Below are 86,010 nucleotides of genomic sequence, written 5' to 3' on the forward strand. Positions count from 1 at the left end.
GCTAAATTTGTAGAAGCTGCAAATGAAAAATCCGCTTCAAAAAGAGATAAATTTGATAGCGATGTCATTAAATTTGATGAGAGGCTAAATGTCTTATACCTTGCTCTAAAGGGCGAAATTTTAAAATTTATCCCCACTAAAAAAGGTGAAGCGATCAAGTGGCTAGGCGTAAATGAAGCCTTTAGCAAAGATGAAATTTCAAACGAGTTTAAAAGTGTTTTAGGCGCTTACATAGAAAATTTAAGCCTTTGCGTAAAAAGTGGCGAGTGTGCTGGGGCTGATAAGAGTTTGGAGCAAATTTCAAGCTATCAAAGAAGCGTTTTGGGTTCTCTTGCGCCAAGCGAGGTAAAGGTCGGCCTTGAAGTGCTTTACAACCAAATGGAGATATTTAAATTTCTTATCTATTTTTACATGATCCTAGCTCTTGCTTCGCTCGCTCTTGGCTTTTATAGGCTATTTTTTGGGAGGAAATTTAGATTTGAAAGAGCGCTTAGCCTTGCGTTTTTTACTGCGTTTATAGTGCATGCTCTAAATTTAGCCCTACGCGCTTACATCTCAGGTCACGCACCTTGGAGCGATGCTTATGAGAGTTTGGTCTATATCTCGCTTATAAGCGTGCTAGCTGGAGTGCTATTTTTCAAGCATCAAAGCTTCGCACTAGGCGCTGCTTCGCTCTTTGCAAGTGTTAGCTTGCTCGTTGCTCATCTAAATTTTATAAACCCACAGATAACAAATTTAGTCCCAGTTTTAAAGTCATTTTGGCTTAGCGTGCATGTAAGCGTCATCACATCAAGCTACGGCTTTTTGGGCTTTGGCTTTGTGCTAGGTCTTGTGGGACTTATCTTGATGGCTTTAAAAAATGACAAAAACGAACAAAAGCTTAGCGAGCAGATAAGATACCTAGCCGCCACCGACGAGCTAAGCCTCATCATAGGACTTAGCTTGCTAACTATCGGAAATTTCTTAGGCGGCGTCTGGGCAAATGAGAGCTGGGGCAGATACTGGGGCTGGGACAGCAAAGAGAGCTGGTCATACATCACGATCATTGTCTATGCTATCGTGCTTCACTTGAGATTTATACCAAAGCTAAGGGGTGTTTTTGCCTTTTTAACAGCTAGCGTGCTATCATTTGCTTCGGTGCTTTTTACATATTTTGGAGTAAATTTCTACCTTAGCGGGCTTCACTCATACGCAAATGGCGAGAGCTTTGGCATTTCTGGGCTGATATACTTGATCTTGGCAGCTCTTGCCTTGCTGATCGCCCTGGCTTATCGCGGCAGAGATATAAAAGTAGTTTAGGAGATATGATGAAGAGTTTGGTTTTACTGGCTGCTAGTTTGTGCGTTTTAAATGCTGGCTACATCAAAGAGGCTTTAAACGCAAAAGATGATCACAATAAGCTAGCGCAAATTTATGAAGATGCTTGTGATAAAGAGAAAAAGGCATCAGGCTGCTACAACCTAGCTGTACTTTACAGCAGGGGTGATGGCAACGTCAAAAAGGATGAGGCAAAGGCGGCAATGCTTTATGAAAAGGCTTGCGATCAAAATTTCTCTATGGCTTGCAGCAACCTTGGCTATGTCTATGAAAATGGCAAAGGCGTAGAAAAAGACCTAGCAAAAGCAGTTAAATTTTATGAAAAAGCATGCAGTGACAACGAGGGCTGCACCGAGCTTGGCTTGCTTTATGCAAACGGCACTGGTGTGAGAAAAGACCTAAAAAAAGCAAAAGAGCTTTACGAGAAGGCTTGCAAAGCAGGTGATGGTATGGGATGTAGCAACCTTGGCTACCTATACGCTCAGGGCGAAGGCGCCGAGAAAGACTACGCAAAAGCTAAAACATACTATGAAATGGCTTGCGCAAACGAAGCTGGCATAGGATGTGATAATCTTGGCTTTTTATATGTTTATGGGCAAGGGGTTGATCAAAACCTTACAAAAGCGACAAAACTTTACGAGCAAGCGTGCATATACGCCTATGAAAAGGGCTGTAACAACTACGCTATCATGCTAGCTGAGGGCAAAGGCGTGAAAGAAGACGTGGAAAAAGCACGTGAAATTTTCACTAAAAGCTGCAAAAATGGCTTAAAAGAGGCGTGTGAGAATTTAGAAATTTTAGGAAAGCATTGATGAGTTTTAAAAACTGGGGCAATAAAGAGGCAAGCCTAGAGGCGCTTTATCTACTTGATAGCGCTTTTTTGGAGCCAGATGAAGAGTATCTACGGCTCATTTCTAAAAAAGAGGATGAAAATAGCCTAAGATACGTGGTAGATAACGGGCAGGGCGATCTACTTGATGTGATATTTACGCGTGAGGCGGTGCTTGTTAGAGGGTTTGACCATGAAAATGAGCTAAATGCGCTTAGCATGGCAGGCAAAAGCGTGATAGAGCAAATTTATAGTGGCGAGGCTGCTAAATTTCGCTCTTACTTCTTGCCAGATGAGATAGAGCAGACGACCTTTTTTATCTGGTATGACGGGGCGGAGCATCAAAATTTAGTCAGTGGCAATAACGGCGGACGCTGGCTGCTTGGGTATGCCTTTGATAATTTTGATAAATTTAGCGAGTTTGTAAAGGGCTACTACGAGATAGACTTTGATGATGAGATGTTAAAAAAGCTCTACGAAAAGGGCGAGTTAGAAAAAGAGAAACTAAAGGAGATAAGATGAAATTTATAGCTTTGTTGTTTAGCGCAGTTTTTGCCTTATGGGCTGGAAATTTAACGAGTGAGGCAAACATAAACGCCTATAAAGGGGCAAAAGAGCGCATCGAGCTGCCAAAGGACGCAAGATGTGCAGTGTGTGGCATGCCTATAAAAAACAAGCAGTGGGCGACGCTTATAAAGGCTGGTGGCAAGGACTATTACTTTGATGGCGTAAAAGATATGGCGCACTTTTACTTTGCTGATGAGGTGGCGAAAGAGGCTTATGTGAGTGATTATTACACGCTTGAAAAGCTTGATGCAAAAGAGGCGTTTTATGTTCATGGCTCAAACGTTTTTGGACCGATGGGCGAGGAGTTTATCCCTTTTAAAGACGAAGCAAAGGCAAATAGCTTTATGAAAGATCACGCTGGCAAAGGTGTCATAAAATTTGACGAGATAAAGACATTTATCGGTAAATAAAGTGAAATTTCTAGCATTTTTGGCGTTATTTTTTGGGCTCTCTTACACGCTCTTAGCGGCGCACTACCTTAGCTTTGACCGCAAAGTAAAGCAAGATGAGCTAAGAGAAATTTCAAAGATAACAAGGGCAAATTTAGCTTCTAGCTTTAGCCTAAAAGAGCAAAAGGGCTTTGTCTATGATAAGTAGAAATTTCATAAACTACGCCGTGATACTGCTTTTTAAAGACAAAAAGGATTATCTTTTTAGCTTTTGCCTCTTTGCGCTCATTATCTTTGTGCTAAGCTCGGTGCTTTTCATCTCTGGCTCGATCCAGCATGATCTTATAAGCTTAGTAAAAGATAGATCAAGCATCGTTGTTAGCGCCTTTCGTGCTGGTAAAAACGACCTCATGCACCCTGGCTACATCTATGATATCTCAAAGATCGATGGCGTGGCTGAGGTTAGAGGCGTGGCGGAGGGAGAGTACTACTTCGTGCAAAAGCGCGTCTGGTTTCATCTATATGAGGATGATAGCCTAAAAGAAGATGAGATGATCGTAGGCGAGGGCGTAAAAGCTGCTATGAACGAGCTTTACTACGACGAGAGCTTTAACTTCTTAACAGAAGAGCGCATGATACCAGTAAAGATAGTAAAAACCATGCCAAAACAAAGCGCTCTTATCTCAAATAACGCCATATTTTTGCATCCAAAAACCTTGCGAGCTATCTTAAATTTAAAAGATGAAGAATACACAAAGCTCTATGTCGATGTGCCAAATAGCGAAGAGATCAGCCAAGTGGCTTTAAAGATAGAGAATTTATATCCAAACTCATTTGCTCTTAGCATAGAAGATGAGGTGGCAAACATTAGGCATCTTTACTACTATAAGGGCGGAATTTTTATGAGCATCTATGTTAGCGTTATGCTAATATTTTTTGTGCTACTTAAAAACCAAATTTCACTTGCTTATGGCAGTAAAAAGCGTGAGATAGCCATTTTGCGAAGTATCGGCTTTTGTATAAAAGATATCATATTTTTAAAATTTATACAAAATTTCATCGTTAGCGTTAGCGCCTTTTTGCTTGGCGTTATGTTAGCTTATATCTTTGTATTTGTTTTAAATGCTCCATTTTTAAAGGGGATATTTTTAGGCGACGAGCTTTTAAATTTTACAAATTTCACGCCTATTTTGGAGTTTGATAAGCTCTTTTTGATCTTTGTCTTTGGCGTCATACCATTTTTAGCATTTGTGCTTATCCCATCGTGGCGTGTGGCGTGTGGCGACATAAATGAGGGGCTAAAATGATAAACATTAGAGGCGTTAGCCTAGTCTATAACCAAGGCAAACAAAATGAGTTTTGCGCTCTAAAAAATATAAATTTAGATGTTAATAACGGCGAGTTAGTGATACTAAAAGGCGTTAGTGGAAGTGGTAAAAGCACCCTACTCTCGCTCATCGCCCTACTTCAAAAGCCAACTAGCGGAGAAATTTTGATAGATGGCACTAACATCGCAAAGCTACCTGACGCGTTTTGCTCTGAGTTTAGACACAAAAGGCTTGGACTTGTCTTTCAAAATTTTAACCTCATCGAGGGTTTAAGCGTCTATGAAAATTTGTTAGCTCCGTTTGCTCTAACAAATTTTAAAGCAAACGTGCGTGAAGAGATGATAAAAAAGGCTCTTGAGCTTGCAAACATCTCTCACAAAAGAGATGAAAATGTATCAAATTTAAGCGGTGGCGAGCGCCAAAGATGTGCGGTGGCTAGGGCTTTGTCAATGGACGCTGACATCATTTTGGCTGATGAGCCAACGGCAAATTTAGATAGGCAAAATGCCCGTGCGTTTTTGGGTTTGCTAGAGTCATTTAAGGCGCTTAAAAAAAGCGTTATAGTCGCCACTCACGATAGCATTTTTGACGAGCTAAGCGCCACAGATAGAGTTGTTAGCCTGCAAAATGGAGAGATAGTATGAGTGTATTTTTATCAAACGCCGTTATCGCCTTTTTGTTAGCGGAGTTTGTGCTGTTAGTTTTGATGAGTATTTCGCTATTTTATGTCGTCAGGATCGTGAAGTCGTGGGATTATAACGCACTAACATCGCTTCAATACTCACTTGAGAAGCAAAACTACCTTGTAAATACGATCTTGCTCTTTAGCGTCTGCACAAAGATCGTTTTGTTTATATTTTTCGCACTTTGTTTAAACGAACTCTCTGACATCGTGCCAGGGGCTATGTGCTCAGCTGGCGTGATCGGCTCAAATAAATTTGGCGGCATCTTGATGCTCACTAAAATTTTGCTGATATTTGGGCTTGGTATCTGGCTAGTTATAAACAAACTCGACTTGCAGGCTCTAAATTTCCCTTATCTAAAGAAAAAATATGCCATTTTCATCTGCCTTTTTGTGATGATACTAATAGAGCTTGGCATAGAAATTTCGTTTTTTTATAGCATCCCGCTAAAGGTGCCAGTCTTTTGCTGCTCGGTCACTTTTCAAGCTCCAAAGCTACCATTTGGCTATACAAATTTTGGCTTAGTAAGCGCCTTTTTTGTGCTATTTTTTGTCATTTTGGCGCTAAATTTCTTAAAGCAAAGCATGGCAAGCTTTGTGGCAAATTTGCTATTTTTGGTGCTTAGCTACTACGCTATCACCTACTTTTTTGGGCTTTATGTTTACGAGCAGCCAAATCACAAGTGCCCATACTGCATGCTAAGAAGCGACTATTTTTACGTTGGCTACCTCATCTGGGGCACTTTGTTTTTGGGCATTTTTTACGGCCTTATGCCATACCTTGTGGAGATCATCACAAAGACAAACTACTCGCACAAGCTTAAATTTTCATCGATCTGGCTAAGTATTTGCGTGCTGGTCTGCTCGCTTTACGTGCTCAAATACTATTTGTTAAGAGGATTTTTATTTTGATAAAGCAAATTTTTTCTCTTTGTTTGTTAGCTCTAGTCTTAGCCGTGCTCGCCTATAATGCCGACATAAGCGATGATAAAATTTTAGTACTAAATAACGGCAAATTTGAGCCCATAGAGCAGCTAACGCCAAATAAATTTATATGTTATGAGAGCAGAACGCTCATCGCTGATAACAACGACACAGCACAGGCCGTCATGCCAAATGGCGACATCTACTTTTTCAACGACATCACAAATTCTTTCATCTGGTATATGGCGCAAAAGAGCAAAGATAAGATCAAACTGTTTGTCTATTCAAGAGATACAAACCGCTACATCCCAGCGCAAGATGCCTGGTACTCGAGGGTCGATATCACACCGATGGGATACGGCATAGGGGCGTATGAGTTTCACACTTACGGCATAAACGACAACTACTTTAAAGAGGTCTTGCTCTACGCAGCACGCGGCGAAACGCTCATAAATCCATATATAAACATCCTACTTTCAGAAAATAGGATATAAATTTAGAGAAGCTCTAAATTTGTTAGAGCTTACTAGATTGTTTTTAGTATCAAGGTGCTATTCGTTTAATTTTTTGTAAAAATCGCATCCTGATTGAAACCCTAATTTGCAAGCCTTACCAAAATATTCTTTTGCTATGTGATAGTCTTGTTTTGCGCCTTTGCCTTTTAGATAAAAAGCTCCTAAATTAAAACAACCGCGATTGTATCCATTATTGCAAGCTTTTTCATACAATTCTGCTGATTTACTGTAGTCTTGTTTTACACCTTGACCGTTTTCATATAAAATTCCTAAACTAGAACAGCTATCACTAACTCCATCATCACAAGCTTGTTTGTATAGATCGGCTGCTTTATAATAGTCTTGTTTTACACCTTGACCAATATTGTATAAAATCCCTAAATTGTAACAGCTAGTGCTATATTTGTCACTGCAAGCTTTTTGCCATAATTGAGCTGCTTTATAATAGTCTTTCTCTACGCCATGACCGTTTATATATAAAACTCCCAAATTATGGTAGGCTTGGGCAACATTGCCATCACAAGCTTTTTTGTATAGTTTGGCAGCTTTGGTATAGTCTTGCTCTACTCCTTGTCCTCTTTCATAAAAACCACCTAGATTATAGCAACCAGTAGCATCTTTACTATCACAAGCGTGTTTATACAAGGCGGCTGCTTTATTATAGTCCTGTGCCACACCTTGACCGTTTTCATATAAAGTTCCTAAATTAGTGCAACTATCAATATTTCCATCATTACAACCTTTTTGCCATTGCTTGGCAGCTTTATCAAACTCGCCTTTATTATAAGCTTCAACCCCAAGCTCAAAAAGATCTTCGCAAAAGCCAGTGGTTAGTAATATCACAGATAAAAGAACAGCCTTTTTCATTTTTTCTCCATTTTACAAATTCGTAGTTATTGTGGTCTGGCCTACCTCTTTGTTAGAGAAGCAAGCCTAATGTTAGTATCTAACGTTATTAACTTTCAAAAAGTCTCTTAGGTCTTCGTATTCGCTATTTTCGAAGTAGCGCCATTTGCCAGGCTTTAGCATATCAAGGCTAATTCGCCCAAAGCTAACACGTTTTAGATCCATCACTTCAAGATCAAAGTAGCCAAAGAAGCGGCGAAGCTCCCTATTTTGACCCTCATTGATGATGACCTTTAGTTTTGTATAGCCGCCGCTTGAGCCAAAGACTTTGTAGGCTAGAAATGGCTTAAATTCCATTGATTTTATAGTGGTTTTTGCGTGCGCGCCTTTGGTGGCATCCTTGGCGAAAAAACCATTTGTCATCGCCTCTATCACCTCTTTTGTCACCTCACCTTTTACCTTTAGGTAGTATTCGCGCTCTAAGTCGCTATTCATGAGCGCTGTGGCGATCGCTGGAGCGTCAGTTAGTAAAAGTAGCCCCTCGCTTGCGTAGTCTAAGCGTCCCACACTAACAAATTTTGCAAATTTCTTATCTAACGTGTCGTAGATCGTCTTTCGTCCGCGGTCATCTTTTTTGCTAACTAGCTCGCCCTTTTGTTTGTGATAAACGATAACTGTAAATTCCTTCTTTAGCTTTATCAAACGGCCATTTATGCGCACTTTGTCATCTTCATCCACGCTTGTAGCAAGGTCGCTAACCACACGCCCTGCTATGCTAACCTTGCCAGCTTTTATCAGCTCATCTGCCTCACGGCGTGAGTAGTTTGTGTTATGTGAGATAAATTTATTTAGTCTTGTTTTTTCCATTTTATAGTCCTAAATTTGCAAGGTCGTGGATGTGTAAAACGCCCACAGGCACGCCATTTTCTACGACAGCTAGAAGCTGAATTTTATACTTTTCTATTAAAGCTAACGCATCTACGGCTAACATCTCTTTGTCATTTATCTCTTTTGGATGCAAGGTTGCAAATTTCATCGCTGGCTCTTCTAGGTCAAAGTCCTCTCTCATAAGCGCGCGCCTAAGATCGCCGTCACTTAAAAGAGCGTCTAGCACGCCATCTTTATCGACGATGAGAACAGTGCCAAGCTTGCCATGTGTCATCGTATCGATCGCGCTTTTTAGGCTTGCATTCCAGCGGACTATCGGTAAATTTTCGCTTCTCATCACGTCTTTGACCTTTAAAAATAGCCTCTTACCAAGGCTGCCACCTGGATGAAAATTTGCAAAGTCCTCTTTTTTAAAGCCCCTTTTTTGCATCAAACAAACAGCTAACGCATCGCCAAGAGCTAACGTTAGCGTGGTTGATGCCGTTGGGGCGGCATTTAGCGGGCACGCCTCTTTCTCTACCTTTATATCTATAAAAGCGTCGCTAAATTTACCAAGCGAGCTTGTCTTGCTTCTTGCCATAGCGACGATTTTCACGCCAAATCGCTTTACATGAGGCAAAATTTTGATAAGCTCATCGCTCTCGCCACTAAAACTAATGGCTAACAAAACATCGTCTTTTTCTATCATGCCAAGGTCGCCATGCATGGCCTCTGTCGGATGCAAGAAAAAGCTTGGCGTGCCAGTGCTTGCAAGCGTAGCAGCGATCTTTGCGCCCACGTGACCGCTCTTGCCCACGCCTGTTACTATGACTTTGCCTTTTGCGTTATATATCAAATTTACAGCATCTTCTATCTCTACGCTTTTAGCGTGTCTTAAAAGCTCGTTTGCTTCTATCTCTAAGACTTCAGCGGCGATTTGGTTCATTGTCTGCATAAATTTCCCTTACATTAGATAGATGATCGGCACGATAGTTGGGTACTTTTTGACCTTTCTAAATATGTGCTTTCTGATCACTTGGCGCACTTGTGACTCGAGTAGTCTGCTATCTTTCAAAAGCTCCTCTTTGACGTTGCTTAGATACTGCTCTAGCACGCCCTCCATCTCTTTTCTAAACTCGGCGTCTTGCTTGTCGCCCACAAGGCCGTAGCTGATGACGCGAGGTTTGTTGATGAGCTTTGCGCCGTGACGTGAAATTTGAGCGATTATCATGACGACACCTGCTTCGGCGAGGTTTTGTCTGTCGATGACGACGTCGTCTGCGATTTGTTTATTTATTTGATTGTCTATGAAGACTTTGCCAGTTTTTACCGTTTTTACACGTTTTAGGTACTTTTGACAAACCTCCATCTGATCGCCGTCGCTCATTAGATAGATATTTCGCTCATCCACACCACAGCTAATGGCTGTCTCTTTGTGCTTTGCGATGTGGTTGTACTCACCATGCACTGGCAAGAAAAATTTTGGTTTTATGAGGCGAAGCATCAGCTTTTGCTCTTCTTGCGCTGCGTGGCCGCTGACGTGGATCTCGCTAAAATCTTGGTAAGCGACGCTCGCACCTGATTTTAGTAAGAAATTTAGCACCGTTGAGACGCTGTTTTCGTTGCCTGGGATCGCTTTTGAGCTGATTATGATCTGATCGGTCGGCTTTATCTTTATATATTTGTGCTCGTCTGTCGCCATGCGGTAAAGCGCACTCATGGTCTCGCCCTGGCTGCCAGTAGTGACGATAAGCACCTCATCATCTTTAAATTTACCAACCTCGTTTGCATCGATAAAAATTTTCTTATCGAGCTTGATGTAGCCTAGCTCCATCGCAGTGTATAAATTTCTCTCCATTGATCTGCCGATGACACAGACTTTGCGGTTGTATTTTAAGCCCCATTCGATCGCTTGATAGACGCGGTGGATGTTTGAGCTAAATGTGCTCATTATGACGCGGCCTTTTGCTTTTGAAAATATCGCGTCAAAGGTCTTGCCAACGCTACTTTCGCTCTTCGTAAAGCCCTCTTTGTAGCTGTTTGTGCTATCGCTTAACAGACAAAGCACGCCACGCTCGCCATAATACGCTAGTCTACCAAGGTCTGTTGGGTAGCCATCTATCGGCGTGTGGTCTATCTTGAAGTCGCCTGTGTGGATGATCGTGCCAGCCTTTGTCGTGATCGCAAGTGCGGAGGCGTCGATGATAGAGTGCGTGATGTGTATCCACTCTACCTCAAAGTCACCTATGAGATATGGTTTTCTTTTTTCGACCGATCTAAAGAGTGAGCGCTCTTGTTTTAGTCCGTGCTCTTCAAATTTATTATTTATCATGCCAAGCGGAAGCGGTGTGGCGTAGATAGGAAATTTAAACTCTTTGTAAAAGTAAGGCACCGCGCCGATGTGATCCTCGTGTGCGTGAGTGATGATGACACCTTTTATCTTATCTTTTATCTTGCGAACATAGTCAAAGTCTGGGATGAGGATATCCACGCCGTGCATGCTCTCGCTTGGAAAGCTCATGCCGATATCAACGATGATAGCGCTAGTTTCGGTCTCAAAGACGGTCATATTGCCGCCGATCTCGCCAAGACCGCCAAGTGGAGTTATGCGAATTTTATGCTCGCTTGAGTTTAGATATTTTAGTGGCTCAAGTCTTAGCTCGTGAGTGGCTTTGTTTGCCTCCATCGCGCTTGCGATATCTTGTTGCCACTGCTCGTTGCCATTTAGCTTTGCGGGTAAATTTTTCTTTGGTTTTTTAGCCTTTTTTGGCTTCTCTTTTTGCTCTTTTGCCTCGTTTTTAGCTTCAGCTTTTGGCTCTTGCTTTGGCTTTTCTTTTTGCTGTTTTTGCTCTTTTGGCTTATTGTTTTCGCCAGTTTTGTTTTGATTTTTGTTATTTCTTTGCTTTTTTGGGCGAGGATTTTGACTCTTTGGCTCGGCGTGTGTTTCATTTTCAACCTGCTCTGCTGCAAAGAAGTTATCTATCACGCTTTTGCTTGCTAGTGATGTTTGCTCGGTAGTTTCGCCCTCTTGTTTTGGCTTATTTTTTGGTCTAAATCTTCGTCTTTTATTGTTTTTACTTTGATTAGTTACAACTTTCTCTTCGTTTTTGTCGTTCATTATCTTCCTTTAATATTTCAAATACTTTTAGATAAGAATCGACATCTAGTTCGTGTGGACGTAAATTTTGAGCTAAGCCTAGGTCTTCAAAAATTTCTTCTAACGCCTTTTTGTCAAAATTTGTGGATAAATTTTTAAAAAGCGTCTTTCTTGGCGAAGCAAACGCAGCTCTTAAAAATGCTTTAAAAGCCTCGTATTGTTTTGCATCTTTGAAAATCCCGTCTTTGCCAAAAATCTTTTTTGTTTTTTGTAGTTTGATGACTGAAGATGTGACCTTTGGAGGTGGATTAAAAAGCTTTGCATCCACATCAAACAAAAGCTCGCACCTGCCTTGAAGTGAAGCGAGGATCGATAAAGCGCTAAATTCTTTATCCTTGCTCTTTGCACTAAATTTAAGAGCAACCTCTTTTTGTATCATCACAATAAGCCCAAGGCATTTTTCGTCATCTATTGCATTTAGTATCATCTTCGTAGCAACGTAATAGGGCAAATTTGCGACTAAAAAGTAGTTCTGGCTACTTAGCCCGCCCTCTTGCTGCCACTGCTCTAAAGCATCTTTACAAAAAAGTTTTAATTGTCCATTTTGGATCTCATTTGCAAATTTGACCTTTAAAATTTGAAACAGCTCACAATCTATCTCAAAAGAGGTCGTCTTATAAATTTGCAAAAGTCTAAATGTCAAATCACCTAAGCCAGGCCCAATCTCAACGACGTTTTCTACGTCCTTGGGTATCGCTTGGATGATCTTATCTAGTGTCGCTTTGTCTTGTAAAAAATTCTGTCCAAAGTGCTTTTTTGCCTTTATCATAGCCGCGATATTAGCCAAAAATTACTTATACAATGATTACAAGTTTAGTTTAATCATATATAAAATGGATTATAATCACTAAATAACAACAAAATAAGGCGCAAATTTGAGTAGGGCAAACACCTTAAAATACTTTTTATTATCACAATATTTAGAGCCAAAAACCTTAGACGAGCCAAAAAAGACAAATAGCAAATTTAAAAAATCAATGGACCTTGAGATCGCAAATTTTGATGAGAAATTTATGCAAATTTTAAGAGCATTTGACAGATCACTTTTAAAAAATGGTGTAGAAATTTCTATTTATGGCGGCATTTTTGAGACGGACTTGCTCGCTCTTGCGGTATCAAAGCTAGCAAAGGTGAAATTTGAAAAAGAGCAAATTTTAGAGGAGCTACGTTCTGAACAAACGAGCTTTGAAAAGGCATTTTGTTATAAGCTTAAGCTCTCTGGTGATCTACTCTTTTGCAAAAATGAGCAAAGTTTTGCTCTAAAAGATGCAAATTTAGATGATGAGCTAAGCCCATTTTTAACGCCAAACTCCTCAAATGAGCTCTTTATACCAACGGCTCCTTGGGCGATGGTGCGCCTAAACCACCTAAAAGAGATCAGCCAAAATGACTTTAACAAAGAGTGCGAGCACATCAAGGATAAAATTTCTATCCACAAAGAGAAAATGAGGCTTAGCGACTATGTAAAAGCGGTGCATGAGGAGATAAAAAACTCGCTAAAGACGCCATTTTGTAAAGACGTGATCAGGCTTGAAGTAAGGATCGCTGATCCAAATTTTAAAGAGAACGACGCCCTTTTAAATAGCTTTTTTATAGATGATATAAATTTACTTATCAAATTTTATGAGTCAGGCAGGACGCACGAGCTGACGGATCAGTTTTTAGACGAGGGCAGTGAGAATAAATTTGAGAGGATTGATGTTAGAGATGAGCTAAATCAAAGGGCGGTGAGGGACTTTTTTAAGGCTGAGCGCTACCCAAGATCAGCCTTTGCGAGTGATTTTGCCTTAAATTTCTCGCAGCAAATGGCGCTAAATAATATCATAGAGAAATTTAAAGAAGGTAACGGCGGGATTTATAGCGTAAATGGCGCTCCAGGCACGGGTAAAACGACACTTTTAAAGGACGTGATGGCTGAAGTGGTGACGCTTAGGGCGATGAAGCTTGCGCAAATGAGTAGGCACGATATCTTTGAGCCAGTTTATGACAGTGACGAAAAGGCGCTTTATTTTAGGCTAAATGACGAGCTACAGGGTTTCGAGATGGTCGTTAGCTCTTGCAATAACGGCGCGGTTGAAATTTTGAGCAAGGAGCTAAGCCAGCTAAAAAGCATAGGGGGTTATGCGGGCGAGATTGATTATTTTAAATTTATAGCCACAAGGCTGCTCTCGGCTGATGAAAAGAGCAAATATGGCGAGAAGTCCTTTATCTCAAAGCCAGCTTGGGGGCTTTTTTGCGTGGCGCTTGGCTCAAAGCAAAACAAGTCAAATTTTGTTTTTAACGCAATTAACGGCGTAAAGATCGAGCCAACTCACAGCCAGTTTGACAAGATCGCAAGCGAATACGGCGAGTTTTTGGAGCAAGATGGCTTTTTGATGGGGCTTGGCAAGTACCTTGCGGTGGGCGAAGGTGTAGATGACTTTGACGTGGCAAAGGAGAAATTTAACCTTGCACTTCACGAGGTAAATCTGCTTTTTAGTGAGATCAGGATCAAGGAAGAGGAGCTAAAGAGCCTAAAAAGTGAGCTGGCTGACGTCGATAGAAGGCTAGAGAGCTATAACTCAGCCAAGCAGATAGAGGAGCTTTTATCTCCGCTTGAGAGTGAATTTACTAGCGTTAGTGGCGAGCTTGAAGATAAAAAGGCTGAATTTAGCGAGCTAACAAGAGTTGTTAGTCAAAATGAAGCGTTGCAGGAGTATCTAAGCACACCAGAAAAGCCACCATTTTTTCTCTTTCAGCAGATTTTTAAGACAGAGGCCTTTGAAAAGTATAACGACGAGGCACTAAAAGTTGGCGAGATAAACCGCCAGATAGCCGAGCAAAATTTAAAAGCTAGCAAACAAAATGGCGAGAGTAAAGAGAAAAACGAAGCAAGGCTAAATGAGCTAAAAGACGAGATAGCGGGTCTTGAGAGCAGGGCAGCGGAGCTAAATACTAAGATAAATCTCTACAAAAGGCTACAAAGCGACTTTTCTAGACGTCAAAAGATACTTGGCAGGAGCGAGGAGCTAGATATCTATCTAAACGGCAGCTTTAGCGAGAGCAACGAAGAGATGCAAAAGAGTATGCCATTTATGATGGAATTTGGCATAGACCAGAAATTTCACAAGACGAAGCTTTTTAAGGCTAGGATAGAGCTTTTTAAAGAGGCGCTAAATTTGCACAAAGCTGCCATTTTTGCCTGCAAAGAGGCTGTTAGGACAAATTTACGTGCCCTTAGCGTTATCTTTAACGATGAAAAGATGGCTGAGAAAAACGGCTTAGAGGCAAAGCATAGACGTGAGATCATCAAGGGGCTCTTCTTGCTAACGCCTGTTGTTAGCTCGACTTTTGCCTCGTTTAATAACACCTTTAAAGACCTTTTAAATGGCGATATAGGCATGCTTTTGATAGATGAAGCAGGGCAAGCAAATTTAACTAACGCGTTAGGCGCCTTGCTTCGTTCAAAGATGGCTGTGGTAGTAGGTGATCCACTCCAGCTTGAACCAGTAGTAACGCTACCAGTTAGTTTAAATAACGCGATACTTAGCTACTGCGAGGCAAAAGAGGAGTTTAACTTGCTTAAATCCTCTGTGCAACTAAGAGCCGACAAAGCACAAAACATCGGCACATATATAAAAGGTAGTGGCGATAGTATCTGGGTCGGCTCACCACTGATCGTGCATAGAAGGTGCGCTAACCCTATGTTTGAGATCTCAAATGAGACTACCTACGATGATATGATGATACTTGGCAGAAGCGCGGCTAGTAAATTTGCAAACACTAACGTGCAAACAAAGTGGATAGATGTTAGAAGTGAAGAGTGGATAGGCAACTACAATAAAGCCGAGGGCGAGGTGGTTAAAGAGCTCTTGGCAGGCGAGCTAGCTGGTGAGAAAAATAACATCAGGATAATAACGCCATTTAAAGATGTTTGTAGAAATTTAAAAGGTGCTGGCACTATCCACACTATGCAGGGCAAAGAGGCTGATGTTATTGTATTTGTGTTAGGGGGAGCTACAAATGGCGCTAGAGCATGGGCTGCTAGCAAGCCAAATCTGCTAAACGTGGCGCTAACAAGAGCAAAAGAGGTTATTTATATAGTTGGAAACCGAGAAAATTGGGCTAGTTTGCCATATTTTGAGGTGGCAGCTAGAAAGATAGACAAAGGATAAATTTGAATCATTTTGCAAAACGCATAATCCCGTGCCTCGACGTAAAAGATGGCAGGGTCGTAAAAGGTGTAAATTTTGTTGGACTTGTCGATGCTGGAGACCCAGTCGAGATAGCTAAAAGATACAACGACGAGGGTGCTGACGAGCTTTGCTTTTTGGATATCACAGCCTCTCACCTTGGCCGTGATACGATAGTTGATGTGGTAAAAAAGGTCGCAAGCAAGCTTTTTATACCCCTAACCGTTGGCGGAGGCATACGCACGATAGATGATATCTCTCGACTTTTAAATGCGGGCTGCGACAAGGTGAGCCTAAACTCATCAGCGATAAAAGATCCAAATTTGATCGACGAAGCGGCTAAGAAATTTGGCTCGCAATGTGTCGTCGTAGCGATCGACGCTAAAAAGATCGAAAATGGTTATAGCGTTTTTATAAATGGCGGCAGGATCGATACCAAAAAAGATGCCTTTGCTTGGGCAAAAGAGGTCGAGTCGCGTGGAGCAGGGGAGATATTACTAACGTCTATGGACAACGACGGCGTCAAGCAGGGCTTTAGTCTGGAGCTGACAAAGATCTTTAGTTCGCTTTCTATACCGACTATCGCAAGTGGTGGCGCTGGCAAGATGGAGCATTTTAAAGATGCTTTTGAAGCTGGGGCTGATGCGTGTTTGGCGGCTTCGATATTTCACTTTGGCGAGATCGAGATAAAAAAGCTAAAAGAGTATCTTAAGGCAAATGGCATTGAGGTCAGGCTTTGATGTTAGTTATCTCAGCTGGAAAAAACGAAATTTTTGACTTTGCCTTGCCGATGGGGGTGGGGCTAGTCGATATGGCGATAAATTTGACAAAGTTTTTGCAAAAAAGATCGTGTGTGGGAGCAGATGAAAAGAGTATAAATTTAAAAAACATTGATCCACACTATCTTGCAAAGATCGAGGCTAAATTTGCAAACTCATCAAACCCAGAGCTGCAAAATCTAAGCCAAAATTTATCAAAAAATCCCGAGCGAAATTTATATCAAATGCCAGAAAAGATAGTTTTTGTTGGTTCGGCAGGTCTATATAAAGATGGTGAAATTTTGCAAATTTATGAAAGCTCGGTTGGGGCAAATATTGAAATTTCTAGCATAGAAAATAGATCTTATTCGCCTATCGAGTGTGAAATTTCTTCTATCGTTTCACGTGGAACTATCAAAATAAATTCATCAAATTTCATAACGACAGACAAAAATTTGGCTCATAAGATGTTTGAAAATGGATATTTTTTAGAAAATATGGAGTTTTTTTCTGTTCTAAAAGTGGCTCAAATTTTTAAAATTCCAGCTTATGGAATTTTCGTAGCGACAAATTTTTGTGATGAAAATGCGCATGCTGATTTTATAAAAAATCACTCTGCTGCTAAAGAGCTACTAACAAAATATGTAAAGGAAAATATGTGAAAAATTTGCTTGATCTTAGCATCGAAGAGTTAAAAGAGCTAGTCTCTCCCTCTTTTAGAGCGACGCAAATTTATGAGTGGGTATATAAAAAAAATGCGACAGAATTTAGCCAAATGCTAAATTTACCAAAAGATATGCGTCAGGATTTGGCTGAGAAATTTTATCTTGATCCTCTAAAATGTGTGAAATTTGAGCAAAGTAGTGATGGCTCGATCAAGTATCTTTTTGAGCTAAAAGATGGTCTAAAGATAGAGAGCGTTTTGTTACCGATGAAAGAGGAGATTAGCGACGAAGATGGCAAGATCAGTCGCCATGCTCGTTATACTGTTTGTGTTAGCTCGCAGGTTGGTTGCAAAATGGGCTGTGCTTTTTGCCTAACAGCAAAGGGCGGGCTTGTTAGAAATTTGACTGCAGGCGAGATAGTAGGGCAAATTTTATGGATAAAAAGGGAAAATAACATACCATACGAGAGGCGCATAAATGTCGTTTATATGGGTATGGGTGAGCCACTTGACAACCTTACTAACGTTAGTAAAGCGATCAAAATTTTAGCTCTAAATGAGGGTCTAGCCATATCGCCACGCCGCCAAACCGTTTCAACTAGCGGCCTTGGCAGCCAGATAAAAAAGCTTGGCGAGATGGACCTTGGTGTCTTGCTGGCCATATCGCTACATGCTGTTACTAACGAGCTTAGGAGCCGCCTGATGCCGATAAATAAGGCGTATAATATCGAGGCTGTTATGGACGCTGTTAGGGGATTTCCTATCGATATGCGAAAGCGTGTAATGTTTGAATATCTTGTTATCAAAGACTTAAACGACAGCGTTAGTGATGCGAAAAAGCTGGTTAAACTGCTACATGGTATCAAGGCAAAGGTAAATTTGATCTATTTTAACCCGCATGAAGGTAGTGAGTTTGGACGGCCTGAGCTTACTAGCATGCTAAAATTTCAAGAATATCTAAGGGATCATGGCGTCACTTGCACGATCAGACAGAGCAAAGGGCTTGATATAAGTGCGGCTTGCGGACAGCTAAAACAGCGAAATGAAAATCCAAAATTCAGAGCTAACGTTAGCGATAAGAACACAGCTAAAACAGAAGAAAAACCGACTAACGATAAAACTAACGTGAGTAAAAAATGACAGCTCTTGATATCGCCGAGATAATTTTTATAGTGCTGGTTGCTGGTGTTGGACTTGGACTTATCATAAAAGTTTTGAAAGAAGAAAACAAAACTTCAAAATAAATTCTAAAAATTTGGCATGAAATTTTGTGTGAAAAACAAAAATACAAAGTTGATTGCCAAAATTTAATTCACAATGCGGTGACACTAAAAATCTAATTCTATTTTTCAATAAAAACTCTATTTCAAATTTAAAAGCAAAATTATGAAAAATTTTATAGATTATTTTTACTAGAAAGATTTTTTAAAATTTAAATAGTTTGATTATTTGCTTCTTTTGCAAATTTATAAAACTCACTTTCGGCGTCAAATTTGCTTTTTATCTTGTAAAAAATTTCACCAAATTTAAATGAAATTTCGTCCGAGTGAAGTAAGAGTCTTTTTGCACCAGTTAAATTTATCCGTTCACTCTCGCTCATCTCTTTGTCTAAAATTTTCTCGATCTGCGGACGCGACAAACCATAAAGTGGTTCGCCAAGGATCTTGTGTTTCACATGAAACAAATGCAAGCGAATTTGATGCTGCCTGCCAGTGAGTGGGATAGCCCGAATTAAAGTCGTATCGATATCGTCAAAATATTTGATCGGCAAAATTTTAGTCACAGCGCTCTTGCCGTTCTCACAAATTTGCATTCGCATTTTCACATCGTCGTAGTTGTTTGCCAGATCCATCTTAGCATCGATCGTAAATTCTCGCTCGATCTTGCCTTGCACCATCGCGACGTAGCTTTTAGAAACCTCTCTGTTTTCAAAGATTTTCTTTAGCTTTATCGTAGAATTTCTATCTTTGCCCACGACTATCACGCCACTTGTTTCGCAGTCCAGCCTATGTGCCACGCTCGCATCTCGCTCAAAAAGTGTGTAAATTTCATCATTTAGCGAGTACTCGCAGTGCCTGCCATTTGGATGGCTGAGCACCCCGCTTGGCTTGTCAAATACTGCAAAGCTCTCACACTCAAAGATCGGCTTTAGCCCCTTTGGCACCGCCTCATAGTCGATCAAAAAGACATCACCGCACAAAATAGCATTTTTCTCGCTCACGACACTGCCGCCACAGATCAGTCTGCCTTTATCGATGAGGCGCTGGGTTTGGCTCATGCTAAAGCCGTTTTGCAGTAAAATTTCGTAAGCTTTTTTATGATCTGCAGTGGCAATAAATTTATTTACGTAGGGCAAAAATGATCCTTTTGAAAAACGAGCTATCTTAAGCCCAAATTTATAAGCGTATAACCGACATTTCAGCCCGGATTTTATATAATCAAAACTTAAATTTAGAGAAATTGCACGACGTGATTTCTGGCTTAAAGAGCCAAATTTATACTTTCAGGACAAAAGCAAACTAATACAAAAGGTTCAACAATGGTCGAAAGATACTCACGCAAAGAGATGGCTGAAAAGTGGAGTATACAAGCAAAATACGACGCTTGGCTCAAGGTAGAAAAAGCTGCCGTTAAAGCTTGGAATAAGCTTGGCTTCATAAGCGACAGCGACTGCGAGAAAATTTGCAAAAATGCTAAATTTGAAGTGGCTCGCATCGACGAGATAGAAAAGACGACGAAGCACGACGTCATCGCATTTTTAACAAGCGTCAGCGAGAGCCTTGGCGATGAGAGCAGGTTCGTACACTACGGCATGACCTCAAGCGACTGTATCGACACAGCTGTCGCACTTCAGATGAAAGAGAGCTTGGAGCTCATCATCAGCGACGTTGAGGAGTTTATGCAGGCAGTCAAAAACAGAGCAAACGAGCACAAGCATACGCTCATGGTCGGCAGAAGTCACGGCATCCATGGCGAGCCGATAACTTTTGGACTTGTGCTTGCCATCTGGTATGACGAGATCGCAAGGGCATTAAAGCTCATCAAAGACGCAAAAGATACGATCAGCTATGGCAAACTCTCAGGCGCTATGGGAAATTTAGCCCATGCTCCGATGGAATTTGAAGAGCTAACATGCGAGGAGCTAGGTCTTAAGGCTGCCCCAGCCTCTAACCAAGTGATCCAGCGCGACCGCTATGCCCACGTGGTGAGCGCTATCGCTATCTTAGCTTCTACTTGCGAGAAGATCGCAGTTGCCATTAGGCACTACCAAAGGACCGAAGTTTATGAGGCGGAGGAGTACTTTAGCCCAGGACAAAAGGGCTCAAGCGCGATGCCGCATAAACGCAATCCAGTCCTTAGCGAAAACATCACCGGCCTTTGCAGAGTGCTACGCTCATACGTCACTCCTTCTCTTGAAAACGTCGCCCTTTGGCACGAGCGCGACATCAGCCACAGCTCGGTTGAGAGATTTATCCTGCCAGATATGTTTATCACGGCTGATTTTATGCTGGTTCGTATCAAAAATTTGATAGCAAATTTAGTCGTCTATCCAGAAAATATGATGAAAAATTTAAATTTAACAGGCGGACTAGTCTTTTCACAGCGCGTGCTTTTACAGCTGCCACAGCGTGGAATTTCTAGAGAGGACGCCTATAAGATCGTTCAGCGCAATGCTATGAAGGTTTGGGCGGACTTGCAAGAGGGCAAAAAAGCGATAGACGAGCAAGGTCACAGCTTATTTTTACAAAATTTACTAGCCGACGAGGACCTAACTAAGAGCCTTAGCAAAGATGAGATCAAAGAGTGCTTTGACTACAACTACTACACCAAAAATGTAGATAAAATTTTTAAGAGAGTATTTGAAAAATAATGTCGATACAAAGACACTTAAATAAAATCGATACTATAAATTTGGGTAGTTTTTATACTCCTAAATTTATAGTTGAAATTGCCTATGAGATGTTGGAAAAAAATGTAAAATTAAGAGATTTTACATTACTTGATAGCTCTTGCGGATACGGTGATTTTTTCATAAAAAAATTACGTTATATTGGGGCTGATATAGATGATATAGCTCTAAAGTCTGTTCCAAAAAATGTTAAGAAGTTTCATACTAATTCGCTATTAAATTTATGTAGAGAAAAATTTCATATCTCTCAAGATGAACGACTTATAATAATAGGCAATCCACCATATAATGATAAAACCTCTAAAGTTAGGAATAATGTAAAAAAAGAAATTTTTGATATTGATGCAAATCTTAAACACAGAGATTTAGGAATTTCCTTTTTGCGTTCATTTGCGGAGCTTGACCCAGAATTTGTATGTGTTTTACACCCTTTATCGTATCTAATAAAACAAACAAATTTTAATTCTCTTGCTAAGTTTAAAAGTAATTATCGTTTAATGGATGATTTAATAATTAGTTCGGAAATATTTACGCCAAATTCCAGCACTTTTTTTCCTATAATAATCGCATTATATGAAAAGAATTGTTTTGGAATGAATTATGATTTTATAAAAAATTATAAATTTAAAACTTACGAGGGGAAATCGTTTTGCTTAAATAATTTTGATTTTATAGGTTCATATGTGCAAAAATATCCAAATCATCGTGATAAACGCGAACCAGTAGCATATTTTCATACTTTAAGGGACATCAATGCTCTTAAACGCAATCAAACATTTATGAAAACACCAAATTTAAATTCAGTAAAGGTTTTTAATGAAAATCTAAAATATTACTGCTATATTCATCATTTTAAAAAATTTGCTTCGAATTTACCTTATTATTTTGGGAATTTGGATGTTTTTATAGACAATGATGAGTTTTTAAAAATTTCGGATGAATTTTTAAATATAGAGGATAATAAAAACATAAATAAGTATTTTAAAACTTTAATAAAAAATATACAAGGAGAGACTAATGAAAACCATTCTAGACGATAAAGCCATAGAAGTGATTAAAAAATCTGCAGGTGATAGTGGAGGCTTCCAAACACTTATGAAGAAGTTACAAAATCAGCTTAGTGATCATATTTTGACTTACGATAGCGATGATTTGGAAAAACTAAAAAGATATAAAGAATACGGCGTTGGCGGTTTTGAAAATAGATGCGAAACCGTTTTAAATTGCATAAAAAAATAGAAAAAGATCAACATGAAAGTTATAAAACGTAATGGCAGAACAGAAGAGCTTGATATCAGCAAGATCAAAAAATACACAAACGAAGCGGTCCTAGGCCTTAGCAACGTAAGTCTTAGCGAGCTTGAGGTAGATGCGAAAATCCAGTTTAGAGATATGATAACGACTGAGGAAATTCAGCAAACTCTTATAAAAACAGCAGTTGATAAGATCGACATCGACCGCCCAAACTGGACATTTGTCGCTGCGAGACTATTTTTGTTCGACCTTTATCACAAAGTGACTGGCTTTAACGGCTACAACCACCTAAAAGACTACCTAGTAAAGGGTGAAAAGGTAGGCCGTATCATCCCTGGACTAAAAGAGAAGTACGACCTTGAAGACCTAAATGCTTACATCAAACCCGAGCGCGACTTGCAGTTTGCATATCTTGGTATCAAGACCCTTTATGATCGCTACCTCATCAAAGACAAAAGTGGCATGCCGATCGAGCTGCCACAGCATATGTTTATGGCGATCGCGATGTTTCTTGCGCAAAACGAGCTAGACAGCCAAGGCTGGGCTAAGAAATTTTACGACCTCATCTCTAAATTTGAAGTGATGCTAGCCACCCCAACGCTTTCAAACGCAAGGACTACACGCCACCAGCTAAGCAGCTGTTACGTAGGCAGCACGCCTGATAATATCGAGGGCATTTTTGATAGTTACAAAGAGATGGCACTACTTTCAAAATTTGGCGGCGGTATCGGCTGGGACTGGAGCAAGGTGCGTGCGATGGGCGGCAGTATCGACGGACACAAAAACGCAGCTGGCGGTATCATACCATTTTTAAAAGTGACAAACGACATCGCAGTAGCGGTCGATCAGCTAGGCACTAGAAAGGGCGCGATCGCTGTTTATATCGAGCCTTGGCACATGGATGTGAGCGATTTTCTCGATCTTCGTAAAAACTCAGGCGAAGAGAGACGCCGCGCGCACGAGCTTTTCCCTGCGCTTTGGATAAACGACCTATTTATGAAGCGTGTCAAAGAAAATGGCCGCTGGAGCCTCTTTGACCCAGCTCAAGTAAGCGACCTTTGCGACCTTTATGGCGAGGAGTTTGAGAAGAGATACTTAGAGTATGAAAACGACGAAAATATCCAGAAAAACACCATCCTTGCAAAAGAGCTTTGGAAGAAAATTTTAACTAGCTATTTTGAAACGGGCATGCCATTTTTATGCTTCAAAGATAACGCTAACAAAGCAAATCCAAACGACCACGAAGGCATCATCAGAAGCTCAAATTTATGCACTGAAATTTTCCAAAACACAGCGCCAAACTACTATAAGATCAAGATCACTTATGAAGACGGCGGCGAGGAGCTATTTGACGAAGAAGAAGACGTCACGGTTGATAGTGGCATAACTAAAAAAGCCAAAAAGCTTAGCGCGCTTGATAGCCTAAAAGGCAAGCAAATTTTCATCGTAGAAAAAGAGAGTATCGAGGGCAAAACGGCAGTTTGCAACCTTGCGAGTATAAATTTAAGCAAGATAAACAGCAAAGAGGACATCGAGCGCGTCGTGCCGATAGCTATCAGGATGCTTGATAACGTAATAGATCTAAATTTCTATCCGCACAAAAAGGTAAAACACACAAACCTAGCCTCTCGCTCGATCGGCCTTGGCGTCATGGGCGAGGCGCAAATGCTAGCTGAGAAAAACGTAAAATGGGGCAGCTATGAGCATTTGGCGCTAATAGACAGCATAATGGAAAACATAAGCTACAACGCGATCTACGCTAGCTCAAATTTAGCCGTAGAAAAGGGCATATATCCAAAATTTGAAGGCTCAAAATGGAGCAAAGGCATCATGCCGATAGACACCGCAAACGAGAACGCAAAAGCCCTTCTAAACGACAAAGGCGGGCTATTTGACGAAAATGTCTGCGACTGGGACAAGCTAAGAGAGAAGGTCAAGCGTGATGGCATGAGAAATGGCTACCTAATGGCGATCGCTCCAACTAGCTCGATCTCGATCCTTGTTGGCACCACTCAGACTATCGAGCCAGTCTATAAGCGCAAGTGGTTTGAGCACAACCTAAGCGGTATGATCCCAAATGTCGTGCCAAATTTAAGCCCAGATACTTGGCAGTTTTACACGCCAGCTTACGAGCTTGATCAAAGAATTCTTATAAAAGCAGGCGCTATCCGCCAAAAATGGATCGATCAAGGTCAAAGTTTAAATATCTTTATGAGCTTAGACAAGGCAAGCGGCGGATATCTAAGTGAAATTTACACGCTTGCATGGGAGCTCGGACTAAAATCAACCTACTATCTACGCTCAGAATCGCCAGACAGCGAAAAACTAAACGACGTAGCTGACCGCTCGATCGAGTGTGAGGGATGTCAGTAGTTAAATTTAAGAGAGAAATTTCTCTCTTAAATTTTTTAAATTGTCTATTAAATTTATAAATTTACGGAAGTGTCACAAAACTTAATTTTATACCAAGCTCATCTGCTAGCTTGCCTAGCTTCTCGCTCTTTTCTATTCCTGCTGATATACAAAACTGCATACCATTTACGTTACGCTCTTTTAGTCTCGTAAAGACATTTGACATGAGTGACTCCGTTTTCATCCCACTTTCGCCGTAGATGACAAAGGCATCCACACCTTCTTGTATTTTATCCGTTAGATTGTTGTAAAAACCTCCGTCGTTGTTTGAAACACTAGTTGTTGCGCTAGCTATCGCATCAGCAAGAAAGCCACGACTTGGTACTAGCATAATGACTGTACTATCTGATTTTAGGGCGCATTTTGCAAAGCTTTTCATCATGCCATCTTCGGGTGATCTTACGCCGTTTGATGCCGCACAACCAGCTAAAAGTAGACCTAGGGCGAGCATTGTGATTTTTTTCATTGAAACTCCTTTTTTTGAAAATCGACTAATATTAACATAAATTAAATAAAGATCTATATGGAAGAAAAATTTAAATCTACTATTTTAAAAACTAAAACTAAAATAATTATTTAAGTAAAAATGATCAAATTTTAATTTAAAATACTTAAAACACGCAAAAATATACTTAAGAAAACTCTCTAAAATTTTATATTTTTTGATAAATATTATTAAACAAAATAAAATAAGTTTTCTATATTTTAAGCTTTCTTGTCCTATACTTTTAAACTCCATATCAAAAAATAATCAGAAAAGAGCAAGTGATGCGTGAAATTTTAAAACGAGATGGCACAAGGCAAGAATTTGTAGCATACAAGATAGTAGATGCTATAAAAAAGGCATTTGCCAGCGAAAATAAAGCTTACGACGAGCAAGTTTTTACAAATGTAGTCCAAGATATCTTTCAAAAATCAAGTGCGATAACAGTCGAAGACATCCAAGATGCGATAGAAAAAGAGCTATTTGACGGCGGACATTTTGAAGTTTTAAAGAGCTTCATGCTCTACCGCCACACCCACAAGCTCCAACGCGAGCAAATTTTAGGGCTAAACGAAGATACGACCTATATAAACTCAACCCAAACGATAAATGAGTACATAAACGGCACCGACTGGAGAATTTCTGCAAATTCAAACACAAGCTACTCAAACGCAGGCCTTATAAACAATACCGCTGGCAAAGTCATAGCAAACTACTGGCTAGACGCTGTTTATAGCAAAGAAGAGGGCTTAGCGCACAGAAATGGCGACTACCACATCCACGATCTTGACTGCCTTACAGGATACTGCGCTGGCTGGAGTTTGCGAGCTTTGCTAAATGAGGGTTTTAATGGCGTTCGTGGCAGGGTCGAGAGCAAGGCGCCAAAGCACTTTAGAGAGGCGCTTTATCAGATGGCAAATTTCTTAGGAATTTTACAAAGCGAGTGGGCGGGCGCTCAGGCGTTTTCTAGCTTTGACACCTACCTAGCACCTTATGTTTTCAAAGATGATCTAAGTGACGCCGAGATCAAAAAGGCGATAACTAGCTTTATTTTCAACCTAAACGTCCCTGCACGCTGGGGACAAAGTCCATTTACAAACGTAACCATAGACATCACTTGCCCAAGCGACCTAAGGGATCAGATCCCAACGAGCGATGATATACACCTTTTTACAAATGTAAAAGATGAGAAAATTTTGAAAAAAGCAAACGAGCGTGGCAGGAAAAATTTAGTCGATATGACCTACAAGGACTTTGAGCCTGAGATGGCGCGCATAGATAAGGCATTTTACGAGGTCTTAACAGCTGGCGACAAGTGCTCACAGCCTTTTACATTTCCTATACCAACGGTAAATATCACAGAGGACTTTAACTGGGATAGCGAAGTAGCCGACGTGCTCTTTGAAAATACCGCAAAAATGGGCTCAAGCTACTTTCAAAATTTCATCGGCTCGCAATACACTTACGACGAAAATGGCAACAAGATAGAAAACGAAAATGCCTACAAACCAGGCCACGTGCGCTCTATGTGCTGCCGCTTGCAGCTTGATCTAAGAGAGCTTTTAAAACGTGGTGGCGGTCTTTTTGGAAGTGCTGAGATGACTGGCTCGATAGGCGTTGTCACTATAAATTTAGCCCGCCTTGGCTATAACTACAAAGGCGATAAGGTCGCACTTTACAACAGACTAAGCTACCTTTTAGACCTAGCTAAATCAACCCTAGAGAAGAAGCGTAAATTTATCCAAGAGATGTATGACAGAGGGCTTTATCCTTACACGGCTAGGTATCTAAAGCACTTTAACAACCACTTTAGCACGATCGGCATAAATGGCATGAATGAGCTACTTAGAAATTTCACTGACGACAAAGAGAACATCTCAACTAAATTTGGACGAGAATTTGCCCTTGAGATGGTTGGCTTTTTACGCGATAAGATAAGGACATTTCAAGAAGAGAGCGGAAATTTATACAACCTTGAAGCAACTCCAGCTGAGGGCACTACTTACCGCTTTGCCAAAGAGGATAAGAAGCGCTACCCAGACATCATCCAAGCAGGCGAGGGGGATAATATCTACTACACAAACTCAACCCAGCTACCTGCAAATTTCACAGACGACGCTTACGAAGCGCTTGATCTGCAAGATGAGCTACAAAGCGCCTACACTGGCGGCACCGTCTTTCACCTATATATGAAAGAGCGCATCAGCTCGGCTAAAGCTTGCAAAGAGCTTGTAAAGAGTATAATCTCAAACTACAAACTCCCATACATCACGATAACGCCGGTCTTTAGCGTCTGCGCAAAGCATGGCTACATAGCTGGTGAGCATGAGTTTTGCCCGCTTTGTGATGCAGAGCTGATAGAAAATGAGAAGAAAAAATCCAAATAAGGAGAGAAAATGACAGAAAAAGAGATCTTAGAAAAAGTGCAAGATAAACGCACAAGATGCGTGGTCTATACTCGTGTTATGGGCTATCACAGACCAGTTGAGAGCTTTAATCTTGGCAAAAAAGGCGAGCACAAAGAGCGTGTTAAATTTGACGAATACGCAAGTTGCTGCAAAAGATAAATTTCTTGCCTAAAAACAATAATAAATTTAAAAAAATAAACTAAAATGCAAGCCAAAGGCACGCCATTGTGCCTTTTAGTTTAAAAAAGGGTCAAAACTTGCAAAAAATCTTTAGTATAACGCCATTTACGACGCTTGACTACCCAGACAAAGTGGCAGCTGTCATTTGGTTTGCAGGCTGCAATATGCGCTGTGGATACTGCTACAACATCGAGGTTGTAAAGTCAAATGGCACTATAAGTTTTAGCGAAGTTTGCGACTTTTTAGACCGCAGGGTCGGCAAGCTAAACGGCATAGTCTTTAGCGGTGGCGAATGCACAGCACACCCTCTTTTTTTAAGGCTAGCTCGTGAGGTAAAAGCGCGCGGCTTTAGCTTAAAAGTTGATACCAACGGCTCATATCGTGACGTCTTGAAAGAGGCGATAGATGAGGGGCTGATTGATTACATCGCACTTGATTTTAAAGCTCCAAAAGAGAAATTTATAGGCATCACTGGCTCAAATTTATATGAGAAATTTGCCGCCACGCTTAGGTATCTGCTTGAGATAAATTTTAAATTTGAAGTTAGAACGACCGTGCATGCGGACTTGCTAAGTGAAAAGGATATCTCCGAGATGTCTGAGCTACTTTTTGAACTTGGGTATAGAGGGGATTATTTCTTACAAAAATTCTTTAACACTGGCGAAAATTTTGGAGGCTTAGGCGATCCAAAAAATAGCTTCGATCCAGATAAGATCACATCAAAACTACCTATCAGACTAAGAAATTTCTAAATTTAGCGTAGATAAAAATAGCTAAAAATAAGAAAATTTAACTAAAATTTACCCCAAATCACAAAAGCAAACAAGGAGAAAACTATGCAAAATTTCAGCTTTTTAAACCCTACTAAAATAGAATTTGGCAAAGACAAAGAGCAAAACATCGGTAAATATATGAAAGAATTTGGCGCAAAAAAGACGCTCATCATCTATGGCAGCGACAGGATCATGCAAAACGGGCTTTTTGACGTTGCCACAAAGAGCCTAAGCGCAAATGGCATCGAGTTTTGTAAGATAGGCGGCGTGAAGTCAAACCCAGTGCTAAGCAAGGTAAATGAGGCTATAAATTTAGCTAAAAAGCAAGGCGTCGATAGCGTGCTAGCCATAGGCGGCGGCTCGGTGCTTGATAGCGCCAAAGCCGTAGCTGCTGGTGTGAAGTATAACGGCGATGTTTGGGACTTTTTTACTGGCAAATGCCCAAAAGAGGCGCTTATGATCTTTGACATCATAACGCTTGCTGCAACTGGCTCAGAGATGAACGGCGGCGCAGTCGTCACAAACGAAGCCACAAAAGAGAAATTTGCCATGCACGGCGCTTGTCTCTACCCAAAAGTTTCAGTTATAAACCCGCTTCTTCAAGCAAGCGTTAGCAAGGAGTATTTGGTCTATTCAGCCTCTGACATCATCGCTCACAGCATCGAGGGCTACTTTACGGCGAGCGTCCAGCCTGAGATCATAAATTTATACATCGAAGCAAATATCAAAACCGTCATGAAAACGACTGAAATTTTACTAAAAGAGCCTGAAAACTACGATGCTAGAAGCGAGTTTGCCTGGGCTGCTACGATGGCGCTAAATGGCCTAACTTACGTTGGCACGGCTGGCTACTCATATCCAAATCACATGATCGAGCACGCCATAGGTGCAGTCGTGGATTGCGCGCACGGAGCTGGGCTAAGTGTGGTGATGCCAGCTTGGATGAAGTGGTATAAGAGTAGAAATTTAAAGGCATTTAAGCGCTTTGGCAAAGAAATTTTTGGCGTAGATGACGCAGACGAGGCTATTAAAAAGCTAAAAGAGTGGTTTAGCAAGATCGGCACGCCAACAAGCCTCATCGAAATCGGCGTTGATGAGTCAAATTTAGACGAGATCATGGCGCTAGTTTATGACTACGCCAAGAGCAGGGGCTTGGAGCAAATTTATACAAAAGAGGCCATAAGCGAAATTTTTGCCTTAGCGAGATAGAATTTATCCAAAATTTACAAAGGATAAACATGAAAAAAGTCGCCCTTATAGCAGGAGCCAGCGGCGCTGTGGGAAGTGAAATTTTAAAGGGTCTTTGCGAGAGTGAGCACTACAACAAGGTGGTCGCCCTTGTTAGGCATGAGCTAGAATTTACCCATGAAAAGCTTGAAGTAAAGATAGTAAATTTTGATGATTTTAAAGATGAGGTGCCATTTATCGCTGATGATGTATTTTGCGCGCTTGGCACGACGATGAAAGCGGCAAAACACAAAGAGCAGTTTTACAAAGTCGATGTGACCTATCCGATAAATTTCGCCAAATTTGGCTTGGAGTGCGGCGCAAAACGCTTTGTTTTACTCTCAGCTGCAGGCGCAAATAGAAAGTCAGGCTCATTTTACCTAAAGGCAAAGGGTCAAGCAGAAGCAAAGATAAAAGAGCTTGGATATAGCTCATTTCATATCGCTAGACTGCCACTTATCGAGGCTGAGAGAAAGGACTTTAGGCTTGGCGAGTATCTAGCGATAAAGGTGTTTAAATTTATCCCAAAAGGCTTTTTTGACGAGTATCGTCCGATGAGGGCGGCTGATATCGCTAAAGTGATCGTGCAAGTAGCACAAGATGACCACAGCGAAGGTGTAAAAATTTATAGTCCGGAGGAATTTACAAAATGAAAAAATATATAGTGATCACTGGGGCAAGCTCAGGCATAGGAGCGGCTGTGGCAAAGGCATTTGCAAGGCGCGGGGAGAATTTGATCCTTGTTGCAAGGCGTGGCGAGCTTTTAGAAAATTTAAAAAGCGAGATAGCTAAATTTGCAAATGTCGATGTGGTTATAGAGCTTTGCGATCTCTCAAAGCAAGAAAACGCCATTTCTCTTTGGCAAAAATTAGAAAAATTTGAGCTAAAAGCGCTTATAAACAACGCTGGCTTTGGCGACTACAACAAGGTCGGCGAGCAAAATTTAGACAAGATCACGCAGATGATAAATTTAAACATCATCTCACTTGTCACGCTCTCAACGCTCTTTACTAAAAAGTATAAAGACAAAGATACACAGCTTATAAACATCTCTTCAACAGGCGGCTACAAGATCGTGCCAAACGCCGTCACATACTGCGCTAGCAAATTTTTCGTCAGTGCCTTTAGCGAGGGACTTTACCACGAGCTAGCACAAGATAAGCAGGCAAAGATGCAAGCAAAAGTGCTGGCCCCAGCTGCTACAAAGACAGAATTTGGCATGGTGGCAACTAGCAAAGAGAGCTACGACTACGACAAAGCGTTTAAAAAGTATCACACGAGTGAAGAGATGGCGGAGTTTTTGCTTCGCCTTTATGATAGCCACTACTGCGTTGGTTCGGTCGATAGAGATAGCTTTGAGTTTTCACTGCACCAGCCTAAATTTGACTATGCGATCAAGTATAAGCCAAAAGATAACTAGGCGTTAAAGCAAAAGTAGAACAAAAAAGGTAGATCATGAAATGCGTTAGAGTTGCTATTTTAGGGGTTTGTTTGGTAGGCGCTTGCTTTGGCGGCGAGCTTAAATTTGATGAAAAGAAATTTGAGCTAAAAAGCGTGCAAGTTGGCGATAGGACGCTTAAATTTAGAGCTTATGAGGGCATAGTCTATGTGGCAAAGCCAGCTAGCGACTATGAGGTGCTAAATTTTTATGTGCCAGAGGGTAAATTTAGCGACCAAAAAGGGGCTATCTTTATGCCAAACGCGATCGGTGGCTACATGAGCGCAATGCCACAAAAGCCAGAAATCCAAAATGAAAAACCAAATGCCACCCTTGAAGCGCTTCTTAGAGGCTACGTCGTGGCAAGCGTTGGCGCTAGAGGCAGGACGCTAAAAGATGGCGAGAAATTTATCGGCAAAGCGCCAGCTGCGATAGTCGATCTAAAAGCGGCCGTTAGATATCTTAAATTTAACGATAAATTTATGCCAGGCGACGCAAATAAGATCATCTCAAACGGCACGAGCGCAGGAGGTGCGATGTCGGCACTTCTAGGCACTAGCGCAGGCGCAAAAGAGTATGAACCATATCTTAAAGAGCTAGGCGCTGCAAAGGCGGACGATCAAATTTATGCCGTCTCAGCCTACTGCCCTGTTACAAATTTAGAGCATGAGGACGAGGCGTATGAGTGGATGTTTGGGGATTTGGATAAATTTGAAAGGATAGACTTCTCAAGTCTTGACGCGACTAGCTTTAACGACAGGAACAAAAAGCCAAAGATGATCACAGGCGAGCTAAACGCCACACAAAAAGAGCTCTCGCGCGAGCTAAAAACTAAATTCCCAGCCTATCTAAACTCGCTAAATTTAAAAGACGCCAAAGGCCACGCGCTATGCCTTGATGAAAATGGCGAGGGCAGCTTCAAAGAGTATATAAGCGCCCTCATCTCAAAGGCATTTACCACTACAAAAAACAGCGATAAAAGTACGCTTACGCCTAAATTTATAACTCTTGACACGCAGGGCTGCGAGCTTGGATATACGTTTAAGCTAGAAGACTTCATCGCCTCGCTAAAACGTGCCAAAGCGCCAGTTGCCTTTGACGGCCTAGCTCTTGAAAATGCTGAAAACGACCTTTTTGGCGACAGCAAAACGCCTGCAAAGCACTTTACTAAATTTGCCAAAGAGCGAAGTGGCGGCGAGATGGCGGAGGCTAGCGTCATAAAGATGATGAATGCGATGAACTACACCGCAAACAAAGAGGCGGCGAAATTTTACCGCATAAGACAGGGCACAAACGACACCGACCTGGCCCTTGCCGTGCCTGCTATGCTCGCACTCTCGCTTAAAAATGCTGGCAAAGAGGTTGATTTTGAAGCGGTCTGGGGGCAAGGACACGGCGGTGACTACGATCTAGACGAGCTTTTTGCTTGGATGAAAAGAGTGGAGCAGAGATAAATTTAAGGAGTTTTGATGTTTAAAAAGCTATTTTTACTAGCGGTTTTGGCGGCGTTTGCCTTTGGGGCAGAGGCGAAAGTGAGCTTATATGAGCTACTTTCAACGCCAAATAACAAGAGCTTGCTAAAGCGTCTTGGCAGGGAAAATATTCTTAGCTCAAAGAGTGAGCTAGGCACGCAGGCGATCTTTTTTGCGAGCGCAAAGAGCAAGCCAGAGCTATTTTACGTGCTTGAGTTTTACAAGGACGAGGCGGCTTATAAAAAGCATCTAAGCTCGGCGCATTTTAAGAAATTTGCAAGCGCGAGCGCTGAAATTTTAGCTAGCAAAAAGGCTATAAGCGTGAAAAAACGGGCTGCGTTTTCTAAAAATTTAACGCCAGAGCGCTTAAAAGATGCCTACTTTCACATCACAAATTTAAACCTTTTAGCAAAGAGCGATGCGAAATTTGAAAAGATCATCAAAAAGTATATGCAAAAAAGCGTAGATGATGGTGCTTACGCGCAGTTTGCCTTTAGTCAAAAAGAGGCACCTAATAAGTGGGTGCTGGTTGAAATTTACAAAGACGAGGCTAGCTTTGAGAGCTACCGCCACAGCGAAAACTACAAGGCTTATGCCAAAGAGCGAGCTGGGCTGATAGACGAATTTGACGGCTTTGGCCTAAAAAACGAGACCTCATTTAGCAAGGTAAAATTTTAGGAGATGTTATGAAGAAAATTTCACTTTTTTGCGCACTTGCACTCATTGGCAGCACGGCTTTTGCCCTTGATAGGGCTGGATGTGAGAGTTTAAAAGATGTGAAAATTTTAAACAACGAGATGATAGACGCGGTGTGGAATGAGAGTGGCGAAGTATCAGCCGATAAGATGTCTGCGCTAACTGGTGGCAGTAAAAACACTATCAAAGCAAAGCCTCACTGCGTGGTGCATGGCAAACTCTATAAGCGCACCGGCAGTGATGGCAAAGAGTATGCGATTGATTACGAGCTAAGGCTGCCAGAGCAGTGGAATGAGAAGTTTTTATTTCAAGGCGGGGGCGGTATGGACGGCTTTGTAGCGCCTGCTCTTGGCGCAGTGCCGATACGCACAAGCACAGCCACGCCAGCATTTCTTAGAGGCTACGCGGTGGTTACTACAAACTCAGGACACCCAGAGCCAACGGCTGAGTTTGGGCTAGATCAACAAGCAAGGCTAGACTATGCCTATCAGGCGATCGGCAAGGTCACGGACGCAGCTAAGCAAATTTTAGCCGCCGCATACGCCAAAAAGCCAAAACATAGCTACTTTATGGGCTGTTCAAATGGCGGCAGGGCAGCACTAATCGCAGCCCAGCGCTATCCGCTAGAATTTGACGGCGTCATCGCTGCAAACCCTGGCTTTAGGCTATCTCGCGCGGCGATCGCTCAGCAGTGGGACAACCAAGCTCTTATGAAGATAGCTCCGAAAAATGAAAAAGGCGAGAAAATTTTTGCAAATGCCCTAACGCAGGACGACCTTAACAAGCTAAGCCACGCCGTGCTAGAAAAATGTGACGGCTTAGACGGACTAAAAGATGGGATCATCAATGCGTGGGAAGCGTGCAAATTTGATCCAAAAAGTCTAAATTTAGCGAAGCAAAAGATAGAGGCGATAGAGAAAATCTTTAACGGAGCCAAAAATAGCAAGGGCGAGCAAATTTATAGCGGCTGGTTTTACGACTCAGGTGTGAGCGCTGAGGGCTGGAGGCAGTGGAAGCTAGGAGACTCACAAAGTGCTAAGCCAAACGCTAGAAATATCACGCTTTCAAGCGGCTCGGTGAATTACTACTTTTTAACGCCAGCGCAGCCAAATTTTGACACGATAAATTTTGACTTTGACAAAGACACGCCAAAGACTTTCGAGACCGCAGCGATAAATGACGCCATCTCAACAAGCCTTAGCACATTTAGCGCAAATGGCGGTAAGCTAATCATCGTAACTGGCGTTTCAGACCCAGTTTTCTCGGCAAAAGATCAAAGAGATTGGTTTAAAAAGCTAGAGGCTGATAATGAAAATAGCCAAAATTTCGCGGCATTTTTTGCGCTACCTGGGATGAACCACTGCGGTGGCGGCAACGGCATAGATGACGTCGATCCGCTTAGTGCGCTTGAAGCGTGGCATGAAAAGGGCGAAGCACCAAAGAGCATGCTAGCCAAGAGCAAGAGCTACGCTGGCAAGGAATTTTTAGTGTGTGCCTATCCAAAGGTAGCTACATACGTGGGTGGCGACGCTAGCAAGGCAAGTAGCTTTGTTTGCAAGTAAATTTAAGAAAGTAAATTTAAGGGGCAAAAATGAGTGAAATTTTAGTCGTATCAGGTCATACAGACCTTGAAAATTCATTTGTGAATAAGATCATTTTAGGCGAGCTAAAAAAGCACTTGCCAGAGGCTAAATTTGACATGCTAAGCGAGCTTTATAAAAACTACGTGATCGATGTAAAAGCAGAGCAAGAAAAGCTAGTAAAAGCTGATGTGATCGTGCTTGTTTATCCATTTTTCTGGTACGGCGTGCCATCACTTTTGCAAAAGTGGCTCGAAGATGTGCTAGTTCATGGCTTTTCTCACGGCAGCACGGGAGATAAGCTACGTGGCAAGAAGCTGGTGCTTTCATTTACCTCTGGCGCGCCTGAGGAGCTTTATAAAAAAGAGGCACTTCAGCGCTATGAGATAGAGGAATTTTTACCGCCACTTAGGGCATTAGCAAATATGTGTGGCATGGAGTTTGCAGGCTATGTTTATAGCGGAGGGCTATCATATCAGAGTAGGCACGATGAGGCAAAGCTTACTTTGATGAGGCAAAAGGCGCTTGATCATGCAAAGGGGCTAGAGGAGCTGATAGGTAAAATTTCATGATACCGGCGAAATTTTATAGATATGTTTTTGCGTTTATAATGTCAGCATGTATGGCGCTTATAATGTCCTTTATGCTGACATATTTTAACCTAGGCTTTATTGACGGCTTTGTGCAAATTTGGCTAGCAGCTTATCTAAAAGCCTTTATGGTCGCCTATCCTGTGATATTTTTCATAGCGCCACTGGCTGCAAAACTAGCAAATTTGATATGTAAAAGCGAGAAGTAAATTTGAAGTGTGGCTAGAGAGCCTAGCCACGTGAAGGTTTATTTTAAAAGACCTTGTTTTTTCATTTGGTCCATTACTTGAGCAAACATCTCTTTAGCTTGTTTGCAAGTAGCGTCTTGTTGCTCTTTTGGTAAAGAAGCTAGTTGATCCATTGATTGTTTCTTTTGATCTTCGTACATTTTTACTTGTTGCTCTTGACCAGCTTGTTTGTAAGCTTCTACCATCTTATCGATGTCTGAGAAGTAAGACTTGCAAGTATCTGTAAGATCTGCAGCGTTTAGGCTTAGTGCAAAGCCAAGAGTGGCTAAAACTAGAAGTGATTTTTTCATATTTTCTCCTTGTGAAAATTTAAAGAGATTATATAGCTTTTTTATTTTAAATAGATTTAAATTTATTAAATTTAGCCAAGACTGGCGCCTTGGCTAAATTTTTTGGCTTTTTAGCCTAAGAATTCGCGCTTGAAATACTCTTTTGGAGCTTTGCAAAGTGGGCAAGCGCCTGGAGCTTTTTTGCCTCTGTGAACGTGTCCGCACACTTCGCAAACCCAGATGTCTTCTTCGTCGCTCTCAAAAAAGCCCTCTTCATCAAGCATCTTTTTAAGCTCTAAATACTCTCTTTCATGCTCTACTTCAACCTTGCCGATCGCGTTAAATAGCCTTTCAACATCTCTTAGCTCTTCTTCTTTTGCGATCTTTGCAAAGTCTGGATACATCGTCGTATGCTCGTAGTTTTCGCCAGCTGCAGCGTCAAGTAAATTTTTATCCATCTTGTCGATCGGATCGTTCATCATCTCGTGATACTTCTTAAATTCAGCCCTTGCGTGCCATTTCTCGTTTTCGGCTGCCTCGTAAAAGTGTCTAGCTATCGCGTGATAGCCTGCTTCTTTAGCTAGGTCGCCGTAAAGCTCATACTTGTTTCTAGCTTGTGACTCGCCAGCAAATGCCTTCATCAAATTTACCGCTGTTAAATTTTCAGTGATGCATTTCATCTCTTCGCCGCAACAGGTTAATGTGCCGCCTCCAACTTTTTGAACCTCGATCTCGTTGCCGCATTTCTCGCATTTGTATGTTTCGTATTGTCTCATTTTGACTCCTATTTTGATAAAATTTGAGCGGATTATAACCAAATAATCAAAATATGTAAATAATAATTTTTATTGATAACGTATATTATTTTTATAAATTTGAAGTTATAATAAGACAAAAATTTAAAGGCATAAGATGACTACAACGATTGATTTTAAAAATGCTGACTATGGATTTATCGAGCTTATAAAAGAGATGGCTAGGCAGGCAAATGTAGAATTTGAGCAAAGAGATAAGGTCTCAAGGCTTGACAAAGCTATCAAAGAGATCGAAAATGGCGAAGTAGAGAGATTTAAAACATTTGAAGAATTTGAAAAGAGCCTTGATGCTTGAGATAGAGTATTCAAAGAGTTTTAAGAAAGCTTTTAAAAAGCTAAATGAAAATGAAAAAAAATTAACTAAAGATATCATCTGGCAATTAGCAAATAACGAGGAATTAGCATCAAAATATAAAGATCACGCTCTTATTGGAAGCTATAAAGGTTTAGAGAGTGTCATGTTAAGCCAGACTTGCTCTTGATATATAAAAAACAAAACGAAATTTTACTTCTTACATGCGTTGAAATAGGAAGTCATAGCGAACTTTTTCAATAAATTTAACAAAAAACCAAATCCATCATCACAAATTTAAAAAAGACAAATTTCAGCCAAAATTTATTCTAGCGTTAAAAGTGCGGTTGAGCTTGGTTGTAGAATAACTCAAAATAAATCATCCAAAGGAGATCATCATGAGTTTTCTATCTAAATTTAGTAAGGCTATCTTTGCTGTTGCGGTAGCTGGTGCGATCAGTGCTAGTGCATTTAGTGAGGGCGAGGACTACGTCAAGCTTGAAAAGCCACTAAGTGTCGGACAAAATACGCTAGTTAAAATTTTTAGCTACGCTTGCCCATTTTGCTACAAATACGACAAGAGCGTCACTCCAAAGGTAGTTGAGAAAATCCCTGGACTAAAATACGAGCCATTTCACCTAAAGACAAAGGGCGATTACGGCGAGGTTGCGAGCAAGGTCTTTGCCGTGCTTATCGTTATGGACGAGGCAAAGGGAGTGAGCTTATTTGATGAAAATTCGCTATTTAAAAAGGCTAAATTTGCCTACTACAAAGCTTATCATGACAAAAAAGAGCGCTGGGGTGATGGCAAAGACGTTGAGGGCTTTTTGAAAACCGGACTTGATGCAGCTGGCGTTAGCAAAGCAGACTACGAAAAAGAGCTAACTAATCCAAAAGTGACTGAGCTACTTAAAAAGTGGGATGAGAGCTATGACGTGGCTAAAATTCAAGGCGTGCCAGCATTTGTCGTAAATGGCAAATATCTCATCATGACAAAATCAATCAGCTCGCTTGACGGCATGGCAGCACTCATCGAAGAGCTTCTTAAAAAATAGGGCGCCACATGAGCTTTTTTAAAAAAATGGCTAAATTTCAAGACTCACGCATCTCTTGGGCGATCCTAGTCTTTGTAAGCGTCGCGCTTGTCGTTATCGCGCACTCGCTCTTTCAAAACTACGCCTATATGCCTCCTTGCGAGCAGTGCGTCTATATACGTTTTGCCTTTTTGTGTATGGCACTTGGCGGCGTGATCGCTATCATAAATCCAAAAAATTTGCTCTTTGCTCTAGTTGGCTACGTCTTTGCCTTTTGGGGAGCGGTGCAGGGCATAATGTATAGCGTAAAGCTAGCCAAAATCCACGACGCGGTGCATGGCGATGATCCTTTTGGCGTGCAGGGCTGCTCGACTGAGCCGCACTATCCATTTGGCTTGCCACTTGAGAAGTGGGCGCCTGACTGGTTTATGCCAACGGGTGACTGCGGCTATGACAGCCCTATGGTGCCTGATGGCGCGGTGCTAAGCGATTTGCAAAAGAGCATAGTGGATCTTTATGTCGATGGCTGGTATCTTGTGCCGTCGTCTAAATTTATGTCGATGGCCGATTGCACGCTGCTTGGCTTTGGCATTTGCTTTGTTGTGCTTGCACTTATGCTTGTTTCAAAGCTCTTATCTTTTAAAAATTAAATTTTAGTTAGCCCTATTTTTGGGCTAACTTAGGATATACTGCGCGCATGGGTATTAATTTAAAATCACAAAATATTAAAATTTATGCGATCATCTTGCTAGCGAGCCTCTTTGTCGTGCTTCTTGGGCTAAATAGCTACAACAATGCAAAAGAAAAGATCATCGAGCTATCTGATAAAAACAATATCGCAGTCAGTAAAAACATCGTTAGCAACTTTCAAATTTGGCTTGATGAGCGCTTAAATTCACTCATCCGTGCGTCAAAATTTATCCAAAACTCTAGCATCATTGATGACGATACTAGGGTGGCAAATTTCATAAAACTCTTTAAAGAAAATGCGAAAGAATTTGATCTCATGCAGCTTCTAAGAGAGGATGGCGAGATCTTTGTAGATGATCAAAAGATCTCAGAAGAGGTGATGTCAAAGCGTGAGCGAGCAGGGCTTATCTGGTATGTCGAGACAAAAAATACAAATGCCCCAAGCGTAAATTTCATGCAAAATCACAAAATTTTAAAAGACTCAACTCTAAATTTATGCGTGCCAGTTGAAAAAGACGCGAAATTTGAGGCGGCACTTTGCGGTGTCGTGCGCATAGGCACTATCTTTGATAGCATTAAAAACTTTAGCCTTGCGCCAAATTCTTACTCATTTTTAGTAACTCACAGCGGCGAGATCCTCACATCGATGGCCGATATAACGCTTAAAAGAGAGATCGAGGAGAAATTTAAAGAGCTATTTTTAAAAGATGAGGACATCACTAGCCTAAAGATAGGGCAAAATTTGATCCAAGTAGCCGAGATACCAACGATGAACTGGTTTATCGGAGCTGGCACAAACAACGAAGAAGAAATTTTAGCCATGACAAGAGAGGCGCTAAAAAACGCTCTAAATTTACTCTTTGCCTTCGTCGCACTTGCATTTTTGGCAAACAGCCTGCACAACTTCATGTATAACAAGATAAAAAAGGTGCAAGACGAGTACGAGACCTTGCTGGCGCACAGAGCCAGGATGAGCGAGGCTGGAGAGCTCATAAGTGGCATAAGTCATCAGTTTATCCAGCCAGTAAATTCGCTAAAACTGATGCTAAGCTCGGCGATAATGCTAAAAAAAGAGGGCAAACTAAGCGATGAGGAGCTTGTAAATTTACTAGAAAAAGGGCAAAGCTCGATCGAGCTTCTTTCAAAAACAATCGAAATTTTTAGAAATTTTTACAAAAGCGCTGAAAATGTTAGCGAATTTGATATCCAAACAAGCGTTAGAAATTTAATAACACTTATGCACACAGAGCTTAGCCGTGCAAATGTGAGCGTGAAATTTAGCGGATTTGAAGAGATGAAGGTCTGTCAGATAGAAAACATCATCCAGCAAATTTTGCTAATCCTAATCCACAACGCAAAGGACTCACTCGTTGAGAGCTACAAAGATGAGCCGCTAAAACGCGTGATAGAGCTTAAATTTAGAAGCTTTGAAGATAAGTGCTACATCGGCGTTTATGATAATGGTGGCGGCGTGAGCTACGAGATGAGTAAGAAAATTTTTACCTGGCTAAACACCACCAAAAAGCAAGGAAATGGCATAGGACTTTACTTTGCTAAAAAGCTCGCGCGCGAGAAGCTAAATGGCGACATCACGCTTGCGCACAACCTAAAGCCTACGATTTTTGAGCTAAGCTTTGATAAGAATTTAAAGGGTTAAAAGATGCAAGAGGCACTAGAAATTTTCTTAGTAGCTGAAGATGACGAGATGGCAAGGGAGCTCATCATCACTGGGCTTAAGCCATACTGTGGTCAGGTCGTAGGCGCAAAAGATGGGCAAGATGGGCTGGAGAAATTTAAAAAACAGGGTTTTGACATCGTGATGAGTGACATTCACATGCCAGTGCTAAATGGCTTTGAGATGATGAATGAGATAAAAAAGCTAAAACCTCATCAGAAATTTATCGTCTTTACTTCATACGATAGCGATGAAAATTTGATCAAGAGCTATGAGCAGGGGGCGACCTTGTTTCTGAAAAAGCCTATCGATATAAAGGATCTTAGATCGATGCTGATAAGCCTAAGCTTCGAGCGAGATGAGAAGCTAGTGCGCCTAAGTGATGAGGTGAGTATAAATTTAAAAAGAGAGAAAATTTATAAAAACGGCAACGAGCTATATCTTAGCTTTTTGCAAAATAAGATATTTTGGCTATTTGCCTACAACCTAAACAAGCTTGTCACCTACGAGATGATAGAGGAATTTGTCTATGAGAGCACCGAGGTGAGCAAGGCTGCTATACAAAATGTAGTGCTTCGCCTAAAACGCGAGCTTGGAGTGAAATTTAAAAACATCAGCGAGAGTGGGTATATCTTAGTTGTACCATAGTACAATAGACAAAGCTTTTTTAAAACAATAAAATATACTATTATTGAGATAAAACAAAAAAGGTGAAGAATATGTCAAACAAAATAGGTATTATAAAAAGCATCTCACAAGGAGCAAATGTAATCGCAACTGCAAAGGACGGCACTCAAAGAGTGTTAAAAGTAGGCGATGAAATTTTTCTTGGTGAGACTATACAAACAACTGATTTTGACTCAAAGGTAGTCATAACTGCAAATGATGGTAAAGATATCGCACTGATAGGAAAAGATACTCTAAATTTAGACAAGAGCGTAGCTCACAACGAGAGCTTTGGAAATGATAGCGTAGCTGATGTAAGCGCTATACAAAAAGCACTTCTTGATGGTGCAAACATTACAGATCTTGAAGAGACTGCAGCTGGCGGTAACCAAGGTGGTAATGCTGGCGGAGACGGCGTAAGCTTAGGTGCAGCTAGCTTTGAAGAGGGTGGTCACTACTCAAATATCACTGATGATTATAGAAATTTACCTGACTCAAATAGAGCCTTTCAAACTCCAGAAAACTCAATCGGCGGCTACAATGACGGCAATGACGCAGGCAATGTAACTCCTGTTGCGCCAGTCATACCTCCAATTAGCGTTGATATCAAAACTTTAACTGATGATTTTGGAACTATAAAAGGCGATTACAGCTTAGATGCGCCAAGCGTACCTCGCACAAATGACGCTACTCCAACCATAAGTGGCACAGTTGAGCCTACTGCTGTAAGAGCGGTTGTTAGCGTACTTGATAAGAACGGGCACGAAGTCTTTACAAAAACTCTAAATCCAAGCGACTATGCTGATGGTAAATTTAAATTTACAACTAATGAGTTAAGCGTAAATGGTAGCCATGATGGCGATTATGAAGTAAAAATAGTAGCAACTGGAAGAGACGGCAATACTGCAACCGATACTGGTAGCTTTGTGCTTGATACAGTTGCTAAAATAACTATAAACGTTGAAACTGAGATGAGTCTTGTAAAAGAGTCTGAGATGAGTAGCGGACTAAAAGGAAATTTCTGGTTTAACCACATCTATGAAGAAGGCGTAAGAGGTACTGAGCTAAGACCTTATGCCTTTAATAATACAACATACGCTCATAACGGCATGAAGCAAAATGACTTTGTCGAATACTATATGAATAACACCAAACCTTGGGCAAGCTTTAAAGCAAAAGAGCTAAATTTCCAACAAGGTAAAGGCGGCGATAGAGATAATGTTGATAGCGATGCTGGAACAGTCTCAGGACTAGATGGCGCTCATAATAAGATAGGCACGGTCGATCTTGATGGTAATGTAGTAACTCCAAATAATGAGTGGGTAGCTCCAAATTTCAAAGCGCTTGAGTACTTTATCGACAACGCAAAAGGTAGTGAAATAATACGTCTAAGAGATGCTCCTAATGGCAAAAACACAACGGCTGGTGCGATGATAAATTTAAAAGGCACTATGTATCTTGAGCCAGGGGATTATACATTTGACGCAAAAAATACTGATGATAGCGTGAGATTTAAAATTGATGGCGTTACTATGGTCGATTATGACACTATCCACTCAGAAAATAGTGCCACAGTTACAACTTTACACGTTGATAAAGCAGGTTACTATAACTTTGATATGAGCTATGCAAACTATATCTTTTGGGGCAAGTTAAAACTAACAGTTTCAAAAGATGGCGGACCTGAGAGCATACTTGGATCAGAGGCAAGTGGCATAAAACTAAATTCAACTGACTTTGACAGCTACATAGATCCTGAAACAAGAAATGTCTATAAAGTCACTCAAAAGATCACAGGAACTGTCGCTGACGTAGAAGATGGACAGATCGTAACTATCACATCAAGCACAGGCGAGAGCCATACAGCTAAAGTGATAGATGGTAAATATGAAGTTGAGTTTAAAACAATCGATCCAAAAGCGACATACACAGCTAAGGTTAGTGACCTTGTAGGCAACGAGGCGCAGGCAACATCAGCTAAGCTAAATGTCGCGACAGACCTAATAGACGCGACTGATAATGACGCAAGTGGCAGTATTAACAACAAACAAACAAATACAGGCATAGATGACGCAACTAAATATTATAAATATACAATTGATGACATCACTCAAACTGATAAATTTTCATCTAATGCACCACTACCAGTCTTAAGCGACAAGACTCCGACATTTACAGGTGAGATAGATAAAAACGCAGCCAGCGCTGAGATCGTTGTGCTTGATAAAGACGGACATAAGGTCTTTACAAAAGTGCTTAATCAAAGCGAATTTTCAAATGGTAAATTTGAAGTTACATCTGATAGCTTAGAGGATGGCAACTATAAGATCAAAGCAACTGCTATCTTTAAAAATGGCGATAACGAGACAAAAAGCACGGTAGTGAGTGATTTTGTGGTTGATAAGACACCGGTTACTATAGAAAACATCAAGGTTATAGAAAATGACAATGATGGGTTAAAACATACGATCAAATTTAACCTCAAAAACTATGAGGATGGCGATAAGATCGAGAGTATAAAAATGATAAAAGCTGACGGAACTACTGAGATCGTCCCTTTTGACGCAACTAAGCAAACTAATGGCGTGCTAAGTATTGAATATAATAATAGGATAAAACTAGGCGATAAGATCGAAGTTGAGATGACTGATAAGGCAGGCACAAAATATACTCATGTAAATGAAATTTTAGTTCCAACTATGACGCAGTTTGAAAATAGTAACGACACAACTACAAATGCAAACAACCGCTCAGCTGAGAAGTCATGGAGTACTATGGATATGAGTGAGAGCGGCTTTAGAGCCGATGGCTCAAGGATCGTTTCAAATGATGCTGTCCCATATATAAGAGCTGTAGTGCCAGATGATAGAGAAATACCTACAAGTAATTTTGTAGCAACCAATGTTGATGCTGGTGTGATAAAAAATCTTGCAATTCAATCTAGAAATGAAGGTCCTATTAGAAATGTAACACCAGAGCATTATGATAGGATCACTGGCTTTAATAATAAAATATTTAGCGGCCTTGAAGGAATGCAAGATGGAGTTTATAAACTTTCTATCGATGGCAAATATGGAAATGGCGATAAATTTCTTTTTAACTCTATAAAATTTACGATCGATGCAACAGCTGCAACGATAGATAACTCAAATTTTAACTACGATGCAGCAGCTAGAAAAACCACATGGAGTGGAAAACTAAGTGAAAATGGAGTTGGTCCAAGCTACGAGCTAAGAGAGCACTTTGAAGAGGCAGCAAAGGGCATAGCTTTGAAAGATAGTATCACTATAAGAGATACTAATGGCAATATAATACAAGCAGATAGTGTGGATATAGATGATGATGGGCACTTTAGAGCTATATTTAACGGCGAAGTAAAAGCAAGTGATGTCTATCTGCAAGTTTCTGATATTGCTAAAAATACAAGAGTAGTTGCAGACAATAACAACGATAATGTTATCACAACGACTGAGGGCAACGATATCATAACCGTTGGAGATGGAAACAACAGGATCAACGCAGGACGCGGTGAAAATGAAATTCGCACAGGCAATGGCAACAATATAATCATCACTGGCGATAACAACGATGTCATAACCACAGGAAGTGGCAACGACTATATTGATTCAGGCTTAGGCAACTATAATGGTTCAAAAATAGGCGATAAGGTAAATGCTGGAGCTGGCGATGATAGAGTTGTGTTTAACTATAACGGAGGTATGTCGCTAGTTCAAAGACTTGATGGTGGAGAGGGCACTGATACGCTCATCATGCGTCCAGTTGCAAAGGATAGCACTATTGATTTTAATAAGATAAATGGTAAAGAATTTAATAGCACTGTCCAAAATTTTGAGAAAATTCAACTTGGTGCAGATGCTGATGGCAACGATAATCAAGCCATTAAAATGTTAAATTTAAAACCAGATGATGCTTTAAGTATTACTGACAACATAAATACTATCTTAAAAATAGATGGCAAAAATGATGACAGCATCTCTTTAAAAGGATTTACACAAACTAATGACCAAACTAATGTCGAGCATGGATATACAAGATATGAGGGTCAAACAAGCTCAGCTACTCCGACAACTATCTACATAGATGTCGATAACGACATAAATAAACAACTTGTATAAAATTTGGGCTTTTTAGCCCAAAATTCTTCTTTTAAATTTCTATTTTTACTCCCAAAAAACGCCTTTAAAAACCATCTTTGTACCAAAGTACAATATACAAATTTAATAAAAAACACTAGAATAAATCAAAAATAAAAATAAGGAATAAAGATGGCAGCTATAGCCGGCAAGGTAAAAAGCGTCACATCTGATGTTATAGCGATAGATAAAAACGACCGTGTAAGAGTTCTAAACGTAGATGATGAGGTTTATATAGGTGAGAGTATAAAGGGCGAGAGCCAAAGTGCGAGCGTGACTATCACTGCAGTGGATGGTAGCGACATATCTTTAAATGGATATGACACGATATGGCTTGATAGTAGCGTGGTAAGTGCTGATACTAGCGCTGAAAATAGCATCGATACTGACGCGCTTTTTAGAGCGCTTCTTGGAGAAAACTACGCTGAGATACTTGATCAGATGAATGAAAAAGTAGAAGATATGTTTGCAAAAACGCAGCCAAATGAGACTGAAAATAGCTCAAATAGCCTTGAAAGCAGTGAAAATTTAGTGCACAAGCATAGCGCAAATGATGAGATTTTATCTGACTCAAACGAGCTAAAAGTAGATAACTCTTATGAGCATGCAAATTTTGACGCAACTACGATATATATCGAGATCGATAACGATATAAACAAACTTTCATAAATTTGAGCCTCTTGGCTCAAATTCTTTTAAAAACTCAAATTTAACTAACATCTCTTATAATAAAGCAAAATTTACAAAAGGAAAATGATGAAGAAAATTTTAATCATCGCAGGCTCTTGCAATAGCGGCACAGCAGGGCTTCAGGCTGATATAAAGACATGTGCTAGGCTAAACTGCTATAGTGCAACGGCAGTCACTTCGCTAGTTGCTGAGACCACAGACGCGATAAAAAGCGTAGTTTGCTTAGAGCCTAGCTTTGTTAAAGACCAGCTTTGCACGCTTGCGGAGGAATTTAGCTTTGATGCCATAAAGATCGGCATGCTCTTTAGCGAGGAGATAATGGACGTGGTGCATGAGTTTTTGCTCACCCAAAAGTGCAAGATCGTGCTTGATCCAGTCTGCGTCTCAAAGAGCGGCCACAAGCTCATAAAAGATAGCGCAGTAGAGAAGCTAAAAGAGCTAATGAAGCTTGCCACCGTCGCCACGCCAAATTTAGACGAGGCAAATGTCCTTTTTGGAGGGAATTTCAAAGATCTGCCTTGCGATATCATCGTGAAAAAACATGTAAGTGAGGATAGCAGCATAGATATGCTTTATAGAAAAGATGGCTCACTGCAAAATTTCAAAACCCCGCTTGCTAGTCCGCTTGTGATGAGCGGCACTGGTTGCACTTTCTCAACGGCGCTTGCTTGCTACCTTGCAAAGGGCAAGAGCTTGGAGGAGGCCATAGGGCTTTCAAAAGAGTATATTTGTGAGATTATAAAAGAGAGTATCGACACAAAGCTAGGCAAAAACCGCCTACTTTGGCACGGAGCAAAGTAAAATTATTCTCACAAGATCATGGTAGAATATGATGTTGTGAGGTTTTTAATGTTATAAGATTGCTATTTTAACTTTCTTATTATATAAGTAAAATCTTTTTTATTATTCATTAAATAATCTATACCGCTAGTTAAAATTATCTCAACTTTTCTATCTATTAAAATATACCTATCGTGAAAGCCATTTTGATACGGTGATATATTATTGGCTGAGTAGTCTTTTACAGTATAACTATTATGGATTTGTTTTATCGTAGTTTTTTGATCTTGATTTAATCCAAAGCATTCTAATGTTAGTCTTTTTTGAGGAATACACTGTTCTATAAAATCTTTAAAACTCTTAAAATTATTGCCCATATATTGATCATAGATAACAATATAATTGGCATTTTCGAGCAATGCTTTAATATGTGCAATAGCTTTACCTCGTGATGATGATTTGAATGTACCGGTTAAATTATTTTCTATCTCATCGCCATTTATATTTACATATGGAAAATCATTTTTTGTATTTGATAAACAAATTTTATATATAGTTTTTAAGAGTGCTTTAGATAAATCATCATAAATATGGGTACTTGATACTAATTCGGATTTTAAATCATTATCTAATATACTGAACTGTTCTTTTGTTGGTAGAATTTTAGGCTTATAATAATGCAAAAATTTCTCTATAGTATCATTATTTACTGATTCGCCGTGTTTAAATTTGATAAATTCTTGCAACAAATCATCTTCACAACACATAGAAAATACCATTACATTATCTCCAATAATTCACCAAGACTAACATCCAAAAAACCAGTAGGAAAATTGATTTTTTCTTTTTTAAAATTTACCAAATGCCCATTTTCATTTATATCAATTATTTCAAATTCTTTATTTGGATCATCTTTGTAAAAAAATCTCACATCATTGGCATTAAATTTTCTCTTATAAATCTCATACCTTAATTTGTGTAAAAAATATTCTGAGTGAGTTTCTATAATTAGCTGAACTTTATTTTTTGATACAATTTCCGCAAAAAAACTAGCCAAATTTGATATAGCTTTTGGATGCAGATGAATTTCTGGGTTCTCGATCATAAAGATGTCATCTGGTTTTAACCATAAGGCAACAATTAGTATTCTTATGACATAACTTACACCAGTTCCAACATTAAAAGTAGAAAGAATATTTGAGGTAATAAGACTAGATTTATAGCCTGCTTTTATATTTGAACCATCTATATCTTCCGTATAAAGCTCAATATCTAAATCTAAAATTTTTTTAATCCAATACTTAAGATTACCAGATAACGTTTCGTCATTATTATGATCTGCCACAAAACTTACAATTTGATCTTTATATTTTTGAAAAAAACCAAAAACATTTTTACCATTTATTCCAAATTTTATATTTTCGCTATAAGTTGCTATATCTTCTTGTCCTATACGATTAGAACTAATATAGTATAAATTATCTTCAAAAACTAAAGGAGATTTCTCATTTATAACCCAATTACTGTTACTATCACATTTTAATATGTATTCTCCATTGTCCATTTTTATTTGCAATGTAACTTCATTGCTGTTATTATTAAAATTTCTAATTTCTTGAAATTTTTTAACCTTTATTAATGCCTTTTCTAGTTCCGAATTTTGGTTAGAATAATAAGACAATAGTAAAATACTCTGCATTAATGTAGTTTTGCCAGATGAATTAGTCCCAGTAAATATAGTTAGCGGCTTTAATTCAATTTCTTGATTGTTTATACTTTTAAAGTTGCTAATTTTCATTTGTTGTATCATTGTAAACCCCTATAAATTTTTCTACACTATCGAATCTGAATTTAATATTATCTTTACTATCTATTCCATACGTAAACCTTTCTGGTTTGTCAAATTCTTGCGTCTTAAATTTCTCCAATTCTTCTTTGTCTATTTCTATATTTTTTTCCAAAGCCAGCATAAACATATATGTTATACACTCAAATAAACCCATGTTTATAGGTCTTTTTCTATTATTGCCATCTTTGTTCTTAAATCTAAAAACACTATCTCCATAGTTATCAGATATGTATTGCATTGTTTTATCAAATGCATCTTTTAAGTATTTTATTTCATCAAGAGTCTTTGTGTTGATATACTGCATGACATTTTTTAAAAAGTCATCAATGTCAGAACTAAAATCGATTTTTTTCCTAAATTTATCTGTTCTAAGCAAATAGAAAGCAACAAACCTAAGAATTAGATATCTATCTTTCATTGTGGTTGCATTTAGAGAATATCCTGTTGCGTGTTTAAAACTTTCTAGTTCACTCATTTCTTTTATAAGTTTAGTTGATGTTCCTTGATATAGAGCATTTCTCATTTCTTGATTGTTTAATTTTGTTCCGCCCCTATTTAGTCTGTCAAATATATTAAATTTAACCCTCTCTGGTGCCGGAGGTAAAATAGTGTAAATGTCTAATTGGTAATCTTCTATTTTATTTTGTTCATATACTTCAAGATCTTTAAAGTATTTATTATTTAAGGTTCTCAATATTTCTAATTTTTCTAGTTTAAAGTTATTGTTTAAAAAATCTGCCATGCAAGTTAAACGTTGTCTTCCATCGACAACTTGTTTGATACCCTTTTCATCCTGAAATAAGTATATAACAGGTAATGGTATCCCCATCAGAATAGATTCTATTAGTTCACTTTTTTGTTTTAGACCCCATCTTCCTTCATCTCTTTGAAAATCTGGGTTTAATACAATATTGCCTTTTACAGGGTCGTCGTATTTTCTTTTAAATTCAAAAACACTCATTCTACCCTTATCTATTCTTATTTCCTTTAGTGGGTATACTGTTTCAATATTTTCTGGACCAAGACTATCTTCGCCCTCAAAATCAAATAAATTATTATCCATAACTGTCCTTTATATAAAATTTTAAGTATCGTATTTTTTATGCCTCTAATATCGCTCCGTTGCTTGCGTTTGTGACTAGTTTTTGATACTGCCTTAGCCAGCGAGAGGTTAGCGCTTTATCGACTGGCTTAAATTCCGCTCTTCTCTTTGCGACCTCAGCTTCGCTTAGGCGAACGTTTATCTCGTATTTATCAACGTCTATATCGATGATGTCGCCATCTCGTAGCAAGCCTATCATGCCGCCCTCAGCTGCTTCTGGGCTTACGTGGCCGATGCTTAGACCCCTTGTCGCCCCGCTAAAGCGACCATCCGTGATGAGAGCTACGTCCGCGCCAAGTCCTCGTCCCATGATGAGCGAAGTAGGGCTTAGCATCTCTTGCATGCCAGGGCCTCCGCGTGGGCCTTCGTAGCGGATGACGACGACATCGCCTTTATCTACTTTGCCACTTGAGATGCCAGCTATCGCTTCATCTTGTGAGTTAAAGCAGACCGCTTTGCCGCTAAATTTACGCTCGCCAACGATGCCAGCTGTCTTGATGACACAGCCTTGCTCGGCTAAATTTCCAAACAAAATGGCAAGTCCGCCGACCTGAGAATAGGCATTTTCCACCTTGTGGATGACGCTTTCGTCTTTGATGTCGCTAGATTTTACGCGCTCGCCCAAAGTCTCGCCGCTAACTGTTAGGTTGTCCAAATTTAGCATGCCGTGGTCTCTGCGTGAAATTTCTTTTATCACTGCATTCATACCGCCAGCTCTGCCGACATCCTCCATATGCACGTTTGGCAAGCTTGGGCTGATCTTGGCGATGTGAGCGATGTTTTGACTGATCTTATTTAGCTCTTTGATGTCTAAATTTACGCCAGCTTCTCTTGAGATGGCTAACATGTGAAGGACGGTGTTGCTGCTGCCGCCCATCGCCATATCAACGACAAGTGCGTTGCGGATCGCCTTTTCATTTAGTATGTTTCTTATCTTAAATTTCTCATCAAGGGCGATCTGGCAAATTCTGCGAGCAGCTTGTCTGATGAGCTCCTCACGCTCTGGAGTTAGCGCTAGGATGGTGCCGTTGCCAGGGAGCGCTATACCCATCGCTTCGCAAAGTGTGTTCATAGAATTTGCCGTAAACATACCGCTACAGCTGCCGCCACTTGGACATGCGTTGCACTCGATATCTCTTAGCTCAGCCTCGTCTATCTCTTTGGTTTCAAATTTGCCAACCGCCTCAAACGCAGTCGCAAGATCGATCGGCCTGCCATCTTTTGTGTGGCCTTTTCTCATAGGACCGCCGCTTACGACAATGGTCGGGACATTGACCCTTAAAGCACCCATAACCATGCCAGGGACGATCTTGTCGCAGTTTGGCATACAAACAAGCGCGTCAAGTGCGTGCGCGTTCATCACAGTCTCAATAGAATTTGCGATGATCTCGCGGCTAGGCAAGCTATATAGCATGCCTCCATGCCCCATCGCGATTCCGTCATCCACGCCGATGCAGTTAAATTCAAACGGCACACAGCCATTTTTGCGAATTTCATCTTTTAAAATTTGTGCGTATTTGTTTAAGAAAAAGTGCCCAGGGATGATCTCTATAAAGCTGTTTGCAACGCCGATAAATGGCTTGGCAAAGTCATCGTCTTTTAGCCCAGTCGCACGTAAAAGTGAGCGGTGTGGGGCTCTTGTGTAGCCTTTTTTGATTATATCGCTTCTCAAATTTGATCCTTTTTTTAAAATTTGAGAGGATTTTATCACATCTAAAGTATCAAAAATTTTAAAAGTTTTTACAAAATTTAAAAGAAAATTTTTAATAAGTTTTATAACGAAAATAACACGTTAAATTTAACTCTCTCTTAAAAGATAAGATAGATAAAATGAAATTTGCCTCATTTTGATCAAAATGATGTATAAATTGATAACGTAAAATTGTCATATATGTGTCACAAATGCCGAATTTAAGGGCTTTATTGTACCTGGATACAATAGACATAAATTATAAAATTCATTAAAATGCTAGAAAAAATTTAACAAGGATAACCATGTCAAACAAAATAGGTATTATAAAAAGCATCTCACAAGGAGCAAATGTAATCGCAACTGCAAAGGACGGCACTCAAAGAGTGTTAAAAGTAGGCGATGAAATTTTTCTTGGTGAGACTATACAAACAACTGATTTTGACTCAAAGGTAGTCATAACTGCAAATGATGGTAAAGATATCGCACTGATAGGAAAAGATACTCTAAATTTAGACAAGAGCGTAGCTCACAACGAGAGCTTTGGAAATGATAGCGTAGCTGATGTAAGCGCTATCCAAAAAGCACTTCTTGATGGTGCAAACATCACTGATCTTGAAGAGACAGCAGCTGGTGGTAACGCAGCAGCTGGAGCTGGTGGAGATGGCGTAAGCTTAGGTGCCGCAAGCTTTGAAGAGGGCGGACACTACTCAAACATTACTGATGATTATAGAAATTTACCTGACTCAAATAGAGCTTTTGACTCTTTTAATAACCCAGTTGGCGGCTATGCAGACGCTAACGACGCTGGTGCTGGCAATATAGGCGGATCAGCAGCTAACACTCCAGTGGCTATCAAGATATCGCTTGAAGGCAACGGCGAGGCAAGAGAGGCAACTCCAAACGAGCATCTAGTCTATAACCTAGGCTTATCAGCTGCCACAAGCTCGACTACACCTACTGATCTAACGCTAAATTTAAGTGGTGCAAGTGCAGGCAGAGACTACTCAAACGTTATGGAGTATTCACTTGATGGTGGAGATAGCTGGACTACGATACAAAATGGCGGCACGATAAGTGGTGTTGCGCCAAGCGATATCGCAAATGTAAAGGTTAGAGTGCAAGTGATTGACGACTACGGTCAAACAGCAGGTAATCAAAACGAGGGCACAAGTAGCGAAGATCTAGGCGCAAATATCGCTCCTGGTATAAAAGACTATGGCGTTTATAAAGAGGGCGTAACTCTTAGTGTGACTACAAACAACGCTGCTATCACATCTGGCGAGGCTGAGGGCAAGATCATCGATAATGATGATAAGATCGACATCACACAGGATATAAATCCAGATGATTACGAAGGTGTAGAACCTACCATAAATCGCAGCTTTATAAACTATGATCCAGACAATGGCAACAACACTATGAAAACCATCATCGATACAAAAGATGGTGATGATACGATAACCATAAAAGAAGGTGTAAATTTTAGAAGCGGGATATACGATCTAAAAAAAGATGCCAATGATGTCATAAAAATGGGCGATGGCGACGATGTCCTTAATATAGAAAAAGATGCTGATGTTAGTTCTACAAAAATAGATATGGGCAATGCTGGTGGAGAGAACAATCAAGACACAGTAAATATAGATAGCGCTACCATAGTTGATACAAGGATCACAAGCCATAATGGCAATGATGTATTTACGATTAAAGAAAATTCTTATTTTGACAATGTCTTGTTCAAAACAGGCGATGGCAATGACACTGTAAATTTTGAGAAAGATTCAAGTATAAAAAATACAAAAATAGATACTGGCTCTGGTGATGATGTAGTTAATATAAAAACTGATGTTTGGGCATTTGCGGATAATGGTGGAACAACTAACGAGACTGAGTATGCAGGAAGCAGAACTGATGGCTTTATAAGAACAGGCGATGGTGATGACACTATAAATGTTACTGATGCAAGTATCAGAAGAACTGATATCGATACAGGCGATTCAGACAAAGGCGATATGCTAAATTTCATCAGTGCAGGCATATATGACTCTGAAATTAAAAGTGGCAATGGAAATGATAAATTTATTCTTGAGAATACCGAAGCAAATATTGTAGATATCTACACAGGCGAGGGCAATGATAGCCTAACTATCAAAGGTAGCACCAAAATAACAAATAATAGTGCCGAGCATAATAACCCTATAAGCTCACCAGCTCACGTGGCAAATCCAGTAGCTAACCAAGCTGGAATTCACTCAAACTACATAGAGATGGGCAAAGGTCGAGATACATTAACTATCGAAAGAGGCGCTGAAATTTCAAACACTAAGATAAACACTAGCTCAGCTGATGCTGGAATAAGTGACGATAGAGATATTGTAAATGTTACTGGCGCTAAATTTAACAACGCTGCCATTGAGACTGGATATGGCGATGATGAGATAAATTTAAAAGATGTCACCATGATCTCAAACGATGGATACAGCACATATATCGGCGCAGGCAGCGGAAATGACACTATTAACGTCTCTGGAAATAGCTCATTTGACAAGGCTATCATTTACACGAACGGCGGAGATGACCATGTAAATGTCGATGGTGATGTTTCTATGGTGGATTCAAACATTATGCTTGAAAATGGCAACGTAACACTAAATGTCGCAAAGGCTACTGGTCTAGTTGATACAAACATAGAGGGTGCAGGCGTTGGAAATGCTGGCGTAAAAACCGTGACTATCGATAACGCTGAGCTTAGAAGGGTTACTATAAATACCGCAGATGACGGCGATAGCGTGACTATCGGAGCTGGCACTCATGACAACACTGATGTTAAAATTTTCACTCAAGGCGGAGACGATACGATAAATATCAACGCTGATCTAACTGGCACATCAAGTGTAAATTTAAGTCCAGCTGCGGGTGAGATGGCTCACAATGATGATGCATCAAACATCAACTCAGGCAAAGGCAACGATACTATCAATATAGCTGATAATGTAACACTAACCAACACCTACCTTTCAGGTGGTGACGGCAGCGACTTAGTCGATCTTGGCAAGAATGTAAGCCTAAATGGCACTGCTATAAATGGAGGCGACGGCATAGATACGCTAAAAATCCACGACGACTCGTTTAACACAACAAATGCCGGCAAGATAAGTGGTTTTGAGGTACTTGATATGTCTGAAGCCAATGAGCATTTTACATTTCAGCATGCTTCAGATATCGCAAATTTCATAAAAAATGTCGGTGGCGAAGGTGCGACATCGCTGATCGTAAAAGGCGTAAAAGGCGTTGGTACATTTACAGAGGGCTCAGCTGAAGTAGCAAATGCTTCTACTGAAATTAGCAACGGATATGTATATAGCGTAAATGAAGGCGGTCAGACATTTACGCTTACTATACAAAATGTCAATGTAAATGAGTTGTTGCCATAAATTTTTAGACCCATTTCTTGGGTCTAAACTCTTTTTAAAAACAGGATCAAAATAAAATATATAAATATAACTATATCGTACCTAGGTACAATATACAAATCAAAAAATTAATCATAAAATATTATTGAAATTAATTTTATATTAAGAAGATATTTTGTTAATTTGTTTGCATTGAAGGGAGGGGCTCCATGCAAAGCGAGAAGACAAAAAATTTACTTGATGAAGTAAATGAAACAATAGATTTTATATTTAGAACCTGTAACAGAAATGGTGGCACGAAGAAGGCTTTAGAAGATAAAAAGCTAAGTAGAGAAATTTTAAAAGATAAATTTAAATCGATCTTTTCAAAATTTGGCCAGATAGATGAGGCTAGTTTTAAGAGTGCGATCCTTGCAAATGAGGAAGCAAAAGAGCTAAACGAGATAGCGATGGCTCTTGAGATAGACGAAGATGTAAGCTTGCTAGAGCTAGAGCGAGCGATAAATTTTGACCTAACTAGCGTCAAAGAAGAAATTTATAAATTTCAACATAATAACTAATATACTTCGGTGTGAGAGGGGGTCTCACACCAAAATTTAATAACTAAACACTTCTGGATTGATAACCATCGCTCTATAAGCGACATCATCTCTTGATGCAGAATCCACATCCATTTCAAATTTTATATCATTTGTCTTTGGATCGATCTCGACTAAGACCATTTTTATAGTCTTGTCAGGACGTAGTAAATTTACATTTGAGCTTGAGATAAAGTAGGTGCTTTTATCCTTTTGCCACTCGACGTTGCTAGTAACTGCACTATAAAAGTCAAATCCGCGCTCCTTGCCAAACTGCCAAGTCTGCTCAACCGTGCCCTTTTTCTCATCTATCTTATACTCAACCGCGCGGGAGTATTTATCCTCTTTAAAGGCTGGCTGCTCCATGCCTCTAGCATCGCCATTGTCAAAGACACTTATATGCTTTATATCGCCCTTGTTTTCGTATCTTGGCGTTAGCCATGCGGTGTGCTGCGTCCATGACCAGTCAAATTCGCCTTCGCATTTTGAGTTTTCACATTTTATTTTATTGCCTTTACTATCGACTGGAGTTAGCACTTTTGCTTTAAAGTCTTCGCTCCAGCCCTCAGGCGAGGCTAGTATCCATTTTACTTTCTTGTCGCGTCCTATCTTTACGATGCCTTGGTGGCGAAGCGAAAGGATGATGCTATCATCGCTTTCATCGTATGAGATAGAATTTACATGCGCCCAGTTTCTGCCTGTGCCAGTGGAGGTGATATCGCCAAATGGCTGATCGTCGCTTATCTTGATCTCTTTTGCGTCCATGTCGATGTTTAGGCAAACAGCCCTAGCATCAAGCGCCTTTATGAGGTTGCTACGATAAACATTGTTGCCAAAAATTTCATTTAGATCCCACTCTTCTACCACTTTGCCGGTGTTATCGACCTCGATGATGTGGTCTCTTATGGTGTGAGAAATTTTGCCATTTTTGTGATGGTAGTTGTATTTTGCTACTCTAAGAAGTGCGTGATCATCTTTTAGTGGCATCACCTCGTGGCTTAGATCGATGTAGCCTCTAGGTAGTGGGCGGTTGTAAATTTCTTTTCCCATTAGATCATATCTAAGATATCTTTGGGCCATGCCAAAGCTGATGTCGCCGTTTTTGAGCTGATGAAAACCCATCATCATGCCTCCATCCATCACTCTTCTCTCGCTGCGGTCGTAGAATTTCTGATAGTCAAGGTACCATCTGACCTCGCCCTTAGTATCTACGATGTAGTTTTCGGTAAAGTCGTTCCAGCTAGCAGCTCCGCCATTTTTCCAATCAAGCGGTTTATAGACGCTTGTAATTGTGTTGTTTATAAGATAGAGCCTGTTTTTAAAGGCAGGATCGACCTTTTTGACGCGAGTTTTTTGCATGTGTGAGAACCTAAAATCACGGCTATATGTGACGATCGGTTGGGCGTAAATTTTATATGTCTCTACCTTTTTAGCTCCGTTAAATGTATAACTAAGCACGACCTCGTTTAGATAGTCAGGATAAAGTCCCCAAATAGGCACGCCATCATGCGTGAGCAAGGCATGTTCTGAGACGTTGTAGTCGATATCTATGCCGCCATCTGGCTTGCCCTTTACTTTGACGTGGATATCTTTGATGTCCTTGCCAGCTCTATCGATGATAGCAGTTAGCGGCGATACGTCGTATGGGTTTATAAAGACTGAGCCAAGCTCTCCTTGAACCTTTACTTGATGAGCTAAGACTCCAGCGTTTAGTGGAGCACTAAAGCCAAAACCACTCACCAAAACAGCCGCAAGGGCAACAGAACCTAAGAAATTCTTGCTCATTTTCGCTCCTTTAATAAAATTTAATGATATCTTACTATCCAAATTTCACGCAAAACTAACGCTTATATAAAAAGAGGCTTAAGTAAATTTATAAGAAAGTCGTTTTAAGAGGTAAAAATAAAAAGAAGAATTTAGGAGCAAATGCCCCTAAATTTTAGTTATTTGCGTCAAATTTCTTGAGAGAAAAGAGAACAAATTTGTAGCTAATAAATAGCGTTACTGGCCAAAGTATCAAAAAAATTCCTGCTTCTAACATCTTTTATCCTTAGTATGCGTGATGATCGTTTTTGATCTCATCTTGCGTGATCTTCTTGCTATCTATCGCTCTCCAGACGATGAAGATATAGGCAAGCACTACTGGCACTAGTAAGCTAACATAGGCCATAACGCCAAGTGTGTAGTGGCTAGAGCTTGCATTTTTGATAGTTAGCGAGCTAGAAAGGTTGCTAAATGACGGATAAAATGCTGTGCCATTTAGCCCTGTTATCAAAAATAGCGCGGTCACAGCAAGCGTTACGCCAACGCCATAAGCAAAAATTCCACGGATGCTTTTTGTAAATGCTCCTTGGAAAATTCCAACAAGCACCAAAAGCACGCCAACAAGTAGTAGCACGCCAGCGACAGGCATCTCGATCAAATTTATGGCATATTTGTAAGCAACAAGGCTAACTACGCCATTTGCGTCGTATGCAAAGCCATCTTTTGTAAGTATCCAAGCAAGAAAGCCTAGGAAAAATGGCAAGAATAGCACGGTGTTGATAAGTAGCTGTTTTCTAGCGTTTTGTATAAATTCGCCATCAGCGATGTTGTTTATAAGATATAAGCAGCCACCTACGCGAGATAAGAAAAACATCGCTATACCAAGCAAATACAAGTAAGGATTTGCCAATGCTTCAAGACCGCGAAATGGAGTCTTCCACTCGACAAAATTGTGCTCATTTAGCACAAAGTCGCTGCCACTAAAAAATGTACTAACCGCCATGCCGATAAGGATAACGCCAAGTGAGCCATTTATAAAAAGGAAAATTTCATAAGTCCTAGCGCCCAAGAAGTTATCAGGCTTTTTGCGGTACTCGTAGCTTACAGCTTGGATGATAAAGCAAAATAAAATAGCCAGCCAAACCCAGTAAGCGCCACCAAAACTAGTAGCGTAAAATAGCGGGAACGCCGCAAAGCACGCGCCACCAAACATAACAAGCGTTGTAAATGTAAGCTCCCATTTTCTACCGATAGAATTTATGAGCATATCTTTTTTAAGCTCGTCCTTGCCAAGGCTAAAGATGAGCGACTGACCGCCTTGAACAAACATCATAAAGACCAAAAGTCCGCCAAGAAGGCTAACTATAAACCACCAATAAATTTGTAAATTTTCTAAGCTTAAACTATGCATGATCGTTAAATCCTATCTTTATTTGCTTAAGCATGATCTTGATCTCGGCTATCAGCAAGACCGTAAATAAAACAGCAAATAATATAAATGAAATTTTGACATTTGAGTCAGATAAATTTGTAGCTCCGACGCCAACGGTCATGAGATCTTGTATCGCCCATGGCTGACGACCGACCTCTGCTACTATCCAGCCAGCCTCAGCTGCGATGTAGCCAAGCGGTATGGTAAAGAGGCAGATCCACAAAAATGCTCTTATGTTTTCAAATTTATATTTTCTTGAGAGATTTAGATAAAGAGTGATAGCAAAAAGAGCTATGAAGTAAGTGCCAAGTGTGACCATGATGTGGAAGCTATAAAATGTAAGTGCAACTGGTGGCACAGCATCTTTTGCATCTTTAAGATAGCCATATCCTAAGAAATTTAGGTTGCTCTCTAAATTTGAAAGCGAGCTTTTCATCAAGCTCTCGTCATTTGCTTTTTTAGCCTCTTTGTAGTTTTTAAGAGCTTCGATAGCTACTTTGCCCTTTGCCATCTTCTCTTCTACGCTTATTAGATTGTGCTCGCTGTTGCCGTAAAGTAAGTCGTTTATGCCCGGTGTAAATGAGTTAAGCTCTCTGTTTGCCATGATGCCAAGTGCGTAAGGTACTTTTATCTCAAATAAAAATGCATCGCTCTCATCGCCAAGCTTTTTAGCTGGATTTAAAATACCAGCAGCAACTAGGCCAGCGTTTTTCTCGCCCTTATAAAGTCCCTCCATGGCTGCAAGTTTCATAGGCTGCTTTTGAGCTGCAAGATATGCGCTCTCATCGCCGCTAAGTAGCAAAAATGCCGAAGTGATAAGACCAAATGCACTAGCAACTACGATGCTTTTTTTAGCTAGTAAGATGTGGCGTTTTTGGATCAAAAACCAAGCAGAAATTCCTATCACAAAAAGAGCTGAGATAGTGTAGCCACTAGTTACTGTGTGTAAAAATTTAGTGATACCAAGTGGATTTAGTGCGACTTCGAAGAAATTTTGCATCTCCATTCTAGCGGTATCTGGGTTAAATTTCATGCCTATTGGATACTGCATCCAGCCATTTGCGATCAAGATCCAAAGTGCGCTTAAATTTGAACCGATCGCAACAAGCCAAGTTGAAAATAGGTGAAATTTCTTGCTAACTTTATCCCAACCAAAAAACATAATGGCAAAAAATGTACTCTCCATGAAAAATGCTAGCAAGCCTTCAATCGCAAGTGGAGCGCCAAATATATCGCCTACAAACCAGCTATAATTCGCCCAGTTTGTACCAAACTCAAACTCCATGATGATGCCAGTAGCCACACCGATAGCGAAATTTATACCAAAGAGCTTTAGCCAAAATCTCGTTATCTCAAGCCAGGCCTTATCGCCAGTTTTGACATATATCGTCTCCATAATGGCGATGATAAAACTTAGCCCCAACGTAAGTGGGACAAACAAAAAGTGGTAAATGGCAGTCAGCGCAAACTGAGCCCTAGACCAATCAACAAAATCCATCTCAGACATTTTATTCCTTTATTAAATTACGAATTACAAATTCGCTTTTTTCTTCGTCGGTTTGAAATTTGGTATTAAGAGTTTCATCAAAGATGAAGACCTTTAATATCCCAAACATAATGATAAGCTTTATCGCTATGAGAAGCCATAGTTTCTTGCCTATTTTCATATTTTTAAAGCCGTCTATATATAAAGAGGCGATGTTTTTTAAGCAGTTTTTAATCATGATGTCGAAGTCTATAACAAAAAAACTTAAAGAATAATTTTTAAAAATTGCAAGATTAATGCCTTACTAAATATTTAAGGGGTATAATCGGCAGATTAAAAAATAACTAAAGTTAAGGAAATTTGATGGCAAAAGAGACGAAGTATATTTTTATCACAGGTGGTGTTTTAAGCTCACTTGGAAAAGGCATCGCAGCTGCGTCTATCGCGACATTACTTAAAAATTCTGGCTTAAAGGTGAGCGTTTTAAAAGCTGACCCATATATCAACGTAGATCCAGGCACGATGAGCCCACTAGAGCACGGCGAAGTCTTTGTCACAGACGATGGCGCTGAGACTGATCTTGACCTTGGTCACTACGAGAGATTTTTAGATGAGAGCCTAAGTCAGGACAATAACTTCACAACGGGCAGAGTTTATAGCTCGGTTATCGAAAAAGAGCGCCGTGGCGACTACCTTGGAAAGACTATACAAGTGATCCCTCACATCGTTGGCGAGATCGTTGATCGTATCAAAAAAGCAGGCGAGGGCAAAGATGTGCTCATCGTTGAGATCGGCGGAACCGTTGGCGACATCGAGGGCTTGCCATTTTTAGAGGCGATAAGAGCGCTAAGAGTAGAAGTTGGCAAAAAAAGAGCGCTAAATATCCACCTAACGCTTGTGCCATTTATCAAAGTAGCTGGCGAGCTAAAAACAAAGCCAACCCAGCACAGCGTAGGCGAGCTAAGACGCATCGGCATAACCCCAGATATCATCATCTGCAGGTCTGAAATGCCACTAAACCGCGAGCTAAAAGATAAGATCGCAGCAAGCTGTGGTGTGGAGAAAAACTGCGTCATAGAGAGCTTAGACAGCGCAAGTATCTATCAAATTCCACTTTCATTTTTAAAGCAAGATATATTAACACCGATCGCTGAAAATTTAGGCTTTGGCGAGCTAAAACCAGACATGGCAAACTGGGATAGCCTAGTAAAAAGGATCATCGCTCCAACAAACGAAACTACAATCGCCTTTGTAGGCAAATATATCGATCTAAAAGAGAGCTACAAGAGCCTAACTGAGGGCATCATCCACGCTGGAGCAAATTTGGACGCTAGGGTAAATTTACGCTGGATAGATAGCGAAAAGATAGAAGAGAGTAATGTAAATGAGCTTTTAAAAGATGTGGATGGCATCTTGGTAGCTGGCGGCTTTGGAGAAAGAGGCGTTTTAGGCAAGATGCAGGCCATAAAATTTGCTCGTGAAAATAAGATCCCATATCTTGGAATTTGCCTTGGTATGCAGCTGGCACTAATCGAGTTTGCAAGGGATGTTTTGGGCTTAGAAGATGCAAATTCTATGGAATTTAACAAAGAGTGCAAAAATCCTATCATATATCTAATAGATAGCTTCATCGATGCTCACGGCAAAAAGCAAATAAGAACGCACACAAGCCCACTTGGCGGCACTATGAGGCTAGGTGCTTATAACTGCGACATCAAGCCAAAGACACTTTTGGCTGAAATTTATGGCAACGCAAAGAGCGTAAAAGAGCGCCACCGCCACCGCTACGAGGCAAATCCAAAATACAAAGAGACCTTTGAAAAGGCTGGTCTAATAGTAAGTGGCGAAAGCGACGGACTAGTAGAGGCGATCGAGCTAAAAGGCCATCCGTGGTTTGTAGGCGTGCAGTGTCACCCTGAATTTACTAGCCGCTTAACTAGACCAAATCCTGTGATACTGGGATTTATAAAAGCAAGCTTGGCTAATCACGTAAAATGATAAATTTATAAAAAGCATTTAAGTAAAAATAAAGTATATGATACATAGAATTGCATCATAATTACTATTGAAGGGATTAATATGAAAAATTGTGTTTTAAAAGGTGTTTTAGCACTTTCACTTGCTAGCTCATTTGCATTGGCTGAAGGTGGATTTGCTGGAGTTGAAGGTGGCTATGATTTTAACTCAAAGCTAACTGGTGGTTTAAAAGATAATAGACCAAACATAGGTATAAAGGGTGGTTATGACTTTGATATAGCTAGAGTCTATGGTGGATACTTCTATCACGCTAAAGCTAAAGATAGCCATGGCAGTATAGTGGATGCAAAATGGACAAATCATAAATTTGTAGTAGGTGGCGACTATACACCAACTATAACCGAAGACTGGAAATTAATCGCTGGTCTTTACACTGGTCTTTCAACAATAAATTTTAATGCATATAACAATAAAGGTGCTGTTATAGAGATGTATGATGTTACAAAAGTTGGTTGGCTATTGGGTGCTAAAGTAGGTGGCGAGTATAGTTTTGATAAAAATAATGCACTTGAATTTGGCTTAAAAACTGATAAAACTTGGTATCCTTCAGCGTATAATCTTGATTTTAAATCTACAGATGTTGGCGCTTATCTAGGCTACACATATAAATTTTAATTTTTGGGGTCTTAAGACCCCTTATTTTTACTTAAAATTTCTCTCATTTTTTACTTCAAATTTACAATGGCTAATTTATAAAGAGTATCAATTTAACAAAAGTTTTTTGCCCTAAAAATCTTACTTTCAATGAAAATTATAAGAAATTAAATTTCAAAAAGATATAATCAAAGCATTCAAAATAAAGACGAAAGATTACGATGAAAAAAAAGCATTTTTGTTGCCAAATTTTTGGCAGTTTGGGCGTAAATTTAAGTGAGCAAATAGCATTAGTAAAAGTTGGCAGGGCGTCAAAAAGTCCTTGCCAAAGCTATGTTAACTAAAGAGGATATTAGGAATTTACTAGCACGTAGATTTTGTAACGACATACACAAAAAACTTAGTGAAATTCCAACGCCAAGCGCCCTAAAGGATATCTACAAAGGCGCTAATCGCATCAAAGAAGCGATCGAGAGAAATGAACACATCGCTATTGTTGGCGATTATGACGTTGATGGCGTGGTTTCAAGTGTGATTTTAGCCGAGTTTTTTGATGATCTTGGCGTAAAAAACTACCTAGTAAAGATCCCAAACCGCTTTAAGGACGGATACGGCTTAAACCCTGAGATCATCGACGAGCTTGCAAACGATGTGAGTCTAATAATCACCGTCGATAACGGCATCTCGGCTAATGACGCCGCCGCTATCTGCAAAGAAAAAGGCATCGATCTTATCATTACAGATCACCATATGCCACCAGCCGTTCTGCCAGAAGCCTACGCCATAATCAATCCAAAACAAGAGGACTGCAACTTTCCAAATATCGAAATTTGCGGTGCTGAAGTGGCTTGGTATTTGGTTGGAGCGCTAAAGGATGTTTGTAAGCTAAACTACGATATGAGCAAGTTTTTAGAGCTTTTAGCCATCGCGATAATAGCTGATATGATGGAGCTAAGAGATATGAACAGGATGCTTGTTCGCATGGGTATTTGCAAGCTAAATGCCTCGAAGCGCTCGGCATTTTGCGTCATAAAAGAGTTTTACGGCAAGGATAAATTTGAGTGTGATGATATCAGCTTTCTTATAGCGCCTCTTATAAATTCAGCCGGACGCATGGACGATGCGATGAACTCATTTAACTTCTTGCGTGCAAAAAGCATAGAAGAGGCTTATAACTACCTTGATACGATTATCGAGTTTAACAACTCCAGAAAAGAGGAGGAGCGCCAACTCTTTGAGTGCTCGCTAAAGGACGTAAAAGAGGACGATGAGGTCATCATCACTTGGGGCGAGCAGTGGCATGAGGGCGTGATAGGCATTGTAGCCAGCCGCCTGGCAAAGCACTTTGCAAAGCCAGCTATCGTCTTTAGCATAGACAAAGGCCGCGCAAAAGGCAGTGCTAGAAGTGTTGGTAAGCTTGATATCTTATCACTCATCGCAAGTCACGAAGATCTGCTAACAAGCTACGGCGGTCACAAAGGTGCAGCAGGGCTAACTCTTGCGCCTGAAAATTTGGAAAAATTTAAAGATGAGATAAATAAAAGCTGCTCATGCCTAAATATGCAAGAGTGCAAAAGTTCAGACGAGCTACTTGGCGACATAATGCCAAGCGAGATAGACTTTGAGCTACTTGAAATTTTGGAATTTTATGAGCCATACGGACAGAAAAATCCACGTCCAGTCTTTAAGATAGAAAACGCTGTCGTAAAAAATGAAAGGCTCATAGGTAGGGATCAAAACCACTTAAAACTTATCTTGCAAAAAGACAACAAAACGCTTGAGGCGCTATTTTTCAACTTCACAAAGCACGTTAGAGTAGGCGAAATGATAGATATCATCTTTTGCGTATCTAAAAATTCATTTCGCGGGCTTGTTACGCCACAGCTTCTCATAAGAGAAATTTTATAGCATTTTGCCTAGTCGTTTGAAATTTAACGACTAAATATTTTTAAAACCAAAATGCTGACTACACCCCAAACATCACAGAAAACTTTAAAGCCGTACTTGGCGGTTATGCTGGTCTTGGTTATCTAAGTGTTAGACAAAGCTTTGAAAACGAAACTAGCAAGAAAAATTTCAAAGGTTTGTTGATTGGTGCAAAAGCTGGCGGTCAGTACTCATTTGACGCTCACAACGCGCTTGAGTTTGGCTTAAAGGCTGATAAGACATTTTATAAGAAAAATAGCGGCGCTCAGCTAAGAGATACAAGTGTGGGAATTTACACAGGCTACACTTATAAATTCTAAATTTATGGCAAGGCTTATGCTTTGCCTTCTTTTGCTTACATAGATGATTTGTTAAATTTTTAACCTATCCAAGCGACCTTTAAGCGGGGGGGGGGGGTAGAATAAGTTTTACTTTAAAAAAAGGAAAAAAATGAAAACAAAATCACTCTATCTTATTATGGTATCTGCTATCTTTAGTGGTTGCACTCTCCCAGATCTGCCTAGCCTACAAACACCAACAAATGGCAGCCAAAGTGCAACAATAATCACTCCGTCCGTTCAAGATAATGTATCTAAAGCTAAAGTCGCAAAGGAATATCAAGCTAAATTTGATAGTGCAAAGCCTAGGATGCAGGAATTTTTAGCAAATATGGCATGCTATAAGGCCAATAAAAATGATAAATTTATGGAAGGTGGCACAAGGGCGCCTGCGCTACGAAAAGATGATAGTCTTTTAAGAACATTTAAATATACATATGCTGATTGTGCCAATATTTTGCGTATAGAAAATATTAAATTTATCGCCAAAAACGCATTTAGTTTTGATGTGATATTTATTACCCCAGATAGCGAAGAGGTAGCACAATTTGATGATATTATATTTACGCAGCACCCTAGCGGTGAGTGGCTGGTTAGGTGGTAGTTGTAGAGGTAAAAGCCTCTACTCTCTGCCCTCAAGAAGTGGCACAAAAAGACACTCGTCTAAAAACTCTTTTTCTAAATTTCCATCTTCATCTTTTCTAAATTTAGCGATAAACTGCTTGCCATCTTTTTTCATCGGAGCGACCAAGATACCACCATTTTTTAGCTGGCTAAATAAATTTGGCGAGATCTCATCAGCAGCAGCCGAGAGCAATATGCGATCAAACGGCGCGTAGCTTCGCCAGCCGTTGTTGCCGTCGTCATATCTTACGTGCACGTTTTTGATCTTTAGTGTCTCGAAGCGTTTTTTGGCCTCCATGGCTAGCTTTTCTATGCGCTCGACGCTAAAAATTCTATGCGCGAGCTTGCTTAGTATCGCTGCTTGATAGCCGCTGCCACAGCCTATTTCTAGGATGTTATCCACGTTTTCACACTCTAGCGCCATCGTCATCTTTGCCACCGTTAGCGGCGAGCTGATCCACTGGTTGCCAAGGATGGGTTGTGCGTCAAGCTTGTAAGCATGCGCAGGGATAGGCACGAAAATTTCGCGCTCAGTCGTTGATATCGCGTCAAACAAAAGCGGACTTAGCATGATCTCGTCGGCTATGTCGCTAGCTAAATTTTGGCATTTTATCGCTTCTAATTGGGTCAAAATTTCTATCCTAAACAAATTTTAAATCGCTATTATACGATTTAAAGCTTATCTTAAAATTTATAAAAGCCCTAAATTTTTCTTTATCTGTGTGATCAAATTTGCGTCAAAAACTGCGCTTGCTTCTAGCGTGCCATCTGGCAAAAAGACCCCAGCGGTCTCAAGATCTAGCGAGCTTGAGATCATGACGTAGCAGTTATTTGCGATGGCTAGCGCCTTACAAAGGCTAAGGTAGGCTTCCTCTCTGGCTTTGCCCCACATGGCTGGCACCATGATGATGTCGCACCCCTTTAGCTTTGCCCAAAGCCTGCTATCACGCAGCTCAAAGCATACCAGCACGCCAAGCTTTAGCCCTTTGAAGGTAAAGGCATTTATATCGCTCACTTCACCGGCGGCAAAGATCTCGTGCTCCAAATTTGGCCTAAAAAGCTCAGCCTTAAATTGCGAATGAAAGACGTTGTTTGAGTTAAGAAGCAAAAATTCGTTATAAATTTTTGGTTGGTGCGGATTTAGATTTGAAATTTGAGCGAGCCCTGCGCTTTTGTTTAGGCTGCTAAGGTGCGTAAAACCAAGAAATTTATCTGGGCTAAGTGCCTCTTGCAAGCGCTCAAGCAGCATCGCATCAAAGCTGCCTATCATGCCACCAAGCATCGCTTTGTTCGCCCCAGCAAAAAAGCCGTCAAAGTCGTAGCCACTTATGCAAAGCTCGCTTGCAAGTAGGAGAGAGTTTTCAGGTGCAGCCTCAACTAAATTTGCAAGCTCCTCTAGCCGCTCGGTAGCATTTCGTGCCTTTAAAGTTAGGCTTATTAGGTTTAAATTTTCGCTCATTTATTTTCCAAATACAAATATAGTTTGCTTTGGTGCATGACAATCTGCTGGTATCCTAAAATCCATATCCGTTCCACCGATATCAGGTGTTGGCTTTAGCAAAACAGTTATAGCTGTGATCTTGTCATCACGCTCTGAGAGCGGGTCGTTAAAGACCCAAACTTCATACGAAAACGAGGTTTTATCGTCAAAATATACCACTCTAGTCTCTTTTAGGTCGCTATATTTGAAGTTGCACACCTTATTTATCTCTTTAAAAACATCAACAACAAGCGCAGAGCCAATAGGCGCTAGACTTGGCCAAACATCGCCAGCTGGCATGCTTTGGTAGGTGACGGCATCTTTGGTTTCGTTAGTTTTTGCAAGTATGTAAGGGTTAAAACTATTTAATAAATCCTTATTTGCTATGCTAATGGCTCTTTCATTGCTACTACTCGCACATCCAGCCAAAAGCACGCAGGCAAGGGCTAAGATGCCATTTTTAAAAGTCATCAAAGCTAATACTTCCCTTGCTGTAGTTTGTCACTTTCGCTTCAAAGAAATTTGACTTTTGGTCGTTAAATTTAGCAAAGTCATCGACCCATTTGATCGGGTGAGCGACGTTGTACTTGCGTTTTAGACCGATCGCAACTAGGCGTTGGTCGATGAGATAGTGGATGTACTGCTCGATGATATCATCTGTAAAGCCCATTATCTGGTTTTGGGTGATGTATTTGCCCCATTTGATCTCTAAATTTCCAGCTTTTTCAAACATATCATAAATTTTTGCCTCAGTCTCAGGCGTGAAAAGATCAGGTCTCTCTTTGCGGACTGAATTTATCATGTTCTGAAACAAAAGCAGGTGCGTGATCTCGTCGCGTTGGATAAAGCGTATCATCTGCGCTGAGCCTAGCATCTTGCCAGCGCGAGCTAGAGCGTAGATCGCTGTAAAGCCGCTATAAAAGTAGATGCCCTCTAAAATTTGGTTCGCAACCATCGCAAGAAGTAGCTTCTCGTCAGTCACTTCGCCTGCAAGCTCCTCATAAACGCTTGAGATATAGTCGTTTTTCTCGCGCAAAACGTCGTCGTGCTTCTCCATCTCGTAGATGAGGTCGGTGTTGTCACAGATCGCCTCGACCATGACAGCGTAAGACTTGCTGTGGTTTGCCTCTTCATAGGCTTGGCGGCTTAGCACGGCGTTGATCTCTGGTGCGGTGATGTAAGGGTTGATGTTGTCAGCTAGGTTGTTTGTCTGAAAGCTATCCATCGAGATGAGCTGGCTCCAGACAAGGTCATACATGCGCTTTTCAGCCTCTGTGAGGTTGTAGGCGTAGTCACGCACGTCGTCTGTTGTATCGACCTCTTTTGGAAACCAGGTGTTGGCTTCCATAAGGTCCCAAAGCTTTAACGCCCACTCGTATTTTGCCTTGGTGAAATTTAAAATGCCGTGTGGGTTGCCGTTAAAGACTCTTCTGTCGGTCAAATTTTCATTTGAACTTGGGTTGTAAATGCGTTTTCTGTTCATAAATTTCTCTCTTGTTTGTGGTAAAAATTTCTTAAAATCTTACCCAAAGCAAGGTAAAAATTTACTTTTATTTAGACGGCTTTGCTCCTTTTTATGGTCATCAAAAAGCCAGTTATTATGAGTAAAACGGCGATCACGCAAGAGATGGCAAAGACGATCTGACCGACCTCGCCAAACATCTCTCCAGTGTGCAGGCTAAGCACCTTGCGACCAGCCTTTTTTGCCTCTGGGATACTTTCAGCCTTGCTAACAAGCTTATTTTCTTTGATCTTGCCAGCGCTTGCGTCAAGCTTTAGCTTGCCCACTTGGCTCTCGCTAGTTTCGTAGTTTATCGTGTAGGTGCTTTGGTTGTTTTCAGGCACGTTTATCGTGAGTGATTTTAGCTCTAGTGTGACATTGTCTTTAAAAATTTGCTCCGCAGTCTCGATCTCTTTAAATTTCTCGTCGCTTATTGGGATTAAATTTCTCTGAGGCATTGCCCTTTGTGCCTGGCTTGGTTTTAGCTCGAAAAATACGCTATTTACACCGCTTCTGACCCAGCCATAAGACCAGTAAAGACCAGTTAGCGACATCACGACAAGCAGGATCGCCACGTAGGTGCCAAGGCTCGTGTGGAGGTTGTAAAAGCAGGCGTAGCCCTTTGTGTTTGTTTTGATCTTTAATGAATTTAGCAAATTTCGCTTGATCGCTGGTGCGTAGAGGATGAGGCCGCTGATGGCAAGAAGCGCCATGATGATGGAGCTAATGGCGACTATTTGCTTGCCGATGTTGGCTGGGACTTTGCTATCAAGCAGGGCAAGGCCTAAATTTCTATGTAGGCTTAGTATTATCATGCGAGTTTTCTCGCCCCAGTCCTCGCTGATCACCTCGCCGGTGCGGGGATCGACAAAGAAATTTCGGAGTTTTTTGTCTTTGGTGACGCTGATGCTATAAGCTTTGTTTTCGCCGCCGATTTGCACGTTTTCAAGAGTGTCAAATTTGATCTCGCTTTTTGCTTTGGCGAGGATTTCGCTTAAGCTTAAATTTGGCTTTTCGCTAGGTGCTAAATTTATATATTTTTCATTTATCGCAGACTTGATCTCCTCTCTATAAGAGGCAAATGGCGCTGCAAGTGTCATGATAAGTAGCGGTATAGTCGCGATCAGACCGATTATTAGGTGGATGTTGAAAATGATTTTGTTACGCTTGAAAAGCATATATCTCCTTTTAATTTTAATAACGAATATTAATTTATTTTTTGTTAAGCAGAGATAAAATTTAGAAGATTATTTTTAAGTTACCTGGATGTGATTTTGGATTTTGCGGCTGGCAAAAGTAGCTCAAATGTTGAAATAGCCGCATTTAGATCTTTTTTGTCTAAAAATTTAAACGGCCTTAGCAGATAGAAAAGTGGCTTAAATTTCACTATTAAGCGCAAAGAGTGCTCGTAAATTTCGCTGCCATTAGCCTTAACATACTCATCAATCGCCTCTTTTACAAGCTTGTTTGAAATTTTTTGTCGGTAGAGTTCATGGATGAAAACTAGCAGATCACGGCACTTTCTAAGCTCTAGATCATCGCTAAAAAATTTTGACTCAAAATCAAGAAATTTTATCTCGTCATTTTTTATGGCGATATCCCTAAGTGCTGGGCGTCCGTGCACGAAATTTAGTGCGTGAAGTCCAGCTAATGCGCGGGCTGCTTTTAGCAAAATTTCATGCTTAAAATTTTCATCGGTGCTATATTTAAATAGTCTAGCAACTGGCTCACCAACATCTTCTATAACGAAAAATTCATCACTTTTTAGCACTAGTTTTGGCGCAGGAGCATTTGCTTCGTTTAAAATTTCAAGCTTTTTTATCTCAGCCGCAAATGACTTATAAGGGTTTGGTTTAAAAATTTTAGTTAAAAAGCTGCCTTTGATGCTCTTTTCAATGCGTTTTAACCAAAATTTTTGCCCATCAAATTCAAAGCTAAATACACGCTCATCATGGTGATTTTTTAAAATTTCATTTACATATTGTTTTAAATTTTGCATGTTGTAAATGTAGCGAAAGAATTCTAAATTTTTACATATATTTGACGTAAAATTTCATGAAAAACGTGAAAATATTTGTTAGCAAAAAAAGGAGTAAAATCATGGTGGAGTTAAGCGAAAAATGATTTTAGCTTTAAAGTCCGTTATTATCGTATTTTTAGAAAATTAAAATCAATAATTTTTACACTCAAACTTACACTCGAGTTTTTTAAGGTTCAAGCGATTAAATTTTTGGTTATGAAAAGTTTAATTTTCAATACAAAACTATCATAAGCACCTAAAATATGGGATTGTAAAGTTGTAAAGTTAAATGGTTTAAGTTTCGGACGCTTAAAGTAGTCGTTTTGGCTTAAGAAAAATTAGTTTTCATCTCTTTTTTGCTCGAAAACTTAATTAAGGTTATTTTGTGAAACATTACCGCCTTATTACGTTTCACGCTTCCCACTCGTTACCCTTGTAAATGCCTAAAAGTTTAATGGCGTCTTTGTCAATCAAGTAGGGTATTACATAGCCTTTGGCGATTAGCTCTCTTTTGTCGTCCGTTATCGCTCGTCCTAGTCGTGGGTTGTCGCTCAAAAGCTCCACGGCGTCTAGTAACTTGCTAACGAAACTCTGCGCCCTGCTTGGGCTATCCTTTGCAATAAAGTCAAACACTGCTTTTAATTCGAGGTTAAAACGTGCTGTGCGCTTAATTACCATTTGGCTATCTCGTCGCGTATTCCATCCAGCGGATAGGTTTCAAGCTCTCCGCGTCTGATAGCCTCAACGTCCGCTTCATATTCGCTAAAGCGCGATTGATATTTAACCTCATCGCTTAGGTTTAGCTTCACGCCGTCAAATTTAGCTAGCGTTATTAATATCTCTCTTGCTTTTTCTATGAAATCGGCGTTATCTGTCCGTATTGTTAATGTCTGCATTTGTAACCCTTTCTTTTGATTATTTTAGCTTGTATTGTTAAAAGGTGGCTTAGTATTCACTCTTTGGCATTCACTTTTATTCACTAACTACCCACTTTATACGCTTATTGCGTGCTTACTAGTATTCGCATGGTATTCACTTAGGCGCTCATTTCTATTTCTGATTTTTGAGTTTGTGCCGACAACAGCGTTATTTGAGCTTCAACTAAGTGCTCATTTTTGTTCCCTTTTTTTAGCGGTAACTTTTTGCTTTTAGCCTTGTTTTTATCGTTGTTTGTATGGTAACTTTTCCCACTTACTATTTAAAAGCTCGCTCGCTCCAGCCTTTGCGTATTGGGAAAGCTTTTGCTGTTTCTTTGCTGTTTTATGCTTTAGTATTTAAATAAATAGCCGTTTCTTTACATCGCATTTTTTACATATCGTTTTACGCTCGCCTTTGCTCTATCTGGCTTCATTCTATTTTGCATAATCCACGTGTAAGCCTCTAGGGGTAAAGCGTAAATTTTGGCTAGCTCTTTATCGTATTTACCCACTTTCATAACTCTTAGATTATTAATAATAGTTTCGTCCGTGTAAGGGCTGTTAAATACTTTTAGGATTAAAAAGGCTATTTCGGTTAGATAATAATCATCTGCTCGCTTCTCCCAGTCTGGATAAAACTTGTCAAGGATTTTGAAAAAGGTTTCTAACGTGTTTAACTCTTTTGGTAGCATTGATTTAGCCTTTTTGATTTTTTCAGTATTTTATGCAAAAGGCTGTTTGTCCTCTCGTGAAGTGATGAGGTTAGGGGCTAGCCTCGCCCCACTTAGATTAGCTTGCTTGCATATCGTTTTGCAAGCTCGCACCTTTTAAGGGCTTGTGCCATTTAAAAATCCCTTTGGCTTCTAAGGGATTATTTTTGTTAAAGTCCTCTTTGTTTTTATCGCCAGGGCTTAGGCGGTCAAGCTGTTTTTTCAAGTGCTTTACTTGTGCTTCTGCGTGCCTGAGCTCGTTAATGTAATAATCTACGAATAGCCACGCCTTAGCACCTGCTTGGTAAATGGCTTCATCTCTGCTAACGTCCTGGCTTTGCTCTAGTGTGCTTATTAGCTCATCAAAGCTTCGAGCCTTTTCAAGCTCGTATAATTTTGCGTATCTCTTAGCTGTCATTTTCTTTGCTCTTTAGTCGCTTTCGTGTCTTTTAGTGCATAATCGTCAAGCGTTGAGGCAATATCGAGTAAAATACCACTTAGTAGGTAAGTAGCGTTTAGCCTCTCATTGTCGTCTATGCTCTCGTGTTTATTTGCTAGTGCTAGCATTAGCGTCGATACTTGTCTTAATACGCAAGTTATTTCAACGCCTAACTCAAAATTCTTATTGATTTCGTTAAAAACTAACTTCATTTTTGCTCCTTTAGTGATAATGTGTTTTTTAGCTCTGCGTTTTCTTTTTGTAGCTCTGTCATCTCATCGCACAAGGCTACGTAATTACTAGCCAGCTTCTCAAACTTTGCTTTTGTTTGCTCTATCTCGGTTTTTAATTGCTCGTTTTGCTCCTCTGATTTGGCAAATAATGCGTTTGCTCTACCTGAGTTTTGAAAGGCTCTATCTCTTTCACTTCTTAGCGCATGGCTCTCATAAAATAGCGAGTATGCTACATCGTAAAGCGTTTGTTCGCTTGCCTCTGTGTTGCCATTGTTCTGCTCGATAACAAACTCATGAAACCTTTTAATTACTGGTCTGTCTGAATTAGTTGGGATTAACATTTGTTCTCCTTTAAAAGTATATTTACGCTATTAATTTTAAGCAAAATCATAACGATACTTAAAAGATTATTAACTAAAATAGCATAACAATATTTTATTTTTATTTTTTATTGCGTTATGCTATTATTTCATAAAAAAATAAAGGCTAAAAAATGGATAAAAACGAATTTCAAAACTTGTTAAATAAAGCTGGTATCAATAAAAAACGACTTAGTGAATTATCCAACATCCCTTACACAACCGTTAATGCTTGGGGGTCACGCACTCCATATCCACCTTATTTAAAATTTATGCTTGAAAATTACATTAAATCGCTTGATATGGATAAAATCGTTGAGGTAGTTAAGCCCTACACTGAAAACAAAGAGGATTAATATCATCTTGTAACGAGTTCGTCCGTTACATGTAACGTTACACGTGTTACTCTCTAGGGTGTCATCACAACTGACCCCCTTTAAAAGCTACCGGTATTTAATTCCCCTAGCTTTGATCTTAGCTCTAGTTGCGTAAAATACAATATTCTTTAACATTTAGGGGCGTTTTTGATCTAACTAGATACGCCCTTTTAAAAGCTACCTAAATCTAACTTACCCAGATCAAAGCTACCGCCTAGAATAGGGCTTTTATGCTCTTTCTAATTTCGCCTTTTGGCTTATCTTGCTCGTTTTTTTAACCGCCGACCCCGATTATTTTTAGCCCTCTTGATAATTAATTTTTTCATTTAAGGATAAGGGGAGATTTTTTGTAACAAAAAGGTCATTGTAGGGTAGTTTTTTAAGGGCACACTATACGTTCGTTTTCTTAAATCGTGATTTTCGCTCGTGCGCGGCTTGCGTGCAAAGCTCTAGCCCCTCGGTGCTGGCTTTGATTTTTGATTTTAAAAGATAGACGAAAAACGTTAAAAATATGGCAAGCGGTGGCAATCTCTGCAATACCCTTTTTTATGAAAACTTAAGCAAGCAAAAAAAGGGCTGTTTTGGCTTAAGGTTAAAAGCCGTTTTCATTTTTTTGTAAAGCGATGAGGTAGATTAAATCTAGGTCATCTTTTAAGGCTACCTATATTAAATATAGCTAGCTTTTACGTTTCACTTTCAAGGCTCAAGCGTTGATAATAGGGTTATTTGGGTTTCATTATTAGAGCTAGTTAAACGGATAGCCTATTTTTAGGGGTCGGCTCGTGTCCTTAATTTTAAGGGGACGGACAAAGCTCATATTTAAGGGCTTTGCTACGTAAGCCAAAAATTAGACTAACGCATAAAACATCCGTGCGTTGAGGTAACGAGCCAAAATCTCGGCTGGTTATGCTCTTAGCTCTCTTTTGTTCTCTTTTGACTTGTAGGGCTTGATTATGCCTTGTTCTTTGGTGGTCTTGTCTAGTATGGATTTAAACTCATCTAGGGCGTAAGGGAGTTGTAAATTTAGCCTTTGCTTGAGAGGCAAGGGATTATCTTTGCTTTTAGGATTTATGCTTACTACGGCTTCGGCTCGGTAGATAGGCAAGTTTAGATTATTCTTTTTTGCCTTGTCGTAAAAATACACTCTACTTAATACATCGTTGTTTTTTAGATACTTGGTATTCTCAAAGCTAATAACCTCATCGCAAAAGTGGTCAAGGTTAAAGGGGCTATCCTTATCAAAACATAAATCAATCGACGAAACGTTATTAATCACGCCTAGAAGCTCCGCTATTAAGTTTTTTGGTGGTGGTGTCTTGTTATACTGCCTAAGTCCATAAACTTCAAATAACGCCTTTTGTGGCTCATTGCCTGCGTTTTTTAATGTAGCGTAGAAAATAGGCAAGTCACTAAGAGCATAAATATTAACTATTTCATAATCTCGAAACTCAAAACGGCGTTCTATCTTGACGGCTTTTGCTGTTTGCTTATCCAGCTTTTGCCATTTTTTGCCATACTTTCGAGCGACTGACTTTAAAAGGTCGATTTTTTTATGGGTCTTTTGAATGATAGTTTTTTTGAAAAATGTAGCCCTTATCGTATCTATGTAAATTTTGCTCTCGGCTGTGTTGATAATGCTCTCAACTTCTGCTAAAATATCCACGTTTGTAACCTTGTTAAGGGTGGCTGACTGCTCCACCCTTTTTTACTCAGCTATCTACTTTTAATCGCATTTATTAATTTTTCGGCTAGCTTTACTTGTCCCCTTGGCGTTATTAGGGGTCTAAAGCTTAGACACCGCTCGCCGTTTGGTTTTGTAAATGGTCGCGGTTTGCGTCTAAAATAGCCCATATTTAGATATTTTTGCAAAGGTTCGTTATTAAACATTAAAATCCCTAGTTCGCGCATTAGAGCGAATAAGCGCGTTCCGCCTATGTCTATACCCTTATCTTTATCGCAAAGGATTTTCGCATAATCGCCTATTTTAATACTGCCTTTACTGCTTTCAATTGTCTTAGCATATTCAATATAAGGCTTATTTTCTATCGCCTGAGCTTCGAGGCGGTTATTTTCCTCTAGTGTGTCGGCGTATCTTAGGGCTAGCTCTGCAAGTGAGCGAGGATTATCTAAAAAATCTTGAATAGTAGTAGGGCGGTTATTAGGCGACAATATAAAATCGCTCGCCCAGTCCCTAAAGGCTATTGTCTGAGGTGTTTCTTTTAGCTTAAAGCCTAGAGTTACCACGCCTTTTTTAGTCCAAAAAGTCTGCATTGCATTACCTGTTGCATTTTGCAACAGATAAAAATGCACGTTCTCTTTAAATTCATTTCTAGCTTTTTGGGAGCGGATAGCCTCCTCACTTACGCCAAATCCGTCTGCGACTTGCTTATTAGACAAGCTCCACGTGTCTTGATACTCCAAAACCTCTAAATCTAAATTATTAAACGTTACTATTGCTTTCATCGTTGTATCCTTGCTCCGTTAATTCTCTTATCTGCTTTCTTAGGTTTTTGTTGATGTAAAATAGGTCGTAAGCCATATTTATTAACCCTTGTGGTGCTTCTTTCACACTAGAAACGCCATAAGCTCTTAAATGGCTAGTAAATTCTTTTATTTTTTTCGGCTCGATAGCGATTATCGCTCCGCCTTTGCCTGCTGTTGTTATTTCTAACCTCATCTTATTATCCTTTCTTGCGTTGAAGTGCATTACTCGACAGCTTAAAATTTAGCCGTCGGATTTTGTCCTCTAGCTCGTTAATCTCTCTTGCTAGCTGTAGCGATGTATCGTAAAAGTTAAGGGCTACATCTAGGGCGTCATCGGTCTGCTTGCTAGTTTCGCCCTCTTTTATGGCTTTAAATAGGCTAGGGTTACGCTCTTTTACTATTAGCATAAAGCCTAAGTAAAAATCCTCTTCGCTCATATCGTCATATTTTGGCGTGTAGGCGTTCATCTTTCGCCCCCTTGTGGTAATGGTCTGCCCTCGTTTTGTCTTTTGTTAATAAAGGCTTCTACCTCATCTCTTTTAAAGCGTTTTGTAACATTTGTGAAAAAGATAGGTTTCGGAAAGTCGCTTAATTTCTTGTATCTGTAAAGTGTTGATACGCCTACGCCTAAAAGCTCGGCCGTTTCTTTTGAGCTTAGTAATGTTTTATCTTGCATTGTTTATCCTTTTTGATAATTTTTCAAAATAATTAAGCCTGAATGCTTGCAAGCTTGATGTGCTTAAATTGATTTGATATGAGAATATTAATAAATAAAAATGTTAATAGCTAGTGTAAAAGTAGCGTTAAAATCGATGCTAGAAAAATAAAAGATGTTTGTTTTTTAATGTAGATTTTTAAAAAATTTCATTAGTTTTAATGTAAAAAATAAATTTCTTACATCAAAAGCAATGTAAGAAATTTTTAGAGGTATTTTTTATGCTTATTTGTCGGATTTAAGCCGTATATTTGGTTTATTGTTAAAAATATTTCTTATGGTAACCCTTAATTGTTCTATTGCTTTGGCTAGCTCAAGAGGGGACGAAAAGGATTTATTTTTTACACGTTCTAAAGCACGATGAAAAGACCCATCAAATTTACGATTTGCTATTGTTGGATTAATCTCCCACGGCGTATTTATACCTATCTGACATTTTAAGCTGTGTATTAACTGATTAATACAACGGTTATCTCTATTTAACATATTAAGACCAAAAGAGCTTAATTTTTTTTCTCGTCTTCATCATAAGTAAAAAAACTCTTTTTAATATCTAATAGCATATCAATAGCTTTTTCGGCTTTTTTGCGTGCATAGTCTTTTTCTGTTTGTTTGCGTTTCTTTTTATCGGCTATTGCTTCTAAATCCTTAAGATAAGAATGTATTAATATTTTAATACTATGACGCACCGTAATAACTTCGCTTGTAATAATATCCCCTAAAAATATTAAACTTTCTTTTAATTCGTAAATACTAGCTTCGTTTTTAAATTGTGGGTATTTGTTAAAAAGTCTTAAAATTATTTGTAAAACTTCATCTTTTAATAACACTTCTCTTTTTGGTGGTTCTGGTATCTTAAATCTTTTTATTTCGTTAAAATTTACTTCTAAAATCTTTTTTTCTAATAATTCATCTAAAGGATTTTTGTTTTCTGCATTCATTTATTCCCCTTTCACTTCGTCCAGATAATCACTCCACCACTGCATAAGCTCCGCCCTCTCGTCCAGCCTTTGGCTTCGGTCGTAAATTGCTTTTACACTGCTTCGCTCTTTGTGGTCTAGGCAAAGCTCTATCACGTCACTACTAAAGCCGTGATTTTTGATGTTTTCATTTAGTAGCGTGCTTGCTGTTGTGCGTAAGCCGTGAAATACCATCTCATCGCCAAAGCCTAACCGCTTAATCGCCTGGTTGAGGGTGCTATCACTTAGCGGTCTTGTCGCACTTATGCCACTAGGAAAAACAAAATCGCCCCTTTTGTGCTCTAGCATTGTTTTTAAAAGCTTCTTAACCTGCTTACTCATTGGCATATAAAAAACTTCTCTTAACTTCATCGCCTCGGCTGGGAATGTGATTAAATTATCCTCAAAATCTACGTATTGCCATTTTAGTTCTCTTACGTTTGCACTACGTAAAAAGGTATGCACGCCAAATATTAACGCCTGCTGAGTGCAAAACGAGCCTTGATAGTCCTGCATTGCTCTTAATAGCTCTTTTAGCTTGCTTGGCTCGGTTATTGCCTTGTAGTGGTTATTTGATGAGGTCTTAAAAGTATCATTAAAAATAATATCTCGTGTTGGATTGTGTTCGATGTAGCCCTTATTTACTGCCAAATCTAAGATTTTACGGAGTAGCCTAAAAGTCCGCTCTGATGTTTCGTGTGTTATGCCCTTTTTGATTTCTTGTGCTTGTATCTGCTCGATTACTTGCATATAATCTCTACGCTTTAGAGCGGTTATCTCTTTACTGCCTAAATAAAAGATGAGATGATTTTTTACACGCCCTATTTGCTTCTTAGTCGATACGAGGCTTTTGCTCTGCTCTTTGTCTATCCACTCATCGGCTACATCTTTAAACGTGATAGCCTTTTGCTTGGCCGTGGCTGTCTGCAAGTCCTCGCCCCTATCTCTTAGCCTCTCAAGCTCCAAAGCTTTCGCTCTTGCTTCTGCTAGCGTGATACTTGGGTATTTGCCTAGCCTGATTTGTTTTGTCGTTCGCTTTTCGTCGCTATCTTGATATTTGAAATAAAATGTTTTGGTGGTTTCTTTTTGGGTCTTGTATGCAAGCACGTATAAAAATTTTACTCCGTCATCTTTTACCCACTCACGATTTTTATTTTTGAGTATAAATTTTTTTAGTGCCAAATCGTTCGCAAAGCTTGCCATTTCGTAACCCTTGTTTTTGAGTGTAAAAAGTTAGAAAAAATATTTTTTTACACTCAGATATACACTCAAAAGAGTGATATTAGGTGAAATGCAATGATAAGAGATGAGAGCTTAAAAAGTGGTAAAAGCCCTAAATTTGGGCTTTAAAAAGCTTTTTTTGATAAGGTTTGAAAACCCCTGAAATCGTCTGTTGGTGGAGTTAAGCGGGATCGAACCGCCGACCTCTTGAATGCCATTCAAGCGCTCTCCCAGCTGAGCTATAACCCCAAAAAAGATTTGGTATTTTATCTTTTTATGCCTTACAATATTTTGAAATTTACATTTTGCAAAATAAATTTTTAAGCAACTTTTGGGTAACATTGCAATTTTTAACGCGGGAATAGCTCAGGGGTAGAGCACAACCTTGCCAAGGTTGGGGTCGCGAGTTCGAATCTCGTTTCCCGCTCCATTAAGTTTTGCCCGAGTGGCGGAATGGTAGACGCAAGGGACTTAAAATCCCTCGGTAGTTTTTACCGTACCGGTTCAAGTCCGGTCTCGGGCACCACCAAAAAGTGGCGACATGGCCAAGTGGTAAGGCATGAGCCTGCAAAGCTTTGATCCCCGGTTCGAATCCGGGTGTCGCCTCCAAACTTCAAAAATAACCAAACTAAAGGGTTAACAATGAAAAAGTTACTTTTAATAGTATGCGTGGCATTTTTTGCGGTAGGTTGTTCAAATACTTGGCACGGCGTAAAAGAAGATACTCACAACGCCAAAGAATGGACTAAAGAAAAGATCAATGACGGAGCTAGTTACGTCAAAGAAAAAACAGAATAATTTTTAGTGGTTATAGCAAATTTTAAGCAAAGTTGGCTATAATCACAAATCTTTAATTCGGGAGATGGCTGAGCGGTCGAAAGCGGCGGTCTTGAAAACCGTTGAGGTGTGAAAGCCTCCTGGGGTTCGAATCCCTATCTCCCGGCCACTTCAAATTTTAAATCGCTTTTTAATTTTCAATCATTTTTATTTTTAATTTTTTAGAATTTGGGCTCAACATAACTTAATATAAACATGACCCGTGTTAAATTGTGGCAGAAGCTGTGTTCTTGGAAAAGATAAAAATAGCAGAATTTTAATCTCAAAAAAATGTGAGAATAAAGTAAATTTAACGCTTAGATGAAAATATACAAAAGTTACCTTGACACTAAAGAGCAAAAGGCAATAAATGTGCCTTGCCAGATGGCGAAACAAGCGTCATTTTAAGTAATAGCAAGGTCGCTGTAAGTGCCATAAAAGAGAGCGTCTTGCCAGAGGGCAAAAACGTAGAGGTTTTGACGATACAGTCCATTAAAGGCCTTGAAGCGCAAAATGTCATCATCCACAACTTTTTGCCGTTTTTGCAAACCATATATAAAAATGAAAGGGCGCTTTTTTATAGAAAAATTTACGTCTTACTGACTAGAAGCCGTGAAAATTTATACATCTCGCTGCCTAAAAATTTGGATGAAAATTTGCCAGATGAGATAAGACAGGTAATAGAGGTCATCAAAAAATACGCAAGCATCACGCAAGATCTGCCACCGAAAAATGAAGAAATAAAAGAGAAATCAAGCCTAAAACTAGCCTCTATAAGGCCAGTTTTAAGGGGTGTAAAAGAGGTTGGTGAGCTAGTGGTGACGGGCAGTCAGCTCTTTGCCATCATAGCTGGGCTATTTGCATAGTAAATTTTAATGGCAGCCGCAGCCACAACCACATCCGCCGCTTTGTTTTATCGCGTCAAAAACTGCGTCGTAGTTTGGCTCCTGGGTCACTTCAGGGACGATTTGTTTGTGGATGATGACGCCATCTTTGATGACAAAGATCGCTCTTGCAAGTAGGCCTTTTAGCGCCCCGTCGCTCATTAGCATGCCGTAGTTTTGGGCAAATTCGCCGTATCTAAAATCGCTTCCCACACGCAAATTTGCTATGCCTTCAGTCGTGCAAAATCTCCCCATCGCAAATGGCAGGTCGTTTGAGATGATGCTAAGTTTTACGCCGTGTTTTCCAGCCACTTTTTCGTTAAATTTACGTGCTTCTGCCGCACAAACGCCAGTATCAAGAGAAGGCAAACAGACAAGCACCTCGATGCCGTTGTTTCCGCCCACGCTAAATTCGCTAAGATCTTGCGCTACGACTCTTGCCTCAGGCGCATAAGAGCCGACAAATAGCTCATTTCCGCTTAAATTTACCTCACTGCCTTTAAATTTTGTAGTTGCCATGATTTCTCCTTATTTTTTAGCTTTTTTAAATGCTTGATCAAGGTCGGCTATTAGATCATCGACGTTTTCGATGCCGATGGCTAGACGAAGCAAATTTTGCTTTATGCCGATCTTGTCTAGTAACTCTTTTGGATATGCCTCGTGCGTCATCGTAGCAGGCCTGCAGATAAGGCTCTCTATACCACCAAGGCTCACTGCTAGATCAAAAATTTCTAGCGCTTTTACAAATTTATTTACATCATATTTTTCATCAAGCTCAAATGATATAAGAGCGCCGATATCGCTTGCTTGAGCCGCTTGCATCTTGGCCTCTTGCTCGCTGTATGAGCCAGGGAAATGCACCACGCTAACGGCGTCATTATTCTCTAAAAATTTGATGATTTTATGGGTATTTTGCGTTTGTCTATCAAACCTAACGCTAAGCGTTTTAAGCCCACGTATTAGGTAGTATGCATCCATCGGGCTGATGATGCCACCAAGCGTGTTTTTGGCAAATTTGATCTTTTCAGCCAAAGCATCGTCGTTTAGCGTGACGATACCAGCGATCACGTCAGCGTGTCCGCCGATATACTTTGTAGCGCTATATACCACGATGTCAGCTCCGTGCTCAAGCACTTTTTGATAATAAGGCGTCAAAAATGTGTTATCCACGATGACTAGAACGCCCTTTTTGTGAGCGATCTTTGAAATTCTAGCGATATCAGTCACTCTTAAAAGAGGATTTGAGGGAGTTTCGATGAAGATAGCTGCCACGTCGTCGCTTATATCATCTTCGCTTAAAAAATTTAGATCATCTATAAATTCACTCTTTATGCCGTGGCTTTCAAAAACGCTCGTGACATATCTATATGTGCCGCCATAGACGTTGCTATTTAGCAGGACTTTTTGCCCTGTTTTTATAAGGCTAAGTGCAGCTGCAGTTGCTGCCATGCCTGAGCCAAAGCTAAATGCGTATTTGCTGCCTTCAACCTTAGCAAAGATATCATCAAATGCCTTTTTTGTAGGGTTGTTGCCGCGTGAGTAGGCAAATTCTTGAAAATTTTCAAGGTCATCTTGCACGAATGTGCTAGCTAAAAATACTGGCGGAACGACCGCTTTGTTTGGGTTGTTTTTAGCTTCGATGCCTTTTACGATGAGAGTGTCTAGTTTCATAAATTTCCTTTTTAAAAATTTACGAAATTTTACATGATAAAGATTAATTTTCCCCAAACCCACCCAAAATATAGCCAAATCAGTAAGTGGTAGTAAAAGTGCTTTTTAAATTTGCATTTGTAAGATTGCTAAGACTAAATTTAAGCTTTTGCCTGGTCTTCGCAAGCCACCAATATATGGTTTTTACTCGCTTTTGGCTAAATTTTTACCATAAATTTTACTCTACTAGATCAACCGCCCAGTTTGCCTCCTGAAGCTTCATCTCAAGCTCTCTGATCTCTTTTGAAAGTGCATCTACTTGCTTTTGAAGTGCGCTCACATCGACTGTGCTTAAAATTTTGATCTCGCTGTTTGAGTAAAGATCGACCTTTTGACTAGCACTCGTGGCAAACTCCCTAAGCACGTTTGCTTTTAGCACCAAAGCGTCCTTTTTAGCGATCATCTCAGTGAGGCTCATACCATCAAATTTTGCGCTTGCGTTTGTTAAATTTATAGAGCAAATGAGCGTAAAAAGCTCGCTTGTTAGCTTGTCAAGCTCTTTTAAAAGCAGATTTGGATCCTCGCTTGGACTTTCATTCTCCTGCGTTTTTGCATTGCTAAGTAGCCTAACTTTTAGCTGTTCGATGCGCTTTTGCGTGTCAGATCTTAGGATGAGAGCCTGAGCTAGTTTCATCATTTTTCCTTTTTGGGTATTAAATTTTTAAATCATCTTAGTATCTTTTGGGTTATAATTGATTTAAAATTTTATTTAAGGAAAAGCTATGAAGTACGATTTTGACACATTAGTAAGCAGAGAAGGCACCAACTCATCAAAATGGCGTATGAAGAGCGATGTTTTGCCGATGTGGGTTGCAGATATGGACTTTAAGGCCGCACCTGAGATCTTAAGCGTCTTGCAAAAGCGCCTTGATAACGGCGTCTTTGGCTACTCTTTCATCCCAAAAGAGTGGAACGAAGCGATAAATAGCTGGTGGCAAAGACGTCACAATGTTAGCTTTGAAAACGAGTGGATGTGCTTTTGCACTGGTGTCATACCAGCTATCTCAACTGCTATTAGGAGATTTAGCAGCCCAGGAGATCAAATTTTAGTGCAAGCGCCTGTCTATCACGTCTTTTTTAACTGCATCAAAAACAACGGACGTGAAATTTTATCAAACGACCTCGTCTATAAAAATGGCTCTTACGAGATCGACTTTGACGACCTTGAAGCAAAGCTAGCCCAGCCGCTAACTACCATGATGCTTCTATGTAATCCTCACAATCCAATAGGCAAAATTTGGGACAAAGAGACGCTTAAAAAGATAGGCGAGCTTTGCTATAAGCACGATGTTTTGGTCATCAGCGATGAAATTCACTGCGACATAACTGATCCTGGGCTAAACTACGTGCCATTTATCAGTGTGAGCGAGGAGTGCAAAAACAACTCCATCACGTGCATCTCGCCTACAAAAGCCTTTAACATAGCTGGCCTTCAAAGCTCAGCCGTCGTCACGCCAAACGAAAAGATCAGATCAAGGCTAAATGCCGCTATCAACTACGATGAGGTCGGCGAGGCAAATGCCTTTGCGATCATCGCCGCAATCGCTGCATTTAACGAGGGCGAAGCGTGGCTTGATGAGCTTAGAGAGTATCTTTTTGAAAATAAAAAGGTCGTTGCAAACTTCATAAAAGAGCAAAATCTGCCAGTGAAGCTCCTACCATCGAGTGCGACCTATCTTTTGTGGCTTGACTGCAGTGCGTTTTGCGAGGATTCGAGCGAGTTTATGAATTTCTTGCGCGATAAAGCTGGACTTTGGCTAAATGACGGCAACGCTTACAGAGGAGATAGATTTTTCCTTCGTATGAATATCGCAACGCAGCGCGAAAGGGTGCTTGAAGGGCTAAAACGCTTGCAAAATGGTATAAATTTATACACTTCAAAGAGATAAATTTTGGCTGGGTGGCTTTGAAATTTAAGCCGCCCTTTCTTGATACAAAATATCTACTGGGGGCATTTTTGACCCTCACATTTCTTAAAAACCAAAGTAAGTATTACTCGTAAAATTTAAAGTCTAGCGAACCTATGCTATTTTTTGGTCGCCTTAAATTTAAGCATGGAGTTGTTTAGTCATAGCAAGACAGCTTGTAAAGCTAGTTTTTTACTATTTTATTTTTTTTCTAGCATGCCTTGGAGTGCCAACAAGAGTGTCTTGATCGCGTTTGGGGAGTTGTTTTGAAGTTTTAAGTAGCTTTGGATCATATTTAAATTTGAAATAGAGAAATTTAAGAGCAAGATATTGCCGTTGGTTTTGATTTGCGTTAAATTTAAAGCAAAAAGCCTTTGAACGCGAATGTTTAGAGGCATTTTCAAAGCAGTAAAGACCGCGATCATTTTGAGAGTATCAGGGTGGTTTTAAATTTAAAGGCGTGAAGTTGTTTTATAGCGCTAAATTTAAAGTAAAAGCCACCACACCAAAGGGTGGTAGCTAAAACGAGTATTTTATGTCATTTCAAAGCTATAACCATCGCGCCTATTGATTACTAAATTTAGCAACTCAAAAGAAATTTGAAAGTGAGATATCTTGTGCCAGCTTTAAATTTAAGAAAACTCGCTTGGTAAAACGAGATTTTAAGCCGTTCGCATTATCTTTTTAAAAGTGAGTTTGCTGAGAAATTTGATGATTTTAAAATTTATAAAGCAGAAATTTAAAGGCGGGGGAGCTCCCGCCAGATATTATTTATGTAGTTCTTTTGTGTAAAACTCAACTGAGCCAAGACCCTCTTTTTGTGCCCACTCGTAAGCTTGGCTTACAAATTCCCAGTTTATGTTCTCATAAAATGTCTCTAGGTATTTTGGACGAGCGTTGAAGTTGTCGATGTAGTAAGCGTGCTCCCACACATCAACTACTAGAAGCGGCACTTTGCCATCGCTCACTGGAGTTTTTGCGTTGCTAGTTTGTACGATCTCTAGCTTTTTGCTGCTTGGGTCAAATACAAGCCATGCCCAGCCTGAGCCAAAAAGCGTTGTAGCTGCTTTTAAAAACTCCTCTTTAAAATTTGTGAAATTTGCCTCGATCGCTGCTTTTAGCTCGCTTGACATCTCGCTTTTTTTAGCGATGCAGTCCCAGTAAAAGTCGTGGTTATAAACTTGAGCTACGTTGTTGTAAAGGCCGCCTTCGCTATTTTTTAGAATTTCATAAAATGATGCGTTAGCAAATTTTGTATCTTTTATGAGATTGTTTAAATTTGCAACATAGGTTGCGTGGTGCTTGCCGTAGTGGTATTCACAGGTTTTAGCACTTACTACTGCATTGTGGTTTGCGTCAAACGGAAGTTTTCTTAATTCAAACATAATAATTCCTTAATAATAAAATTTGTTATTTCGCATTATAGCCACAAAAGATTAACAAACAAAATCTTTCAAAATTTAAGCCAAAAATAGGGCGTTTTTTATAAAAGCTAATTTTTTCATTTATAAATAATGAGCGAATTTATTTGATAATTTTATGGTTAAAAGAGTGAAAATTTATATCCTAAAATAGCAAATTTGGCTTTGCAAAAGAGAGAAAAGTAAATTTAAATTTCTCTAAATGTAAAAAATAATATAAAAATATGTGTAGAAACGTAACAGAAATGGACTATAAAAATGATAAATAA

86 protein-coding genes, 5 tRNA genes and 2 pseudogenes (1 of these 93 running past the window's edge) are annotated in these 86,010 nt (G+C 39.9%); 51 read left to right on the forward strand and 42 right to left on the reverse strand.

The window, feature by feature from the left end; genetic code table 11:
• The 9 genes in view from ccsA to CVS91_RS02300 are tightly spaced (at most 8 nt apart) and all read left to right on the forward strand, a layout consistent with a single transcriptional unit that may run on beyond the window.
• Positions 1-1,299 carry the 3' portion of a cytochrome c biogenesis protein gene (gene ccsA / locus CVS91_RS02260; RefSeq protein WP_107830016.1) on the forward strand. It extends 1,320 nt beyond the left edge of the window, so only the last 1,299 of its 2,619 coding nucleotides appear in the window; its start codon lies off the left edge, out of view; it ends in the stop codon at positions 1,297-1,299.
• An 8-nt stretch (positions 1,300-1,307) separates the two neighbouring features.
• Positions 1,308-2,129: an SEL1-like repeat protein gene (locus CVS91_RS02265; protein WP_107830018.1), complete on the forward strand. Its 822-nt coding sequence runs from the start codon at positions 1,308-1,310 to the stop codon at positions 2,127-2,129.
• Positions 2,129-2,668, forward strand: a complete 540-nt coding sequence (locus CVS91_RS02270; RefSeq protein ID WP_107830020.1) for a hypothetical protein — start codon at positions 2,129-2,131, stop codon at positions 2,666-2,668. Before CVS91_RS02265 ends, CVS91_RS02270 begins: the two co-directional genes overlap by 1 nt.
• Positions 2,665-3,123 (forward strand): nitrous oxide reductase accessory protein NosL, encoded by a 459-nt coding sequence (locus tag CVS91_RS02275; protein WP_103597771.1) that lies wholly within the window; start codon positions 2,665-2,667, stop codon positions 3,121-3,123. The genes CVS91_RS02270 and CVS91_RS02275 overlap by 4 nt, the downstream gene beginning before the upstream one ends.
• A gap of 1 nt (position 3,124) precedes the next feature.
• Positions 3,125-3,310: a hypothetical protein gene (locus CVS91_RS02280; protein ID WP_107830022.1), complete on the forward strand. Its 186-nt coding sequence runs from the start codon at positions 3,125-3,127 to the stop codon at positions 3,308-3,310.
• Positions 3,300-4,409 (forward strand): ABC transporter permease, encoded by a 1,110-nt coding sequence (locus CVS91_RS02285; protein ID WP_107830024.1) that lies wholly within the window; start codon positions 3,300-3,302, stop codon positions 4,407-4,409. The genes CVS91_RS02280 and CVS91_RS02285 overlap by 11 nt, the downstream gene beginning before the upstream one ends.
• A complete protein-coding gene (locus tag CVS91_RS02290; protein ID WP_107830026.1) occupies positions 4,406-5,074 on the forward strand; it encodes an ABC transporter ATP-binding protein in 669 nt (222 codons plus the stop codon). Before CVS91_RS02285 ends, CVS91_RS02290 begins: the two co-directional genes overlap by 4 nt.
• Complete coding sequence (locus tag CVS91_RS02295) at positions 5,071-6,024, forward strand: hypothetical protein (RefSeq protein WP_107830028.1); 954 nt, start codon at positions 5,071-5,073, stop codon at positions 6,022-6,024. The genes CVS91_RS02290 and CVS91_RS02295 overlap by 4 nt, the downstream gene beginning before the upstream one ends.
• Complete coding sequence (locus tag CVS91_RS02300; RefSeq protein ID WP_107830030.1) at positions 6,021-6,530, forward strand: hypothetical protein; 510 nt, start codon at positions 6,021-6,023, stop codon at positions 6,528-6,530. The genes CVS91_RS02295 and CVS91_RS02300 overlap by 4 nt, the downstream gene beginning before the upstream one ends.
• A 57-nt stretch (positions 6,531-6,587) precedes the next feature.
• Here the strand turns inward: CVS91_RS02300 and CVS91_RS02305 are convergent, their stop codons facing one another.
• From CVS91_RS02305 to rsmA, 5 genes are all read right to left on the reverse strand, one after another.
• Complete coding sequence (locus CVS91_RS02305) at positions 6,588-7,418, reverse strand: tetratricopeptide repeat protein (protein ID WP_107830032.1); 831 nt, start codon at positions 7,416-7,418, stop codon at positions 6,588-6,590.
• Between the two features lie 72 nt (positions 7,419-7,490).
• Positions 7,491-8,264 (reverse strand): pseudouridine synthase, encoded by a 774-nt coding sequence (locus CVS91_RS02310; RefSeq protein ID WP_021087059.1) that lies wholly within the window; start codon positions 8,262-8,264, stop codon positions 7,491-7,493.
• A 1-nt stretch (position 8,265) separates the two neighbouring features.
• Positions 8,266-9,219 carry a KpsF/GutQ family sugar-phosphate isomerase gene (locus CVS91_RS02315; RefSeq protein ID WP_107830034.1) on the reverse strand — a complete coding sequence of 318 codons (954 nt, stop codon included), beginning with the start codon at positions 9,217-9,219 and terminating at the stop codon, positions 8,266-8,268.
• Positions 9,220-9,228: 9 nt separating this feature from the next.
• Entirely contained in the window at positions 9,229-11,382 is a 2,154-nt protein-coding gene (locus CVS91_RS02320) for a ribonuclease J (protein WP_199906218.1), read from the reverse strand.
• Entirely contained in the window at positions 11,348-12,190 is an 843-nt protein-coding gene (gene rsmA, locus CVS91_RS02325) for a 16S rRNA (adenine(1518)-N(6)/adenine(1519)-N(6))-dimethyltransferase RsmA (RefSeq protein WP_107830157.1), read from the reverse strand. The genes CVS91_RS02320 and rsmA overlap by 35 nt, the downstream gene beginning before the upstream one ends.
• Before the next feature lie 106 nt (positions 12,191-12,296).
• On the opposite strand from rsmA, the gene CVS91_RS02330 reads away from it, so the two are divergent.
• The 4 genes from CVS91_RS02330 to rlmN are packed head-to-tail and all read left to right on the forward strand — an operon-like array spanning position 12,297 to position 18,155.
• The gene (locus CVS91_RS02330) at positions 12,297-15,575 is read left to right on the forward strand and encodes a DEAD/DEAH box helicase (protein ID WP_107830036.1); all 3,279 of its coding nucleotides are present in this window, start codon (positions 12,297-12,299) and stop codon (positions 15,573-15,575) included.
• 2 nt (positions 15,576-15,577) lie between these two features.
• A complete protein-coding gene (gene hisF / locus CVS91_RS02335; RefSeq protein ID WP_107830038.1) occupies positions 15,578-16,333 on the forward strand; it encodes an imidazole glycerol phosphate synthase subunit HisF in 756 nt (251 codons plus the stop codon).
• A complete protein-coding gene (locus CVS91_RS02340) occupies positions 16,333-17,013 on the forward strand; it encodes a purine-nucleoside phosphorylase (RefSeq protein WP_107830039.1) in 681 nt (226 codons plus the stop codon). Before hisF ends, CVS91_RS02340 begins: the two co-directional genes overlap by 1 nt.
• A complete protein-coding gene (gene rlmN / locus CVS91_RS02345; protein WP_107830041.1) occupies positions 17,010-18,155 on the forward strand; it encodes a 23S rRNA (adenine(2503)-C(2))-methyltransferase RlmN in 1,146 nt (381 codons plus the stop codon). Before CVS91_RS02340 ends, rlmN begins: the two co-directional genes overlap by 4 nt.
• Before the next feature lie 292 nt (positions 18,156-18,447).
• Here the strand turns inward: rlmN and CVS91_RS02350 are convergent, their stop codons facing one another.
• Positions 18,448-19,371: a pseudouridine synthase family protein gene (locus CVS91_RS02350; RefSeq protein WP_107830043.1), complete on the reverse strand. Its 924-nt coding sequence runs from the start codon at positions 19,369-19,371 to the stop codon at positions 18,448-18,450.
• A gap of 183 nt (positions 19,372-19,554) precedes the next feature.
• On the opposite strand from CVS91_RS02350, the gene purB reads away from it, so the two are divergent.
• From purB to CVS91_RS02370, 4 genes are read left to right on the forward strand one after another with little or no spacing between them, the layout of a single operon-like run.
• Entirely contained in the window at positions 19,555-20,886 is a 1,332-nt protein-coding gene (purB, locus tag CVS91_RS02355; protein ID WP_107830045.1) for an adenylosuccinate lyase, read from the forward strand.
• Positions 20,887-20,921: 35 nt separating this feature from the next.
• A complete protein-coding gene (locus CVS91_RS02360; RefSeq protein ID WP_107830159.1) occupies positions 20,922-21,965 on the forward strand; it encodes an Eco57I restriction-modification methylase domain-containing protein in 1,044 nt (347 codons plus the stop codon).
• The gene (locus tag CVS91_RS02365; RefSeq protein ID WP_107830047.1) at positions 21,943-22,164 is read left to right on the forward strand and encodes a hypothetical protein; all 222 of its coding nucleotides are present in this window, start codon (positions 21,943-21,945) and stop codon (positions 22,162-22,164) included. Before CVS91_RS02360 ends, CVS91_RS02365 begins: the two co-directional genes overlap by 23 nt.
• A gap of 12 nt (positions 22,165-22,176) precedes the next feature.
• Positions 22,177-24,552: a ribonucleoside-diphosphate reductase subunit alpha gene (locus CVS91_RS02370; protein WP_107830049.1), complete on the forward strand. Its 2,376-nt coding sequence runs from the start codon at positions 22,177-22,179 to the stop codon at positions 24,550-24,552.
• 61 nt (positions 24,553-24,613) lie between these two features.
• Here the strand turns inward: CVS91_RS02370 and CVS91_RS02375 are convergent, their stop codons facing one another.
• Positions 24,614-25,057, reverse strand: coding sequence for a hypothetical protein (locus CVS91_RS02375; RefSeq protein WP_021085745.1), 444 nt, complete (start codon positions 25,055-25,057; stop codon positions 24,614-24,616).
• 302 nt (positions 25,058-25,359) lie between these two features.
• Here CVS91_RS02375 and CVS91_RS02380 point away from each other — a divergent pair.
• The 10 genes and pseudogenes from CVS91_RS02380 to CVS91_RS02430 all read left to right on the forward strand — a co-directional run bounded on the left by CVS91_RS02380 (position 25,360) and on the right by CVS91_RS02430 (position 35,648).
• Positions 25,360-27,642: pseudogene (locus tag CVS91_RS02380) on the forward strand (ribonucleoside triphosphate reductase).
• 98 nt (positions 27,643-27,740) lie between these two features.
• The gene (locus CVS91_RS02390; protein ID WP_234409646.1) at positions 27,741-28,415 is read left to right on the forward strand and encodes an anaerobic ribonucleoside-triphosphate reductase activating protein; all 675 of its coding nucleotides are present in this window, start codon (positions 27,741-27,743) and stop codon (positions 28,413-28,415) included.
• Between the two features lie 84 nt (positions 28,416-28,499).
• Complete coding sequence (locus CVS91_RS02395; protein ID WP_107830055.1) at positions 28,500-29,645, forward strand: iron-containing alcohol dehydrogenase; 1,146 nt, start codon at positions 28,500-28,502, stop codon at positions 29,643-29,645.
• A gap of 29 nt (positions 29,646-29,674) precedes the next feature.
• Positions 29,675-30,316, forward strand: a complete 642-nt coding sequence (locus tag CVS91_RS02400) for an NAD(P)H-binding protein (protein ID WP_107830057.1) — start codon at positions 29,675-29,677, stop codon at positions 30,314-30,316.
• Positions 30,313-31,083 carry an SDR family NAD(P)-dependent oxidoreductase gene (locus CVS91_RS02405; RefSeq protein ID WP_107830059.1) on the forward strand — a complete coding sequence of 257 codons (771 nt, stop codon included), beginning with the start codon at positions 30,313-30,315 and terminating at the stop codon, positions 31,081-31,083. The genes CVS91_RS02400 and CVS91_RS02405 overlap by 4 nt, the downstream gene beginning before the upstream one ends.
• 35 nt (positions 31,084-31,118) lie before the next feature.
• The gene (locus CVS91_RS02410) at positions 31,119-32,555 is read left to right on the forward strand and encodes a subtype B tannase (RefSeq protein ID WP_107830061.1); all 1,437 of its coding nucleotides are present in this window, start codon (positions 31,119-31,121) and stop codon (positions 32,553-32,555) included.
• 15 nt (positions 32,556-32,570) lie between these two features.
• Complete coding sequence (locus CVS91_RS02415) at positions 32,571-33,251, forward strand: putative quinol monooxygenase (RefSeq protein WP_107830062.1); 681 nt, start codon at positions 32,571-32,573, stop codon at positions 33,249-33,251.
• Positions 33,252-33,259: 8 nt separating this feature from the next.
• Positions 33,260-34,831, forward strand: a complete 1,572-nt coding sequence (locus CVS91_RS02420) for a tannase/feruloyl esterase family alpha/beta hydrolase (protein WP_107830064.1) — start codon at positions 33,260-33,262, stop codon at positions 34,829-34,831.
• Between the two features lie 29 nt (positions 34,832-34,860).
• Entirely contained in the window at positions 34,861-35,421 is a 561-nt protein-coding gene (locus tag CVS91_RS02425; RefSeq protein ID WP_107830066.1) for an NAD(P)H-dependent oxidoreductase, read from the forward strand.
• Positions 35,418-35,648, forward strand: a complete 231-nt coding sequence (locus tag CVS91_RS02430) for a DUF2798 domain-containing protein (protein WP_107830068.1) — start codon at positions 35,418-35,420, stop codon at positions 35,646-35,648. Before CVS91_RS02425 ends, CVS91_RS02430 begins: the two co-directional genes overlap by 4 nt.
• A gap of 38 nt (positions 35,649-35,686) precedes the next feature.
• On the opposite strand, the gene CVS91_RS02435 is transcribed toward CVS91_RS02430, so the two are convergent.
• Positions 35,687-35,977 carry a DUF5339 domain-containing protein gene (locus tag CVS91_RS02435; protein WP_002940734.1) on the reverse strand — a complete coding sequence of 97 codons (291 nt, stop codon included), beginning with the start codon at positions 35,975-35,977 and terminating at the stop codon, positions 35,687-35,689.
• Between the two features lie 110 nt (positions 35,978-36,087).
• Entirely contained in the window at positions 36,088-36,732 is a 645-nt protein-coding gene (locus CVS91_RS02440; RefSeq protein WP_012140636.1) for a ferritin family protein, read from the reverse strand.
• Positions 36,733-36,868: 136 nt separating this feature from the next.
• Between CVS91_RS02440 and CVS91_RS02445 the strand changes: the two genes are divergently transcribed.
• From CVS91_RS02445 to CVS91_RS02485, 9 genes and pseudogenes are all read left to right on the forward strand, one after another.
• Complete coding sequence (locus CVS91_RS02445) at positions 36,869-37,066, forward strand: hypothetical protein (protein ID WP_012140635.1); 198 nt, start codon at positions 36,869-36,871, stop codon at positions 37,064-37,066.
• Positions 37,059-37,327, forward strand: a pseudogene (locus CVS91_RS02450) (type II toxin-antitoxin system YafQ family toxin). The gene CVS91_RS02445 and the pseudogene CVS91_RS02450 overlap by 8 nt, the downstream one beginning before the upstream one ends.
• 134 nt (positions 37,328-37,461) lie before the next feature.
• The gene (locus tag CVS91_RS02455) at positions 37,462-38,118 is read left to right on the forward strand and encodes a thiol:disulfide interchange protein DsbA/DsbL (protein WP_107830070.1); all 657 of its coding nucleotides are present in this window, start codon (positions 37,462-37,464) and stop codon (positions 38,116-38,118) included.
• 8 nt (positions 38,119-38,126) lie between these two features.
• Positions 38,127-38,747, forward strand: a complete 621-nt coding sequence (dsbI, locus tag CVS91_RS02460; protein WP_107830072.1) for a protein-disulfide oxidoreductase DsbI — start codon at positions 38,127-38,129, stop codon at positions 38,745-38,747.
• Between the two features lie 47 nt (positions 38,748-38,794).
• The gene (locus CVS91_RS02465; protein ID WP_107830074.1) at positions 38,795-40,444 is read left to right on the forward strand and encodes a sensor histidine kinase; all 1,650 of its coding nucleotides are present in this window, start codon (positions 38,795-38,797) and stop codon (positions 40,442-40,444) included.
• A 3-nt stretch (positions 40,445-40,447) separates the two neighbouring features.
• Positions 40,448-41,110, forward strand: a complete 663-nt coding sequence (locus tag CVS91_RS02470; RefSeq protein WP_107830076.1) for a response regulator transcription factor — start codon at positions 40,448-40,450, stop codon at positions 41,108-41,110.
• A gap of 71 nt (positions 41,111-41,181) precedes the next feature.
• On the forward strand, positions 41,182-45,264 hold the full coding sequence (locus CVS91_RS10265; RefSeq protein WP_107830078.1) for an Ig-like domain-containing protein: 4,083 nt from the start codon (positions 41,182-41,184) through the stop codon (positions 45,262-45,264).
• 150 nt (positions 45,265-45,414) lie between these two features.
• Positions 45,415-45,951 carry a hypothetical protein gene (locus CVS91_RS02480; protein ID WP_107830080.1) on the forward strand — a complete coding sequence of 179 codons (537 nt, stop codon included), beginning with the start codon at positions 45,415-45,417 and terminating at the stop codon, positions 45,949-45,951.
• Positions 45,952-46,038: 87 nt separating this feature from the next.
• On the forward strand, positions 46,039-46,773 hold the full coding sequence (locus tag CVS91_RS02485; protein ID WP_107830082.1) for a hydroxymethylpyrimidine/phosphomethylpyrimidine kinase: 735 nt from the start codon (positions 46,039-46,041) through the stop codon (positions 46,771-46,773).
• Between the two features lie 62 nt (positions 46,774-46,835).
• On the opposite strand, the gene CVS91_RS02490 is transcribed toward CVS91_RS02485, so the two are convergent.
• From CVS91_RS02490 to ilvD, 4 genes are read right to left on the reverse strand one after another with little or no spacing between them, the layout of a single operon-like run.
• A complete protein-coding gene (locus CVS91_RS02490) occupies positions 46,836-47,498 on the reverse strand; it encodes a hypothetical protein (protein ID WP_159071391.1) in 663 nt (220 codons plus the stop codon).
• A 32-nt stretch (positions 47,499-47,530) separates the two neighbouring features.
• Entirely contained in the window at positions 47,531-48,562 is a 1,032-nt protein-coding gene (locus tag CVS91_RS02495) for an AAA family ATPase (RefSeq protein WP_107830086.1), read from the reverse strand.
• Positions 48,540-49,664 (reverse strand): DUF262 domain-containing protein, encoded by a 1,125-nt coding sequence (locus tag CVS91_RS02500; protein WP_107830088.1) that lies wholly within the window; start codon positions 49,662-49,664, stop codon positions 48,540-48,542. Before CVS91_RS02500 ends, CVS91_RS02495 begins: the two co-directional genes overlap by 23 nt.
• A gap of 37 nt (positions 49,665-49,701) precedes the next feature.
• A complete protein-coding gene (gene ilvD / locus CVS91_RS02505) occupies positions 49,702-51,375 on the reverse strand; it encodes a dihydroxy-acid dehydratase (RefSeq protein WP_107830091.1) in 1,674 nt (557 codons plus the stop codon).
• A 323-nt stretch (positions 51,376-51,698) separates the two neighbouring features.
• Here ilvD and CVS91_RS02510 point away from each other — a divergent pair, with 323 nt between their 5' ends.
• Together CVS91_RS02510 and CVS91_RS02515 are read left to right on the forward strand one after the other, a co-directional pair.
• Positions 51,699-54,830 (forward strand): hypothetical protein, encoded by a 3,132-nt coding sequence (locus CVS91_RS02510; protein WP_107830093.1) that lies wholly within the window; start codon positions 51,699-51,701, stop codon positions 54,828-54,830.
• Positions 54,831-55,018: 188 nt separating this feature from the next.
• Positions 55,019-55,369, forward strand: a complete 351-nt coding sequence (locus CVS91_RS02515; protein WP_103557760.1) for a hypothetical protein — start codon at positions 55,019-55,021, stop codon at positions 55,367-55,369.
• Between the two features lie 36 nt (positions 55,370-55,405).
• Here the strand turns inward: CVS91_RS02515 and CVS91_RS02520 are convergent, their stop codons facing one another.
• The 4 genes from CVS91_RS02520 to CVS91_RS02535 form a co-directional block, all read right to left on the reverse strand.
• A complete protein-coding gene (locus tag CVS91_RS02520) occupies positions 55,406-57,172 on the reverse strand; it encodes an aryl-sulfate sulfotransferase (RefSeq protein ID WP_107830095.1) in 1,767 nt (588 codons plus the stop codon).
• Positions 57,173-57,437: 265 nt separating this feature from the next.
• Entirely contained in the window at positions 57,438-58,565 is a 1,128-nt protein-coding gene (locus tag CVS91_RS02525) for a cytochrome d ubiquinol oxidase subunit II (RefSeq protein ID WP_234409649.1), read from the reverse strand.
• Positions 58,555-60,090, reverse strand: a complete 1,536-nt coding sequence (locus CVS91_RS02530; RefSeq protein WP_107830099.1) for a cytochrome ubiquinol oxidase subunit I — start codon at positions 60,088-60,090, stop codon at positions 58,555-58,557. The genes CVS91_RS02525 and CVS91_RS02530 overlap by 11 nt, the downstream gene beginning before the upstream one ends.
• A gap of 1 nt (position 60,091) precedes the next feature.
• Positions 60,092-60,307 (reverse strand): DUF4492 domain-containing protein, encoded by a 216-nt coding sequence (locus CVS91_RS02535; RefSeq protein ID WP_009295224.1) that lies wholly within the window; start codon positions 60,305-60,307, stop codon positions 60,092-60,094.
• Between the two features lie 125 nt (positions 60,308-60,432).
• Here CVS91_RS02535 and CVS91_RS02540 point away from each other — a divergent pair, with 125 nt between their 5' ends.
• The 5 genes from CVS91_RS02540 to CVS91_RS02555 all read left to right on the forward strand — a co-directional run bounded on the left by CVS91_RS02540 (position 60,433) and on the right by CVS91_RS02555 (position 65,568).
• Complete coding sequence (locus CVS91_RS02540) at positions 60,433-62,067, forward strand: CTP synthase (RefSeq protein ID WP_103574162.1); 1,635 nt, start codon at positions 60,433-60,435, stop codon at positions 62,065-62,067.
• An 81-nt stretch (positions 62,068-62,148) separates the two neighbouring features.
• Positions 62,149-62,721: a hypothetical protein gene (locus CVS91_RS02545; RefSeq protein ID WP_107830101.1), complete on the forward strand. Its 573-nt coding sequence runs from the start codon at positions 62,149-62,151 to the stop codon at positions 62,719-62,721.
• Between the two features lie 312 nt (positions 62,722-63,033).
• Complete coding sequence (gene recJ / locus CVS91_RS02550) at positions 63,034-64,608, forward strand: single-stranded-DNA-specific exonuclease RecJ (protein WP_107830103.1); 1,575 nt, start codon at positions 63,034-63,036, stop codon at positions 64,606-64,608.
• A 179-nt stretch (positions 64,609-64,787) separates the two neighbouring features.
• On the forward strand, positions 64,788-64,946 hold the full coding sequence (locus tag CVS91_RS10190) for a hypothetical protein (RefSeq protein ID WP_159071392.1): 159 nt from the start codon (positions 64,788-64,790) through the stop codon (positions 64,944-64,946).
• A gap of 130 nt (positions 64,947-65,076) precedes the next feature.
• Entirely contained in the window at positions 65,077-65,568 is a 492-nt protein-coding gene (locus CVS91_RS02555; RefSeq protein WP_107830105.1) for a hypothetical protein, read from the forward strand.
• An 18-nt stretch (positions 65,569-65,586) separates the two neighbouring features.
• Here the strand turns inward: CVS91_RS02555 and CVS91_RS02560 are convergent, their stop codons facing one another.
• The 12 genes from CVS91_RS02560 to CVS91_RS02615 form a co-directional block, all read right to left on the reverse strand.
• On the reverse strand, positions 65,587-66,219 hold the full coding sequence (locus CVS91_RS02560; RefSeq protein ID WP_107830107.1) for a protein-L-isoaspartate(D-aspartate) O-methyltransferase: 633 nt from the start codon (positions 66,217-66,219) through the stop codon (positions 65,587-65,589).
• 60 nt (positions 66,220-66,279) lie between these two features.
• Positions 66,280-67,047 (reverse strand): carbon-nitrogen hydrolase family protein, encoded by a 768-nt coding sequence (locus CVS91_RS02565; RefSeq protein WP_107830109.1) that lies wholly within the window; start codon positions 67,045-67,047, stop codon positions 66,280-66,282.
• Complete coding sequence (locus CVS91_RS02570) at positions 67,048-67,542, reverse strand: hypothetical protein (protein WP_199906219.1); 495 nt, start codon at positions 67,540-67,542, stop codon at positions 67,048-67,050.
• Positions 67,529-68,551, reverse strand: a complete 1,023-nt coding sequence (locus CVS91_RS02575) for a ribonucleotide-diphosphate reductase subunit beta (RefSeq protein WP_009494790.1) — start codon at positions 68,549-68,551, stop codon at positions 67,529-67,531. Before CVS91_RS02575 ends, CVS91_RS02570 begins: the two co-directional genes overlap by 14 nt.
• A gap of 71 nt (positions 68,552-68,622) precedes the next feature.
• Positions 68,623-69,747 carry a PepSY-associated TM helix domain-containing protein gene (locus tag CVS91_RS02580; protein ID WP_107830113.1) on the reverse strand — a complete coding sequence of 375 codons (1,125 nt, stop codon included), beginning with the start codon at positions 69,745-69,747 and terminating at the stop codon, positions 68,623-68,625.
• Between the two features lie 80 nt (positions 69,748-69,827).
• Positions 69,828-70,568 carry a spore coat protein gene (locus CVS91_RS02585; RefSeq protein ID WP_107830115.1) on the reverse strand — a complete coding sequence of 247 codons (741 nt, stop codon included), beginning with the start codon at positions 70,566-70,568 and terminating at the stop codon, positions 69,828-69,830.
• Positions 70,569-71,000: 432 nt separating this feature from the next.
• Complete coding sequence (locus CVS91_RS02590; RefSeq protein WP_107830117.1) at positions 71,001-71,267, reverse strand: type II toxin-antitoxin system RelE/ParE family toxin; 267 nt, start codon at positions 71,265-71,267, stop codon at positions 71,001-71,003.
• On the reverse strand, positions 71,261-71,485 hold the full coding sequence (locus CVS91_RS02595; RefSeq protein ID WP_107830119.1) for a hypothetical protein: 225 nt from the start codon (positions 71,483-71,485) through the stop codon (positions 71,261-71,263). The genes CVS91_RS02590 and CVS91_RS02595 overlap by 7 nt, the downstream gene beginning before the upstream one ends.
• A 398-nt stretch (positions 71,486-71,883) precedes the next feature.
• Positions 71,884-72,198, reverse strand: a complete 315-nt coding sequence (locus tag CVS91_RS10395; protein WP_234409647.1) for a hypothetical protein — start codon at positions 72,196-72,198, stop codon at positions 71,884-71,886.
• A 97-nt stretch (positions 72,199-72,295) separates the two neighbouring features.
• Positions 72,296-72,634 carry a hypothetical protein gene (locus CVS91_RS02605; RefSeq protein ID WP_107830121.1) on the reverse strand — a complete coding sequence of 113 codons (339 nt, stop codon included), beginning with the start codon at positions 72,632-72,634 and terminating at the stop codon, positions 72,296-72,298.
• Positions 72,631-72,867 carry a hypothetical protein gene (locus CVS91_RS02610; RefSeq protein WP_107830123.1) on the reverse strand — a complete coding sequence of 79 codons (237 nt, stop codon included), beginning with the start codon at positions 72,865-72,867 and terminating at the stop codon, positions 72,631-72,633. Before CVS91_RS02610 ends, CVS91_RS02605 begins: the two co-directional genes overlap by 4 nt.
• A complete protein-coding gene (locus tag CVS91_RS02615; protein ID WP_107830125.1) occupies positions 72,864-73,229 on the reverse strand; it encodes a hypothetical protein in 366 nt (121 codons plus the stop codon). The genes CVS91_RS02610 and CVS91_RS02615 overlap by 4 nt, the downstream gene beginning before the upstream one ends.
• 152 nt (positions 73,230-73,381) lie before the next feature.
• Between CVS91_RS02615 and CVS91_RS02620 the strand changes: the two genes are divergently transcribed.
• Positions 73,382-73,603: an acyl carrier protein gene (locus CVS91_RS02620; protein WP_107830127.1), complete on the forward strand. Its 222-nt coding sequence runs from the start codon at positions 73,382-73,384 to the stop codon at positions 73,601-73,603.
• Between the two features lie 925 nt (positions 73,604-74,528).
• On the opposite strand, the gene CVS91_RS02625 is transcribed toward CVS91_RS02620, so the two are convergent.
• From CVS91_RS02625 to CVS91_RS02660, 8 genes are all read right to left on the reverse strand, one after another.
• Entirely contained in the window at positions 74,529-75,287 is a 759-nt protein-coding gene (locus tag CVS91_RS02625; protein WP_107830129.1) for an aspartate carbamoyltransferase, read from the reverse strand.
• A gap of 50 nt (positions 75,288-75,337) precedes the next feature.
• The gene (locus CVS91_RS02630) at positions 75,338-76,087 is read right to left on the reverse strand and encodes a phage antirepressor KilAC domain-containing protein (RefSeq protein ID WP_107830131.1); all 750 of its coding nucleotides are present in this window, start codon (positions 76,085-76,087) and stop codon (positions 75,338-75,340) included.
• A complete protein-coding gene (locus CVS91_RS02635; RefSeq protein ID WP_107830133.1) occupies positions 76,065-76,301 on the reverse strand; it encodes a hypothetical protein in 237 nt (78 codons plus the stop codon). Before CVS91_RS02635 ends, CVS91_RS02630 begins: the two co-directional genes overlap by 23 nt.
• 4 nt (positions 76,302-76,305) lie before the next feature.
• Positions 76,306-76,575, reverse strand: a complete 270-nt coding sequence (locus CVS91_RS02640; protein WP_107830135.1) for a hypothetical protein — start codon at positions 76,573-76,575, stop codon at positions 76,306-76,308.
• Positions 76,572-76,784: a helix-turn-helix transcriptional regulator gene (locus CVS91_RS02645; protein ID WP_002940639.1), complete on the reverse strand. Its 213-nt coding sequence runs from the start codon at positions 76,782-76,784 to the stop codon at positions 76,572-76,574. Before CVS91_RS02645 ends, CVS91_RS02640 begins: the two co-directional genes overlap by 4 nt.
• Before the next feature lie 542 nt (positions 76,785-77,326).
• A complete protein-coding gene (locus CVS91_RS02650) occupies positions 77,327-77,764 on the reverse strand; it encodes a hypothetical protein (RefSeq protein ID WP_107830137.1) in 438 nt (145 codons plus the stop codon).
• Positions 77,765-78,985, reverse strand: a complete 1,221-nt coding sequence (locus CVS91_RS02655; protein ID WP_107830139.1) for a tyrosine-type recombinase/integrase — start codon at positions 78,983-78,985, stop codon at positions 77,765-77,767. It lies immediately after the preceding gene.
• A 191-nt stretch (positions 78,986-79,176) separates the two neighbouring features.
• A tRNA-Ala gene (locus tag CVS91_RS02660) sits at positions 79,177-79,252 on the reverse strand.
• A gap of 106 nt (positions 79,253-79,358) precedes the next feature.
• On the opposite strand from CVS91_RS02660, the gene CVS91_RS02665 reads away from it, so the two are divergent.
• The 6 genes from CVS91_RS02665 to CVS91_RS02685 all read left to right on the forward strand — a co-directional run bounded on the left by CVS91_RS02665 (position 79,359) and on the right by CVS91_RS02685 (position 80,685).
• Positions 79,359-79,433 (forward strand) — tRNA-Gly (locus CVS91_RS02665).
• Positions 79,434-79,442: 9 nt separating this feature from the next.
• Positions 79,443-79,529: transfer RNA gene (locus CVS91_RS02670), tRNA-Leu, on the forward strand.
• Positions 79,530-79,538: 9 nt separating this feature from the next.
• Positions 79,539-79,612: transfer RNA gene (locus tag CVS91_RS02675), tRNA-Cys, on the forward strand.
• A gap of 33 nt (positions 79,613-79,645) precedes the next feature.
• The gene (locus CVS91_RS10270) at positions 79,646-79,801 is read left to right on the forward strand and encodes a hypothetical protein (protein ID WP_021083823.1); all 156 of its coding nucleotides are present in this window, start codon (positions 79,646-79,648) and stop codon (positions 79,799-79,801) included.
• Between the two features lie 58 nt (positions 79,802-79,859).
• Positions 79,860-79,949, forward strand: a tRNA-Ser gene (locus CVS91_RS02680).
• 247 nt (positions 79,950-80,196) lie between these two features.
• On the forward strand, positions 80,197-80,685 hold the full coding sequence (locus CVS91_RS02685; protein ID WP_199906220.1) for an ATP-binding domain-containing protein: 489 nt from the start codon (positions 80,197-80,199) through the stop codon (positions 80,683-80,685).
• Positions 80,686-80,691: 6 nt separating this feature from the next.
• Here the strand turns inward: CVS91_RS02685 and tpx are convergent, their stop codons facing one another.
• From tpx to CVS91_RS02700, 3 genes are all read right to left on the reverse strand, one after another.
• Positions 80,692-81,222: a thiol peroxidase gene (tpx, locus tag CVS91_RS02690; protein WP_107830141.1), complete on the reverse strand. Its 531-nt coding sequence runs from the start codon at positions 81,220-81,222 to the stop codon at positions 80,692-80,694.
• 9 nt (positions 81,223-81,231) lie between these two features.
• Complete coding sequence (locus CVS91_RS02695; RefSeq protein WP_107830143.1) at positions 81,232-82,374, reverse strand: trans-sulfuration enzyme family protein; 1,143 nt, start codon at positions 82,372-82,374, stop codon at positions 81,232-81,234.
• A 217-nt stretch (positions 82,375-82,591) separates the two neighbouring features.
• The gene (locus CVS91_RS02700; RefSeq protein WP_107830145.1) at positions 82,592-83,047 is read right to left on the reverse strand and encodes a DIP1984 family protein; all 456 of its coding nucleotides are present in this window, start codon (positions 83,045-83,047) and stop codon (positions 82,592-82,594) included.
• An 88-nt stretch (positions 83,048-83,135) separates the two neighbouring features.
• Here CVS91_RS02700 and CVS91_RS02705 point away from each other — a divergent pair, with 88 nt between their 5' ends.
• Complete coding sequence (locus CVS91_RS02705; protein WP_107830147.1) at positions 83,136-84,302, forward strand: MalY/PatB family protein; 1,167 nt, start codon at positions 83,136-83,138, stop codon at positions 84,300-84,302.
• A 218-nt stretch (positions 84,303-84,520) separates the two neighbouring features.
• Here the strand turns inward: CVS91_RS02705 and CVS91_RS02710 are convergent, their stop codons facing one another.
• Positions 84,521-84,718: a hypothetical protein gene (locus tag CVS91_RS02710; RefSeq protein WP_107830149.1), complete on the reverse strand. Its 198-nt coding sequence runs from the start codon at positions 84,716-84,718 to the stop codon at positions 84,521-84,523.
• A gap of 369 nt (positions 84,719-85,087) precedes the next feature.
• On the reverse strand, positions 85,088-85,705 hold the full coding sequence (gene sodB / locus CVS91_RS02715; protein ID WP_107830151.1) for a superoxide dismutase [Fe]: 618 nt from the start codon (positions 85,703-85,705) through the stop codon (positions 85,088-85,090).
• Positions 85,706-86,010: the final 305 nt, after the last annotated feature.

It is taken from the genome of Campylobacter concisus, assembly GCF_003048985.1.
GTDB lineage: Bacteria > Campylobacterota > Campylobacteria > Campylobacterales > Campylobacteraceae > Campylobacter_A > Campylobacter_A concisus_AY.

Bases quoted from the DNA above. Each gene is read 5' to 3' on its own strand.
- CVS91_RS02425 (WP_107830066.1), top strand. From the start codon at position 34,861: ATGAGTGAAATTTTAGTCGTATCAGGTCATACAGACCTTGAAAATTCA.
- CVS91_RS02520 (WP_107830095.1), bottom strand. From the start codon at position 57,172: ATGAGCAAGAATTTCTTAGGTTCTGTTGCCCTTGCGGCTGTTTTGGTG.
- CVS91_RS02580 (WP_107830113.1), bottom strand. From the start codon at position 69,747: ATGCTTTTCAAGCGTAACAAAATCATTTTCAACATCCACCTAATAATC.
- CVS91_RS02440 (WP_012140636.1), bottom strand. From the start codon at position 36,732: ATGAGACAATACGAAACATACAAATGCGAGAAATGCGGCAACGAGATC.
- CVS91_RS02405 (WP_107830059.1), top strand. From the start codon at position 30,313: ATGAAAAAATATATAGTGATCACTGGGGCAAGCTCAGGCATAGGAGCG.
- CVS91_RS02485 (WP_107830082.1), top strand. From the start codon at position 46,039: ATGAAGAAAATTTTAATCATCGCAGGCTCTTGCAATAGCGGCACAGCA.
- CVS91_RS02615 (WP_107830125.1), bottom strand. From the start codon at position 73,229: ATGTTAATCCCAACTAATTCAGACAGACCAGTAATTAAAAGGTTTCAT.
- dsbI (WP_107830072.1), top strand. From the start codon at position 38,127: ATGAGCTTTTTTAAAAAAATGGCTAAATTTCAAGACTCACGCATCTCT.
- CVS91_RS02630 (WP_107830131.1), bottom strand. From the start codon at position 76,087: ATGAAAGCAATAGTAACGTTTAATAATTTAGATTTAGAGGTTTTGGAG.
- CVS91_RS02700 (WP_107830145.1), bottom strand. From the start codon at position 83,047: ATGAAACTAGCTCAGGCTCTCATCCTAAGATCTGACACGCAAAAGCGC.
- CVS91_RS02635 (WP_107830133.1), bottom strand. From the start codon at position 76,301: ATGAGGTTAGAAATAACAACAGCAGGCAAAGGCGGAGCGATAATCGCT.
- CVS91_RS02445 (WP_012140635.1), top strand. From the start codon at position 36,869: ATGACTACAACGATTGATTTTAAAAATGCTGACTATGGATTTATCGAG.
- CVS91_RS02455 (WP_107830070.1), top strand. From the start codon at position 37,462: ATGAGTTTTCTATCTAAATTTAGTAAGGCTATCTTTGCTGTTGCGGTA.
- CVS91_RS02370 (WP_107830049.1), top strand. From the start codon at position 22,177: ATGAAAGTTATAAAACGTAATGGCAGAACAGAAGAGCTTGATATCAGC.
- CVS91_RS02395 (WP_107830055.1), top strand. From the start codon at position 28,500: ATGCAAAATTTCAGCTTTTTAAACCCTACTAAAATAGAATTTGGCAAA.
- CVS91_RS02365 (WP_107830047.1), top strand. From the start codon at position 21,943: ATGAAAACCATTCTAGACGATAAAGCCATAGAAGTGATTAAAAAATCT.
- CVS91_RS02265 (WP_107830018.1), top strand. From the start codon at position 1,308: ATGAAGAGTTTGGTTTTACTGGCTGCTAGTTTGTGCGTTTTAAATGCT.
- CVS91_RS02605 (WP_107830121.1), bottom strand. From the start codon at position 72,634: ATGACAGCTAAGAGATACGCAAAATTATACGAGCTTGAAAAGGCTCGA.
- CVS91_RS02495 (WP_107830086.1), bottom strand. From the start codon at position 48,562: ATGATACAACAAATGAAAATTAGCAACTTTAAAAGTATAAACAATCAA.
- tpx (WP_107830141.1), bottom strand. From the start codon at position 81,222: ATGGCAACTACAAAATTTAAAGGCAGTGAGGTAAATTTAAGCGGAAAT.
- CVS91_RS02620 (WP_107830127.1), top strand. From the start codon at position 73,382: ATGGATAAAAACGAATTTCAAAACTTGTTAAATAAAGCTGGTATCAAT.
- CVS91_RS02650 (WP_107830137.1), bottom strand. From the start codon at position 77,764: ATGAATGCAGAAAACAAAAATCCTTTAGATGAATTATTAGAAAAAAAG.
- CVS91_RS02315 (WP_107830034.1), bottom strand. From the start codon at position 9,219: ATGCAGACAATGAACCAAATCGCCGCTGAAGTCTTAGAGATAGAAGCA.
- CVS91_RS02575 (WP_009494790.1), bottom strand. From the start codon at position 68,551: ATGAACAGAAAACGCATTTACAACCCAAGTTCAAATGAAAATTTGACC.
- CVS91_RS10395 (WP_234409647.1), bottom strand. From the start codon at position 72,198: ATGCTACCAAAAGAGTTAAACACGTTAGAAACCTTTTTCAAAATCCTT.
- CVS91_RS02555 (WP_107830105.1), top strand. From the start codon at position 65,077: ATGAAAACAAAATCACTCTATCTTATTATGGTATCTGCTATCTTTAGT.
- CVS91_RS02435 (WP_002940734.1), bottom strand. From the start codon at position 35,977: ATGAAAAAATCACTTCTAGTTTTAGCCACTCTTGGCTTTGCACTAAGC.
- CVS91_RS02410 (WP_107830061.1), top strand. From the start codon at position 31,119: ATGAAATGCGTTAGAGTTGCTATTTTAGGGGTTTGTTTGGTAGGCGCT.
- CVS91_RS02640 (WP_107830135.1), bottom strand. From the start codon at position 76,575: ATGAACGCCTACACGCCAAAATATGACGATATGAGCGAAGAGGATTTT.
- CVS91_RS02585 (WP_107830115.1), bottom strand. From the start codon at position 70,568: ATGCAAAATTTAAAACAATATGTAAATGAAATTTTAAAAAATCACCAT.
- CVS91_RS02415 (WP_107830062.1), top strand. From the start codon at position 32,571: ATGTTTAAAAAGCTATTTTTACTAGCGGTTTTGGCGGCGTTTGCCTTT.
- CVS91_RS02695 (WP_107830143.1), bottom strand. From the start codon at position 82,374: ATGAAACTAGACACTCTCATCGTAAAAGGCATCGAAGCTAAAAACAAC.
- CVS91_RS02470 (WP_107830076.1), top strand. From the start codon at position 40,448: ATGCAAGAGGCACTAGAAATTTTCTTAGTAGCTGAAGATGACGAGATG.
- CVS91_RS02540 (WP_103574162.1), top strand. From the start codon at position 60,433: ATGGCAAAAGAGACGAAGTATATTTTTATCACAGGTGGTGTTTTAAGC.
- CVS91_RS02535 (WP_009295224.1), bottom strand. From the start codon at position 60,307: ATGATTAAAAACTGCTTAAAAAACATCGCCTCTTTATATATAGACGGC.
- CVS91_RS02305 (WP_107830032.1), bottom strand. From the start codon at position 7,418: ATGAAAAAGGCTGTTCTTTTATCTGTGATATTACTAACCACTGGCTTT.
- CVS91_RS02515 (WP_103557760.1), top strand. From the start codon at position 55,019: ATGCAAAGCGAGAAGACAAAAAATTTACTTGATGAAGTAAATGAAACA.
- CVS91_RS02480 (WP_107830080.1), top strand. From the start codon at position 45,415: ATGGCAGCTATAGCCGGCAAGGTAAAAAGCGTCACATCTGATGTTATA.
- CVS91_RS02290 (WP_107830026.1), top strand. From the start codon at position 4,406: ATGATAAACATTAGAGGCGTTAGCCTAGTCTATAACCAAGGCAAACAA.
- CVS91_RS10265 (WP_107830078.1), top strand. From the start codon at position 41,182: ATGTCAAACAAAATAGGTATTATAAAAAGCATCTCACAAGGAGCAAAT.
- CVS91_RS02270 (WP_107830020.1), top strand. From the start codon at position 2,129: ATGAGTTTTAAAAACTGGGGCAATAAAGAGGCAAGCCTAGAGGCGCTT.
- CVS91_RS02545 (WP_107830101.1), top strand. From the start codon at position 62,149: ATGAAAAATTGTGTTTTAAAAGGTGTTTTAGCACTTTCACTTGCTAGC.
- CVS91_RS02610 (WP_107830123.1), bottom strand. From the start codon at position 72,867: ATGAAGTTAGTTTTTAACGAAATCAATAAGAATTTTGAGTTAGGCGTT.
- CVS91_RS02510 (WP_107830093.1), top strand. From the start codon at position 51,699: ATGTCAAACAAAATAGGTATTATAAAAAGCATCTCACAAGGAGCAAAT.
- CVS91_RS02430 (WP_107830068.1), top strand. From the start codon at position 35,418: ATGATACCGGCGAAATTTTATAGATATGTTTTTGCGTTTATAATGTCA.
- CVS91_RS02375 (WP_021085745.1), bottom strand. From the start codon at position 25,057: ATGAAAAAAATCACAATGCTCGCCCTAGGTCTACTTTTAGCTGGTTGT.
- CVS91_RS02710 (WP_107830149.1), bottom strand. From the start codon at position 84,718: ATGCCTCTAAACATTCGCGTTCAAAGGCTTTTTGCTTTAAATTTAACG.
- CVS91_RS02400 (WP_107830057.1), top strand. From the start codon at position 29,675: ATGAAAAAAGTCGCCCTTATAGCAGGAGCCAGCGGCGCTGTGGGAAGT.
- CVS91_RS02590 (WP_107830117.1), bottom strand. From the start codon at position 71,267: ATGGTAATTAAGCGCACAGCACGTTTTAACCTCGAATTAAAAGCAGTG.
- CVS91_RS02285 (WP_107830024.1), top strand. From the start codon at position 3,300: ATGATAAGTAGAAATTTCATAAACTACGCCGTGATACTGCTTTTTAAA.
- sodB (WP_107830151.1), bottom strand. From the start codon at position 85,705: ATGTTTGAATTAAGAAAACTTCCGTTTGACGCAAACCACAATGCAGTA.
- rsmA (WP_107830157.1), bottom strand. From the start codon at position 12,190: ATGATAAAGGCAAAAAAGCACTTTGGACAGAATTTTTTACAAGACAAA.
- CVS91_RS02420 (WP_107830064.1), top strand. From the start codon at position 33,260: ATGAAGAAAATTTCACTTTTTTGCGCACTTGCACTCATTGGCAGCACG.
- CVS91_RS02595 (WP_107830119.1), bottom strand. From the start codon at position 71,485: ATGCAGACATTAACAATACGGACAGATAACGCCGATTTCATAGAAAAA.
- recJ (WP_107830103.1), top strand. From the start codon at position 63,034: ATGTTAACTAAAGAGGATATTAGGAATTTACTAGCACGTAGATTTTGT.
- CVS91_RS02465 (WP_107830074.1), top strand. From the start codon at position 38,795: ATGGGTATTAATTTAAAATCACAAAATATTAAAATTTATGCGATCATC.
- CVS91_RS10270 (WP_021083823.1), top strand. From the start codon at position 79,646: ATGAAAAAGTTACTTTTAATAGTATGCGTGGCATTTTTTGCGGTAGGT.
- CVS91_RS02645 (WP_002940639.1), bottom strand. From the start codon at position 76,784: ATGCAAGATAAAACATTACTAAGCTCAAAAGAAACGGCCGAGCTTTTA.
- purB (WP_107830045.1), top strand. From the start codon at position 19,555: ATGGTCGAAAGATACTCACGCAAAGAGATGGCTGAAAAGTGGAGTATA.
- CVS91_RS02565 (WP_107830109.1), bottom strand. From the start codon at position 67,047: ATGAGCGAAAATTTAAACCTAATAAGCCTAACTTTAAAGGCACGAAAT.
- CVS91_RS02295 (WP_107830028.1), top strand. From the start codon at position 5,071: ATGAGTGTATTTTTATCAAACGCCGTTATCGCCTTTTTGTTAGCGGAG.
- CVS91_RS02530 (WP_107830099.1), bottom strand. From the start codon at position 60,090: ATGTCTGAGATGGATTTTGTTGATTGGTCTAGGGCTCAGTTTGCGCTG.
- CVS91_RS02705 (WP_107830147.1), top strand. From the start codon at position 83,136: ATGAAGTACGATTTTGACACATTAGTAAGCAGAGAAGGCACCAACTCA.
- CVS91_RS02340 (WP_107830039.1), top strand. From the start codon at position 16,333: ATGTTAGTTATCTCAGCTGGAAAAAACGAAATTTTTGACTTTGCCTTG.
- CVS91_RS02310 (WP_021087059.1), bottom strand. From the start codon at position 8,264: ATGGAAAAAACAAGACTAAATAAATTTATCTCACATAACACAAACTAC.
- CVS91_RS02275 (WP_103597771.1), top strand. From the start codon at position 2,665: ATGAAATTTATAGCTTTGTTGTTTAGCGCAGTTTTTGCCTTATGGGCT.
- CVS91_RS02500 (WP_107830088.1), bottom strand. From the start codon at position 49,664: ATGGATAATAATTTATTTGATTTTGAGGGCGAAGATAGTCTTGGTCCA.
- CVS91_RS02655 (WP_107830139.1), bottom strand. From the start codon at position 78,985: ATGGCAAGCTTTGCGAACGATTTGGCACTAAAAAAATTTATACTCAAA.
- CVS91_RS02320 (WP_199906218.1), bottom strand. From the start codon at position 11,382: ATGAACGACAAAAACGAAGAGAAAGTTGTAACTAATCAAAGTAAAAAC.